The organism is Paenibacillus sp. B1-35, assembly GCF_050474385.1.
GTDB lineage: Bacteria > Bacillota > Bacilli > Paenibacillales > Paenibacillaceae > Paenibacillus_B > Paenibacillus_B alvei.
Window position 1 is genome coordinate 403,700 of the sequence record NZ_JBCHVJ010000005.1, and the last position, 115,053, is coordinate 518,752.

A 115,053-nucleotide genomic window follows, 5' to 3' on the forward strand; every position below is an offset into this window, starting at 1 on the left:
GTACCCTCTCCTCTTATCATGTCATGTATATCTTTTCTTCAATTGCGCACAATTATGAGAAGTTTCCCGAGCAACACCCCTTAAAAAACAAAAATGACCTTTACCGATCACGGTAAAGGCCATAAATAAAGACCTTTCACCCTGTCGGTAAAGGTCTCGCTAACAATCGAAGTTGCCAACAAAGCCGGAGGATTATCCTCGTAATGACGACTTTATTGTAACAGCTACTCCCCTTTATAGATCTTATGTTAATCGAAGAGGGTACACAGGGTCAAGATACAATTGTCCGATTTCCTGCCGCTCAATGCCCCTTTTTTCTACCACGGCTTACGTTGATGCATGCGTGTTTTCTTTCTTAATCTGCTTACTGCGAAGCTGGCCGCAGGCGGCATCGATGTCTGTGCCATGCTCCAAGCGTACGCTGCAGCTGATGTTATTTTTCTTCATCACGTCATAGAAGCCGCGGATCGACTCCTGCTCGCTGCGCTGATATTGGCTGTGTTCATCAACAGGGTTGTACGGGATCAGGTTCACATTGACCTCGTCCTGCATGTTCCACTCCTGTATCAGCTTCACCAATTCAAGCGCATGCTCCTGCTGATCGTTTACGTCCCTCAACAAGATATATTCCAGTGTCACCCGTTGGTTCGTTGTATTGATGAAGTACTGAATCGCCTCCATCACCTTCGCAATCGGAATCGCACGGTTGATCTTCATAATGCGCGTGCGAAGCTCATCATTCGGTGCATGCAAGGAAAGAGCCAGATTCACCCGCAGGTTAATATCCGCGAAATCTTTAATCTTATTCGCCAAGCCGCTTGTTGAAACCGTAATTCGTCTCGCACCGATAGCCAGACCTTTATGATCAGTCACGACCCGCAAGAAGTTAATAATATTCTCGAAGTTATCGAACGGCTCTCCGATGCCCATCACGACGATATGACTGACCAGATCACCTTGGCCCATTTCGTCCAAATGGTGCTGAACCTTCATAATCTGTTCTACAATCTCGCCGCTCGACAAGTCGCGGCTCTTTGCCAGCAGTCCGCTCGCACAAAAGCTGCAGCCAATATTGCAGCCAACCTGTGTCGTCACACAAACCGACAATCCGAATTTATGTTTCATCAATACTGTCTCGATCAGGTTGCCATCCTGCAGCTTGAACAAGAACTTAATCGTGCCATCAGCCGATTGCTGCTTCACATGCTCGCTAAGCGTATGGATGACGAAGTGCTCGGACAGCAGCGCTGCGCTATCCTCATTTACTTCTGCCATATCAGCGAAATCCTTAACCCGCTTACGATATAGATAATCCCAGACTTGGGATGCACGTGACTTCTTATGTCCCCGCTCCTCCAACCAAGCGGCTAGTTGATCCAATGTTAATCCATAGATGGATTGCTTATTCATCTAGTGCCCTCTTTTCAACACGTCAAAATTCTGTCTTACTTCCTAACAGTACTTTACCTACAGATGTGTTAATACGTATAAATAACTGCACCTCTATAATCTGATTATTATTGTCCCAGAACTTCTGAAATATAACAAGAGTCTTTCCCGCACATTGCTAAAACGGGAAAAGGGCGCCGGTTTCGGCGCCCTCCTATGATTATAAAATGATGATGGCATAACTCTGTTCCGTTCGTAATAACTCCTAAATCTTTATTTTCTCAATGGATCCAGACTGATGTTCACAAGGTTCCCAAACTCATTGATTCTAGCCACAATTGAGGGCTTTCCATTGCTGCTAAAAATGTAGTCTCTCCAAGCTTCATCAATCCTTAGTGTGCAAGAAGACACGTCTGCGCCCCACAATTTCTTTGCGACAGGCTTAATCAGTGCGACCCTCTACAACGTAAGTTTTATAGGGACTGCGTTCCCCCTTAACCTCAATTCTCCGACTCAATTCCCACACTTCTTTTTCTGAACCAATATTAATACTTTGACGCGCAAAGTTTGTAAATGGCTGTACCTTACTTGCCCCCATACTCTTTACCGCCTCTTCGGCAGCCGCAATTATCTTGCGATCCACATCCGCTGTTCTGTAATTGATGCGGTACTGGAGCAGCTTTTTCGTCTTTGTATCAAGTACAATGCTTTGCTCTTCTTTTGCTCTGAAGTGAATCGTCCCTTCGTGATTTAGCAACCTATAACTATGTTATTTTTTACATGTAATCTATTATTTCATTTACGCTCTATGCGAACCAGATTGCCAAAGTTATCGAACTTGGCTATGATAGACGCATTGCCTTTACTGCTAAACGTGTAGTCGCCCCAGTCCTTATTAACCTTCACCTCGTAGGAAGATAAGTCTACGCCCCACAATTTCTTCGCGACAGGCTTAGCAATCGCAATGCCTTGTTCCTTCGACAATGATTTGCGCTTCTGATCATTCGTATTTGGCTTAACATTTATAGAGGTAAGCTTGCCCGTCTTTGCTTCGATTGTGGCAACGGCCTCGACAACGAACGCACGGTTATTCTCGTCTATCCTCACAGCCCCATTTTTCCTGAGATCGCCTTTAACTTCTATTTTTCTTGTTAGCCTCCACTCTTCTCTTCCTTCATATTTTTCGTACACAAAGCTTGTAAATGGTTTAACCTTGTCAATCCCCATACTTTTTACTGCCTGTTCAGCCACGCCTATGATTTTACGATCCATATCCACTGCCTTGTATATAAAACGGTAGTTTAATGGCTTACTTGTCTTCGTATCGATTTGTATAAATTGATCGTCTTTCGCACCGAAAGTCATTACTTCTGATATATTTGCCGCGTTATTGTTTTGGAAAAAGTGAGCTTCCGTAAAGACAAGCTCCGCATTTTTATGTAACTGCTTCACTGCTGACTGTGCTACCTTCAGGTACGAAGCATATTCACCAGTTACCTCCTCCATCTTGAAGCTCAATGACACGGTAAGTACCTTGCCGGAAACTGCATCGACCGATACAACGGCGCTCCGATCCTTAGATTGGATGATCCAACTCTCTTTTTGCTCTTTATCTACAAAATAACTGTCCTTGAACGCTTCCTCTAATTGAAATGCTTTTCCGTTTCCATATTGCTCAATTGCTTTCTCTGCCGACTCTGCCAGCTTTCGATCTACATCGCTATACTGAACAATTCCCGTCCCTCCGTTAGCTACTCCGGCCCGTTCTGCCATAGCCGGAGTTGCAGCAAACAAGCTGCATGCGAATGTTAGCGCCAATAATGTATTCATTTTCATAAAAGATGCCCTCCTCATAGCAAGTCCGTCTAATCTTGTATTCCCTCTATCGGAATAAGCTCCAGCTTCCAGAACTCACCCTTTGCATTGACGGTTCCTTTCATCGTCATCGAACCCTTTTTCGTGAACGTATATTCATTGAGCTTGACGCTCGCTTCGTAGCCTTCCATATCGATGCCGAATACCTGCTTAACGGTCGAATTGACCTTACGAATAGCCTGCTCTGGCGAATAAAGCGAAGTTGCGTACTTCTTGCGTGCTGCCTGCTCATCGCCAGGATGATCATCTTTATAGCTCTGCTGAACCGACCAGACTCGGTTCGTTCGCACTCCCACTCTGGCAAAGAGACTCATCTCGCGTCCAATCTCCCATACATGTTCCGTTGGCGCCATTCTCTGCGTCATGGTTGTAAATCGCAATTCCTTGCCTTCCGCAAAAAGTGGATACGCCTTCTCCGCAGCAGCTTTGGCCTTTTCATTAAAGAATCCATGTTCATACCGCAGCTCTGCCGTTTCCATTTGGCCCGTTACCGCATCAATCGTTATTGCAGCTTGGTCATTATGGAACGACCAGCTATTAAGTTCCTTAGATCTCACGCGAACAGCTTCTGCGAATGCAATCGGTTGTTCAGGCTTCATCCGACGCAAGGTATCCTCCACCGTCTGTTGCAGCTTGCCATTCAATTCATGGTATGGAATGGCCCGTCGTACAATAATGGGCTCTTCCGCTTCTTTGAGCACAATGACAAAACTCTCGCTGTTATCCTTGGCATATAGGAACCACCGGTCGCTGTAATCTGCTACGCCATACAGTTCTGAAGGCTTATTTGGAGCGAGATCATGCATGGCCTGTTCCGCCTTGCTTACGATCTCGGGCTTTAATTCCACTACTGTCCTCTCATATATCGGTTCATCGTGACCTGGAGGTAGCGGTTCGGTCGACGGCACGAGCGGAATGCTCCAACTGATTGGCGTCTTCTTTGTCCAACTTTCCAAGGTTACACTCAGGCTGCTGGGAATCTTGGACTGGCCTTCGAAAAAGAACAGCGTACGATTGCGATACTTCCCTTGCGAATCCTGCTCCAGCTCTGTCGCCGACTCCGCTCTAATCTCCTTCCCCTGCTTGTCCATCATGTGCCATTCCAGATCAAACGTATCGAAACCAAGCTGCTGGTCAATCTCCAGTATCCACCCCTTGCCTTGAAAGGCTTTGTAGCCGTCCTTCAACTGCTCTGGGGCTTCTTCTGTCTTCATTCGTGCCTTGAAAGCAATACTCTTCCCCCTCACCTCCTTCCTTAACGGCTCCTTCGTCAATGCCGCTGGATCGAGTGCTATAGAATCCCCTTTAGAGAAACGTTCCTGCGTATAGATTGCAGTCATTTCCAAGGTCAGATCCTTTGTCTCCTCAAAAGGCACGAACGCATGGCGGTATCTCATATGCCCCAACGTTCCTTGACCATGCAAGGAATGTTGAAGAACATTCTTATTTCCGATGGCTAATTCTCTGCGCATCAGACCATCATATGCAGCCACTATATTTTCTTTCCCATCTTTAATTTCATACCGGAACATCGGATCTGTTTTCTGAGCGCTTCTCCATGCCTGCGTCTCATCGACTTGCAGCAATAGCTCTGATTTACTCGGCCCATGACGAAGCTGGTTAAAGTCTACGCTGAACCCCATCTGTGATTCATATCGCTTGTTAAGAGGCACGATAGTTGTAGAGGCCTTCGCCTTCATCAGATCGATAGGTACTTCCAAGTACCATTTTCCCCGCATCTTGCCGATCTGATTAATATCGAAGCGCACCGTAATCTGGTTTGGCAGATCTGACATATCTGAAATCTCTTGGCCGGGCACAAGATCGTCTAGCGACAGGATTAGAATTCGATCGTTCCCTGCATGGGTCTGCTGCAACCGAAGCGGAAGTACGTTCCCTTCACTGTCCACGATCTCGTATCGGTTCACGTACGGATCATCACTGTTTCCGTTCGGGATAAACGTATCGAACAACCGATCCGAATCCATGGATTTTCCATCCTGTTCTATACCGTACAGGATCGAAATGCGCAATACATCGTGAATCGCTTCTTTCACCTTCAACGTAATTCCCTGATCGGTTACCTGCTTGTTAATCGGCACCGCAAATCCTTCGTCAGCCGCCTTCTTCAAGCCTTCATCCGTCTTGTTTAACGAGAACCATGATTTCACGACTTCAGCGAATGTCGGAGAGGCTGCCGCCCCCAGCGCGACGGCGAGAACAAGTCCTGCAGCGGTTATGCCCGCCACCTTCGCGATCTTCATGATGCCGCCCGTTTGCCGAAGCTCCCGCTTCGCTTGCTGCACGCCCATGACGCTTCGCTCATGCAGTTCCTTTGGTATATCAATTTTCTCTATTTCATCTATAATTCGATTGCGCTGGCTCATGAGATTTCACCTCTCTTCAAACTCTTCCGCAGCTTGCTTAATCCCCGGTATAGTATTGTTTTTGCGGAACTCAAGGGCATCTCAAGAATGTCCGAAATCGCCTGAAACGTATACCCTTGATAAAACTTGAGCAGGATGACGCTTTTCTCTTGAGCATCCAATTCGTCTAGCAATTCCTGCAGCGTTACGGCTAAGGGAATATCCTCCTCACAAGAGCTTTCTACTTGCTGATCGGCATACTCGGGCGGAAACGGAATGATTTTATTGCGCTGTTTTAATGTATAAAGAGCACGATTAATCGTGATTCTGAGAATCCAAGTTTTAAAATATTGCGGTTCCCGCAGGCTGTCGATCGATTTAAAAGCCTGATACGCTGTATCCTGTACAATATCGAGCGCATCATCCTTATTCTTCACGTACATGTAGGCCATCCGGTAGATAGCTTCCTCGTGCTGCTGGAACAGTTCCAAGAACGCCCTATCGCTTCCCTTTTGCGCTTTCTTCACGAGCTTATGTATATCCATGTGGCATCGTTATCTCCCTTCCCTCTCATATCATTAGAGCACGGAAGGGGAATTTTGGCTTTGAAGTTACAAAAAATCATTCCAAGGATGAACGGAACGAAACCTAAAATGTACAATTATGATTAATTCGAGAAAACAAATAAAATAACCTAACAATGGAATATAACTGCTTTTAAAGAGGGATATGGCACCATAGTAGCTGAGTGGAATAGTGGCACAAGAGTAGTCTATTCTGTTACGGTGACAAAATAATACGTAACTGAAACGAAGAGGATCCGCGCTTGCGGATCCTCTTCGTTATTAATCAAACTGTAGAATTGATTCTTCGCTAATTAATGTACCATTATTTTCTCCTTCACATATGTCGCGCATCGTCCCCGGCCGGTCGAAGTTGAACACATGAATCGGCAGATGAAAGTCCCTCGCCAAAATAAATGCGGATTGATCCATCACCCTCAAATTATGCTGGATCACATCGTTGTAATGGAGAGAAGCGAATTTCCTCGCATCTTTGTTCGTTCTCGGATCCGCCTCAAGCACACCGTCAACGCCTTGCTTCGCCACGAGCAGCGCGTCGCAATTGACCTCGATCGCCCGCTGCACAGAGGGATAATCGGTAGTGACATACGGCTGGCCGTTGCCCCCGGCAAATATGACGATATATCCTTTTTCCAAGTGGTGAATCGCTCGCAAGCGAATATAAGGCTCCGCAACAGAAGTAACCGGCACGGCAGTCATGACGCGAACCTCCTTATCAGTCTTCGCCTTTAGAACGCCTCGCAGCATAAGGCTGTTGATGACAGTCGCCAGCGTCCCGATATTATCGGCCTCTGCGCGCTCAATCCCCCAACTCTCCGCCATATTTCCACGAAATATATTTCCTCCCCCAATGACGATCGACACCTCGACACCCAGCTTTACGACGGACATCACTTCACTAGCGATATGCTCTAGTCTGTCAGGAGCAAAGCCGAATTCACTGCTTCCCGCTACAGCACCGCCGCTAAGTTTAATCATGACCCGCTTATATCTCGTCATCCCCACACCTCCGTAGAAATTAGCAAAATAAAAAAACACTAAAGCAGCGAATGCCTTAGTGTTCTTATGGAATGGACATATGAAAATGAAATATCGAATGAACGGTTCGCCTTCGGCTTCCAGCTCATACCCCCACTCCTTCTTAACATGATTTCCACCTATTGTAAAGAAACCATATAGAAAAATCAACATGATCTAGATCACACTTGCTGCCTCACGACAACAAGGCCGTTATCCTGCCCAACTGCGCCGTTACTTACACGACTGAGTGTCAGTCTTCGCCCTTGATCCCCAGTCCCTGCTTGATCTGATTCATTCGCATTTTTCCCCACTCATACATCATTTCCACGAGAGGCAGGAGCGTCATGCCAAGCTCTGTCATAGAATACTCAACCTTGGGCGGCACCTCGGGATACACCTCCCGATGCACAATTCCATCCTCCATCAGCTCGCGCAGTTGGTTGGTCAGTATTTTATGAGATACCTTCGGGAACAAGCGCTGAAGATCACTGAAGCGATGAGGGCCTTCAACACCCAAGTGCCAGAGAATGACGACCTTCCACTTCCCACTGATAATGGACAGCGTTAATTCCTTCTCACAGTTAAAATCACCGTTCACAATTTTCTTTTTTATTTCTTCTCGCAATGTATCTGACATCGATTCCTTAACTCCTTATTTCTTCAATAAGTAACCTATAGGTAACCTCCGCACAAAAAAGTGCATTCTTCACAGGATGGGAGAGCGTCGGTACAATAAGACACATCTTACAGCGATGATCGCAACATCAAGTTCACTTTATCTTCAGAAGTGATTCAGCACGTGCTGCAGCACGAAGCCTGACACCAACTCAACTGTGTACCACAAATAGGAGGCCATATTTTATGAATAAAAAAGCTTTATTTATTATACCACCTGAACGATTCAATGAAGATGAGCTGTTCCAGCCAAAAGCTGCCTTAGAGCAGGCAGGAGTGAACGTCACGATTGCCAGCACCACAACCGGCGAGATCACAGGAGACTTCCAAGGCAAAGCCACGGCAGAAGTCATCTTCTCCGATGTGTCCGCAACTGATTATGACGTTGTTGCTGTAATCGGCGGCTCTGGCACGAACGATTATCTATGGGATAACCAAGAGCTGCAGCAATACTTGAAGCAAGCTCATCAAGATCGCGTGCTTGTATCCGGCATTTGCGCAGGCGCTGTTACAGTTGCCCGTACTGGACTGCTTGCAGGCAGAGAAGCGACATGCTACCCGCTTGATATCCAAATTGACCAATTGAAAGATAACAATGTCACGTATATCGCCCAGCATGTGGTGGCCCATGATGACATTGTTACCGCTGACGGCCCGGATGGCGCCGCACAATTCGGTGCAAGCTTGGTACAAGCGCTCGACTAATCAACTACCTGTATCCTGTATGCAAAAATAAGAAGCCTTCGGATCAGCTTGAGCTGCCGAAGGCTTCCCTAAAGAAAAGACGATCCTCAACTTATCATAACGGCAAGCGGTGGAGCGTCTTCCTATTTATTTATGAATTCATCATCTGCTTCACCAGTTCGCGGTTGCGTTCCTTAAACACATCGTTGTGGGAAGAGACCATTCCCCAGCTTTTAGCATCCGGCTGAATGAATTGCTTCGCCTTGTTCACCGCGTTGGCCGCATCCTGGAAGGCGCCTGCGATTAAGTGCAGCTTCCCATCATGATGCAAAATATCCCCTGCTGCATACAGACCCGGAATCGAAGATTCACTGCTGGCATTGCCCGCTACATAGAAGTCCTCTACCTGCTCAATCTTCAATGCACTGTTGCCAATCAGGCTCGAATCCCGCTCATAGCCATGGTTAATAATCACTTCATCAATCGGCAATATCGCAGTCTCGCCTGTTGCTTGATTCGTCAGTTCTACTCGTTCGATCGTCTCATGGTTGTCTGCTGCAATCAGCTTCGTAATAGAAGTATTAAAGAAGCACTCTATGGAGCTGTTCATCAACTGCGTAATCGTTGCCTCGTGACCGGACAAAGACTCCTTATCCTTCCGGTACGTCAAATACACCTTCTTCGCAACCGGCTCCAGCTCGTTCGCCCAGTCAATTGCCGAATTGCCGCCACCTGAAATGACCACAACCTTATCCTTAAACTTTCGGAGCGATTTCACCGTATAATTCAAATTCGTAACTTCGAAGCGCTCCGCACCCTCAATATCAAGCTTGGTTGGGTTCAAAATTCCGCCGCCAACTGCCACGATGACCGTCTTGGAGTAATGTTTTCGGCCAGAGGTTGCTTCCAGAACAAAAATGCCATCCTCATTGCGAGCAATCGATTCGATTTTCTCATTAAGCACAACCTCAGGGTCGAACGTCAACCCCTGCGCCACCATTTGCTTAATTAGCTGCGCTCCTGTGACCGGTGTTAGTCCGCCAACATCCCAGATCATTTTCTCTGGATATACATGCACCTTGCCGCCAAGCTGAGGCTGATACTCAATCAGCTTTGTTTTCATTTCACGAAGTCCACTATAAAAAGCAGAGTACAGCCCTGCTGGGCCCCCTCCAATTACCGTTACATCAAATAATTGTTCCTGATCCATTTCCCCTTCACTCCTCAGAAACCTATTGGTATTGATTATCATTATCAATGATATCCGATTCATCACCCTTTTACAACAAAAATTACTATTGACATCCGATATGCAGGAATTTATATTATGGAAAGATATGATCTTGATAATCATTATCAATTAATGTCGATAACGCTCGTTCGTTTCCATAAATGGAGGTTGAAGCATGGCTCGCCTATATACAGATGATTTAAGCATTGGTTATGGTGAACGCTTAATTGTCAAAAATCTCAGTGTCCCTATCCCCGATAAAAAGATCACAACGATCATTGGCTCCAATGGATGCGGTAAATCTACACTGCTGAAAGCAATTACTCGCATTATCCCTCACCAATCCGGGAATGTCATTCTCGACGGAGGGAATATTGCGAAAGAAAATACAAAGCTGCTGGCGAAGAAGATGGCTATTCTGCCCCAAACCCCGGAAAGTGCAAGCGGGTTAACGGTTGGCGAGCTCGTTTCTTATGGCCGATTCCCATATCAGCGCGGCTTCGGACGCTTAACGAAGAGGGATATCGAGGTCATCGACTGGGCATTGGAAATGACCGGGACGATTGATTTTAAATATCGCCCTGTAGACGCCCTCTCCGGCGGTCAGCGCCAGCGCGTCTGGATCGCAATGGCCCTCGCTCAAGAGACTGAGATCATCTTCCTCGATGAGCCGACAACGTATTTGGACATGGCTCATCAGCTTGAAGTATTAGAGCTGCTGCAGCGCCTGAATGAAGAGCAGGAACGCACCATTGTCATGGTTCTCCATGATCTGAACCAAGCGGCTCGATTCGCTGACTACATCATCGCAATGAAGAATGGCGAAATCGTTAAGGCAGGCGATTGTGAAGAGGTTATGACCTCAGACGTACTGAAAAAGGTGTTTCAAATCGACGCTGAAATCGGACGGGATCCCCGAACGAACAAGCCGATGTGTATCACATATAACTTAATTAAAGGAGCAACAGCATCATGAAAAAGTGGTTCATCCCCTTTATGCTCATATTTGTGCTCGCAATTAGCGCCTGCGCAAGCCCTGCTGCCGAGCCAAAGAAAGATGCGGCAGAGAACAAAGAAAGCAAATCTGACACGATTACGTATCAGTCAGAAAATGGACCAGTGAAAGTGCCTGCTGATCCGAAGCGCGTTATCGTATTATCTTCCTTTGCAGGGAATGTCATGGCACTGAACGTAAATCTAGTCGGCGTAGATACATGGGCGAAGCAGAACCCTCGCTTTGAGTCGAAATTGAAAGATGTAGCAGAAGTGTCTGATGAGAACCTGGAGAAAATTATTGAACTGAATCCGGATTTGATCATCGGATTGTCGGGCATTAAAAATATTGACAAGCTGAACCAAATCGCTCCTACCGTTACATACACTTACGGCAAGGTCGATTATTTAACACAGCATCTGGAGATCGGCAAGCTTTTGAACAAAGAAGCCGAAGCGAAAGCTTGGATCGACGACTTCAAGAAGCGTGCTGAACAAGCTGGCAAAGACATTAAAGCCAAAATCGGTGAAAATGCTACTGTTTCGGTTATCGAGAACTTCAATAAGCAATTGTATGTGTACGGCAACAACTGGGGCCGTGGAACGGAGATTCTGTACCAAGAGATGAAGCTGAACATGCCGGAGAAAGTCAAGGAAAAAGCGTTGGGACCTGGCTACTTCGCACTCTCTACTGAGGTTCTTCCGCAATTCGCAGGCGATTATGTCATTCTCAGTAAGAACAAAGCTGGCGACAATTCATTCCAAGAAACGGAATCGTATAAAAATATCCCTGCCGTGAAGAACAATCGCGTGTTCGAGGTTAATATGAATGAATTCTATTTCAATGACCCGCTCACATTGGACTTCCAATTGGAGACATTCAGTAAAGATTTCGCGGCAAGCAAGTAACGTCTGGTAAAGGAATTCTTATTTTTAAGAATTCCTTTTCCTGTATTCTAAGCGCCATTACTAGAAAGGGACATTGTGCATGGTCAACTCGAATCAACATACGATTCCATTTGTGGTCAAGTTAATCGTGGGAATCCTCATATGTGCAGGAACGTTTGTCGTGGCTATGGTATTTGGAGCCGCTGACACTTCGTTGCGCGATGTGTGGCTTGCCCTTACGTCAAATGAGACAAGCGACAACATTGCCGTTTTACGGGATATTCGCCTTCCCCGCGAGGTCGGTGCGATGGTCGTCGGTGCCGCCCTGGCTGTTGCTGGTGCGATTATGCAGGGCATGACGCGCAACCCGCTTGCTGATCCTGGCTTGCTGGGGCTTACAGCCGGTGCCAACGCAGCGCTGGCCATTACATTGGCATGGATTCCTTCCGCCAATTATTATGCAATTACGATTGCCTGCTTCATAGGTGCAGCGGTTGGCGCATTTATCGTATTCGGCATCGGTTCGATGAAGAAAGGCGGGTTCTCCCCGCTTCGAATCGTGCTGGCCGGTGCAGCCGTCACAGCATTTCTTGTTGCAATAGCGGAAGGAACAGGGCTTTATTTTAAGCTATCCCGGGAAATTTCCTTATGGACAGCAGGCGGCCTCATTGGCACCAATTGGAGTCAGCTTCAAATTATCGTTCCCGTCATCCTCATCGGCATATTGATCGCTATCGGTTTTTCCAGACAACTGACGATTTTAAGCTTGAATGAAGAGGTCGCTGTGGGATTAGGTCAAAAAACACTAATGGTAAAGATCATCCTATTTATCGTGATTGTTCTGCTTGCCGGAGCATCTGTAGCACTTGTCGGCAATATGGCCTTTATTGGACTTATGATTCCTCACATTGTACGTGCTATGGTCGGCACTGATTATCGATTTATTTTGCCAATGTCCGTCTTTACGGGCGCTGCCTTCATGCTGCTTGCCGATACGCTTGGACGGACGATCAATGCTCCATACGAAACACCTGTTGCAGCCATCGTTGCGATGCTTGGCCTGCCATTCTTCCTGTTCATTGTACATAAAGGAGGCAAAGCATTCTCATGATCTTACCCTCTCTGTTGAGAAAGCAGCGGCTTATACTCGCATTGCTATTCGGGCTCATACTCGTAACTGTCATTGTTGGAATGGGCCTCGGATATTCATCACTGTCCTATGATCGGCTGCTCCCTACTTTGCTTGGGCAGGGGACATTCAAGGAGGACTTCGTGCTGTTTTCCATTCGGCTACCGCGCATCCTGATTACGCTGCTGGCCGGCATGGCTTTAGCTTTATCAGGTGCCATCCTGCAGGGCGTGACTCGCAACGATCTAGCCGATCCGGGCATACTTGGAATTAATGCTGGCGCCGGTGTAGCAATCTCGGTGTTCTTCCTGTACATCCCCATAGATATGGGCTCATTCGCATATATGCTGCCTCTTATCGCCTTTGTCGGGGCTATGTTTACGGCAGCTATTATCTATCTATTTTCGTATCAACGAACTTCAGGGCTACAGCCTGTACGGCTAGTGCTGACTGGTGTCGGCTTCTCCATGGCGCTGTCAGGAACAATGATTGTGCTTATCTCCTCGTCGGAACGGGCCAAAGTGGATTTCATCTCCAGATGGCTTGCGGGGAATATATGGGGAGCGGACTGGCCATTCATCTGGGCAATACTGCCTTGGTTGGTTATTTTGATCCCCTATACGTTATATAAGGCCAACCGCCTGAACCTGCTGGCGCTTAATGAGCCTGTAGCTATTGGCGTAGGGGTATCCATCGAGAAGGAAAGACTGACCCTGCTGCTTGCTGCCGTTGCACTTGCTGGCGCGGCTGTCTCCGTGGCTGGAGGAATCGCCTTTATTGGATTAATGGCTCCGCATATTGCCAGAGCATTGGTTGGTCCAAGGCACCAGTTGTTCCTCCCCGTAGCGATTTTGCTCGGGGGCTGGATGCTGCTGCTCGCGGATACGATCGGGCGCAATATTCTTGAGCCTGACGGCATTCCGGTCGGAATCGTTGTCGCCTTAATCGGTGCGCCATACTTTGTCTATTTATTATTGAAAAAGTAGTTTAGCATGATGACCCTCCTACTCTTGCATAGAGTTGAAGGGTCTTTTTATATGCTCACGAACTGGCGCAACGAACTGGACGTCTAATCTGCTGTCGTGGCTTTTTCCTATTGATGATCTATTAGGTGAATATATCGAACAGAACGGTTTCATAGCTGCTCCATGTACTTTTTAGGCGTAAACGTACTGAATTCCTTGAACTCCTTAATGAAATGATTCTGATCATAATACCCCAGCTCTATCATCTCTTCCATAGCGCCTTCATAATTCGCATGCAGCAATGCGTCCAATACATGTTGGAAACGAACGATACGGCTGAATAACTTCGGCGACATGCCTACATATTCATGGAATACCTTTGCAATGTACCGCGACGAATAACCTGTATGCTGCGATAAGCCGGACATGCTTCGTGAACCGCTGCTGCTAATGATTTGCTTCGTCACATGCTTGAGCCAAGGCGGTGTTTTGTCCTCTCCTTGGGTAAGCTGACGATAAAACGCTTCGAATATCGCGATTCTTGCTGGCATATTGTTCGCTGCCGCAATCTGCTCCAAAAGGTTGGAGGAATTACTCATCACTTCGCCTAAGGGAATTTCGCGATCAGTGAACTCATAAGCCGGGTAGCGCAGCACATGTCTGCCATAGCCTGGGAAGAAGCGAATCGCGAACACATCACAGTTCCCTTGACGAAACCCTCCTGGCTTGCCCGAAGTAACCGATCCACAGACATTCGCGCTTGGATGATCCTGATCACAGCAAATCATAATATCAATACTGCCATCAGGCAATATCATCATCGGATGGTGGTTTGCTTCGTTTAGGGAGAACGTATAATACTGAACCCCCATTGGTTTAGGATAAGCGGATAGCCGATTGTCGAAATAGTTCATCTGCTCCCGCTCAAAGGATGGCTGGTGAGGGAAATATCCCAAATTATTGCGCAGTGCATTCATGACACCGATCCCCCTAATTTAATTTTTATATTTCCTATCGGATTAATTTAATTAAAATCAAATCTTCTGTGTGCTGTCAATCCTCAACTCCTCTTTCTCCCTGACAGCCGAAGGCTCTCCCCTCATAAACAATGTAAGGGCAGTTCCGATTTTTACTATAATTACGGGCCAATATCCTTTATGATGGCAAACAAATAACCGTATAGGATTACTCGGATATAAAGATCGAAGGAGGAACGCCGAATATGAACAAAAAGAAAAGAGTGCTTTGGGCACTAACATTAACAACATTGGCACTTGCCGTGATCGCAGCAGGATGCGGCAATGCGCCTGACCAAGCGTTATCAACTGGCGACGCAAAGGTGAAGACACTGCTGGTCGGTACAAGCGGCGGACCGAAGCCTTATGTATATGTGGATCAAAACAATAACCTTGATGGCTATGACATTGCCGTTCTGAAGGAAATTGATAAGCTGCTTCCTCAATATGACATTCAATTCGAAAAAACCGAATTCCCAAGCATATTTGCAGGCATCGACTCCGGACGCTATCAAATTGGCGCCAATAATATCACTAAGAAACCGGAACGCGAAGAGAAGTATCTGTTCGGCAACGAATATTACTATTTCAATCGCACCGTGGTTGTTGTAAAGAAAGGTCGTACAGACATTGCATCAATCGATGATCTTGCCGGCAAAACGATCCCAGTCAGTCCTGGCGGCGGGTTCGAGCAGCTGTTCGTTGAACAATTCAACAAGGAGCATCCGGGCAAAGAAATTAAGGCAGCATATACCGATCAAGATCAAATGAAGACCTATCAAGACATTGCTAACGGAACTGCCGATTTCACCTTTGCCGAAAAGGTTATGCTGAAGGACATTGAGAAGGAATATGGCATTGCTCTTGATACTGTAGAGCTTCCTAAGGAAGAAATCGAAAAGATCCAAAACCCGAAAGCCTACTTCATATTCAGCAAAACGGGCGACGGCCCTGCCATTCGCGATGCATTCGACGGCGCGCTGCGCACACTGCTGGACAATGGCAAGCTAAAGGAACTGTCCATTCAATATTTAGGGGCCGACTATACGAGGTAACAAAGAAGCACAGTTCCATTCCAAATATCCATAAAGAAGTGATGCGCGATGCCCAATTTATTTGATGTAAAGCTTGTATTCAGTCAGATCCCTGAACTTCTCAAGTATTTGCCGATCACGCTAGGGATTGCCTTTGCATCCATGATCCTTAGCCTGCTTATCGGTCTTGCAACGGCGCTGATTAAGATTAAGCAAATTCCCGTACTCCGATCTCTGTCAGCATTCTATGTCTCCTTCATGAGAGGGACGCCGATTATCGTTCAGCTCTACCTGGCCTTCTATGCTGTTCCGATAGCCATGCAGTATATCAATTATTACTACGGGACGAACTACAATACGAATCATATACCGCCGATGATCTTCGTGCTCATTACCTTCGCTTTAAATGAAGGGGCCTACAATTCAGAGAGCATTCGGGCAGCCATACAATCTGTCGATAAAGGCGGCATTGAAGCCGGATATTCCATGGGCATGACGACAACGCAGGTTCTGCGCCGAATCATTTTGCCGGAGGCGATCGTCGTTGCGCTGCCGACACTCGGCAACTCTCTAATCGGATTAATTAAGGGTACCTCGCTTGCCTTTGTATGCTCAGTCGTAGAAATGACTGCCGCAGGCAAGCTGATGGCTTCCCGCAATTTCCGCTTCTTCGAGGTGTATGTGTCGCTCGCAATCATTTACTGGGTCGTGACGATTGTACTGGAGCGCCTGATTGCCCGCTGGGAGAAGCGGCTGAAGGTCAATGAAAGGAGGGTGGCGGCAGATGATCCGGATTCAAGGCTTACACAAAACATTCGGTAAACACGTCGTGCTGCACAATGTGGATCTGACGGTTGAGGAAGGTCAGGTTGTCGCCATCATTGGCCCCTCAGGCTCAGGAAAATCTACGCTGCTTCGCTGCCTGAACTTCCTGGAGACGCCGCAGGCAGGCACAATTGCACTAGGTGACTATGAGCTGAATATGTCCAAGGCGACGAAGCGCGACATTCTTTATTTGCGCCGCAATACCGCGATGGTATTTCAACAGTTCCATTTGCTGAAGTACAAGACGGCTCTTGAGAATGTAATGGAGGGTCTCGTGACGGTACAAGGAATGAAGGCGCAACAAGCCCAAGACATCGCAAGCACCTACTTGGATCGAGTTGGTCTTCAGGATCGGAAAGATTACTACCCTCGCGAGCTGTCAGGCGGGCAACAGCAGCGTGTCGGCATTGCCCGGGCACTCGCCCTTCAACCGAAGGTTATGCTGCTCGATGAGCCTACATCCGCGCTTGATCCTGAGATGGTCGGGGAAGTGCTTGCCGTCATTCGAACAGCTGCGAAGGAAGGACGGACGATGATTATTGTCTCCCATGAGATGGGGTTCGTTCAGGAAATTGCAGATAAAGTGATCTTCTTCGATCAGGGTTCGATCGTAGAAGAAGGAACACCGAAAGAAATATTCAGATCAGCGAAGCACGAGCGGACGAAGCAGTTCCTATCTCGTGTCAGCCGGCCTGCTGACTATGTTATTTAATGCTAATCGAATTGTAAAAGGAAGGTGCGTGAATCATGTCAACCGCTACAACGACTTCGGCGCCAGTATTATTTCTTGCACATGGATCGCCGCTCATCGCTATTCAGGAGAATGAATATACCCGCTTTTTAGCCCAATTCGCCAAGGATTTGTCTGCCAAGCCAACTGCCTTCGTCGTATTCACTGCGCACTGGGAGGTTGAGTCCAGTACGCGGATTACGTATACGGATGATACCTACCACACCATTCATGACTTCGGTCCATGGTGGATGGATGAGATGTTCGCTGTGCAATATCCCGCAAAGGGAAATCGGGAGCTCGCCCTCCGCATTCACAATCTGCTGCAGCAGCACCAAATCGCGAGTGAGCTGGATGCGGAACGAGGACTTGATCATGGCACATGGTCGCTGCTCAAGCAGTTCGATCCAGACGCCTCCACCCCTGTTGTGCAGTTGTCGGTCAATCCGAACCTAAGCGCCAAGGAGCAGTTCCTGATTGGCCGTGCCATACGAGAGCTGCAGCATGAAGGGGTGCTTATCATCGGGAGCGGCGTGACCGTTCACAATTTGAGCTTGCACAGTGACGTGACGGAGGATTGGGCGCTGGAATTTGATGATTGGCTAATCAATAATATTGAACACAAAAATTATGAAGCACTGTTCAACTACGCGGAGCAAGCCCCCCATGTGGAGCTCGCTGTACCGACCCCGGAGCATTTCGTTCCGCTCCTTATCGCACTAGGCAGTGGAGAGCCAGAGCGTGAGGCTAAGGTCATTTATCGTGACTATGCGGGACTGCTCAGCTACCTGTGCTACCAATTCTAATTGCAGCTTGTCACTTGCAGGCGAAAATGAAACATGAGAGATAGAGATACCTTGTCCTATATTCAATGAAAAATGGAGGTGCTGGGAATGGCGGATTGGTCACGAGTTCTGCCGTTTACACCCGAATCGGCAGAACTCATCCCTGAAGAAATCGGCATATTTGTATTCCTTACTAAGCAGTTGGACAACCGGATGTACAAGGTTATTTACGTGGAGCAAGCCTCAAATTTGCGAGCGCGATATCTGGATTACGTGCACGGGGAAGAGCCTTATTTACTTGAACACGCCGTGAATTATCGGTACGTGGTTGAGCCTAACCAAGAAGCGCGCGATGCAGAAGAAAAGCTCGTTCTTACCGAGGGGGCTCCTACATTAAACTTGATTCGCAGTCGCAGTGGAGCAATATCTCTAAACTAGCCTGCACATAATTACAAAAATCCAAATATCCAGCGAGGCCTACCTTAAAGGTAGGCTTTTTGTGCGCAAGGGCTGTCTCTCCTACATTGCAATTCGTTCAAGCACATGATAATCCTTTCACAGTAAAACACATCCTTGTCGTTCAATCACTTGCAAATGCATGCAACAAAGGCTGTCCTCTACAAGCGGAGAACAGCCCAGTCTCTCGTGACTGATCCATTGTTCTTAAATCGTTTCGTTTATCCCTTTACACTTCCTGCTGTGACCCCTTCAATAATCTGCTTTTGCAAAATTCCGTAAATGACGACAACCGGAACAACACTAATCGTAATGGCCGCAGTAAGCGCCCCATAGTTCATATTGAACTTGTCGGCAAAGGAAACAACCGCAACCGGCAGCGTGCGCAGCTCCTGATCGGACAGGAACAGGTTCGCCATAATGTACTCGTTCCAGTGGCCGATGAAATTCAAAATAAATACGGTAACAAGGGTTGGCATCGTTAACGGGATAATAATACGGCCCAGCAATCCGTATGTGGATAAGCCGTCCATAACCCCTGCTTCTTCAAGCTCTGTCGGGATCGATTTTAGAAAGGCAGCAATAACGAATGTAGTTAACGGGATGCCGAAGGCCGCGTACGGAATCATCAAGGCGAACGGCGTGTTGTAAATACCGAAGTCCTTGATCATGATATACAACGGAACAAGCAGCGACGCAGGCGGTATTAGGATCGACAAGAGCAGGAGCCCCATGACCAGCTTGCTCAAGGACGGGAACCTCATTCGTATAACTGCATACGCAATAGCTGTAGAGAGGAGTATGGTTGCTGTTGTCGCGATCACACTAATATATAAGCTGTTCACGAAATACCGTCCGATGTGCGCACTTGACAAGGCATTATCATAATTGTCCCAGCTTAACCTTGCCGGAAATCCCCAGGGGTTATTAAATATCTCTGTATTGTCTTTAAAGGAAGAAAGCATAACGAACAATAAAGGGAATATAACGATAACCACATAGATAAGAAGCACGACATGGGACAGAATACGCTTGGATCGATAAGCCTTCATTAGTATTCCGCCTCCTTCGACGTCTTCTTGTTAATGATATGGTAAATAAGCGAGAGAATTGCAGTAAATACCGTAATGATGATCGCAATGGCATTCGCATAACCGAAATCGCCAAGCGCATAAGCCTGCTGATACATGTACGTCGCCATAACCTCAGAGCTGCCGAACGGCCCGCCGTTGGTCATAATGAGTACAATATCAAGCGCCTTCATGGCACCCGTGATGGAGAGCAGCATGGTTACCACAATGACCGGACGAATCAATGGGATCGTCAGCAGCCATGCCTTGCGCCAGCCGACTGCTCCGTCAATTTCCCCGGCCTCCAGCATTTCCTTCGGTATCGCGAAAATGCCTGCCAGCACAAGGACAATGTAAAATCCCGTCCACTGCCAAGCATTGGTCACGAGCACAGCCAGCATCACGGTATTATCATCGCCCAGCCACAACCTCGTCCACGATTCGAGACCGACTGCTTTCAAAATTTGATTCAGCAGCCCCGCATCCGGAGAATAAATAAATTGCCAAATAACCGCAATTGAGGCGGTTGAGAGAATACTCGGCATAAAAACCGTCAGCTTATAAAAATCAAGCATCCTTCTCACGCCGCTGACCAATATGGACACGAATACAATAATCGGTACTTGAATGCATACCGAGAACAGAACAAAATAAATATTGTTCTTGAACGCGATCCAGAACTTTTCATCTGATAATGCCTTGGCGAAGTTGTCGAATCCGTTATAGACAGGCTCTGTAATGCCGTCCCAACTCGTTACGGAATATTGAAGAGACTTGAATAAAGGCACTAAATAGAACGTAATGTAGAGTGCCAGCGCCGGCACAACAAATAGAAAGAAAGCGACACGATTCCGGAATATCTTGTTCATGATTCACATCTCCCATTGTCCGGTGAGCGTGGGGCCATAACCGGGACAAAATGTAAGGAAAAGCCTGCCCAACAAGCATGTACGCATCTACCCTATGAAAGGGGAACCACAGCGATGCTGCGGCTCCCAGCTATGCAATACGACGAGACTATTTCCCTTCCTGATTGCCCTTTTCTTGTGCTTGCTGCATACGCTCGGCTGCCTTCTCAGGCGCGAGCTTGCCGCCAAGCACCTCTTGTACGGTTTGCTCCAGCGTTACCTTTACACTCTTCTGCACAAGTGCATCGAATGCCGGGAATGCCCCTTTCGCAGATCCTTGCGCTTCGCCAAGCGCCTTCACCAGTTCAGAAGTGCCCTCTACGCCGCTCACCCCCTTCATTGCAGGAATGCGGCTGGATTCAACGAGGCTGCGTTTTTGTTCCTCGATCGTATATAAATTTTTAATGAATTCTTTAACGGCTTTCAGCTCATTGTCCTTCAGTGTAGCGGAGAAGCCATAGCCATTCGACCAGCCGCCATTGATCAAGCCGTCGCCAGGGCCGCCTACATCAGGCATACGGAAGAATCCAGCCACATCCTTTACTGTAGAGGTTTCCCCTGTAATTGCATTCGCTGCCCAACTGCCATCGAACAGCATCGCAGCCTTGCCCGTGTAGAAGTTTGCTTGACCTTGTGGATACTTGAGGCCAAGCACGTTCGGATCAATGTAGCCGTTATTTTTCAAATCTTGAATGCGCTTAAAAGTTTCGACAATCGCTGGATCCGTCCATTTTGTTTTCCCGGATATGAAGCCTTCTTGTAGCTCTGGCCCACCCAAGCCGACGAACAAAGAGTTTACAAGCATGTTGGCTGACCAACCATCGCCTGCTCCTGAACCCATAGCGATTGGTGTAATGCCTTTAGCTTTCAATGCTTCACATACCTTCAACAGATCGTCCCATGTCTTAGGAACTTCAACACCTGCATCCTTGAACAGCTTTTGATTATAGAAAAAGCCTTCGATAAATCCGGCTTCAGGAAGTCCATAAATTTTGCCGTCCACTGTAAATTCTCTTAAGTTGAAAAATGCATCCTTCAAACCAAGCTCATCCAAAATTCCATTAAGTTCGAGCAAACGGCCAGCTTTGGCGTATTTCACTGTATCATCACCGCCGAACAGATTGAAGATCGGAGGCTGTGTGCCTGCGGACATTTCCGCCTTCAGCTTCACGTCACGGTTTACTGTGTCCTCTACCCCATCCAACTTGAATTTCAAACCTGGCACTTCCTGTTCCGTCTTTGCTGCAACATCCTCCAACTGCTTCAACGTTGCTTTGGCAGTGTCACGAACGTTGATGTGGCGAATAACCATGGAGAATTCTTCGGCCTTCTCCTCTTTGGCAGGCTCCTGCGGTGTTGCTGTCTGTGTCTGATCCTTCGCCGGCTCAGCAGGCTTATCTGCTTCTTTGCTGATGCAGCCAGCCAAGGCCAGCATACCCATCAGGGCGATAATCAATAACAACATTAAGCTTTTTTTCATTTCATAACACTCCCGCATGTTCAAATTTGTCCAAACCTAAAAAAATGGCATAACCCCACCATTCGAGCTTCTGCGTGTCTTGGAGCCAGCGAAATGAGGCATTGGATTGTTGTCTGGTATAACTCTCTTTTGAATGATCACAAATACCTATTTCATAGCCGTTGGAGCAGCGCTCACCTCCTTGCCATAATCAAAAAATAAACGTGCAATGTTACGGAGTCACCGCTCTGAGAAATGTGAAAGGGATAGAATTTCTGTAATTAAAGCGCTTACGGAATGTTGAGAAGGAAATACGTCTCAGAATCATGGGGATATCATGTCAGATGTAGTTAGTAGGAATGAATATGCGAAAGCATCGGATATATTCGTGTGGTTAATGTTGTAGATTCGATACCACTATGGGATATTCCATTTTACGCTTAGAAAAAGGGTACAATACCCCTTATATATTTTTCTGAATGAAGAAGATGCTTGAGCCGCCAAGCTCAAAAAGCGTCTTCGATCTTACGGATAGTTCTATCTGTCTTTAAATCTAGTAAATTGAAATCCAAGACAAAAAGGATTACAAACCGACTTCCGTTAGGTAAGGGACTGTATGGCTACAAATACATAGTTTGGGATTCACATCCCCGGTTGGTTTTACTTCTAAATTTAGGTTTTATACTTCCAAATTCTACTTTTTTATGGTATTATTTAACACGGAAACTAGGGCTATGATCTAGAAAGGGAAGTGGAAAATGAAAAAAATAATGCGTACTACCTCGATGGTTCTTGCGTTTTTGCTATTTTTCATTACAACATCACAAACCTATGCTTTGAGTGCACACCCAGACCATTTCATGCAAGTGCAGCAAACTCAATCAACGTATCATCAATCACAATTTTTTGATGATGCTAGTAACGATGTGTTTCAAAGACAAAAAAGATTTGTACCGGCACTTCCTTGGATAGGATTAGGAATTGGAGAGCTTTTAAAATGGCTTGGTGCAGCAGCTGCTCTTGCCTACATAGGTAACGAGGCTTATACTCTTGTTACAGATATAGTAGATGCATTAAGCTCGAGCAAAAAGAAAGATAAACCGCTTTACTTTACTGCTGTAGCTCAATCGAAGCTTTATATTGGAAAACCGCTAACATTGGAAGAAGCTAAAAAATGGTTAAAGGCAAAGAAGTATCACAATGTTTGGACTCCAAGCAAAGAAGCTGCCAAAAAATTAGCTGAATCTTTTAGTGGAAGAGCTACTGCAGCCGAAGAACACAGTAAAAACGGATATAAAGGAACTTTCTACTATTGGCATTACCATGATTATGAAAGAACAGTCGGTCATATCTTCTATGGTACAGAATCTAAAGAAGGAAAACATATTGATGCTAGCGGTGGAATACGGACGTAAACTTGTAGTCAGCGCTTGTATTCATTTTTGAGCTTTCCCCCTTGAAAAGGGTTTTTACAAAATTTATGGACAGAACCAGTTTTTAAATAAAAAAGGCTCTAGTTTCCTAATTTAAAACAAGAGGGAGATTCTATATGCAACCCGATATGAATCAACTATATGAAAAATACCTAACCCTAAATATCCCCAATCCTTTTACACTGGAACAGATCAATGAAAGATTAATTAAACAATACACAGCAACACAAGTAGACGTAAATCGATTTGCTGACTTAAAAAACGACCCCTGTGCAGATTTTCATACTGCCGTTACAGCCTATCAATTCCGTAACAGTGACGGCGTAGAAAAGCTTCTTACCCTTGAGTCTCCAGATGAAAAAATAGAATTTTACAAAGATTGTACATACTCAGATGGATGTAATCTTATTCTTAATTCAGAAGATCAAATATATATGTCGGGTGGAACTGTACAAGTAGGAACAAAACTGTTATTAATTGAACTGGATATTTTTTGGGGAATAGATAAAGAAGATATGATTCCAGGCAAGGAAGAATTTAATGACTATTTAAAGGCATTATACTTAGCTGGATATATACATTTTGAAAATGATTCATTTATCGAAAAAGCCCGCCAACGATATAGAGAAGGTTATAGATTGCGGTGGTTTGGGTCTGGAACTTCTGGAGAAACAACATTTTAAAAACCCAAACATTGAAATATACGCTAAGGCCCTCACCTTTCTTGCTACCTTAGAGGTTGTAATGGACTGATTAACGGTATACTGATTACCGATAATGATGCCTGACTAAAATAAAACAAGCCCTCCTCAGAAGAGGGCGGGCTTGAAATGATGCCATCATTTGATTCTTAATCTCGGTTAGCGATTTTGGCAAGCAAACGGATAATCTCAATGTACAGCCATACAAGTGTGACGAGTAAGCCGAATGCGCCATACCACTCCATATATTTCGGAGCGCCATGCTCTGCGCCTTCTTCAATTAAGTTGAAGTCAAGAATGAAATTCAATGCTGCAATGATAATGATGACGACCGAAATTCCAATACCTATCGGCGTGCTGTCATGCAAATACGGCACGGTAATGCCGAAAAATCCTAAAACAAAGCTAAACAAGTAAACAAGGGCAACCCCTGCAGTCGCTGTAATGATGCCCCGGCGGAATCCCGATGTCGCCTTGATCAGACCCAGTCTGTACACCAGCAGCATGCCCATAAATATGCACATCGTCAGCAGAACTGCCTGAATAGTAATTCCTTCTGTCTTTGCCTCGAACATTGCCGAAATCGCGCCTAGGAAAAGCCCCTTCGCAATCGCGTAAATAGGTGTCAAGAATGGAGCCGTTGTCGGAACAAAGCTGATAATGAGCGCTAAAATCGCACCTCCAATTACTCCGCCTATCATATAAGGATTCATATTGTATCCATTCGTGAACATTGTCCATGATACGACTGCCGCTCCTACGAGCAGCGCCAGCGCCATGAACGATTTATTGACGGTACCGCCAATCGTCATTCTTTCTTGACCTTCATAATGACCCTGATTTGCAAATGTTTCTTCGTTAAGCGTTGGATTTCCACTGCGACCGATCAATGAATAGCCCCCTCCAATTATTGGTTTTGTACATTGTATCATATGCATGTCATTCAGCCTATATTGACAACTGGTTTATTTATGTAAACAGCTTAACGTCCTAACTACGAAAGGTGATTCTCCCCATTTTTCCATACGTATGGCTGTACAAAAAAAGGGCAGGGATGATCCCTGCACCTTGTATCTGAACCACACTACTTGCTTGCCACTGCTTCCATCGTATTCGTTTCCTGTGTTTTTGTAATTCGCTCAAGCAGTTCCATAATCGCATTGCCCAGCACTTTTGCCAGACGGACAGGCACTGCATTGCCAATCTGTGTATACTTCTGAGACAAGGTTCCTGCTACTTGGTATCCGCTCGGGAACTGCTGCAGGGCAATATATTCTTCAATGCTTATCGGACGATCCTCGTACGGGTGACCGAGATTCGTGCTCTTCTGAATAGGGGAGGTCAGCAGCGTTGGGGCTGGCCGATCGACCCATAGGCGCCGATAAAAGCCTACCTTTCCTCCGCCTGACTCATAGGCTCCCCCCATCGCCAGTTCGACGAATTGCTCAGGCAAGCTCCGCCAGTTCCCTCCACCCTGCGGAATCATGCGCATATAATACAATCTTTCCGGTGAATACCGAGGATAATGATGCTCCTCCACTTCCATGTCGCGCAACACATCTCCAAGCGTTACCCATCTTGGCAATCCATCTCGGCCTTCAGCATCATGTGTCTTGGCAGGAAACGCGAACGAAGCATTCAAGTCCTTGCGCACGCCAACGAAGAATACCCGCTCCCTAGACTGAGGAACGCCATAATCAGCCGCTTTCAGCAGCTCATAGGTCACATGATATTCATGAAAATATTGGAGCAAATGTGCAAGCGCGCTGCCTGGCATCTCTTCCGGCTCAAGCGGGGAATGCTCCTCTCCCCGCTGACGCAGCGGTCTATGCTTTAAGGAAGCAGACAGCAGTCCGCGCACATTTTCCAATAGGAATACCTTGGGACGGGCTTCCTCCACCAGTTGCGCGAACTTCAGCATTGCATGGCCGCGGGGATCCTCGAATGCCTGCCTTTTGCCTGCTGTGCTGAATGATTGACAAGGACTGCCGCCGAACATGAGATCAATGTCCTGCCCCTCATCCAAACCCGCCTCTCGATAGATGCGCTCCCGAGAATAGTCCGAGATATCGCCTTCAACCACATTCATATCCGGATAGTTCGCCCGAAGCGTCTCGCAAAATATAGGTTCTATTTCAAGTGATAATCGAATATCGAAGCCTGCCTGATGGATGCCTGTATCGAGTCCACCAGCACCTGCAAAGAAGGAAATTGCCGTTGCCATAATTGCCACCTCAACCTGTTGTTCTACATAGCATTATAGCATTTCCTTTCCTGACAGGCCCATGAAGGCCCCCTTTTGGGCATATCCATTATTTGAAAGTTTCCGTTTTTTCCGTGTTCTTGCTCTAATCAACACCGCATTCCCCTTCCAGCCCTTCACCTTGCCGAAAGGTCACCAATCTGGGAGTAGGCGAATATCCTGCCTGTAAGCTTACAAAGTCACAGGAGGATCTTGTCATGATTCCCATGATTCCTTATTACAGCTATGAAACGCAATGCCGCCAATTGCCACTTCCCTTCCCACCCCAGCATCAGAATGTGCAGCCAGGACTTGAATATTTGATGTGCCCGCAGCCGATATCCGATAATCCAGGCTATAAGGGCAGCGGCAAGTTGGCGGGCAAGATAGCGATTATTACTGGTGGTGACAGCGGCATCGGACGTGCCGTTGCCATCGGCTTCGCCAAGGAAGGGGCAAATGTTGCGATCGCCTATCTATACGAGCGTTCAGATGCGGAAGCAACCCGTCAAATGGTGGAAAGCTATGGAGCGCGATGCCTGCTGCTCGAAGTCGATCTCCGTCAACCAGCATACTGCAAGGAGGTCATTCGCAGAACAATTGAACACTACGGTCGGCTCGATGTGCTCGTGCTGAACCAGGGCGTTCAGTTCCCTCAGGAGAGTTTGCTCTGCATTTCGGACGAACAGCTAGAAAATACGTTCCGCACGAACATATTCCCGATGTTCTATTTAACCAGGGCCGCCCTGCCTTACCTACAGCCGGGAAGCTCCATCATCTCTACCGCTTCCGTAACCGCATATGCCGGCGCCCCGCTGCTTGTTGACTACTCCTCCACGAAAGGAGCCGTCGTATCCTTTACACGTTCATTGTCATTACAGCTTGTCGATAAAGGCATACGCGTCAACGCTGTCGCTCCAGGACCGATATGGACGCCGCTTACCGTATCCAGCTACTCAGCCGATTACGTCTCGACCTTTGGACGCGACACCCCGATGAAACGCGCAGGCCAGCCATTCGAACTGGCGCCGACTTATATTTATTTGGCTTCCGATGACTCCTCTTATGTCACAGGTCAGGTTCTCCATGTCAATGGCGGTGTCATGACGGAAAGCTAACACAGCCAGAACAACGGTTCCAGCATGAACATACCATTCGCTATGCAAGACTGGACTGGGCCTCTAACCCGAAGTTGCAATAAAACCCACCTTCGACACACGGTCTAGGTGGGTTTTAACTTGGGCTAGCTTATATTTTTTTGACGAATTCAGACTTCAGCTTCATCGCGCCAAAGCCATCAATTTTACAATCAATATCATGGTCGCCATCCACAAGGCGGATATTCTTCACTTTAGTTCCGATTTTAATAACGGACGAGCTGCCCTTTACCTTCAAATCCTTAATGACGGATACGGAATCGCCATCGTTCAATATGTTGCCGTTCGCATCCTTTACGACTTTCTGATCCTCGCTGCTGCCCGCTCCTTCATTTGCAGACCATTCATGCCCGCATTCCGGGCACACCAACATATTGCGATCCTCATACGTATATTCCGACTGGCAGGCAGGGCAATTAGGCAAATTAGACATTTTCCATATCTCCATTTCTTCTATTTTTTATGCAGGTAAGCTCTAAGTATATGGGATAACCTCCATAGATTCCACTATATATGGGATTTGTTCGTAATTTGTAAAATATGCGAATTGTTTGGGTTGAGGCATGAGCTTGCAGGGCTATCCTTTGTTCATCCCCTACCCAAAATGCCTGCCGCCCCCTTCCACCCGCACTCAAAAATCGAACAATAATCCCAATTTTATATACGAAAGTCAAATTAATTAAAGCGCATACATGCTACCATGAGGGTACTTGTTACCGAAGCACCATACTGAATTGGAATCTGGCTCTGTCCTATACAGACCCTAATCATTGGAGGGATTGAAATGAGTAAAACGATTGTCGCCGTTATCGGCTGCGGAACGATTGCAAATAGTGCCCACATCCCATCTTACATGGCGAATCCAGAAGTCGAAATTAAGTACTTCTGCGATATTCGTAAGGAGCGTGCAGAGCAGGCTGTTGAGAAATACGAATGCGGAGAAGCCATTGAGGACTATCATCTCATTTTGAATGATCCTGAAGTCGCAGCCGTGTCCATCTGTACCCCGAACGATTGCCACGCCTCCATCGCGATCGATTGCATGCGTGCAGGCAAGCACGTGCTCTGTGAGAAACCGGCTGCCAGAACGTACACAGAAGCACTGGAGATGCAGAAGGTTCAGCATGAGACAGGCGTGACGCTGAATATTGGGGTCGTCAACCGCTTCAACACAGGAGTAAATATTATAAAGAAAATGATCGCTGACGGCGATTTGGGCGATTTGTACCACGTCTATGTCAGCTTCCGTTCACAGCGCTCAATCCCGGGCTTGGGCGGGGACTTCACCAATAAGTCTGTCGCAGGCGGCGGTGCGCTTATTGACTGGGGCGTACATTTTCTTGATATCGTCATGTACTGCACAGGCGATCCGGAGCCGCAGACGGTAACTGGGCAAACGTATTGCAAGCTGGGCAAGGATATGGAGAACTACTCCTATCTCAATATGTGGGCAGGGCCTCCTAACTATAACGGAAAGTATGATGTCGATGACTTCGTAACCGCAATGATCAGAACCACTGGCCCATCCATTACCGTCAATGGCGCATGGGCGCAAAATATCGGCGTGGACGAGATGTACATCGACTTCCTCGGCGACAAGGCCGGCATCCGTTTGCAGTACGGTGCAGACTTCACGATTTACAGCGCAAAGCACGGCGCCTTACTGGAGAGCACACCGAAGTTCACTAAGACAGATATGTTCCAGAACGAAATTGACAGCTTTATTTCCTGTATCAAGTCTGGTGAGAAGCTGTCATCCCACATCGACACCGTCATCGTGACGGCAAAAATGCTGCAAGCAATTTATGATTCGTCCGAACAAGGCAAGGAAATCTCATTCGCCAAGGAAGGAACATTCGCATGAAGAAAATCGGATTTATCGATTTTTATTTAGATGAATGGCACGCCAACAACTATCCAGCGTGGATTCGCAATGCATCCGGCGGAAACATGGAAGTGGCGTATGCCTATGGCGTGAAGGATTCTGAGCATGGACTGAGCAACAGTGCATGGGCCGACAAGCATGGCGTGCAACTGCTCGATTCCATAGAAGAAGTCGTTGAGAAAAGCGACTGCTTGATTGTGCTCTCTCCTGACAACCCAGAGCAGCATGAAGCGCTGGCTCAGTTGCCGCTGGCTTCGGGCAAGCCGACTTACATTGACAAGACATTCACTCCTGACCAAGCAGCAGCGCAGCGTCTATTCAAATGGGCGGCTCAGCATGGAACACCGCTGTATTCCTCATCCGCACTGCGTTATGCAACGGAATATGCCGATGCCGAGCGTGAAGGCATTGAGGTTATTTCCAGCTTGGGGCCAGGCGCGTTCGAGAACTATTCCATTCACCAGATCGAACCGATCGTATCGCTTATGGGTGCGGATGCGAAGCGAGTAATGTCGATCGGAACTGAAACAGCTCCTGCCCTGCTTATCGAGTTTGGGAGCGGCAGACAAGCGACGATTCGCCACCTTGGCGACGAATGCCCATTTACGCTGGCAGTGAAGTACCGCTCCGGAAGCTGCCGCATTTTGAAACCGGAATCGGATTTTTTCCAGCTGTTTATTCGCGATTTAGTAGCTTTTTTCGAATCAGGCCATGCAACGGTACCGTCTGAGCACACTATCGCCATTATTTCTATTATTGAAAATGGTATGAAAGCGATGCAGCGGCCGTATGAATGGATTGAGCTGCCGTGCGCTGCCGTTCATTCGTAATCAGCAGATGGGAAGAGCGAACCATTTGCATTTCTAAGGCCGATTCGGTATAACAATTCCTAACTGAACCCATTCTTTATGGGAACTCGATCACAATGAAACAGAGGCAGCAAGAAGCGGCACATATAGGAGGTATTGCTATGTTTTCATTTCGTACATTTCGCTTATTCGGTTCGCCCGGATCTCGTGAGGTTCACATATCTCCTCCCTTCTTGCTGTCTTCCGCGGAATCTAGCACAACCAAGCATCATAAGCATTTGTGCAAAAACAACGCCAATAAACACCACGCTTCCGCGCTTGCGGGTCCCACCATACAGGTCGATCCGACATTCCGTTATTATCAGGATCGCTCAACGGCCAGCATCGCTGATGAAATGGTTCAGAATGGCTATGTGGGCGTCCATTATTTCGTCGTAAACGAAAATAACGTTAACCGCGAGCTGATTGAGGCTTTCCAGCAAAGGGGCTTGTACGTATGGGCACTCGTACTCGGCAATGGCTCCTACTCCGTAGAAGGCTTCCCTCCGGAATGGCCGAGCTGGCAAATGGAGCTGCTGAAGCCAGTGAACGATGGTTATTACCGCTTCTCGCCGCATAACAAGGATTATGTCCAGTGGAAAAAGCAAAAGCTTGCTCAATTGGTACGCGAATATCCATTTGACGGGATCGAGGTAGCAGAGCCGTATTTCCCTGAATGGGACGGAATCCGAAGAGGCGTGTACGGGGATGTCGGCCCGCTGGCGCAAGCGGCGTTCAAGGAACAGTACGGACACCCGCGTATTCCGAACTTCACCGACCCGCGCGATCCCGATTATTATTTGACCAATACAGCATTATATCGAGATTGGGTTGAATTTCGGGTCAATACGGTGAACAGCTTCTTGAATGAGTTGATGAACGGAAAAGGCGGGGTTCGAGAAGCCAGATGCGATATTCTCGTGGCAACCTGGTCCTTAGCGATAGACGCAGGCCCTGACTCTGTTGCCAAGCTGCGCGAGCTGCAAGGTCTCGATGCCGCCGCGATGATTACAGCCGTCCATCCTGATCTGCATTTCCTGCAGACGCATTGGCCGGATTGGATGAAGCCCCAGAGCAAGCTGCCGCCGCAGTATATTCGCAGCTATCAAAATTTTGTGGATCAGATTCGAGCCGTCCACCCGGACATCCCGCTAGGAGTTCAGGCCGATATTGGCTCCACGCTCTCAATGGTGAAGGATCGGAACTGGTATCTTGAATTTGGCGAAGTAGCCCAGGATATGGGGTTCTCTACTTGGACCGCCTACGAATATCACCTCGGCAAATATATGTACGATGAAGCCCCTGTTCCTACTGCGGTCAGCAGACCCGAGCGCGACAAGGCCGTCGTGTCCTTTCAAAAGCGGATTGATGAGGCTTCTGCGAAGCGTCCGGGCAGTGTGAGCATCGTGACGGGCAAGGGAGAGCTTCCTCTTCCCCCGGAAACCATTACCGTGGACGGAAATAGGCTGATTATTCACTCTGACAGTCTGCCACTGACAGAATTCTGTCTGCGGCTTCAGCATATCGCCGACACGCCTGCCTATTGGCTGTATAACAAGGATAACCCCGCCAATGTTATGAAGGGCGTTACAATTATAACAGTGCCTGAATAGAAAAAAAGCAATCAACCGGCTCCCGCGTTCTTATTGGGATAGTTGATTGCTTTTCGCATTTTTCTTGATACAATCTCTTGGGTTACAGACGAATCGCGATATTTTCTTATGTGAGAGAACGATCTGCGTGATCCCCTTCCTCTTCTACATACTCTAAAATATCGCCGGGCTGGCATTCTAAGATGCTGCATAAGGCATCCAATGTCGAGAAGCGAATCGCTTTCGCCTTGTTCGTTTTTAATATCGAAAGATTGGCCATCGTAATATCTAATCTTCTGGAGAGCTCGGTAGAGCTCATCTTTCGCTTGGCCATCATTACATCCAGATTAACTCGAATTGCCACAATGATAACCCCACTTTATATCGTTTGATCGTTTTCTTCTTTGATTCTTGTCGCCTCCTCAAATAGCTGAGCCAAGGTCAGGCTCAAAAAACCAATAGCGAGTGCAAGGAATGACACAACCACCATCGGAACGATGGTCAGTGCATCCAAAAACATGTCGTACGCATACAACAAAAATATAGAACACCCATTGAACAAAAGAATTTCCTCATTGTAGAGATTGGATTATCGTTTGTCAATAAATATTAGCTTTAAAACAATAACACAAGCACGTTCGTTAACATTAAGAAGGCCCGTAATTGAAAACTTGCATCGTGTCAGTGTCCGTTCAAATGAAGCGACCTCTTTAAAAAATGATATAACTTCGCGGCGGCCAAACTCATTCGATGCGGCTGCACTCTGCAAAGCATGCCGGTCAGCATATCGACCGAGGCTCCTTCCATTGTGCGCACCACTGTGCCTAATGGCGCAGAATCTACCATGATCTCCGGCACAAAGGCAATGCCTAGCCCGCTTTGCACATAATGCTTCAGTGCACCCATGCTCCCAATCTCCATCGTGTCTATGCCGATCTGCCCCATGTCCTGCAGGATAAAATCGAGCTTCTTCCGATAGGGACAAGCATCTGCGGTTATCAATAGGCGATTTCCCTCCAAGTCTGCTGGCTGAATGATGTCATGGGATGCTAGCGGATGATGTTCTGGCAGCAGCATGGAAAATGTTTCAAGAAAGAGTGGCTCAAAATGCAGATCGGTGCCTACCTCAGGCGACGAGCATATCGCAAAATCGAGATCGCTGTGAAGCAATTGCTCTACCAATGCAGGGGTGCTGGCGATCTCAACAGCGATACGAATTTGTGGATGGTCGCCCATGAATTCCGCTAATCTGTAGGGCAAGCGACTGCTTGCTGTAGGTTCTGTTACGCCGATTCGAACAGATCCGGCTTCTCCGTTACTCATATCCGCGATATTGCTTTGCAGTTGCTCCATACGGTGTACGATTTCCAGACTTTGCTCGTAGAACAGCCTGCCTGCTTCTGTCAGATGAATCGCCTTCCCGCGATCAAAAAGCTGTGCGCCGATTTCCTTCTCCAGCTTCTGTATTTGCATCGTGATCGTCGATTGTGCATAGTTCATTTCCTCTGCCGCTCGGATAAAGCTGCCTGATTTTACGATACATTGGAATGTTTTTAAGGTTTTGATGTCCACCAGGAATCCCTACTCATCAATTCATTTTAATTGAACTATATCTTCATTACATTCAATTATACAAATACATACGAGCTCAGTACAATGAATATGAACAGATAAAGAAAGGGAACGGGAGGGCGTAAGCATGGACTTGAAGCATAAGGTAGCATTGGTGACAGGCGGGGGTACTGGAATTGGCAGGGCGACCGCGATCGAATTATCAAAGCGGGGAGCATTCGTAGCGATCAACTATTCCCGATCCGCAGCCGATGCGGAAGAAACGGTACGGAGCATTCAAGCCAACGGCGGTCGCGCCATGGCTGTTCAAGCAGATATTTCACGGGATCACGAAGTTAAGATGATGGTGAACCAGATCGTGCATGCCTTCGGCACGATTGACGTGCTTGTAAACAATGCGGGCATTACGAAGCATATACCGATAGAGGATCTGGATGCCGCAACGGATGCGGTATGGGATGAGCTTTTTAACGTTAATGTAAAAGGGATGTTCTATTGTGCTCGGGCTGTTGCTCCTTACATGAAGCAGACGCAGAATGGCGCAATCGTCAACGTTGGCAGTATTGCCGGACAGACAGGGCTCGGTTCCTCGCTCCCCTACGCGGTATCCAAGTCGGCAGTCCATGGCCTGACCAAATCGCTGGCACGCGCACTAGCGCCTGCCATTCGAGTCAATTGCGTCGCGCCCGGTGCAGTAGCGACCAGATGGTGGCGCGGACAAGAGGAGCGAATGCAGCAGCTCGCCCCGAATCTATTGCTGCAGCACCTCTCAACATCGGAGGATATCGCACAATTCATTTGCTCCGTCCTAGAACAGGAAGCCATGACGGGACAAATCATCACGGTAGACAGTGGGCAAACCCTATAGCCCGAAAATCGGGGCCTAAGTTCTGACAATCAAGCGAATATACTACAGTAAGGCAACCAATCCTCCTGCACCTCTTCTGCGGGAGGATATTTGTCTATCATGTCTAACTTGTGGTTGTCCTCCGTCAATATCGTATAGTGTGAGTGAGTTAGGCTTTCTCATTTACAAGATGAACAGGAGTGATCAGCATTGGATATCCAGTGGAAAACAGCCGAAATTGGCAAATGGGCTCGTTCAGGCATCATTTATTTCACCTCCAAGATGGAGATGCTTGAGGATGTTCCCTGCAAAATGTACAAGCTGCTCAGACAGCACAGCTTAACCCACCATTGTCACGACTATTTTCAAATTTGGTATGTGGCAAAGGGGAATTTCCAACATACTGTCAGCAATCGACAATTCGATATTGGAAAGGGTGATATATTTGTGATTTCCCCATTCACCGTGCACCGGATTGAAATACCTCCCGATCAAGACATTGAAGTCTATGGCTGCGAGTTTATGCCTTCTTTTATTAACGAACGCTTTGAAGAAAAACCGGTGGCTCCTCTCTTTTTTGACGTTGCCTACCTGGAATATTTCCTTCGCCGGGATGACAGCATGCAATCGAAGATTACGCTCGGACACGTTGCGGAGATTCGCGTACTCAACGTACTCAAGGAAATGCTCGCTGAATATCAACGGCGTTCTCCTTTTTTTCAATTGGTGTTGAAATCCCATTTACTTCTTCTCCTCTCCATTCTCGTAAGAGAAATTAACAAAGACGTTGTGCAAGCAGGGTTTGAGAAGGAGGAGAAATACAGATCGATTATGACAGGGGTTATTGATTATATCCATTCCGCCTATCACGAGGATTTGCATTTGAATACTCTGTGTTCCTTGTCGAATTTGTCGCGGTCTACCTTTTGCAGTGTATTCAAGACGTGGACGGGCAAGACGTTCAATCGTTACCTGGCAGACCTTCGCATGTTCCATGCTCTTACCATGCTGAAGCAGACCGAATTGTCCGTTACGGATGTCTGCTATGCGATCGGATTCAACGAACTGTCCTACTTCTGCCGCATGTTCAAGAAATACACCGGCATTTCCCCTACCTCCTACCGCAAGCAAGCGATCCAGCAAGAGCCATGCACGCATACGATAATCCCACTTTTACACACAAATTTGAAATAAAATAAAGCGCATACATGCTACCATGGGGATACTTCACACGAATAAGGAGGGAATTGACGACTACTTTGAATACACGGTATTGCTTATCACAAGTAGACTGCCTTCGAATCTAAAACTGTATAATCGGTGTCGATAATACCCATTTCTGAGTGTTGAGGGGGAATAAGCATGAAAAGAAAGCCAATGAAGTGGTGCCTTGCACTGATTGTTGCGTTCTCCTTGCTTGCTGGCTGCTCCGGGGGAAGCACATCCGGTGAAGGAGGATCGACTGGCAATTCGGACTCCAAAGATAAGGTAGAGCTCAGCTTCTGGTATGGGTGGACCGGGCCGGAGGCCGCTGCACTGGAAAAGCTGATTGCCAAGTGGAATGCCTCCAACTCTGATATTCAGGTAAAAGGGCTGTCTCAAAGCGACTATCAGAAGCAGCTCACTGCAATTACAGGCGGAAATCCTCCCGATATCGCCTCTCAATTTGGGCAAAATGTCGTGCCTTGGGGGCTTCGTGGCGCGATGATGCCGCTTGACGATTATATTTCCAAGGACAGTGTCGATCTGAAAGACTTTGTTCCTGCCGCGCTCAGCATCTCGCAACATGAGGGCAAAACCTATGCCTTTCCCATTGCCATGCACGTCACGATGCTGTTCTATAACAAGGATATCTTAAAGGAAGCCGGCTTTAATGGCCCGCCAGAGACGATTAGTCAGCTCAAGGCGTATATTAAGGCACTCAGTATCGTGGAGAATGGAGGACGGCTGCAGCGGCTTGGACTATGGCCGGGAATGGACACGTACACCTTCGCCAATGCGTACAACGGTTCGTTCTATGATGAAGCTGCAAAGCAGGTTACACCCGACAACCCTGGTGTCAAATCAGCTCTCGAACTATCCAAGGGCATTTGGGATCAATACGGCTCAGCTAATCTGGATCGCTTCTCTTCCGGTCTCGGACAATATATGTCCGCCCAAAATCCATTCTTCTCCGGCAAGTACGCGATGACGATCGACGGCGAATGGCTGCCGACCTTCATTAAGCAGTTCGCTCCGAATTTGAACTACGGTATTGCTCCCATTCCATATGATGAAAAGCATTCTGAGCGGAAGAACCCCGGCAATGTCACGACGAGCGTGTTCTATATTCCGAAGGGTGTAAAGCACCCAGACGCTTCATGGAAGTTCCTGAAATGGATGACGGAGCCGCAGCAGATGGCCGAGTTCACCGCTGCGATTGGGAACCTGCCAACGAGACTGTCCGCGCTGAAGGATCCGGTCTATCATGACGTACCTGGATTCAAAGAGTTCCTAGACTACTCTACAAGCAAAAACCTGCATTCCTTCCCCGCTACTTCCTTCGCCAATGAGTACATTGCCGAGTTCGCAGTACAGGTTGACGCAATTTTAAGGGGAACTGTCAGTATGGAGGAAGGTTTGAAGAAGGTGAAAGACAAGATTCAGCCACTCGTCAAATAGAAGCCGTTGGGAGGGTACTTATGATGAACATCTCCCCAGTCGTTGTCCCGCAACAAAAGAAAACAGGCTGGACGAAGAAAGAGCGGCATGTCTTCTTTCTCGGTCTGGCATTTGCGTCGCCTTGGATTATTGGTTTTCTAGCCTTTACTGTCTATCCATTCTTCGGCTCCTTGTACTTCAGCCTGACCGAGTATGATCTGTTCCGTTCCCCGCAGTGGGTTGGCCTACGCAACTATGAGCACATTTTCGCAGACGAGAGCTTCTATCGTTCACTTGGCAATACACTGTTCATGACCTTTATATCCGTACCCATCACGCTCATTGTATCCCTAATGATCGCGCTGCTTCTGAACACGAAGGTGAAGGGAATTAATTATTACCGGACGATCTTTTACTTGCCGTCTGTCATTCCGATCGTTGCCAGCGCCCTCTTGTGGACGTGGATGCTGAACCCGGATTTCGGCTTAATGAACACGATTCTGCGCTCCCTAGGCCTTCCCGACCCCGCTTGGCTGCTGGATCCGCAATATACGAAGCCTTCTTTAATTTTAATGAGCTTATGGGGAACCGGGGCAGGGGCCCTCATCTTCCTCGCTGCCCTTCAGGGCGTTTCAAAGCAGTATTACGAAGCGGCTCAAGTCGATGGAGCCAACTGGTGGCATCGATTTTGGAACATTACGATTCCGGGACTCTCGCCGATCATCTTGTTCCAGCTCATTATGGGGTTGATAGGATCGTTTCAGATTTTTACAGAATCGTACATTCTGGCTGGGGGGAAGGTAGATGGGGGGAAATCGCTCGGCGGGCCAGATCAATCCTTGCTGTTCTATACGGTCAATTTGTATCAGGAAGCATTCGTTTACTTGAAAATGGGCTACGCCTCTGCCCTTGCCTGGATTCTATTCATCATCGTACTGCTCATTACATTCGTACTCTTGAAGACCTCGGCACGATGGGTCTATTACGGAGGTGACTAATATGGCCTCGAAGCTTCGGAAATCCATTTTGTCGCATGCCGTGCTGATTCTGTTCTCCATTTTGTTTCTGTTTCCGTTCTTATGGCTGGTCATGACCTCGTTGAAAACGCCAGACGAGATTTTCCAGCTTCCGCCCAGTCTCTTGCCCGACACCTTTCAATGGTCCAACTATGCTGCAGCGTTGGAGACAATCCCTTTCGCCCGCTATATGACGAATACACTCCTCATCTGCGCCATTAATATTGTCGGACAATTATTCGCCGCGCCGCTCGTCGCCTATTCGATATCCAGAATTCCATGGAAAGGGCGCGGTATCATCTTCTCCATCGTTGTCGCCACCATGATTTTGCCCGCTCAGGTGCAGCTTATCCCGCAATACATCATTTTCACGAAGCTTGGGTGGGTAAACACGATATTGCCGCTGACGATCGGCGCCTTCTTCGGGGCTCCCTTCTTTATCTTCCTGCTGCGCCAATTTCTCATGGGGGTACCCACAGAATTATCCGAGGCAGCCAAGATAGATGGTGCTTCTGAAATCCGGATTTATATCCGCATCATTTTGCCGATTTTGAAGCCTGCGCTCGTGACGGTAGCCTTATTCTCCTTCGTCTGGTCGTATGTAGATTTTATGGGGCCGCTTATTTATTTGAATGATTCAGCAAAATGGACCATTACGCTCGGCCTGCAGGGCTTCCAGCAAGACCACGGCGCACAGTGGGAGAAGCTTATGGCTGCCTCCACCATTATGACGCTGCCGATGATCGTTCTCTATTTCTTCGGACAGAAGTATTTCATGCAGTCTGGATCGGCCTTGACCGGGTTTAAATGAAAGAGGGGGAGATTGGAATGAATCGCAATCATTAACTAAATAGCAGATAGGCTGAGAGGCTGCCCTTCGAATCGTACATGAATCGTTGGGGCAGCCAATTCAGCTTGGTCTTTATTTGGTTTCATTCGCTAACAACTGATCCCTCACCTCAGTCAAGGCGAAGCCTAGCAGGTTGGTGCCCCGCCATTTCATCGGGTTCTCCACGTCAGGATGATCCTTCGCCATGCCAATCCCCCATATCCGATCAACGGGGCTCGCTTCTACCAAAATACGCCGCTTAGTGCCTTTTATAAATGCACACAGCCCCTCGTTTTGCGAAAACTTTGCAAGATTGCCCCGCTTCACGATATCATAGCATTCGCGATTCCATACGTCGTTATCAAAGCGTTTTACGGCCCGCCCGAAGGCTTTCATTTGTTTCGGGTGCTTCGCATTCATAATGGCTTCCAGCATCTCGTCATCGCCGAACAGCCGCGCTTTTTCTGCCATCATGTACTGCTCAGTACAGCGATATTTATGGCCGTCTATCGTAAAGCTAGAGTTCCACCACTGGCTGAAGCAGCTCTGATTGATGCTTCCATCTGCTGGAGGCGTATGTCCCCAGAAAAATAAGTATTTGATCTTCTTCCCCGCCTGATGCGCTTTCTGCAAATCTTCCAGATTATAAATCATACTATCACCTCCATTAGTTCCTCTCCCCATTGTACTATAACGGAGTGAATTCCCCTTCCTTTCTATCCTGGTTACAATGCACCCCAAGCTTGAACTCCTTTATTTTCATTTCTACAAAACGCTGGAAGTTGTATTGTTTCTTGAGTTTAAACAGCATAATGGCTTGCTCGAAATCCTCTAATGCCGCTTGATGCTGATGTAAAAAATAGTGATTCAACCCTTTTTCATAATACAGTTCACCAAAAAGATAGAGAGAATTATATTTCAAGCATTGTTCAATTCCTTGGCTGCAATAGTGTATACAGGCGTGATAATCATGATTTCTCGATAATGAGCGTGCAAGCGCGTAGATGTTTTTGATAGGAAGTGTCCTGTCTTCGATATAGTAATGCCGATGAATGTGGCGGTATGTCCATTTCAAAATGCGGAGTGCCTTGCGATTCTGACCGGATTCAGATAATAAAATGCTGATGCTATTCATAATCGTAAGTTCCTGTTCCGAACAAAACTTCAAACATTTGCACGTTTTTCTTAACGCCGTTTTGAGCAGCATGAAGCTGAAATGAAAGTCCTTATAAGAGTAGTAATGTGATATGGCTTTTGCCCAAAGGAGGAATTGTTGATCTTCGGGTGCTTTAAAAAGATGGCTTTCTTCGTCCAGTATCTTTATGACTTGATCGAAATCATTTTCTTGAATAAACGAGTGGACAATAAATTTAATATTATTTTTATAGGGTATATTGGAATCATTGTGACTATCAAACAAATATTTCACATTGACTCTTAGTTTTTTTGACAATAAATACAAAATAAAGCCAGACGGCATTTCTCTGCCATTTTCAATGTTGCTGATATGAGGCTGCGTACAAATTCCTTTCGCCAACGCCTGTTGACTCAATCCTCGCCTTAGGCGCAATTCTTTAATAATTTTCCCGATTTCGCTTGCATTCAACGTATACACCACATGATCTCCCCTTTGCCGACTTCACTTGGTATCTAAGATGTGGAGAAGATAAGTTTGACATCCCGCCGCAAGAATTGCATTGCCCCCAATTCTATTTTCGGAAGATAGAGTCACATTTTAATGGATTTTCGGTAATGATTTTTATACTTTTCGACTGATGCAGTACAGTTTCCGGTCGGATTCACATGATTGGAACACAATATAACTATCCTTATTTATCGCTCGGATTCGAACCGTGTTATCGTTGAGTTAGCAACAGTGAATAACAAAAAGGTAGGACGAAAGGAGGAGGAGAATGCGGAAGATAGCGAGCGCCTTTTTGGTTTTTGCATTGTTTTTCGGTTATCAGCAAGCAGCTTTGTCCGGCGCCGACTCATCGCCCACGGTCGCAAAAGGGGACTTGCGGGGCGACCATCATCTGATTGGAGGGCACTAGGCACTAGGCAGTAGGTACTGATCTTCTAAACAAAAAGGAGGACACATGAAATGCTTGAAAAAAACAAGAAAAAACTAATCGCTGGCGCGCTGGCCTTAAGTATGGTTCCAGCATGGGCTTTGCCGGCCATGGCCGCGGATCTCGCTCCGGTACAGAGCGTTGCCATTTCATCTTCCGAAATTGCGGTTCCGTTTGCAGAATCATATATCGATACGGTATATCTGAGAATCAAAGAGAGAGATAGACAGGCAAAGATGACGAACCAGCCTATTAATATGCAGGAACAAATATTGGATAGCTGGTTCCTGGCTAGATACTGGATTCTGAAAGATCAATCCTCCCACCAATCCAACCGGTTTATTTCCTGGTTCAAGGACAACCTGGCAAGTTCCAGAGGCTATGACAGCGTTGCCGAGCAAATGGGATTAAAAATCGAAGCGGTTAATGATATGAATGTATCCAATATTCAGTACACATCAAATACAGGGGATACGATATATCGCGGCACTTCGGAATTGACGAATTATACTTCCTCAACACAGAAAATGAAAACAGACAGCTTCCAAAAGGATTACACAAAATCCCAAGCCATTTCCGTCACGAACGGCTTGCAGCTAGGATTTAAAGTGGCTGCCAAAGGCGTAGTCGCTTTGGCAGGGGCCGATTTTGAAACGAGCGTAACCTATAACTTATCCACTACCAAGACGGAAACGTATACGGAATCGGATAAATATACCGTTCCTTCCCAAGAAGTCACGCTTCCGCCAGGTCATAAAGCGGTCGTCACGCATGATCTGAGAAAGATGGTATACTCCGGAACGCACGATCTGAAGGGTGATTTGAAAATCACCTTCGACGATAAAGAATTGGTTCAAAAATTCTATTACCCGAACTATAAAACAATCACGTTAGATGACGCACGCAATACAATCAATGCGATAAGCCAATGGAACGGCTGGCCGAAAATAGACTTATACCAAATGATGGGTCCTCGCAATTATTTAAAGAATGGAACGACGTTGTACATCGATACCCCGGTGCAGTTCACTTTTAATGGAGCTACTCCTTATTATCGAGCTGACTTCAAAGAATATGACAAGGACGGCAATTTGGTCCAATCCAAAATGATTGCGGAGTTTGAGTAATCCTTGGTGCCTCCCCCTCGTTTAAATATAACAGCACCTAGATGGCCTGACATCCACCTCTCTCGCAAAGTAAAGTGAGAGAGGATTTTCATGTTATAGAGTCGATTTCAGGCTGCTCCTTTCCCCAATGTAACTGCAACTTGTCAAGATTACCCACTCTATACTGAACCTTCATGCCCTTTCTTCGATCTGTCCGTGTTAAAATGACATCAATTACATGCATAACTTCGTATATCTTATACAATTGGCATATTCCAGTCAGCGTATAACGCTTTAAACAGCAAAGGAGAGAAAATCATGACAGACGCAGCAACTTGGAAAATCGGGGCTGACGGACATACATTCATCGCTTCCTTCAGCGGCGGGAAGGACAGCACGTTGGCACTGTATAAAGCCATGCAAACCGGCGAAGCGGCAGGATTGATCGTCATGCTAGAAGAAGAAGGCAAGCGCTCTCGTTCCCACGGTATGCCCCCTGAGTTGATTCGGGCTCAAGCAGAAGCCATTGGATTGCCCGTGTTAGCGGGTGCGGCGAGCTGGACAGACTATGAGTCTGTCTTTATGGGTCTGTTAGCGGAAGCGAAGAGTCGCGGAGCCGAAGTATTAGTAACCGGAGACCTGGATGTGCCCGAACACGGCTGCTGGCATGACCGAGTGACGAAAAATGCAGGGCTAGGCTTAGGAATGCCGCTATGGGGGATGGATCACCTGGAAGCTGTACAGGAGTTTATTAACCTTGGCTTCGTTACCATTCTGGTGACTGTAAATCTGTCAAAGGGCATGAAGGAAGAAGATTTAGGGCGAGTGCTGACTCATGAGTTCGTGGACGAGCTTCTCGCACGCGGCATCGATCCATGCGGCGAAGGCGGAGAGTTCCATACAACGGTAATTGATGGTCCAATTTTCAAGCAACCCATTCCGGTTCGAAAATGCGAGATCGTGAGGGATGGGGATTACGCCTTCTTGCCTTTAGAGCTACAAAACACTTAGGGGCAGCTATAACTGATGAAACGCTAAAAAGCACAGTTCTTAGCCATTCACTAGGTTCTGTGCTTTTTCTATCCTTGATCACCCCTTATTCTCGAAGACCGTCTCTACAACCTGCAGCGCTGAAGCAGCTCGCGGCCAGCCTGCATAATACGCCAGATGCGTTATCGTTTCCACGATTTCCTCCTGCTGCAGTCCATTCTCTACCGATAGGCGCAAATGATAAGGAAGCTGTTCTGTCAATCCGCCCGCAACTAACGCAGAAATCGTGACTAGACTCCGATCCCGCAGCGACAATTGCTCTCGTCGCCACAAGTCCCCGAACAACACATTCTCTGAGTAATCAATAAATGCCGGTGCTAATTTCCTTAACGACTCGCTTGCATGTGGTTTAATTGCTCGATGCGCCATGCCCAGCATCCCCCTTTTTCTGACGATCCAGCATTTGAGCAATGCCGTTGCCGAACGACCAATCATCGAATTCATTATCGACAAGCACGACAAATACATCCTCTTTCCTTATGCTCACCGTATTTGACAGCTCCTTCGCCAGCATCGCATAAAAGCCTATTTTCTGCTGTTCCGTCCTCCCTGATTTAAGTGTGATTTGTATATAGAGCAAGCCTTCGCTCCGTTCAACATTCAAGTAGTTCTTGCTAAAGAAAAATTCCCCCGCCCGATGCGCATGGAAAACTTGAAAATAATCATCTTCCGGCACTTTGAAGTGTTTAATCAAAGCGTACATGATTGTCTTACTGATTTGTTCAAGTTGACAGGTGTCGTATTGCCCCTCCATGTAACTGACCCGAATGAATGGCATGTTCGATCAACTCCTTCTCTGAGATGCCTCCATTGTACGCCTGGGAAAATCATTTGTATAATTGAATAAAATCATAATCTTGTTCGATTATTTCGATAGAGGTGTCAGCCAGTGGATCTCAAAGAACTAACCGCGTTCAAAACCATACTTGAAGAAGGGACATTTTCCCGAGCAGCCGAGAAATTAAATTACGCCCAATCAACAATTACAAGTCAAATTCAACGTTTGGAAAAAGAGCTGGGCATACCCTTGTTCAACAGAGGCTGGGATGCGGAATTGACCCATGCCGGCCACATGCTGGCAGCGGAAATCGACAGTCTCATACAGCATTGGAACTATGTTGCGGAACAAGCGAAGGCATTGCAGCATGACGAAATTGGATCCATGCGGATAGGAGGCATTGACTCCATGATGGAGACGATTTTTCCGAACGCCTTGCGGAGATTCCGGGAGCATAAGCCGAACATGCACTATCATGTCGTGACGGGAAATACCGATTTCCTTTCGCATTCCATCCTGCAAAAAGAGCTGGACTTTGCCATCTGCGGCGAGCCGTCGGACGCATCTCCCTTCTATTTTCAGCCGCTGTATCACGAGAAGATCACTTTCATAGCAGATAAAAGGCATCCATTGTGTACACAGCAAACCATTCCATTGGATGAGCTTCTTCATTACCCGATCATAGCTGGGGGGCCAACCTGCTTGTATTCTTTGCGTCTAGCAAAGCATTTTGCCAGATTCGAATCGTCGCCCAACCTAAACACCATAAGTCAAATATCCTCGATTCCTCACTTTGTGAAGAACACTTCTTCCGTGGGGGTTGTATTGGATACGACATCGCTGATAAAGGAAGTCGCAGCAATTGACGTCAACATGGCCGAGCCCCTCATTCAAATCGGTATCCTGCAAAAAAGAGGCGGCCAGGAGTATACGCAGAGATCCTCTGTTCATTTGCTCATGAAAATCATCAGAGAAGAAATTGAAGGAAGAAGTAAGAAAGGGTAGGTTATTTCATTGGAATAAAAAAAGCACCCGCTGTTGACCATGCAGATGCTCTCGTTTCACAATTATTGGTTATCCTTGAGCTAGCAGCTCTTTGAGCTGCTTGATTTGTTTGCGCTCTCCTGCAATCACAAGCGTCATATTGGGCGTAAGCCGTACCTCAGGATCAGGATTGATATACTGCTTTCCTTTTTCTATAGCAGCCAGGATCGTCGCTCCCGTGCGCTGACGGATTTGCAGCTCAGCAATGGATTTATTAATGCATGGAAAGGACTGTCCCACCTTGCACCATTCAATGACCAGTTCATCAAGCTCCACCTGGATGGTATCCAACGCCTTGGGCTTATAGCTCATGCCGCCGATAATAGAAGCAAGCTGCCTTGCTTCTTCGTCCTCCAGTGTCACTTGGGAAATGCTCATCTCTGGATCATTATCTTCAAAATGATAGACTTCCCTTCTGCCATCATCATGAATAACGACGACTACCTTATCTCCCGAAACGGTCTCCATCTGATACTTTTTTCCGATTCCCGGCAGTTCGGATTCCCTTATCGTTGCCATATGGCCATCTCCCTTCAATCCTATTTATTTTCGATGTTTGCTTTCTCTTTGGTGCTGCTCCATTTAAATATCCGGTTCAGTCCACCATACACGGATTTCGACTCTTTTGCCAGTAGCGGTCCAACAATCGCCAGCACGAGAACATACAGAGCGGAAAAGGGCTTCAACAAGGGCATCAATCCAGCTGAAATACCGAGGTTCGCGACAATAATCGTGAACTCTCCGCGAGCCATGATCGTAAGTCCAATATTCGTTGATGCTTTATAGGTTAGTCCTGCCTGACGCCCTGCCATCCAGCCTGCAACCATATTGGATACCACCGTGAGCAGCACAGCTCCTATCGCCATCCAAGCAGCATCGCCCAGCGTCAGCGGATCAATGCTAAGACCGAAGCTGAAGAAAAAAATGGCGCCAAAGAAGTCACGGAATGGCACAACCAGATGCTCAATTCGCTTGCTGTGCTCGGTCTCGGACAAAGCAAGTCCAAATAAGAGCGCGCCGATCGCTTCGGCTACATGCAGCGTCTCCGAGAACCCCGCAATGAAAAATAGCAAGGAAAACACAACTATAATAAATATTTCACTTGAGGTGATGTTCAACAGCTTATTTAATAAAGGCGGTCCTACTCTTGCGATAATGAAAAATACAAGCATATACCCCATTGAAATACCTACGGAAAGCAGCACTCCCCCAACAGAAGTTGCCCCTCCAAGCAGAAGGCCCGACATGACGGATAGAAACACGGCCAAGAAGAGATCGTCGAACAAAATCATGCCCAATATTAACTCTGTCTCGGAGTTGCCTGTGCGCCTGAGATCAACCAACACCTTGGCTACGATGGCAGTGGAGGATACAGACATCATTCCTGCAACGATTAACGTTTCATACAGCGGAAAATGAACCAAGAAGCCGTATACCATTGCCAGCAAAAAATTCAATACAACATATACGGTACCGCCAAATACAATATTGCGGCCTGACTTAATCAGCTTCGAGACCGAGAACTCCAGCCCAATGTAGAAGAGTAGGAACAGAACCCCCATGCGTCCGAGAAAGGATATAATGGACTGACTTTCCACAAAGGTTAAGTCGAACAAGCCGATCACGGGAGCGTGCGGGCCGACTAACATACCGAGAACGATGAGAAATGGAATGATCGAGAATTTGAGTTTACCCGCAAGCAGCGAAGCGGCGGTAACTAACAGCAAGGCGGTTCCAACCTGAAAAATCATATGATCCATATGGCGGCTATCTCCCTCTTTCAAGATCCTGTAGTCTTATCCTGCGCAACAATATTCCTTGCTATCCAAATCCAAACAATATGACACCTGTCATCTCGATTTCTTTACAGCTGTGAATGTTCCGCCGCCCCTCTTCCCCACTACAATAAAGCTGCATGATGATATGAGGGAAGGATGAGTACATGTGGAACAACGTCAGGAGAGAATCCGTCTGCTCGATATATTGCGGGGATTCGCGATTCTGGGCACATTGGGGACAAATATTTGGATATTTGCACATCTAGGAGATTTATCTTATCTCACTACGTATGCTTATACGGGCTGGTGGAAGCTTGATGATCTGCTCCGTATGATCGTATTATTTTTCGTAAATGGCAAGATGCTCGGCTTATTAACGATCATGTTCGGAGTAGGCATGGAAATGAAATACCGGCAAGCGAAGCGTACAGGCAAGGCCTGGCCGGGCGTGTATATGTGGGTTCTTCTTATTTTGCTATTGGAGGGCTTGCTTCATTTCGTGCTCGTCATGGAGTATGACATCTTAATGAGCTACGGCATAACAGGCATGATTGCCGCCTTCATTATTCGAGGTGGAGATCGCGCCATATCCATCACGATGAAAGTGATTGGCAGCGTACATGTCATCGTAATATTAGGCATGCTTCTGCTTGGGTTAATGGGCGCCAATATGTCACTGGGGAACTTTGACCAGGTGGTCGCCCTTTACCGAGACGGTTCATGGCTGGATCAAGTCCAATACCGACTGTCTCATTTTGTACAGCTTCGATTTGAACCCCTTTTTGTCATCCCATTGAATGTATTTCTATTTTTGCTTGGCGTTCGCCTTATGCGCTCCGGAGTGTTCGCTCCAGATGGGAATGGGCAGCGTCAACGTAACAAGCTTCTGAAGCTGAGCCTCTACGCCGGGGTGCCATTGAACCTGATTATCTTCATACCCGGCGGCATTTTCGATATGCCTGTCCGCTATTTATTTGCCCCATTTCTATCACTTGGGTATATAGCCATTATTGGTAAAATGATACAATATAATAAATGGGATCGGCTGTGGCGTCTGTTTGAGAACACAGGGAAGATGTCGTTAAGCTGCTATGTGATGCAAAATGTGATTGCATCTATGCTCTGTTATGGCTGGGGCCTAGCATTTGGCGGCAAGTTGAATTCTTTCATCATTATCGCAATTTGGATTGAGATTTCCGTATTCCAGCTATGGTTTGCTTCAAGGTGGCTGCGGGTCTTCAAGCTTGGCCCTATGGAGTCTGTCCGCAAGCGTGCGGTAGGCATTTTTCAATCCAGGTGAATCTGGAGGCTATCGATGAAGATCTACCCAAGAGATCAGATCAAACATTTTCTGCTCATAGATGTAATTGCGATCGTATATTTGTGCTACTTCGTCCTAAGCACGCGTTCCGATCTTGGTCTCTTGGGATCCCTTATGATCCTAAGCGTATTTTTGATTTCCTTCTATATTGCATTATGGCATCGGAATATATATCTGCTAGCAGCTGTTGTATCTGGTCTCGGTACGATTGCGGTACTCAGTATCTATATTGACCCCAATCTTCTCATGTTCGGATTTATATTTGCCGATCTGCTGGGCAGATCGAAGTCCAAATGGCAAATCGGCGTCGGAACTGCAGCCATAGCCCTTGCGCTAGTTGCAGGATGGGGAGGAATAGGTAATTTTATTGCCAATCATATCATGTATCTCCCCATTATGATTATCCAGATGCTCCTGCCCTCTATTTTATACATAAGAGCGAGAGCCGCCAGCCTACAAGGTCAACTGGACGCTGCCAATGAACAGCTTGAACACTATGTCCTGCAGGAGGAAAGACACCGCATCGCGCGCGATCTCCATGATACGCTGGGGCAAACCTTAACGATGATCAAATTGAAAAGCGAACTTGCTGCCAGATGGGTAGATAAAGACCCTGTGCAGGCCAAGGAAGAGCTGAAGGACATCATGGACACATCGCGAATTGCCTTGAAGCAAGTGCGGGAACTCGTTTCCGAAATGAAGTTCATATCACTATCGAGCGAACTGGCGCACTCGCGCAAGCTGCTGCATACGGCTGGCATTGAGCTTGAAATTGTAGAGCAGGGGACTCCCCCACTGCTGTCCAGTGTCGAGGAAACGATGATGGCTCTCTCTGTGCGGGAAGCAGTTACAAATATGATTAAGCATAGCCAGGCTCAGCACTGCACGATACGGCTTCAGGCAGCAGATAGCAGATATACCATATGCATAACGGATGACGGTATCGGGCTGAATCAAAAAGAAGGCGGGAATGGCATTCTGTCAATGAAGGAGCGAATGCAGGCGCTGAACGGCACTCTTACTGTAGAATGCTCGTCTACCGGAGGGACTGCGGTTACAATGATGCTCCCCCTTTATCAACTTAGAAAGGAGAGTGCTGCTACATGATCCGTGTTGTGATTGCTGAGGATCAGCAGATGCTGCGTGGTGCCTTTGCCTCATTGCTGAAGTTTGAAGACGATATTGAAGTATTGGCGGAAGTGGCGGACGGAAAGCAGGCATGGGAAGCCATTCAGCAGCATAAGCCAGACGTATGCGTGGTGGATATTGAAATGCCGCACATGAACGGCTTAGAGTTGGCAATACAGATCAGAAACGCCAACCTTCCCTGCAAAATCATGATCGTTACGACCTTTGCCCGGCCTGGTTATTTGCAAAAGGCAATGAATGCCCAAGTGAATGCCTATCTGCTTAAAGATGAACCGATCGACTATCTGATTGAGTCCATTCGCAGAGTGATGGCCGGAGAACGGGTAATCAGTACTGATCTGGCTGCGGTACTCTTTATGAACAATGAGAATCCATTAAGCGAGAGAGAAGCTGAGATGCTGCGGCTTACGAAGGAAGGCATGACGACTAGTGAAATCAGCAAATCCCTCTTCCTGACGATTGGAACGGTACGAAATTATCTGTCTTCTGCTATTCAAAAGCTGGATGCCGAGTCGAGGCAGCAGGCCGCGGCCATTGCCGAGGAGAAGGGATGGCTTTGAACCATCCCTACAGAAATTGTCCGACAGGGAGATCAAGATTGATCGTTGTGTGGCGCAGCATCTTCTTGTGGGCAATTGCCTTTGCTGAAAACAGGCGCATCAGCACGACGACCTGCAACGAGTCGCTTGTTAACGCCCCTTCATCACGAGAGCCAATGAGGCTCACGTCGGGCACAGCCGGCCAGGAGCCGGCACGATGGTAGAAATCTGTCAGCGATGGATTGCAGGTAAATATGCCGAGATCCACGCCGCTCTGCTCCATCCATCGGGTGGCGGCAGCGACCGTTTTGAGCCCATATCCCAGATCGCGATAATCAGGGTCAGTCGCTACGCAGCTAAGCCCTGATAGAACGAACCTCTCTCCCTTATGCTCGATCGCTTTGGTGATAACTCCTGTATAGCTGACTAATTTTCCATCTGCATAGGCATAGAAGGAACGCGCATTCAGCGCTTCATCATGGGCGGTCGGAATCGTATCCTCCGGCAATCCATCCTCCTCCGGCCATACGCGATTAAGTAAGACGGCAATCTCTCTCCGCAGGGTTGCAGGTGCCAGATTATAATTTATTGATAGTACGGTAATAGTCAATATCAGTTCTCTCTTTCACGTTTCGACGCAGGAAACGAAAATTAGGAGCAACTCGTTTCTGTCACTTCTACTGTTATTTATAGAATCATTTTTACTCAATCTATCAATATGATAGATATTATTTTAGTTTTTTGATTACTTTATAAACAATAAAAACAAATAATGCTGCCGCTAAATACGGCAGAACTAGAGTAATTATCCCCATTAGACAACCTCCTCCTCTGCCCATAACGATGTACTTACCAGTCTCTTTCGAGAATTTCACCCTAAAGATCACACCCATGCTGGGCGTACAATTAAAAAGGGCTATCCTCTTTTTATGAAAGCTATTCCCTTTTGTTTACTTTATATCTTGACTCCACTCTTGATAGTGAGTAGGCTCTTTATAGGTACCAGTATACGAACCATATGAGTCCCCAGAAGGCCAGTCAACCCCGGTTATTTTAAAACTACCATAATCTCTAAACCCTGTGAAATAATAGTTTCTAGTGATGTAAGCAGAACCTTCAGATGGGCCAGTCCAAGTTTCTTCTTTGGAATATGTTCTCGATTCTTCTTCGGTTACGCTAGCATCTAATTTGCTAGAAGCTCCTGATGGTATAGATACTCCTCCACTCCAAGATACACTTCTTGTTGTCTTTTTTGTAACTGAACTTGATAATTTTTTTGATGCTCCACGTGCTACAGAAATAATTAATTGCGCCTGATCGGGATTATTATGTGTTATTACTCTTAACAACTGATCAGTCAACGCTTGTGTCATACCAAGCGGAAGGTGTAAATCTTTCTGTTTGTGGAGAAGCATATACAACATTGTGAATCGTTACGTCTCCACCCCCGTTTGCTTGTGCTTGTCTGGCAATCGTTTTCAATTCTTCTTGAGAAACCTTACCGACCACATTATCAGACAACTTGATGCTTACTCCATTAACCTAAACACTGTAAGCAACATGATTTTTTGGTGTACTTTCTTGAGCGGATGAGACTGCAGCAAAACAAAGAAAATACTAGACATAAAGACAATGAGAGACCCAAAATCTTTTTCACATACCTACCTTCATAGGTGTTTTTTCTTAAATACGTAACATAACACATTAAAGGGGATTATTATTTTATTTTTTCATAGTTCATACTATTTTTAGGAAGGAGGTAAAATGATATGAAGTATTCAACGATAGGATTAGTTTTATTTTTGTGTAGTGCTACTTTATTTACTCTGGAACGAATTGCAGCAAAAATCGCTGCTTCAATTGCAGTAATAGGACAGGTAAACGGCTATGATACTACTCCAACTTATGCAGATATTACAGATAACAAGCTGGTTCTGAGTTCATTAATACTGTCTATTATCTTCTTTGCTTTATCCTTTAAAGAAAAAAAATGATGTTTGGGCTTGCTATTATGCAATTACACTGTCGCGGAAGAAATTGATGCAACTGCAGGTGTTTGACAAAGTTCCGCTAGCAAAATATCATTTGCTGTGTATACTTAAACACATTCGCTATAAGTTTATTCGTTAGGCGGTAGGAGATCCCATATCCTGCCGTTTTTTCATTAATGGAGAACTAATCGGCTCAAAATTTGATTCGTTTACCTCAAGCCTTGCTTTGCCTACAGTTTCCGTAAGATTCTACTTCACGATGAGCACCCTTACTCTTGGCTAATGGAGGTGCTTGTCAGTCCATTTGAGACTTTCACTCTAAAGAAAAACGCCCAAGATGGGTGTACAACAAATGGCCCACACAAAGAATGTGTGAGCCACCATCACATATACGATTTACAACTTCACTGCAAATACCTCATATGGCTTCATCGTAAACGCAGTAACGTCTATTTCAGCGCGGTCGTAGTTGCTCATAATGATCTCGGATACCTTACCATCTACAGCGATTCCATGCTCCTGCTTGGACATGTTCGCTGCCACGAGCCATTTCTCGCCTTCATAGATGCGGTAGTATGCAAATACCTCTTCCGGTGTATGCTCGATCAGTTCGAAGTCGCCCCATACGATAATCGGGTTCTCTTGGCGCAGCTTGATTAAGCGCTGATACGTATAGAAGATCGAATTCGGATTCTCCAGATTACGCTTCACGTTGATCGTCTTGTAGTTGTCATTCACGTGCAGCCAAGGCGTACCCGTTGTAAAGCCTCCGTTCGCACTGTCATCCCATTGGATTGGCGTACGGGCATTGTCTCTTCCTTTTGCATTGATCGAGGCGATAATGTCCTCTGCCGCGTATCCCTTGGACAAACGGTCATTGTACATATTGATGGATTCAATATCCTCTACCTCGTCGATGCTCGACACAGGGCGGTTCGTCATGCCAATCTCTTCCCCTTGATAAATGTATGGCGTACCCTTCATCATATGGAGAAGAACAGCGAACATTTTCGCGCTTTGCTCATGGTATTCCTTGTCATTGCCCCATCTGGACACGATGCGCGGCAAGTCATGATTGTTCCAGAACAAGCTGTTCCAGCCTTGATCGCCAAGCGAGGTCTGCCACTTCGCAAGAACCCGTTTTAAGTCTGCAATTTTCAACGGCTTCAGATCCCATTTATCCTTGCCTTCCTGCTGATCCAATCCCACGTGCTCGAATTGGAACACCATAGACAGCTCGTTCCGTGCCGGATCGGAATACAGCTTCGCGATTTCCGGCGTCGCCCCCCATGTTTCCCCTACCGTCAGAACGTCGTGGGAGCCGAACGTTTTCTGGTTCATTTCCTGCAAATACTCATGCAGCTTCGGTCCGTTGCCCGTAATTTCTTGATCCGGAATTTTGCCGATGAGGTCGATAACGTCCATGCGGAAGCCGCCGACGCCCTTATCCAGCCAGAAGTTCATCATGTCGTACACTTCCTGGCGAACCTTCGGATTCTCCCAGTTCAGGTCTGGCTGACGCTTGCTGAATAGATGCAAGAAATACTGTCCGCTTGCTTCATCAAACTCCCATGCCGGGCCGCTAAAGGTAGAGCCTAGTCCATTCGGCACGCCGCCGTTCACTGGATCGCGCCAAATATAGTAATCGCGGTACTCATTGTCTTTGCCTTTTTTCGCTTCAACGAACCATTTATGCTCGTCAGAGGTATGGTTCACGACAAGATCCATAATGATCTTGATGCCGGCCTCATTGGCCTTGGCAATTAACTCGTCCATATCATCCATTGTACCGAACTCATCCATAATATCTTGATAATCGCTAATGTCATAGCCATTGTCATCGTTCGGCGATTTATATACAGGAGACAGCCAGATTGCGGTAATGCCGAGCAGCTTCAAATAATCGATTCGATTAATGATCCCTCTCAAATCGCCAATTCCATCTCCATCACTGTCCTGAAAGCTGCGCGGATAAATTTGATAGATAACGGCCGTCTGCCACCATTTCACGTCTTTTTCTTGTTTCATTGTTTCACTCATCGGATACCTATCCTTTCGGGTTCTAATGTGAAGCTGTCAGATTCTAACGTAAACGTTTACGTAATGCGTAAAAATCATCTATATTACGTCCGTGTGCAAATACATATATTTTAAAATGCTTACTTTTGTTCCAACGACTTGACTGATTTGCGTACCACTAACTCATGCGGTATCACTTCGGACTCAATCTTAATCCTATGCTGAATCGCATCAATTAATTTCCGGCAGCCTTCTCTCCCCATGTCATACAAGGGCTGCGCGACTGTCGTAAGCGGAGGAATTGACATACGCGACACCTTAGAGTTATCGTATCCGACCACGGATACCTTCTCTGGAACCTCAATACCATGCTCAAAGCATGTCGATATAATTCCTAGTGCAGCCTCGTCGCTTGCGCAGAACACTGCGGAAATATCCGCTTCCTCTTCTAGGAACTCCTGCATGGCCTTTTTGCCGGATTCGAAGCTAAAGTTCCCGGGCTTAATCAGGTTCAAATCCACCTTGATCCCCTGATCTCGCAATGCTTGCGTATACCCATCGATTCTCGGCGCTCCGGATATCGGATCTCTAGGATTTGCCCCGGCCATCCCGATCTTCCGGTGTCCATGCTCAATCAGATACTGAACCGCGGTATATGCCGCTCGGAAATCATCCACTTTAAGATATGGCGCATCATCCCGATCCGTCTTGGTAGAAAGCAAAACAAAAGGAATTTCGAGTGATGTCATAGCGTCGATTGCAGCCTCTTGCAGCTCGATGGAAACGATAATGAGCCCGTCTACTCTGCGCTCTCCCATCAATTTCAAGCAATCCTGAATTCGGGAACCATTGCTGCCGGCATGGGTCAGGATTACGCTGTAACCATGCGCATACGAAATATCCTCAATCCCTCTGATAATATCGCCATAAAAAGAGGTTGCTACATCTGGCATAATGATACCTATCGTATTGGTCGACTTCTGCACCAAGCTTCTCGCATTTTCATTTTTCCGATATCCCAATTCCTTGGCAACGGCGATAACCTTCTTCTCCGTCTCTTCGTTATATCCGCCAAGATTATTGATGACTCTCGATACGGTCGCGGTAGAGACACCGGCAACTCGTGCAATATCTTTAATCGTAGCTGCCATCTAACCACCTCTCGTAAGTAAACGTTTTTGAATAATTTGCTTAAACAGGAGCAGTGCTGATCCTGTTTGTTAGTTAAACGTTTACGTAATCAATATTAGATCCTAGTTATTGCTATGTCAATGTATTTTTGAAGCGTTTTCAATTGTTGTCGACTAGATACTTCTATATGGCACAGTGGTCGTGTGTCGATCTTGATAATTAAGCGCACTTTCTCATACGGCAAACATCGTCCTTGCTACCGGAAAAGTTCGCAAAATGTTCACTTATGTGAAGATGTCTGCTTTTTCTATAATGATGAGGTCGAAAAGAAAGGATGATCACATTGCCGATAACAAAAAAAGAACAAGTCTACTTTGGGCTGATGATGTGCTCCGGGATGGTTGTATGCATGACCTTTTATAACCTATACCTGCACGGCTTGCTCAATACATTATCTTGGCGAAGCATACTAGCCCAACTTATTTTGGCCCTCTTCATTGCGTTCACATTGGAATCCTTTATTGTGGGACCTGTAGCGAAGAAAATTGCTTTTTCCTTCCCCTATGACAAGTCCAAGAAACTGAACGTAGTCGTATCCGTTGCCTTCTTTATGGTGAGTGGAATGGTTCTTTGCATGTCCTTGTACGGGTTGATAACAGCCTATCTTGCGAGCAGCCGCATGGAAGGATCCTTGCTTGAAAATTACTTCTCATTTGTCGTGAAAAATTTCATTTTCGCGTTTCCGCTTCAGCTCCTAATCATAGGGCCGATCGTTCGGTTCCTCTTTCAGCGTTTCGTCAAACATAAAGGACTGCCGGAAATGGTAAAAGGCTAATTAACAGGTTCAAGCGGTGAACTAAGGCGTTATTACAACCCTCTTCGTTCACCGCTGATGATCTTGCATCCGCTTGTTCATCTATACAAGGAATTCAGCCATGATCTGCTCGATATCGAATGGAGTGACTCCTTCGTCTACAGAGAAAATCGTATCTGCTTGATCTGCCGTTGCAACAAGTTCCCCTCTTGCTTGGGCATGGAGCATGAACAGATCGTACAGATTCGGCTTTTGCAACGTAGTCATCGCTTTGCCCATCAAGACCATTCCGCTTTGATTCCCTTCTACATTGTTATAGTAGCTCGGGTGTCTTGTCAGCGAGAGATCGGTCCAAATGACGGTGCGCTCTATCAAATCCAAGATGACAGGGATTGCAATCTGTGTATCGGCGGTGACGTCGATTTTATTGGAGACTGTCGCCGGCTCGAAAATCTCGCCGGAACCGGGCTTTTTGCGCATCATCCAGCCTACGAAGCACTCCGGCAAGTCGCAATACGGCTGCATCGTAAAGGAATGAAGTGAAGCGACAATATAACGACCGCCATAATCCACAATGGATGGAATATGCAGATCGATAAATTCACAGGCTCCCTGTGGAGCGGCTACGATGTCGCCGCTGTGCACAGCTCGGTACTTTGACGATCGCAAATTCGTGTATGAAATATGCTCAACATACTGCCAATTGCGATCGTACATGACAGCAGAGAGATCAATATCTACACGGCCTGTAGGATTTCCATTCACCGTACCTTCCTTCCACCAGTTGAAGAAGCGAACGGTATCCCCTGCTTCCATCGGCACACGGCTTCCCCGAATGATCGTACGCAGCGCCTTGCTTGCCGAACGCTGGGAGAACGGCACGTTATAGCGCTTCATGCGTTCATCAACATATGTTTTTCCGAGCACTGGAAGTGCCGAGAATCGCTCCATAAGCGTCTGATCGCACAGTCGCACAATGTCTTGGCATATCGCCTCGCCAATCTCCGGCAGCGTATTGGGAATCGCTACAGCCTTGGCAACATTCCCTTTCGGGAAAAAGGTACGGAGCTCCTTAAGCTCGTTACGATGAGTAAAATGGGACTTTACTTGCATAAGCACGGGCGTTGATACCTGATTGGCGATTTCACCGAATGCCAGCACTACGTACTCCGCCTGCTCCGCAATGCGAAGCATGTGATCCAGTCTTCTGGCAAACTCGCCTGGGCGCTTCATCAACAGATCGATCAGCGTCCACATATTCTGATATTGGAAAGCGAGCTCCACGCTCCCGTTAAAGGTGGTGAAGGGCTTGTTATTGCGCAAAATATCAAAGGCATCCTTGCATTTTGTAAACTGCTGCTTATATTCAGATGGATGTAAAATCTCGCCTAATCGAATCCAGCGCTGCTTATATTTCAGCATATCCTCGGTAATCGCTCCGCATTGTTTCAGCAGGCCAAGCAACAGCCGTCTCTCCGGCCGCTTGAACTTGCGGAAGCGCGTAGGCTCAGCAAGGCTAACGTCGCCAGCCGACCAAGCAACCGCGAGGCGCAGGACATCGGTAGCGGTCTTGAAGTACGGTCGGATCAGATTCATGTTTGCCTTATCATGCTTCATTAAGGAGGCGGCTACAAAGCCCACGTTTTCCTTACATGGAATCTCGGCAGGCAGAATGTCCTCCAGTTCATCGATATCCGCTTGTTCGACAACTGCATCGATATCTTCTTTATCCGTCTCGGAAATTGACCCCTTGGCCTGAATAAGCTGGCGTATCATCGTATGGAAGTCCGACTTGTTGCCTAAATCAATCACCTTAAGATTGACCTTATCCAGCATTGGCGGGCGATCTGCTGCCTTATTCTCCGGCACTTCCAAGGTCAGATAATGATAAATGGCATTCAGGTACAGCTCCACGTCATCTTCCTGCATCACCTGCTCTGGAAAATCCGGATACATTGGTTTGTATGTTACGTGGGCACCTACCATCACCTTAAGATCTGTGATCAGCCCCTGATAAAACGCATGGAACTGCTCCTTGGACAAGGTACGGACGGCGTTTATTAATGGCTTCGATAACGTATATCCAAGCTGCTCTATGTTCTTCAATGCCGTAGCCAAATGGGCTTTAGAGATTCGATTACCTCCCTGCCCATGGTTCACAATCAGCTTATTCGCTCTACGCAGATAGATGGTGTTCATCATCATAAAGACTCCAGGAAAGCCATACCCCTAGTTTCAATGGAAGATTCAATAGAAGGAAGGAATATGATAGCCTGGATGCCCCCTCTCCTGATTAGCGTCTTCAGGAAAGCTGCGACCCTAATTCGCCAATGAAGTAGAAGGAAGGATTGCAATAGCCTGAAGATCAAAAGCCTAAAGCCGAGCGGCTTCAAACCTTTGATGCATCCATCTTCACATACTTCACATCACGCGAACAGGGTGAAAGTATTACGACTGCTGAAGTTTCCATTAAAGGAATAGGGACGCCGACCTCAGTTCTCCCTTTCCATAACTGCTTCCCTATTGGCATGACAACTAACGATTGGGTTCATTGATCAGGGAAGTAAAATTTGGTAAAGTAACAGCGTATAGAAAGTCGTTGTTACTTTACCAAAGGAGAATGAAAACAATGAAAACAATGAAATCAAAAATCACGTTATTTATTGCTTTCATTTGTTCGCTTATCCTCTTTATTATTGGCTTTCGGTTTATCTCCCAAAGTACTGATATGGGTATGGATAAAGCCATGTTAGTTCTGGTAAATTACCAGAATGTACAATCAGATACTACTGATATTTTTGGCTCTTTTATTCACTCTGCGATATGGTCATACAAGATTGAAGGGATTTTGTTGTTTCTTTTAGGAGTTGTAATTTTGTTCTTAGTCAACCCTTTTCGGAATAAGTGAAAGCATTTCCCTTTTTCTAACCGAACCTTAACTAAATGCCACGTACTTACCTAAAAAAGTCGCCAGCTCTCTCCATGATGTGAAAGAGCTGGCGTTTTAGATTCTAGAAAAGAACTAGAATTATTTTTTACGACTTGCACGTATTTCTTCGTTTTGGATCTAACTCGAGCACTCCATCTTCCAACTCTGATAATTTGTCTATTAATGCATCCATCCCGTGCTCTAACTTATAATCCATTTCCTCTTTGTACAGAGGAATCAGGAAATAGGTATGAACCTTATTTCCGTCCTTGGTCGGAATGACGCTGATTTCTTCTTTTAACTGATAAAATACAACCCCATTCAAGCCTGTCCCATCGGCATAAGGCTCATAGTCCTGATAATTCGGGATCGTGTGTCCATATCCCAGCCAGGTATTATACTGGTGCGGAAAACGAGCCATCTGCTTCATTAACCGGATCGGCCAATAATTGTTGTCGTCCTTGAAAGCTTCTTCGGATAGCTCCCACGAAGCTGGAAGGAACATCATCACTTCAGCCCGATCAATATTTTCATCAAGCTCGGCTTGGATCTCATTTGGAATCGTCATTGGCAAGTCACTCATACCGGTCGTATATAACACCCAGAATGGCTCTTCTTCCGTAGGCTCCATAACATTGACATCAATATGTACGATATCAGATATAATCTCATGGAAAACGCTGCTGTTTCTCCCCGGAAATACATTTTCGAAATGGGCAACGATATCTTCCACGTATTCCATCGGTGCAGGCGGCTCATAACCATCATTAGCACTTTCATCATATGTGTATATTGTAGTTCCGTCCTTCGCTTTCTCCCCATCATTCTTGCCGCCGAATATTTTTTTCAGAAAACCCATCTTATCCCCTCGCCTCATTCGTAAATGGTAAATATTAATAACACTAGTCTACCATAGGACAGGCCCCGTCTTCATTCATCTACTCCCTGATCGCAGCTTCATTTTGGCACTTTGTAACAATCTCGACGCATATAAACGCATATAATCAAAGCCTGTTATGTTCGATAATCTCCACAAACTTCGTCGAAGCTGGAGATAAAGATACGCTTTTCAAAAAACATATACCAATGCTTCTCTTCGGGATTTCCTCCACCAATTGAACCTCATGCAGCAGACCTTTATCTAAATACTCTTGTGAAAATTCTCTCGTCACGCAAGCGATGCCTAAATTGATTTTAGCGAACTCCAGCAGCAAATGATGCGAACCCAATTCAAAATCGGGCGCGATCCGTACACCTTTCGATCCCATATAATCCTCGACATACTTTCTGGAATTGGATTTCGATTCAAGGAAAATCAATGGCAGCTTGGCGATTGTCTCAAGGCTGACAGGCCCAGATAACATTGTTTTGAATTTATCCCCGTATACGAAAATATCTTGAATGTCTGTGCACGGTCTCAACTCCAATGCAGGATCCTCCAGCGGAAAATTGCAAATGCCAATATCGACTCCGCCTGACTTAATCAACGCACATATTTCGAGGGTCGTTCCGTTTATGATTTTGAACTTAATATTGGGATATCGATTATGGAATTCCTCCAAATAGGGAAGTAAAAAATATCTGGAGATTGTATCGCCAACACCGATTTTCAACTCGCCAGTCGTTAAATTTTTTAGCTCCAGCATCTTTTCTTCACCAACATGAATCAAATTCATAGCTGATTCTGCATACTCATATAAAAGTCTGCCTTCATTCGTAAGAAATACCCCCTTCGATGTTCGAGTGAACAACCGAGTATCTAACTCCCGTTCTAGCTGCATGATTGCTTGGCTGACGGCTGGCTGTGTCATGTAAAGATCTTGTGCTGCTTTTGAAAAACTGTTGCGTTTCGCCACCGTACAAAACACTTTATATAGATCTAACTTACTCACAGCATAAGCACTCCTTATATCTAATATTCAATATATTAATTTCACTTATATCATTAGACAGGTGTATAGTACAAATAGGAACGCCAAATCATGCAATTCACTATACGCGTCCCAAGGAGCGATTATATTGGAAAGAATGGTTGGAACAGTCGTTAGAGGCCTCCGCTGCCCTATCATTAATCAAGGGGACAGCATCGAGGATATTGTTGTAGATAGCGTGTTGAAAGCTTCCGAAGCGGAAGGCTTCCACATTCAAGATAAAGATATCGTTACCGTTACGGAATCCATCGTTGCTCGTGCGCAAGGCAACTATGCGACAATCGATCATATTGCGCAGGATGTACGCGCCAAATTCGGAGATGCAACGGTTGGGGTCATTTTCCCGATCTTGAGCCGCAATCGCTTTGCGATCTGCCTTCGCGGTATTGCAAAGGGCGCTAAAAAAGTTGTGCTCATGCTCAGCTATCCATCGGATGAGGTAGGCAACCACTTGGTGGATCTCGACCTGCTCGACGAAAAAGGAATCAACCCTTGGACGGATGTGCTGACAGAGCAGCAATTCCGTGATCTGTTTGGTTATAACAAGCATACCTTTACCGGCGTTGATTATATCGACTACTATAAATCACTTATCGAAGAGTACGGCGTGGAATGCGAAGTCATTTTCTCGAATCATCCAAAGACGATTCTGGAGTACACGAAAAACGTGCTGACTTGCGATATCCATACCCGTTTCAGAACGAAGAAGATTTTGAAGGCAAACGGCGGAGAAAACGTATATGGCCTCGACGATATCATGACTGTATCGATTGACGGCAGCGGCTGCAACGAAGCATATGGCCTGTTAGGCTCCAACAAATCCACAGAGAACAGCGTGAAGCTGTTCCCGCGCAACTGCCAGCCGATCGTGGACAATATCCAGCGCAGGCTCCAAGAAAAAACGGGCAAGCAAGTTGAAGTCATGATTTATGGCGATGGAGCGTTCAAGGATCCTGTGGGCAAGATTTGGGAGCTTGCTGACCCGGTTGTATCGCCAGCCTACACAGCAGGCCTTAACGGTACACCCAATGAAGTGAAGCTGAAATACCTTGCCGACAATAACTTTGCTCATTTAAAAGGCGAAGAGTTGAAGCAAGCGATCTCTCAATACATCAGCAACAAAGACGCGGATCTCGTAGGCGCGATGGAGGCGCAAGGCACAACCCCTCGCAGATTGACCGATCTCATCGGCTCTTTGTCCGATTTGACCTCCGGCAGCGGAGATAAAGGTACACCGATTATCTTTATTCAAGGGTATTTCGATAACTATACGAATTAAGTGGATTTGGGAAACCGCATATTCAAACGAGCCCTCTCCGTCTCTTAGGCGGAAGGGGTTTTTATTTTTCTAAGAAATAGTCAGAAATATCATTTCAAGAAGACGAGAATATTTTCAAGCACCAACTATAAAAATGAATAAAGATATACAACTTAACTTTAAAAATAATAAAAAAAAATCATTTCTTTGCACTCCTATTTCGATTAAACTATAGCTATCTTCATAATTCATTGAATTGGAGTGTATAAGATGGATCAATACAAATTCAGTCCTGAACACAATCAAATGATTGTTGATGCCATTGTCGATGGTTACCGTGACTATATTGAACATCGTAAAAACCGCAAATCAAACATGAAGATTAGTTCAGCTTTTGCTTGGACCAAGGGTAATTTTATCGAAAGCAAACTTGCTGAAGAGTGTACCGCTCACGGCTTTACATACAAAAAGTCCAAAGCAGGGTTAACATGGGATTACTTACAATTCATCCATATCGATTCTAAAGTTATTTTTCTTATTAAAAATGCCGCTTACTTCAATGAAAATTGTTTCTCTCAAGCTAGGCTTCCCAACGGTGGAGGAACGAAAGGACCGCGACGCACGTATTTGCATGAACTCTCGAGAATCAATACAGGCCTCTCCTTTCCGGCCTCTCCTCCCTTATCGAAAAGAGGGAACCACGCAGAGCGAATTGAACAGCTTTCCTTGTTCATTGTAGACAGCTTCTTAAAAGACGAGCTTGAAAAATTCACATCAACTTACTGCCAATTTCATATTTTAACCTATAATATTGATGAGGCTTACCAAATATCCGAAATAAAGCACTACTTGCCTAATCCAAGTGATAATGTTGCATATCGTGTAGAGGATCTATCTGAACTCATATCTGGAGCTGAGTTAACAGATGAAGATCGCGATGTTATAGCGCCTGATGTCAATGATGATGCCTTGGATCCGGCAGCATTCGATATTGGAATAATTGAAGAAGAACAGCATAATTTATAAATAATTAGAATGGTTTTAAGAAATTAAGGAGGGACAGGCATGTTCTTTGGCGATAATCTAGCCAATTTACGGATCATGCACGGATATTCGCGCAAACAGCTCTCCGACATGTTAGGTGTAACCGAACAAGCAGTCTGGCAGTACGAGAACGCGTATACCACGCCGAAAATGCAGATCGTGAATGAATTGAAACGAATCTTTAACGTAAAAAGTAAATACTTTTATTCGAAAGACATGCTTGCAAAATATATGACGCCCTTGAATGTGGATGTAATGAATATTGCATACCGTTCCAAGGTGTTGAATGTCATCTCCAAGACACAGGCAGAAGCCAAGCATATCGAATATTTAGATTCTTTTGTGAACTATATAACAGCTTATGTAAGCCATCCGACGCTCAAAATCATCAAGCTTCGGAACGAAGTGATGGAGTATATAGAACATACGAACGACGATAGGTCTGCCCAAATCAACACTGTTGCTCATTTAGCGAGAAAAAGGCTCGATTTATCGACATCCAGCAATGATGATCTCCTGTTCCAAATTGAGAAAAGCGGCGTGTTCGTGTTCGAAAAGGCCATTGGCGAGGAGATTGATGCTTATAGTTTGTGGACCCGAAATGAACGCCCCTATATTATATTAGGGAATATAAAACGATCAGCCGCTAGGAGGAATTTTGATCTTGCCCATGAGCTCGGACATCTTCTGCTCCATTACCAGCTTGAGTTCGCAAACTTAGATCGAAAAGAACACAAGTATATTGAAAATGAGGCGAACATGTTTGCCGGAGCCTTATTACTGCCGGAAGAACAATTCACATTAGACATGAAGGATATAGCCCGTCCTACCAATCCAGATGGCTACGTAGATTTAAAGAAGAAATGGAAAACGTCCCTGCAAGTGTTAGGCTATAGAGCCGCAAACCTTGGAATCATTAAGGCCAAAGGACATCGGAATTTTTACGCGGCATTGCATCGCAAAGGTTATTTGAAAATGGAGCCGCTCGATGATATCATTCCGATCCAGAAACCAATGAAAATCAAAACAATCATTGATTTCGTTTCAAAAAAGGGAATAGTGGATATTGGCCACATGATCGAACAGGATTGGAAGGTTGAAGTATCCTTCTTTCATCATATGACGGGAATTGACCCAAGCTTTTTCGAGAAGTATATGACAAGAGACTTGGACTTTGGTCTCCAAAATGTTACTGAAATTACAGAGCGTATTTCTGCCAATAAAATCAAAGCATAGATATGAACCAGCATCCCCTTTACGCACACTTAACGTGAGGTCAGGCCACCCTGAGCAAACGAGTGAACGGAAAGGGGATTTTTTTATGGGCCAGATTGTACAATGTTTACCCTCTCCCACTGAGCGGTTGAGTCATTGCCCCTACTTCTTCTCTGTAGCAAAATAAAGTAAGGCAACGATCGGGAAAGACATTCCGATCCACAACGCAGCACTCCATCCGCCCGTGGCGTATATCCACCCTCCAATTGCGGATCCGATAGCACCTCCAAAGAAGAAAATAGCCATGAAAAGCCCATTCAGACGACTACGAAATTCTGGATTCAACGAAAAGATCGCTCGTTGTCCAAGCACCAGATTTGCGGATACACCGGCATCCAATAATATGGCTGAAATGACGAGAACGGCTACTCCGATAGCTGAACCGGTCCGAATCAGAAGCGGTAACAGAACCGAAATGACGACAGTGACAAGGGCAACCCCTGTCGCGGGTCTAGTCCAGCCGCGGTCAGCCAAACGCCCTGCCACAGGCGCAGCTACTGCACCCGCAACTCCAACAAGCGCGAACAATGCGATTTCTTTTTGAGAAAAACCAAAGATCGGGCTGGATAGAAGCATTGGAGCCGTTGTCCAAAATAAGCTAAAAGTCGCAAACACACATGCATGATAGGCAGCCCGACGACGTAAGATCGGGGTTGTTCGCAGCAAATGCCACATCGAACCGAGTAGAGCGGTATAGGGAGTGTCTGACGAAGGCTTTCTGGTAGGCAATACCTTCGACAGTACGATCGCCAAAATAAGAATAGCTGCAGCAGACAAAGCGAATACGGCATGCCAGCCAAAGAAGTCAGCTGCCAGACTCGATAAAGGGCGCGCGAGCATGATTCCCAGCAACAAACCGCTCATGACATTGCCGACAACACGACCGCGCGAAGATTCGGATGCAAGGTATGACGCAAAAGGTACGAGCACTTGCGCAGCGACTGACCCTAAACCGATTACAAACGAAGCAGCTAAAAACGGAAACGCTTGCTTCGACACTGCCGTAATGACAAGGGCAACCGCTGTAAGAAGTAAAGATATGACAATCAGCCTTTTATTCTCAACAATATCCCCCATAGGTACGACAAATAGCAACCCGACTACGTAACCAATCTGCGTTAGCGTCACGATAAAGCCAGAACTGTTTGCAGACAGCCCGATTGAAGAACTGATTACCCCCACCAAGGGCTGCGCATAGTACAGATTGGCAACAATGATACCGCATGCGGCAGCCAGAAGTACGGTTAGCCATGTCGGAATATTTTTTTGGATTGTTTGTATGTTTGAAGCAGTCATTTTAGATTCCTCCTTTTTTATAAATACTGAACGTATAGTTTATAAATTGGATAACCAAATAATATACTGAACGTATAGTTTTGTAAATAGGCGAACCCAACTTTATTTTTTATTCATAATTGATATACTGAACGTATCGTTTGTTTTTCTCGGACAAGATATATATGGATGAAAGGTGATGATTAGATGACCGGAAAAAGAGGCCGGCCGCGTAATGTAGAAGCGCAAAAGTCTATCCTTTCCGCATCTTACGATTTATTGTTGGAAAATGGCTTTGAAGCCGTAACAGTCGATAAAATTGCTGATCGCGCCCAAGTCAGCAAAGCCACGATTTATAAATGGTGGCCTAACAAGGCTGCCGTAGTTATGGATGGTTTTCTGTATGCCGCTACGGCCAGATTGCCCGTGCCTGATACGGGTTCGACGTTTCAAGATATTCAAATTCACGCCACGAATTTAGCCCGGTTCTTGACGAGTCGGGAGGGAACCATCATAACGGAGTTATTAGGCGAAGGTCAGTTTGATTCAGGATTGGCGGAGGCCTATCGAGCTCGGTTTTTCCGTCCCCGTCGACTTGAGGCAAGAGGTATTTTGGAGAAAGGGGTTCAGCGCGGGGAACTGAAAAAAAATCTCGACATTGATATATGCATCGATCTCCTTTATGGGCCGATTTTCTATCGTTTGCTTGTGACAGGCGATACGTTGAACGAATTCTATGTGCAGAGTTTGGTGGCTAACGCATTTGAAGGCATCCGTTCTACTTGAATCCGGCCAAAGCGCCCTACCTTCCGGCTCTGTACGCATTCCTTTAATACAAAATAGCATCTCGTGGGAACATCTTCTTATCTATGGAGACTGTTCCTTTTTTATTGAGCACTTACCTCCCCCCTATCCATCGTGATACGATAAGTACGCCATAATACGATGTTGCAGACGTCAAGCAAGCTGGATAACCTTCCAGGTTAAAACTAGGGATCCTTTGGCAAAACTAGTAACTCTATTGATACAGGAGAATTGTTTTCTTTTGAAGATGGAGGTTGATAGAAAATGAAGATCGTGCAAATCTCTGAGCATATCTGGGGCCTAAAAATGTGGGTATTGATCCCGTTCCATGTGTGGGTCGTTGTAGAAAAACAAGGGGTCACCTTAGTAGATGCAGGGATGCCGACGATGGCGGACGGAATTATGAAGTTCATTGAACAGTTACATGCCGATCCGCTGCAACGAGTCGTGCTAACGCATGGTCATCCTGATCATGTAGGATCCCTTAAGCACATTTTACGTACAAATCAGATCCCCATATTCGCTCACCGCAATGAGATCCCTTATATCGAAGGCGAACTCCCTTACCGTCCCGGGAAAAAGCCAGTCTCCACCATGGAGAAGGGAACGATGAAAATGCTGCCCGAAGATGAACACGGACAATTACAATCGATAGGAAGCTTAACGCCATACTATACACCCGGACATTCCCCCGGGCATGTCGTATATTATCATGAACAAGATCAAGTACTGCTCGCGGGAGATTTATTTTCTTCTAAAAACGGAAAGCTGCGCAAGCCTCTCTTCACCCCTAATATGGAGGAAGTTTTGCGAAGCAGTTCCATCGTCGGCAGGCTGCGCCCTGCTAGATTGGAAGTGTGTCATGGCAACTCCGTGTTCCATGCAGCGGATCAGTTAGAGGCATACATCGCTAAGGAATCCAAATCCATCGCTCGTGCGAAGGCGCGTCTCTAGCACGGTTCAGCTAAACACTGTCTTTCAGCAAAAAACGCGAGTGGAACTGGCGGTGACAGCCAGTTCACCGCGCTATCTAAGCGGCATGTTTTATAAACGTTTTTTTGCCAAGACACCTGGAACGAAAAGCAGCACGAGTGACTGCCACTGCGTGCTGCTCTCTTCATGAAATCCGCTCCGAATGGATTAACACCTTACATATTTTCGTTTGAAGCCGATCTGTCCTTTCTCTACCGCCTTTTGAATATTCACGGATGCATTCAAGTACTTGCTTTTTCCAGTTTCGCGATTGACCTCCACCTGGCCTACTTCCTTCGCAATCTCCACTGCCTTATCATGAAGCGGCTGGTAGGATACTCCCACAGTGTAGATAAAATTATTCATCGCGTACTTCGCACGTTCAGGGGCATCATGAATCGAATTTTTCACAAGATCCAACATATCTGCGATTTTCGCTTCAGAGAATTCACTGTCTGGGCGATTGCCGAGCATCCAGCAATAGCAGCTCCAACCTGCCGACATTTTAAGTTCCATATTGCTTGCAATCCATTTATCGGCGACTTCTTGTGCAATATCCGTTTCTGCTAAAGTTACTGCCACTACATAATCCGATAGCATATAAAAATATGCTTGATCGATCCACCGCTCAAAATCCGCCTCAGACATTGCCTCAGGATCCGCAATCACTCCGGCAAAGTACATTGCATCGTAATTTCCTGTAGCATAGAGCTCCTCAGCTAATGGCTGATTGCGTTTTATTTTTCTATATATGGGCTTCATCTGACCCGTAGCTACTCCAAAAAGCGGCTCGCGCGCGCCATTGGATAGGTATACTTTCTTCGTGCGTTCCTTGCCAAGAGCTTCAAGCTCTTGCATGACCGTTTCTAGATTCATGAATCATACTTCCTTTGCAATGGTATGTCTTACGGAGTAAGCTCGTCTTTATTTCAATATATCATAAAGCGGCGTGGATCCAATGAGATCAGAATTAAGGCCACCTATTTGCACGAAGTTCTTCAATCTAGTCAATGAATCGTTCAGAGACGATTATATATCGCCGGGATACATGATACGATTGAAGCCTGTAAGATTCTGAATGTCACCTCCATCATCTCTCAGACGGGCAACGCGCTTGAGGGCGTGGCTCGCGAGGATCAGCGATCCGCAATGGCGGAGATGCTCAAACGCTGCGCGCCGCTGCTCAAGGAAGCCGGAATCGTCTTGGAGGTGGAACCGCTCAACGGACTTGTGGATCATTACGGACATTTCCTTCAGCGCTCGAATGAATCGGTGGAAGTGATCGATCGGGTAGACAGCCCGAACGTCAAGCTCGTCTTCGACGTCTATCATCAGCAGGTTACGGAAGGCAATGTCATTCGCAACGCTACCAATTATATCGACCGAATCAATCATTTCCACATTGCAGACAATCCCGGCCGCAATCAGCCAGGCACAGGCGAGCTAAATTACGTGAATATTCTGCGCGCAATTAAAGAAACCGGCTTCTCCGGATTTGTCGGGCTGGAAGGCGGCTATACGATCGACACCGACGAAGCGGTGGAGCAATTTAAGCAGAACATTGTTACGCCCGTGTTCGGAAGCTTGCAGTCATAGACATATCGGAACAAGTTTTAGGGCCACCCTTAGCGGATGGCCCTTAACTCTGTTTATTTCTTATGACTCAAAACTTATCCTGCCGCCTTAGGTTCTATCAACATGATATGGCATTCCTTTTCGGCGAAAGGCTTATGTTCGGCTCCCCCCGGGACAATAAACATCTCGCCCTTAGAGATTTTTACCTGACCATCACGAAAAGCAATGAACATTTCCCCTTCGAGCACAATAAATACCTTATCGGCACCTTGATGCTCGTGCCATATAAAATCCCCATCAATTTTAACAAGCTTGATTTGATAGTCATTTAATTCACCAACAACTTTTGGAGACCAAAGATCGTTGAATGCAGATAGCTTCTCATTTAGATTAATAGCCTCGTAATGCATATGAATCCCTCCTTAATTTCAATGATATGCTCTCGACTTTTTAGAGTTTATGTAAGGCATTGGTTATATTTCGCAAAGCGTATTCGATAGCTAACGGGCCACCAGTAATCGCGGAACTATCCATTAAATAGACATTGCCCTTCTCTACGGCATTCAGTTTATTCCATACATTACTTTGTTTTAAGTCATTCATTAATGTTTCCTTTTTTGTAATGTCACCTATAAGGAAGATATGGTCTGCTTGAACCGTTGAAATTCCTTCAAATGTATTAAATTTATTAATAGAACCTTTAAATGAATCATCTGGTGTAAGTCCCAGTCCCTTTTCTTTATCGAATGCAAGTGTATAGACAGGATTCCCTTCACCTAGGACATTGAAAGTTTTTCCATCCCAAGACAATATAAATGCTACTGACTCTCCTTGAATCGACTTTAATGCTTCGCGCCCAGTTGTAATTTCTTTCATCATTTTATCAATAAACTTTTCCGCTTCCTCTTCTTTACCAATAATTTCGGCTACTGTGCGGAGTCCATATTGCCAATTTTCATAGATGTCCTTGTATTTAAGCGAAATAACTGGCGCAACTTTTTCTAGTGAATCATAAATTTGTTCATGTTGTTCGGTTGCTAAAATATAATCAGGCTCAAGAGCTAAAATTTTCTCAATACTAGGAGACACCTTATCCCCTAACTCCTCTGCTGCATCGAGCTTCCCTTGTAAATAAGATAAAGTCGATAGATACTCTTTCTCCGTAGTAGCAGCAGGCGGCTCACCTAATGCAACTAATATTTCAGGGTAAAAGTACCACAACGAGGCTATTTTTTCTGGTTTTTTCTCGATAACAATTTCTTTGCCTAAGGCATCTTTAAATGTTCTTGGCCAATCCTTTGTAGCTGACTCAACAGCTGTTGTAGATGCGCCTTCTGCAGTCGCTCCTTTATTTTCAGCAGGTGTTGCATTACAAGCCGCAAGTATGACTACTACTAATAGCATGGAGAGTAATAGTCCTATCCTTTTTTGCATACGTAAAGCCTCCAACATTATGTATTCTTTCGTTGCCATTAGTATAGTAAAGTCATTTGTAGATTAGAATGGATGCCTGATGAAATTAGCATAGATTATTGATGAACTTCGCTCGATATTCAGTAGGAGAAATACCAAATTGCTTCTTGAACACTCGACTAAAATAAAAGGGATCCGCAATCCCAACCGTTTGCGCGATTTGTTGAACAGGCGCATCACTTGTAAATAGCATTTCTTGCGCCATGTTTATACGGTATTTTAATAAATACTCTGCCGGCCCCATGCCTGCATGTCGTCTAAATACGTAAGAAAGTCGATTTCGATTAACGTTATTATGTTCTGCAAGCGATTCTATTGTCAGGCTTTGATCATAGTATTCATGAATATAATTCGATACCCGTTCAAATAAAGTAAGTGATTCACAGCTATTCTGCCTATTAATAACACATAATAAAGCTTCATTCAGTACATCGCGAAACAGCATTTCGGTCTGAAACATCGGAATGCCTCCGCGTTGATTATACACTTGCCACAGGCGCATAATTAATTCGATAAGACGAGGGGATTGTCCCGTTGATAATTCAAAATGCTGATGGGAAAAGCTTGACTCTTCTAGTTCTGAGTGACATATCCGGTATTGAACAAGGATATACTCCCAGTTGGTGTTGCCAAACAACTTTTGAGCTAGTTTCATGTTGGCACCCCCATGCACAACTTTTCCTGGCGACAGGATATAAGGCGTTCCATTAAATTGAAATTGTGTCTTCCCGGTAAGTGGAAACACGAATCCAGGAAAAGAATCTGTATAGTCAGCGTGAGGCACACCTGGACTTTTAGCATATCGATATACGCCTTCTACTTGAAAAGGAGTGTGAGCAAGATACTCTGCTAACTGATTAACGTCGATTTTCACATTGCATCCCTCATTTCAAATAGTAGTCTTTTCAGTAAATAGGGGGGTATCATTTCTATCTCCACATTATTGATAACGATTATCATTGTCAACCTGTTTGGATAATAAAAATGCCGCTACCCGGCAAACGTTCAAACAGCCGGGTAACGGCTTCCGATATGGATGTTCTTAAAAATAGGGGGACGTAAGGATCCAAAATCTCCTCTCTTACCTTCCCTCACTTCAATTTTCCGACGTCATTTATATACGGTTCCCAGCGTGGATTGTTTAAAGCGTTCAACCTACATCCTCAGGGCGCGGCCCTTCGACAACTGCTTGCCACCGAATACGTTCGAGATGCTGCTCGCAATAAACAACTGTGCGGCGAAGTACGTCAGCATAATCCAAAAGCCTGACGCCGGCACGGCGCTGACGAACTTATTCCAGGCCAGAATCGAGTCCGACACGGCGAACAAAATCGCCCCGACCGACGCATGCCAGTTCCGACTCATGATCGCGGTCCAGCACATGACCGAGATGACGCCGACGTAAACGGCGACCGGCAGCCATAAATCGCTTTGACCGCTGTCCGCCATGATCCCATTGTGCAGCCGCCAACCAATAAGCCACGAGTATACGCCGATCGGCGCTACGCACAACAATGCTAACAGAGAAAATTCCCACCGCCGTATCATAGCCGCTACGTAAAGCAGATGCCCCACCATAAAAGACGACAAACCGAACATAAACCACTGATTTCCGTTCTTCAGCAGGAATGCATCCCCAGCTATGCTAAAAATCAATCCGATCACGACCAAAATCTTATACATCCTAAACTTGTCCGCAGGCTGCGAGCTGACAGCGAGCACGATGATCAGCGCCATCGGCAGCAGCTTGAAGATCCAGTTTAGTATGGTACTGTCCAAGGACAGCGTCGCCAAATGAGTCACACCCGTTACAAGAATTGCAACAATCAGCCATTTTCGAAGCATACTCAAGTTCCTCCCCATCATTTTGAGTATTTGCTTGCTTGAACTTCCGATTCTGACTGATACGTATGCCCTTTTTCACGCTCACATTACTGAACTAGCCTTCTAATGCGAATGTGCGCTATTGGTTTACAATCGCATGAAAAAGCCCCTGCAAGATAAAACTCACATAGGGCTTTTAAAGCGTCTGGTTCGAATTGTATCCAGCCCATCCCATGTGTCCAGAGATCCGCTAGGTCATACATATACCAACCGAAACAAAAATTATCGAAATCATATACGATGATTTGCCGAACTGCTACTAGTGAGATTATACCATGATTCGGAAATTATTGTCGTCACTTGCATATATAAAAAGAAGCAGACCCTAAGGCCTGGTTCTCTGCTTTTATTTATTTTTGAAACGTAATGGTCTCACTTATACTGCCCAGCTTCACGCTGGTCTCGCTCGGTTTTGTCTCGGCAATGATCTTACCGTTACGGAAAGAATATCGTACCACAGCCTGCTTGCGAATGGCCTCATACTCATTCTCTGCATTCAATACGATAAAGTTGGCCGGCTTGCCTGCCTCAATCCCGTATTTATCCTCAATTTGCAGCGTCGTCGCGCTGTTCTTCGTAATCATATCGATGCTGTTCACGATCTGCTCATAGCCCATAAGTTGTGAAGCATGAATACCCATATGCAGAACTTGAAGCATATTGCCTGTCCCCAGCGGATACCATGGGTCAAAAATATCATCATGACCAAAGCACACATTAAGTCCTGCTTCTTGAAGCTCTTTTACCCTTGTTAGGCCTCTACGTTTCGGATACGTATCAAATCGTCCTTGCAAATGGATGTTCACCAGTGGATTGGATACGAAATTGATCTTCGACATTTTCAGCAGACGGAACAGCTTGTACGCATATGCATCATTATAGGAGCCCATCGCCGTTGTATGGCTGGCCGTTGTACGTGCGCCGATGCCGCGTTCGTAAGCTTCCTTGGCTACTACCTCAACGAATCTCGACTGCTCATCGTCAATCTCATCGCAGTGGATATCAACGAGACGATTATATTTTTCCGCCAGATCAAATACGATTCTCATCGAATCTACGCCATACTCGCGTGTAAACTCAAAATGCGGAATGCCGCCAACCACATCGGCCCCCATTTTCATAGCTTCTTCAAGCAGTTCTACTCCATTTGGATAGGAGAGAATCCCTTCCTGTGGAAAGGCAACGAGCTGAAGATCCACATAAGGAGACATCTCTCCCTTCACTTCCAGCAGCGCCTTAAGCGCTACTAGAGTAGGGTCTGTCACATCCACATGGGTTCTCACATGCTGAATGCCCTGAGCGATTTGCCACTTAAGCGCCGTCTTCGCTCTCGTTTTAACATCCTCTATTGAAAGAGTTTCCTTTCGCTGCGACCAGCGCTGGATGCCTTCGAATAGCGTACCGCTCTGATTCCACTCTGGCTCACCTGCTGTTAAGGTTGTGTCTAAATGAATATGCGGCTCAATAAAAGGAGGAAGCACCAAGCTCCCTTTTACATCAATAACCTCATGTCCTTCTGTGGAAAGCGGACTTTGGGTAATCGTCTTGAATGCTCCATCCACAATCTCGATATTCCATAAACCTTCGCGACCTCTAAGCTTCGCTTGTTGTATAATCACGGTTCATTCCCCTTTTCTCGTTTACGTTAAACTGTTTTTCCGGGAAACACTTCATACCTATAACATACAGCACAGCTGTACCGATCAAGCCATTAATAGGCGGGATGCCAGGGACGAACTGAGCAATCAGAATGCCGCCGAGCCAGGCCAATATCGCAATCCAATTCACGGATTTGAAGCTCATTTCTTCGAATTTCTTATAGGAGCCGCGATTCAAGATATAGAAATCCGCTAGCAGAATCGCGCCAATCGATGGCAAAATCGAGCCAAGTACCGTCAAGAAGCCTACGAAGTTGTTGTACAGCCACATCGCCATGATTGTACCTACTGCTCCGTTAAAGACAACAATGATATTCTTAGGCAGCTTCGTAATATTGGCAAAGCCCAGACTGGATGCATATAGCGCATTTTCATTCGTCGTCCAAATATTTAGCCCTAGCACAATAATAGCCGGTATAATCAAGCCTTGCAGAAACATGACATCTGAGATATCCGCTTTGCCATACACAATCGCGCCTACTGCTCCAAATAGAAACATCAACGAATTTCCAAGGAAAAAGGCAATGACCGTCGACACAACCGCTGAACGAGTTGTTTTTGCAAACCGTGCAAAGTCCGGTGTTAGCGTACCTCCACTAATGAAGGAACCGATACAGACGGTCAATGCTGTAGCAAGACCCATCATTTCCTTCGGCTGATAATTCATTAATCCTTGCAATCCGCCTGCTGTTGAAGTCGCTTCGAAGACCGAATAGCTTCCTAATATCGCAATTGACGGTACAGCTACGATGCCGAGTATCGCCAATGCTTTAATTCCATAAATCGCAGTCACCGTCATTAGGATTCCTGCAATCGCAATCAAGACATACACGTTCATTCCCGTTACTTTCTGAACCGGGACTGCGAACATCGCCACCCCTACACCAAACCAGCCTACCTGCGTAAATCCTAGCAATCCTGAAGATAAATAGGAACCTTTCGTGCCAAATGCATATTTCGTTAGCAAGTGAGTCGATAACCCCGTCTTTGCCGCAATATAAGCAAGCGCTCCTGTATAGATGCCCAAGATCAGATTCCCTGCCAGTACAATCCCGATAAAAGCACTGAACGTTAAGCCATTTCCTAACGCTCCGCCTGACCACATGCTTGCCGAGAAGAACGTAAATCCAAGCATTACGGCGAGTATTTTCCAAAATCCATTCCGATGTGCTTGTGGTACAGGTTGCAATGAGAATTCCAAATCCACTTTTTCCATTATCCATCCTCCAGATCGTCTAGATACCGAGTATGCTCAAGCAGATGGAACAGGCGGGAATGATCGATGGCTTTCAGGAGCAATAAAAAAGGCTTATTGCCCAGTTGCCCTGACAATAAGCCTTTTACGATCACAGGTAAATAATAGGTACACGCGCATATACACACGTATCCCTATAAAGATCATACATTCCGCTGTCCTTGTCAGCCTCACGGGACTGAATTAAAGGTATCTTATTAAATTGTCACTATTATAAATCGATATATCGGTATCAACAAGTGTAAATATTGGAAGTTGCTTGAGCTGCGACGGGCAAGACATCGATGATTGGGCAGTTCACCAGATGCACATTCGTGAATCTAAACCGTTCATTTCACGGTTTCATCAGAGGATTGTCCCGTCACTAAGTCATAGATTTTGCGAATTTTTTCGTCCAGCAGATCCAGATGCACGATTCTTGCTTCACGTATATATTCTCTCCCCTCCACATAAAGCAATAGAACAGGCGCGGTAAAAACAGAAAAACTCCCGGCAACCGCTGGAACTTCTTCTGCATTGATCGTCGCCAGATGGATATCCGGGTATTTCATCATTAATTTCTGTACCTGCGGCTGCAATGCATGACACACACTGCACCCTGTCATGGTGATATAGAGAAACGATAATCGATGGCTCCTTATAAATTCATTTGCCGATTCGACACTCGTTAATTGCTCAAATTCTCTCATGGGTACCTCCAAGTATAGGAATCCATCATATCGCAAGGAGTGGGATGTATTGAAATCCCCTTACTTGTAATACGGTTATCCGTGATATCTATAGTACAAAATATAAGGACACCCGTTTAGGTGCCCTTTATAGTTGACAGAGGTTCAGGATGGCAAAATGCGACAGTGTAAATTCGCAATTCACCATCTCAAGGCCTTAATCCAAACTTCAGCGTTTTTAGGGTTTTCCCTTTCAATCCAGCTGATCGTCCAGCATAGCCTCAATGACTTTCAATACCCTCTTTTGCTCATTTAAACTTCTGCTTCGGAGCCTATCCACAATTTCTGCAAGTGTAGAATCGTTCCCCTCTCCACTCACAGGCTGGATGTAACTAAAGAACTCCGCCATCGAGAGGTTGAGCGCACTCGTAATTCTAGCCAGTACTACGACGGAACATACCTTCTCAGAACGTTCCAACTTACCAATATAAGTCTCGTGTAGCTCAGCCTTGCTTGCAAGTTCCTCCTGGCTTAGTCCGCGTAGTTTCCGAAAGTGTCGAATGCCTTCCCCTACCATCTTCATAAAATCACTCACAGCGATCACCCTAAGCAAACCATAGACTAGCCATTTGCGCGCTCCAAGATACTATAGGGTTTATTTTTTAATTATATACCCTATAGGGATTTAATTTTGATATAATAAGATTGCCCTGTTTTTTAAAAAATAAACTAAAAGGCATAAAAAGAACGCTACTTGGAACTTTACAAACTTAATCATATCAACAAGTTCCCGTATCGAATCGGATATGTGATATAAAACAAGGAAGGAATGAGTCCTATTAGAATGCAATGCATATTTCCCGATAGCTCAACTGCGGATGTCTATGTTTCCGAAATTGGAGAATTTCTTCGTCTCACAAAATTAGTAAACGGGATAACAATGGAAGGAATCAATTATAATGTAGTTCATACAGAGCTAATTGTAGAAAAAGAAACTTTCTATATTTCAGTGCTATTGAAGCATAGGCATGTACAATAACAAGCTCAATCTGGGGCATGCAGAGGATAAAATTAACACTTATGATGCGCCTCAGCCTACCGGATCTATCGTCAAAACGAAAAAAGAGCTGGCGTCGCCAGCTTTATCCGACAAAAATAAATTCTGATTCTTTCCAGTCAGACATTACACTTATTAATCTTCTAGTTCATCCTCAAAATCTTCGTCATCCAGCACGTAAGGACATCGATTATTTTGAATAAAGCGCACAGCATTTAATCCTATCATTTGGGCAGGTATGGATGTATTCCCATCCGGTAAAATAGGAGCAACTGAGAGATCAGCGACCTTAAGATTAGTTGTACCGAATACATCAAGCTGTCCGTTGACAACTCCATCGCAAACGCTCTTCCCCATCTTGCACTGCCCGCCATAATGATAGAAATTTGAATACGATGCTCTTACGAAATCACTAAGCTGCCGTCTTTTTTCTGCCTCATCGGGTATTTGGAAAACTTCCTCCGGCGGGTACACCACAGCTTTTATTCCGCTATTATTTAATCTAGCCTCTTGAATAATGTTATACATGTTGATATATTGATCCACCAAGAAATCTAGATCATTTGTATTCTGTTGTAATGGGTTAAAGGCAAAGGACGGCAATGCTTCGGGATCGCTGTGCGAGGCCATAATCGTCCCTTTACTCTGGGGGTTAAGATCTATAAGACCAAAACTCATGACATTGACTTGCTTATTTACATCCAGCTCCCACCCATTGCTTGCTATGTCTGAAGCAGGAACAAAGAGTGCTACGGGAGCCCCTAGAATCTGAAGGCGGCGGCCCTCCACTACATTATTCTTATTCTCAGCTGTAAATGCGCCTAAAATAATTGGTTGATTAGGGTCAGCACCGAGTACCGGTAGTATTTGGGATGTTTCTACCTCGACTGCAAGTCCTGCATAGGCTTGCGTTTGCAGATTGTATCCTACATTCGGATTTTCAATTAATGGTTTAATTCCTGCGCTAAGCAAATCACTGGATTTGCCAATTCCTGATCGCTGTAAGATAAGGGAGGAGGAGAATCCTGCCGAGACGATCACGCCTTTTCGGGCAAACGCTGTTTGTGAAATACCATCTCTAACGTACTGAACCCCGCTGGCAATCATTTGACAATTCTTGTTCTTGAATAATATCTTGTTCGCTGTTGTTTTGCCGAAAATAGTCAGCTTTCTCTTTCCAATCCCAAACTCATCAGGATGAAACTCATTACCCTGCGTAACTATGCTCTCATTTAAATACCCTGTTGCAGTAGAGGAACGGGTAATTGTATTACCATCCTCCTTCTGAAGAAATTGAGATTTATAAAATGTACAGTCTCGAACTCCTGTGTTATAGTCCTCAACACGTTCTATTCCTAGTACTTTAGTTGTTGCATCTGCTAGCGATTGGATAAGCCCATTAGGAGGTATATGCTGCTGTCTGACAAATATAGGCCCCCGTCTTCCTCTCTCATTCGGACTTTGTGTCTGCCCCGTATAGGTTTCATTTTGAATAAACAGGGACCGGACTTGGTCGTAGCTCCATCGAGGTTCACCAGTAAGGGCAGCCCATTCGTCATACAATTCTTTACTTCCCCGGACAGCATACATTTCGTTCACTTCCGAGCTCCCGCCAATAACCCTTCCATTGACCGTAACAAGCTGTCGGCCCACAGAAGATTCTAATTTAGATAGTAAATTGAAGGAAAACTTATTATCGCTAGCCTGAATAATGGCATTTAACACGCTTGGATCACTTAACTGATCCGTGCTATTTATTCCAGGCTCAAGCACAAGTACGGAAGTTTTTTTGTCATCCGTTAATTCCTTAGCGATTACCCCACCTGCTGTTCCAGCACCAATAACAATATAATCAAAAACGTCCTTTTTGCCTTTTTTCTTTTTATGTTTTTTATGCCCCATTCATTTATCCCCCCTCTTCTTGAAGTAGTATCCTTCTAGTTATTAAGATATGTGGATAAACTCTGATTGATATAGATAGAGCTCTTAATGAATGCGAACATTTTGTCTTTCGTCTTTAACTTTTTAGAAGCTTTATGCCGAAAATTACTTTGGGGGTCGAATTCTGACAGAGAACTGTCGAATAAAGAGGATTTTTAAGTCGTATCATGGCAGAAGAACTTCAAGAGAAAATAAAGCAGTTTAAGTTGTAACAGGAGCAGAATGCTTAATTAGCGGTCTGACTGACCAGATAAAATGAGGCTGTCCCAAAAGTAGATCAATCTACTTGAGGGACGGCCTCTTTGATTAGCATAATCTGCCGAATTGAACAAATTACCATTCATAAAAATTCTCTTCGATCATTTCCTCGAATGAATTGGCTAATAACTTGATCTCCCCGGTATCGTGATACCCGATGAAAACCTCTCCTGTCTGATTCATGAAAATCGGATCGCCGGATCCATCTATGGAAATGACATAACTGGTTCGTAAAACCTTTGCAAAGGGATGTCCCTTGAATTGCTCTCGGAACCCCAACGTCAAATCGACAACCGTTTCATTGCCGAGACTAGAGCCATTAGAGAATGCATGTATCGTAAGACCCGCATATGCTCCTCCAAACGTCTTGATAAAGTGTACGTAGTCCTCATGAAAGTTTACATTCAGCCGTTGCTCCGCACTAACAATTTCCTCTTGGCTTGCCGGAATGCCTACTAGTGTTTCATTATCTTCCTGATGAAGAAAAATCTTTAATCTCTCCATTAACGCATCCTTCATAGGTAATCCCCTTCTCAATAATTCCCCAGTTTAGTTCAGCAGTTGTTCCCCGTTTACAATCTCCTTTCAATCAGTAATCGCGAGCTGCATCGAACCAGCGCCCAGCCATCTCCTCCGTTATAGGCTGGCCGATCAGGTGATCGGACTGGCTAAGTTGCCATACTGCTTCGCCAAGGTCTTCTCTTTCGGTGGTTTCGATACCTTTGAGGGTATTGAAGCGCACGGTGAAAGCAGTAATGGCTGCCTCGGCATCGGCGAGGCTGCGGGCCTGCGCCAAGGATGCCTGTGCAGCATTGTAAGCTTCGTTAGCCAGTTTGGCCAGACGTTTAGGCCAAGACGAGAACGGGCGGCCATATTCGCTCTCCCACCACTCAGGCTTTCGCAATTGGCTCACTGAAGCATAGCCGGCCCATGGGCGTGTCTTGGCGCGTGTTTTCACTTGCTGCCTTAAGCGCTTGCCCGCGGCCTCTTCCACATTGTAGGCGATAAATCCTTCAAGCAACGGCCACGTGTCCAAGGAGGGCATGTCCTCTAAATCAGGCATGAAGCGCAGCTCCAAATTCGTTAACCGGGCATGACGAGCCAACAAGCCCATGTCGCAGAAGTTCCCCCACAAACTCAGTGAGTCAAGGTTGGGGAACCGGTCTAGACAGTCCAGCGAGATGGGCTGTCCCAGCGGCGTGTTTTGCAGCGTCAGGCTCGTCACCCGGTGCAATTCACCGATGTCGGGCAGGGTGAAAGGAGGATCATTCTTGCGGCGACCGGTGCGCGGCGCTAGTGTCAGAGAATACGGCATATTTCCAGTGGCCGATAAGCGTAATAGATCGCCAGACACGTTCAGGCGGAAAGATCCCTTCGGAAGCTTCAAGCTCAAGCACCCTCCGGACTGGCTCAACTCGATATGCAAGCTATGCAAAATGGACTGGCTGGCGTCCACCACCGTATCTGCAGACAGGATCGGAGCCCACGTCATCTCTTCAATGGGACGTGTCTGTGCCCAGTCCAAGAAGCCCGTGTCACTGCCTGAATAGTACAGAAATCGCGGCCAAGGCGAGCCTGCCGGCGTGGAGAAGGCATCGAATACGGTCCAATCAATTCTCGCATCTGACGCGACGTGAAGGTCTACCCTTTGCCCTAATTCCGGCGGTCCGATAGATAGGCTCCCCACACCGGGCCGAATGACAAGGTTGTGGCTGCGAGGGCCCGTCAAGTCAATGGGATAACAACCGTCTTCTCTAACAGAATCAGAAGGGTGAGCTTGGTTATGAATTGGCACTTCCGTCATCCTCTCTTCTACCCTTGATTACAAGACAACTTTGGTCTCTTGAGTTCATTTTTACCTTGTATCTTAATTTCATTATAATGATCGCTTGTCCTGAATCTACCTACTTTTTACCTGGATTCTGGAAATACAAACGATTCAATTTGCATTTCTGCCTACCGATCCGGGTTCTCTCGATCCTGAACAATAAGGTGCAAAGCGGAGTACGGTATCTTCTGCAGATGGACAAAACGGTACATAAATCAATCTGCTCTTTTTTTTTGTACCGATCTTTCTCTTTGCGTCCTTCCAAGTTACCTGAGCATTGGACAAGAACTTATATCCATAAATCAAAAAGTCCGCTAGTTAGGCGGACTTCAATGCTCCAAATCTATTTATTCTTCAATTCAATTTTAAATACATCACCCGCTTTTCCGCCAAAAACGATCATCCCACCTTCAGGCAGTACTACCGAATGATTGTTAGTAACCTTTGAGAAGTTCACAGCCATTCCATTCTTGTCGTAAACGGCAAATCCCCCACTTGCCGGAGTCTTAACGTTCATGACTCGATTGGCTGATTTTTCATCGATTTTATACCATTTCGCCTGACCACTCGATGGTATGATGATGCTTAATGAATCCTTGCCATCATAAAGGATTGGAACAGCATCTTCATTGATATAAGAGAATCCATCAATCTTTAAATACTCCGTCTGTCCTTCTTTATAAAAGTTGAGATCAAATACATCTCTTCCGGCCATAATCGGAATTTGGATAGCATTTACTGCTTGATTCTCATTAACAATTTTAGTCCCATTTGCGTATCCATGATCCATATCAACGGATATTGTCTTTGCTATCATTGGCGTGGCCAGATAAAATGCAGAAGTTATCTTTTCATCCACCCTATAATAACTTTTTCCGTTTCTATTTTCCCATACCTTTTTAGTTGTTTGTTGGAGTGGATTGGAATCCAGCTTTTGATAGGCATAGAACACCATCATGGACTGACCTAATCCTTGGTTATTCGTATAAGCGTTAAGCTTCACATATGTTCTTCCATTTGTTTGTTTGTCAAAGCTTAATGTTACACTGCCATCTTTGCTTTTGAATTGTCCATCGCCCGTATACACATATGTTTGTGCGGGTATCAACCCTCCGTTTTGTGCAGGTAAATCAATCACTCCGTTCTTAATCTCCATATTTATGGTTGAATCCCTTGTACCATACAATCCAGCATAAGAAAGCATTTCAGACGGCATGTTCACCTTCAAGGAAGGTTTAAATGTTTTCTCGGGTAGAATTTCCTTAATATGCCCCTTGTCTTTTAAGTATTCTAATAAAACTTTAGTTTCAAATGCAAGATTGAATACGGAAGACCCTCCTGAAGAAAGCACAGCCATAGAAATATTATGTTCTGGTATTGTAATCAAGGAACCGTGATAAGTAGCGACGTCTCCACCTTTGGATAATGCCGTTATTCCGTAATCATCAAACGCTGGCAAGCGAACAGTGTCCCAACCAAGACCATAGTTAAAGGCGTTCGCTTTTTCAGAAACCCATATTCCTCTTTTATATTCAGGACCTTGCATGGCTTTGGCTGATTGTTTAGATAGAACATCCGTTCGATTACCTATTAACATATCTGCAAACTTAGTTAAGTCTTCTGCAGTTGAGTAGAGCCCGCCTGACCCAAGGGTGTTAGCATTCTCGATGGGTAAAGCCTGATCCATCGTAGGAAAGTAAGCTTTGGCTACCCTTTCTCTATCAAATTGATCAAGTGGTGTTTTCGTTGAGCTTAAATTCAGAGGCGTGCTCACATATTTCGCAAGGAATTCGGTATAGCTCATACCGCTCACTCGTTCAATCATGATTTCAAGCAGATCAAACCCATCGTTTACATAAACGGAGAATTCACCTGGATTTGAATTTAAATGTTCCGATTGTAACTTGTTCAATAATTCATCGTGGACTATTGTATCATTGTCATCAAATAAAGAACTATTCGGAAGATGAGTACCGTAAAGCCCTGACGAATGATTCATTAACATACGAGGGGTAATCTTTTTATATCTTTCATCTGCCATTTTGAAGTCTTTGATATACGTTGTAAGTGGCTTATCAATATCAATTTTATTAGCATCAGCTAGCATCATCGCTGCAGCAGACACATGCATTTTACTTATCGAGCCTATACCAAACATAGTGTCTTTGGTGATCGGAGCTTTGGAAGCTTTATCGTTTACACCGGCGTTATCTGATAAAACAATGGATCCCTTATCCATAATGGCATACTGCACACCACTTGCACCAGAGACGGAAAGGAGCTTCGAAGCTTGCACCTTTGCCCTTTCTTTTACAGTAGCCGGATTCGTTTCAGCAAAAGCTGGGCTGACCGGAATGGCAATAAGCAAAGCGGCCATCCCTACAGAAACCATTCTCTTCATTATTCATTCCTCCTTGTAATTCGTTCTAGATTATACTTTCTGAATTCATCATACATGGAGGAAGGCTGCTGTATTCAAATACGCCCTGAAACGAAAAAAACAATCCCTAAACAACATGTTGTCTAAGGATTGTTCGTTTAAAATGGCAGGAGGACCATATTATTAAATACTTTATGTTTCGTTTCAATGGTCATATGACCACCGTACTTGTCGCAGATTCTAGCGATATTGGTTAATCCAATACCATGAAATTCAGGAGATGGTTTTTGGCTATGTAAGTGGGCAACTTCATTCTCCATATAATTCAAGATGTGAATGAGTAGAGTAGACTCGGTAGAATGTATTTTTATAAGAATGTACCTATCTTCTGCGATCGTTAACTTTTTAGAAGCTTCTATTGCGTTATCTAGCATATTTCCAATGACAACACATAAGTCATAACGGTCTATATGGATTTCTTGCGACCATAAATTAAGCTTTATATCTATTCTAATGCCATTGGCATGTCCAATATTAAGCGTATTTGTAATAAGAGCATCTATAACCAGATTCCCCGTATTAACCCGCTGATACGCTCCTTCGACTTTATTTAATGTTGTCTTAATATGTTCCATTGCAGCTGCTAACTCATTTCGCTTTATACATTCTTCAATATATAAAAACTGTTGATTCGTATCATGAATAATTCTTTTAATGGATTTGAAGCTGTGAACGACCTTTTCGTAATTCGCATCTTGATAATCCATCTGATGTTGCAGCTGAGTATGTTCTTGCATGAATTTATATTTATCAATAATCGAATCAAAAATATAGATAATCATAACGTTTAAGAAAAGAAAGCCAATAGCGGAAATAAAATAATAGACGGTCTTATAATTTAGAATATATAGGTGATATATACTCATAAGTGGAATAGCCGAAATTAATACGTAGTAACGATAATGCAAAGAGTAACTACTATGTCTTGCAAGTGGTCGTATGATCTGAATGATGGCAAACATGATGATGAAAGAGAGTAAAATAGCTTTCATGTAGACAATTTTATTAGTTTCATTTACAGGGTCAAAGCTAAACTCAACTGAATCTAGGGTATAAAAAATATAAAGAGATATACAAGTAACGAGAGACATTAAAACGCTGTAAAGCATAGAGAAAATGATCTTCGTTTTCATCTCTACTTGATAAGATTGTACGATACTAAATATCATAAGCAAGGCTAGAATCGAAGATAAAATTGGTGAGACGGGAATAACAAGATATAGGAAATCGAGCAGCCCAAAGATAATAAAGTAAATGAATCGGTTATGTTTTTTAGCTGATTTACCAAAAACCGAGTTGAAGAAAAAATTAAGTTGAACGCCCATCACAAGTACAATTGTAAAAACAACAAGTAAATTATTTTGAATCATATTATTCGATCTTCCTAATCATATATTTGGTATAAACATCTTTAACCTCTTTGATTTTAGAACGGCCTATGGGTAATTCCAATCCATTGGACATGAGAACAACTCCGCTAGCAAACTTTCTCACATGAAGTAGATTAATGATAATGGAACGGTGGATTTGCAGGAAGTTACTGTCTTTTAAAGCTAAAGCATAATCTGCAATAATTCCTTTGCTTTTATAGGTTTGATCAGTAGTAATAAAATGTAGTTTGCTCTTTATCGTTAAGCTTTTGGCAGCTTCAATACTAATAAGGTCGTCATATTTAATCATGATTGATTCATAGGCTGACTTGATGACCATAAACTTTTTATCAAGTGTTTGAAAGTACTGGCATAGTTTGATGATTTTCTCCTCCAAGATCGAGGGGGCAACAGGTTTTATCAAATACTGGAATGTCATGACATCAAAACTTTCTACCATATATTCAGGGTAGCTTGTCAGAAAAATAATTTGTTCATCCAAGTTATGTAACGCTCTTATTCTACGAGCTGTCTGAATCCCGTTCAGACCACCTATTTCGATATCCAAAATTAGAATATGGAACGGGGGTTCATTGGTCTCATAATGAGATACCAATTGCTCTCCCGAGCCGAATAATTCGATTTCAAATTCTATATTTGTCTTTATCGACAAAGTAATCAGGATGCCCTTAACAATCTCTCTTTGTTTTTCCTCATCATCGCAAATAGCCACTCTATACATAAATGATGCACTCCTCGACTATTTGAATTTTATAGTAATAGATTTTAGACGAAATGCAGATTTGAATCCCTTGAATCACTTCTAACCCGGCAACAACTTTATTCCACTAGACCAAAAAAAGCCGCGATTTACGCGGCTCTTAATGAGATAAAGTTCAGACAACCGATATGACTGTGACAAGTCAGGATAAGAGATTCTGAGCTCTTTTCGTTCATACAATTAAAACGTATTATATATATCTTCACATTCTGCCGCGGTCGGTTCATAAAAACAGTGCTTCTTCCATCTTCCTGCGAGCGGCTGATTATACCAGGTTTCCGGACATGGTCCGGGATTTTCGAACGTTCCTGGACGGAAATACCACAGGGCGAATTTGGCTGGCCAACTTCGCTCCCCGTTCACAGCACGTCGCGCCAGACGGCGTTCCCTCTCTCTTGCGTTTTGATAGTACATACCATGTTGTAACGCTTCGAACGCATGCGGCTGGTTGATCATTTGGGGAATTGTCCGGATGTCTTTAAAGTCGGAGCAATTCACTCTTATTCGGTTAATGCCAACACTTCCAACATGGAGCATGCCCGTTTCGCCTTCGGTCTCAGCTTCAGCTCGAAGCAACCTTGCCAACATATCAATATCCTGTTGCCTGGCTTTTACGACTGCCATTTGCTCACCTCTTTAGATATCTCTAGACTCATCATATTGTAGGCGAAGCGGATATGTTACTATGGCAAAAATAAAGAGCGATAACATCAAACATCATTGTACAATACAATCCGCAGGTAACTGCACGGTCAGCGCCATCTCGGTAACCATCCCACTGTTCGAAAGCCGCTTGTGCCCAGAATTGCAGCAAGGTGTAGACCGTAAACTTACGCACGGTCTCATGGTAGCCTACCAGTTCGGCCAAATGTATTTTTGTATTTTATTGGATAATCGATAGGCGTGCATTTAGAAAATTTTTCGAAATAAAATTGGATAATGAAGTAGTATCATACCTGTAAATGAACAAACTAAATAAAAAACAGCCTCGTATTTTACGACTAAAGAGGAAATATCAGGTTTTATTTCACCTCTTTTATATATCATTTTAAATAAAGCTCTATATATTAAATACCCAATAATCGCGCCTAGGGTGTTCATAAGTAAATCATCAATATCTGTAATCCTATGATTTAGCAATTGACTTAGCTCAATAGCCAATGAGAAAAATAATCCAGTATATGCAACATTTTTGATTGTTCTAAACTGCGGCCAAATAGTTGGCAATAAAAATCCTAACGGCATAAATAAAATAATGTTCAAAATATATGTAGTAATACCTTCAGAAGCAAAGGGGAGTAAGTTGATTTCACTTATACGAATTAATGTTTCATATTTTCCTATCACCCATATATTTCCTACCCCCGTCACCATATACACTAGCGCAAGGTAGAAAAGAAAAACATACACCCATAGAAAATGCTTAATAGATAATTTTTTTTGCGCCTTTAATAAAAATCCAGTTTGAAACACAATACAAAAAATAATAGTACAAAAATAAGTATACAAAACTGTAGCTGCAAGCATATTAGAATACGTCTCCTAACTTTACATTTAAACCAATGACTTTATCATTTTAGAACCTAATTCAAGAAAATGAGGTCACAATCACTCCATCTATATTATTACCGGATATTTCATGATGTTCATTCGCTGGTACTTCAACTTCAATTGTCTCATTTTGAGAAATGGGGTAATATGAAATTGTATATTTTGTCCCATCAACACTAACAGAAATGCTCTTTTCTTCTTTTAAATAATCCAAATATTCTTCCAAAGCTAAATTCATTTCCTGCATAATCACACTGTGAGGCAAGCCGACATAACGAATATGCCAAGGTTCATAATGAATTCCTGTAACAACCGTTTTATCCAAGGGATAGCGTAATATAAATCCGTATTCCCAAGAATTTTTTTCTATCCACCTTCCTTCAGGTGCTTTATCCATCTTCATTTGAGTAGATCCCACATCAAGCGATAACCCCAAATTGTGTTCGCTATGACCTGCTGGCAAAGCAAAATCAGAACCCATTTCTTCGTAAAGTCTGCTTTGCTCATCTAAGTCTCGAAAACCACTGCTAATTAAAAAGTGCCAAACCCCATCTTTTTTGGCATCAGCTATCATCTTGGAAAATTTTTTAGCTATTTCTTCTGACAATTTAATTTCGTTATCAAGTAACCCATACCCCTTTGTCAATTCTTCGTGCGTAAATAAATTTATGACATCTGATTTTATACTCTTTTGGCGAACAGGATGTTCATTGTTGACCAAGAGTAGATTCCCATGATAGATTTGTTCTTCCGTAAGCTCAATCTTTTGGATATTTTCAGTAGCTGTATTATCATTTTGTTCATATTTTTGAATATCTACTTTATCTTTGGATATCGGTAATATATTAAAAATAAAAACTAGAAATAATGCAAAAACCAATAAAAAACCCCACTTTTTCATTTTTAGTCTCCTCCTTGATGTAACTTGTTTATAGGATAGGAAAAACTTTTAAAATAAAAAGTGGGGTAAATTTTAAATTTTCCTTAAATTTTTCATTTGGATTTTACACTTAATCTCTTTGGGAATCCTCCATTGGTAATCGGACTTCAAATATAGTGCGTATTAAATCACTTTCGGCAGTTATTGTCCCATTGTGTTGCTCTACTATATTCTTCGCAATGAATAAACCGAGACCTGTGCTATTTTCTTGATGAGTTCGTGCTTTGTCACCAGTAAAAAGCATATCGAAAATATGAGGCAGTTCATCTGGAGGAATGGCGTCCCCATAATTGATAACTTGAATAACTACTTCCTTTGAATCAATAGAGCCGTTGATATCTACATACTGCCCATCATATCCATAACGGTTTGCATTAATTAGAAGATTTTCAAACACACGCGCCAACAACTCTCCATCACCCATAATAGATAAAGGGGAAGTAATATTCGTTCTTGCTATCAAATCGTTTTTCTCTAAGACAGGATACAACTCTTCTTTTAATTGAATAAGTAGCTCGCTTAAATCGATTTGTTTCTTTTCAATTGGTAACATGCCATAATTCATCCTAGTTATTTCGAATAATTCATCAATCAACCGTTCTAGGCGTTGAGATTTAGTAAAGGCAATCGTTAAAAAATGCCTGATCTGATTTTCAGTCAAGCTATCATCCTTAAGGATTAAATCTAAATAACCTAAAACAGAGGTAAGAGGTGTGCGCAAATCATGAGCCAAATTCACTACTAACTGCTCTTTACTATTTTCCGAAAAGTCACCCCTTTCTATAGCCTTTTCCAATTTTTCACTTGCCTGATTAATGCCTTGTGCAATATCACTAAATTCATCATTTGACAATATTTGAACTCGATGCTTAAAGTCACCCTGAGCGAGATAATGAATTCCTTTTGAAATCTCATTGAAATAGGCAGAATAGGGTTTTGTAAGTAAAAAGAAAAACAATATCGAAAGCAGGATAAATAACAGTAAAAAGACGTTAAGGTCTCCAATATTTTGTATGATTTTGCGAAAATAAGCTAGTGTATCTCCATAACTAACATTTGTATAATAATACAATTGGAGTACTTTAAAGAGTAGGTATGTTATGGCGCTAGACAACAACATGCTTAAACATAACAATAATATCATTTTTGAACGAAAGCCTCGTAGTATTTTAACCATTGAGTTTATAATCTACCTCCATACCTTCTAAAAAATGTCTTCTGCACTATAAACTTTATTTGGATAACTGGTTAATAACTATAAAATTTCAAACTCTTTCGGTGTTGACTCAATATTCTTACCATATATAGTAACTGTACGTTGTTCAGGAGAAATCGTTAATCCTCCAAATTCCAAGTTTGAGTTCTGTTTGAATGGTTTCGTCATATAATCGTTTGCTCCAATCACGAGTCCCTGCACTTTATCAAAATCAGACATTTTCGCGCTCAAAAAATAATGGGCATATTATGTTTTTCGCGAATGCAATGTGCAACCTTATATCCATCCATTTTCGGCATCGCAATATTCAAAATAAGTAAATCAATGTGTTAAGTCTGGATAACATTAATATTTTCTTGCCCATCCGATACCTTAATGACACGATACCCTTCTAAATGTATAGCAACCAAATCAGCAATTTCAACATAATCGTCACCTATTAATATTGCTATATTTTCCATTCATTCTACTCATATACAAAATTATCATTAATTGAACTTAATTTTGAGCAGCAGAACTGCATGTAACTGAACAATAAATATTGTCACGCCTGTTGATTATCCAATAAAATACAAAAATATCACATCAAAAAGGACGCCTTTTCAGTAAAATCTATTGCACCACACAACACGATTTGAAAGAGGCGACCTCCTGATAAGGATAAACTTTCGCCCATATTTTAGCCTCGATAAGATTGAAGTAAATGGACTTAATAATTGGTCTAACATACTTTCCCCCCGTGATATATCCTCTTAGATGTCCAGTATATTTTACCGATGAAATTTACCAACACTTGTGGTAAATTTCATAGCCAACAGCCTTTCTAGCGGATAAATAGAATGAAGCCATTTCTCTTGAAACGCTGGAGGACGCCCACCCAGACATTTTTTATGGATTTTGATTTCATTCCTGAATCTTGTAGTTAGTTTATTGCATAACTGCTTTGCCAATTTAGCTCTGCTTTCCATCTCTTAATACTCGGCAGAGTCAGCTTTAACCCTCACCCCTGTTCAATGCCCGACATCAGAAAGGGAATAGCGGGGTGAATAAATGCTTCCGGCGATAATTCCTTCCCCTTTCTCCTCCACTCCACAGAAGCACCATATAACCCCCAACTTAAAAGGAGCGCTGTGATTTTTAGCGATTCATCCGCCGCCATCGTCAGTTGTTTTCGCAGCATTTTATAGAAGATAATCTCGAGCTGCTCTCGAATAATACGAGCAATGGTCTCATCGTATCCTCGATGACACCGATTGGATAGCGCGCTCTGGAAATCTGTTATAGCTACGAAAATATCAATAATCGTTGCTTCATTCAGCACGCTATTCCCAAAGTCTATCGCATTCAAATTAATCAAAAGCACTTCGGATAAAACCTTGTCGAGCAAATCATATATGTCTTCAAAGTGATAGTAGAACGTTGCCCGATTAATCATCGCCTCTGTCGTAATATCCTTCACGGTAATATCCTTGAATTCTTTTTTACCTGAAAGTTCAATAAAAGACTCCATGATTAACTTACGCGTTCGTAAAATTCGGGGGTCTGTCTTGGATTTCGTCATTCCTGTCCCTCCAACATTTTAAACAGATGTGCCCATGTGTTGTATAAACGACAAATCACATGATCTATTGGTGTTCCGGTACATTTATTATGGCTAAAATGGGATTGTAAAAGCAAAGTGATCTTTCGGAAACTTCAAGGAGGCAACCATCATGGCAAATGACGATAAACGAATAGTCAGCGATAATCATATGATTTGTGATCTTGAGACCGGTGTCTGCGGCGTAGCTGGGGAAGAAGAAGTGGAAATGATTGATTTCAATCCACCCCACAAATCCATTACAGTTTATTATGTGACGGATCCAATCTGCTCACACTGCTGGGCGCTTGACCCTGTCCTAAGACGATTTAAAACGCAGTATGGACATGTTTTTAACTTCCAAACGGTAATGGGCGGGCTGCTCGAAAAATGGGGGGATGAGCCGGTCGATCCCCGTAACGGTATATCTGGACCTGCTCATGTCTTCGACCATTGGCGAGAGGTTGGGGAATACTCGCGGATGCCAATTGACGGTTCGCTGATGCTAAGCGATCCCGTTCAATCCTCTTACCCACCCTCTCGTGTATTTAAAGTGATTCAGCAACATCATGGCAATGCAGTAGCCTATGATTACTTAAGACGATCACGAGAAGCTTTATTCGCATTTAATCGAAATATCGCGGAGGAATCCGTCATGATTGACATCGTAAATCAGCTTGGACTGGATGGAGAAGCGATCGTTCAAGATGCTGAACATCGATCCGGCCAATCCTTATTGAATGAGGATTTTAGACTCGCTAGAAGCCTTGGCGTTCGAGGTTTCCCAACGATCGTCATGATCAATGAAGAGAATAAAGGAGTCAAAATCGTAGGTAGTCGTCCGTTGGAGTCTTACGTTGAGGGCCTTCAGCAAGTGTTGAATACGGGAGAAATTAAGCCAAGGCAACAACCATCGCTTTCGAACTTGCTTTCGCAAGAAAAGCTATTATTTTCTAAAGAAATTGAAGTGATGTATGAGATCGACAAGTCGGGGATCAATGCTTTTGTTGAAAAAGAACTTGCACCAGGAAGTTATGAAATAGGGAATCTCTTAGGGGAGTTCTACTATACAACAAAGAGTTCTTGATGGGGAACGTTGAAAATGAACGAAAATAAAGTTAAGGACAAAGAGCTGGCTAATGGGCTGCTCTTTGTCTTTTTACATAGAAATGGATAAATTTCTTGGGCGGATATCGCCTATGAGTTGGGGTACAGTCAGTCAGCAGCATTTCATTACGGCTTTCGGACGCGTGCTTGAAATAGAGATAATGCCCGCAAACATATTCGTACCTTCTCCACAACATTATTTTTCACCGTCACTTATGGTACGGTTCACCTCGATTTATCTTCACTGCACGGTAGATCTGCTCCACGAGTACCAAGCGCATCAACTGGTGCGGCAGTGTCATGCGGCCGAAGGACAGCTTCGAATTCGCTCGGCGAAGAACCGCATCAGATAGCCCGTTAGAACCGCCTATGACAAAGGCAACATTGCTTGTCCCGTACGTCGCCAACCGATCGAGCTGCGAGGCCAAGTCCTCACTAGACCAAAGCTGCCCATCTATCGCGAGAGCCACGACATGGGCATCCTGCTTAATGTGGCCAAGAATACGCTCTCCCTCACGATCCTTAACCTGCTCCAGCTCAGCATCGCTCATTTTCTCGGGTGCCTGCTCATCCGGTACCTCTGACACCTGGAATTTCACATATGGAGCCAGCCGCTTGCTGTACTCCGCAATGCCCTGCACCAAGTATTTCTCCTTCAGTTTCCCTACGCATACCAATTGAATGTTCATTGTTGCTGTTAACCCCGTTTCCTGATCTTAATCACCATATAAAAAGAGAGAACAATCCATGCCCTCCCTATGATCCAGCATATATATAGTTAGTGTACCCGACATTTATCTCCTTCGTCCATGTTGGCAATCAGCCGCCTGATATCACAAATTTTCAAAATAAAACAAAAAACTTTTGTACCCAAACGCGTAAAAGCGTGATAGAATACATCTATGCAAATATTTACATCGGCTTTTTAACCAACAACTACAACCTTGGAGGTGTAAAGAATGGCGACGATCATTCTGTACATGGCTTACTTGCTAATTCCGGTACTCAGCTTTCTATTTCTGTTCAACCTGCTCGACAACAACAAGAAGAGAACACAATATTCCGTCTACTACTCGTCCATAATGTCGGCATTCTGCCTCATCGTGTTCTTGTCAGGGCAGCTCTAAACTAATAGCGATTATGATTGTTAAAAACTTGACATGCAAAAGGGGCTGGATAACCGGCCCCTTTATTTGTGCCTTCATATGGAGTTCGTTGTTACTCATGAACTCGCTTCAGAATCCGCTCCAGGAAGACAGCAGCTTCTGCTCTCGTTGCATGTCCCTGTGGAGTCAGCTTCTTCCCGCTTCCTTGGATGAGGCCCTCACGAAGCGGACTCGCCAAGCTATCCATAGAACCTGAATATCATTGTAATCCGTGAACACTCGAAGTGCTTCCGTACCGCTTGCCACGTTCAATTTGCTGAGCTTCGCAAGCGCTCGTGCCGTAAATGTGAACATTTCCTGCCGCGTAATTGTATCGTTCGGGCCAAATGTCCGCGCGTCTCTTCCCAAGATAAGTCCCTGCTCCTTCGCAGCCGTAACGGCACCTGCATAATAGGCATTTGCAGGAACATCCTCGAAGCCGCTCATCGTCTGTGCAGATTGCAGCTTTAACGTTCTTGTCAGCAGGACAACGAAGTCGGCACGTGTTATCTGTGTATTTGACGCAAAGCTACTCTGTTTTACTGCCAGCATCCCGCTTCGCATGGACAACAATCCTTCCGTTATCCAGCTTCGCTGCTCCCGGATCAAGCTTCGGCGGCTCTGGACGCTTGTTCTCTTCCTTGTGACCGTTCGAACTGGTATTGTCCGTTGGCGGATTTGGAATATTCGCCTTGTCTTGTGACTCCACCTTGAGCTGGAAGTCTGCATACTTCGCTGCATCTGCCGCACTCATAGCCCGAATCAAGGCTGTACCCAGCTTCAGCGCCTTCACAAGCCCATTCAGCGTTACACTTGCAACTCCTTCTGAAGAAGAACCATACACCGACCATACAACCGTTTTATTGCTTGCATTGTCCGGCACTACTGTTGCATTCAGTTGCAGCGTATCGCCAACCTTTAATGTTCCTTCGTTGCGATCAAGTTGGACCTCGTCAATCGTCGTATCCAGCAGGCCATTGACTGTAATGAAACTTTCCCCGTACACGGACTCCACTACACTCGTAGCACGTACAACCGCTGTCCCCTGCTTGTGTCCTGTCACGATACCATCAGACGTTACCGTCACAGCTCCGTCTACTGAAGCATCACGAACTGACCATTTTACGGTCTGATCAGCACCGATAAGAAGCATCTTCGCATTCAACTTTACACTTTCTTTTACAGCCAAACTTACGTCCGTCTGATCAAGCTCGACCGATACAGGCTGCTGCTGTGGCTTGCGAATCGAGAACTCATCAATGACAACATCATTAATGTTCTTCACGAGGAACTTCATCTCGCTGCCAATAATCTCAACGGCTACATAGATTTGCGCCTTCGTTCCGTCTATTTTGTACTGCCAGTCTTGTGCAACAACCTCATAGAACTTCGGCCCTGAGGAGCCCGCTACAATATAAGTTGTCCCTTCTCCCTCGCCAACTGGCTTGCCGCCGCGCAATGGGTACGTTCTTAAGTACACATGGTCATGGCCATTTAATGCCGCATCCACATTAAGTTCATCAAATGTGGATGTCCAAGCATTGCGAATATGCTTCTCATTATTCTTGCTTCCATATGGACCACGATGGAACGTAACGATCTTCCACGTTTTATCCGTTGCGGCCAAATCTCGTCGCAACCATTCCTTTTGCTCTTCGAGGTCGTACTCACTATTCAGCACGGCAATATGAGCATTATGATAATTAAATGAATAATTGCTGCCCTTCAAGCTGTCTATCCCGTTCTGTGGATTGTTGAAATGAGCAAGGAAATCATCATTTTTCCGTGTTCCCGTCACCTCATGGTTACCGACTACCGACACAACTGTTGTCTTCAAGAATGTATCCTGTACTGCCTTGAACCACATATTCCATTCATTTTCCTTAAACCCATCCTCGACCATATCCCCGGCCTGTAGAATGAAGTCATAATCCGGCTGATCAGCCACTGCCTTCCGTACAATATTGCCCCACAGCTCGAATCCCGCTTCATCCGCGGATTGCGAGTCGCCAAAGAAGAGGAATTTCGTACGTGTACCGTCCAGCTCAGCCGTCTTGAACGTGCCCTGCTCACTCACCTTGTCGCTGCCGTTGCCAACACGATACACATATTCCGTTCCAGGCTCAAGCCCTTGAACAACTGCCTTATGCACACGAACCGTACCGATATCCCACGTATGGAGCATATTGCTCGAACCATTCACCCGAATGACATTTGAATAGTTAAAATCGACGAAGTCTTTCTTTTTCGCGATCTCTACCACTGAAACATCCACGTTAATATTGGAATGCCACGTAAAGCCGCGAGAAGTTGCCGGATCAGCTCCCATTGTCACACTTACGTTGTAAGGCAATTCGCTGCCCGCCACCGGGGATACCTTGAACTTCACTACTGGACTGAATCGTGTTCCCTCGTTCGCTTGCAGCTCGTATTCCCGCACTGTCCCCGTCAGCTTATTCGTGGTAAGCTTGCCGTCTGCGCCCGTTACACCCAACTCTGTTCCCTCACGTGTCACGATACGCGCGCCTTGCACAGGAGCGCCAGTCTCATCAACAACCCCAAGCACAGTATCCTGCCCCTCGGTTATGCCGTCCGTGTTCCAATTCAAGCGCAGATGATACTGAATGGCCGCGTGAAGAGGAAGGCCGAAGAAGCTAAAGTCTGCGTTTCCTTTATCTGCCAATCCAATGCTTCCTGATGTAAAATCGACCTTGAACGCACCCGACACATCCGACTTTAGGTGATATTCAATTCTCGCGAGCACTTCGTCATCCCTCAAGTTCAACTGATGCACATCAGAAAACTTTAGATTCACTTTCCCATCCGAGGTAATACTTTCCTCGATATTAGCGGGGCCAAGTTTACCGCCTGCAACTACTTCTATCTTCTCTATCAAATTGGGATCAACGATAAATCCAATGTCAGCACGTTTAATATTGGAAGGCTTGAATCCTTTAACCTCCACCTTGTAAACATTGCCTGCATAAGCATTGTTTGCTCCCGTATATACGAGCTTCGATGACACGGTATCAACGGTAAACATCCATTCTTTTTCTGCCCGATTCCCGTTCATATCACGAATTTTGACCTTCACGACATGAACCCCGTCTGCCAAAGGCACACTCGGTGTATAGTGAATTTCACCCTTCGGTGGATAAAATCCATGCTGAACCAGTTGTCCATCCACATACATGCGCACCTTATCGGGATCAATCAGCGTCGTTGCTGGATGCTTGATTGGATCATATCCGAAAGCTTCCCCGTACACATGGATTTTCGGAGTCGAAGTATGAATTGTACTGCCATCAACCGGAGAGAAATCCTTCAGCACTGGCGGCTCCATGTCATCCGTATTCGGGCCATATAGCGCTCGGATTTGATCGATATAAAGAGTCCCATCGTTCTTGTTTGTATTTTTCGTTTCCATATATCGAATCGGCATGGAAATTTGAAGCGGAAGAGGTCTTCCCTTAGGAACCGCTGCCTCGATATACTTCCAGCCTGTGAACTCAAGGCCCGTCTTCTCATCCGTATAATCAATATCTACTGCAGCCCCATTGCCGTCTCGTAGCTGACCGCGCAGCCAGTGCTTTTTACCGTCGCCATACACCCACGCGCTTATTTTTTCCGGATAGCCAGGAATATCAATATACTTATCCTTGCCTTTCGTATTGATGTATGCGCCTGATATCCCTACTGTATCGGTAAAGTCATATTCCAGCTTTGCAGCCTTACTGCCGAATCGTACAAATTCTTCATCCGCCGTCTCGCTGAGCTTTACACTCTTGTACCTTGCACCACTTTCCTCATAGTAACGATCCAGACCACCCTCGAAATCTTCCAATACAACAGGTTTCAGCCCTATATTTACATCCATTGATGCCTCAATATTACCGTACTTGACGATAATTTTACCGTTCTTATCCGATTCCGACGTTGCGGTAAATACACCGTTAGCATCAATAGAACCGATTGGGCCCTCGACCCTCCACTCAAACTGGCGATTATCGGCAACAACGACTCGCCCATCTCGAATAGCCGTTACCTGCATATTCACTTGTTCGCCGGTAGAAAAAGCCTTTACCTTGTCAGGCAATATGAGGTCTGTCAAATCCTTTACCACCTCGACTTGGCCTTGCCCCTGCACGCCACCTGCAGTCACTGCAACATTTGCGCTCCCTGCAGCAGATCCAGCCGTGAACTTGCCATCCCCTGCTATCGTTCCAAGCGAAGGATCAACAGCCCATTGCAATACATCTGTATATGGAGCTGGATGTCCATTTACATCTACTCCGGCTGCTGCGAATTTGAATGTAGAGCCAACGAGCACTCGCTCCATATTCGGCTGTACGACCAGCTTCGAGGCAGCTCCTTGCTCCGGTGCCTTATTTACGAGCAGCAATCCGTTTGCCGTCTTGCGTTCACTGCCGTCAGATGGACGGTTCAGGACCTTGCGAGTCAGCTCCCCCGGCAGCTTCGCTACGAACGTGGACGAGCCGCCACCATCAAGACACAGCGCATTGACGACACCCATGTCCTTCATTACCTTACCGAAATCATCGTAGGATACCCCTTCACTAAATCCTGGCGCTCGGCCGTCGATCACCATCATGATAATGGAGCCGTCAGCTTTTGTTCCGATTGCCACTCGTGGGTAGAGTGCCTTATCAGGATTCTCTTGCGGCACGCCATCCTTGACCAGCATAAACACGCCGCCGACTGCCATTTTAACGTCCTTCCACTCATCCTCCAGCTCAAAGCTTGCGGAGATTTCATCTCCTACCTTCAGCTGTTCGAGGATTTTACGGTTCTCTGTTCCCGAAGCAGACAGCACGACCTTGCCCGAGGCAAGCGGTGCGTCCCCTTTGTCCTTGCGTATCTCCGCAACCTTGAGCTTTAAGGTGCTGCCGCTCTTTACTTCTCCCGACAGCACATCAAGAATAACTTCGTCGCCGAGATCATTAGTTTTGGTTGAAGTATGAAATACGGATGTGAATAAGGACAGCTTGTCGGCATTTTCACGCATCCGATTAATTTCCGATATTTCATAATCCTTGCCGCTAATGTGAAGCGTTCGCTTCAACTCTGGACTCAGTCCGTATATCGAGGTTCCATCCTTTTTCAATCCATATGCATACCAATCCCACTTAGGCGGCGGACTCACCAATATCTCACTATCACCCATAAATAAGCCAAGAGGCACGCCTGTCGTCATATCATAGAAGTCGCCGTTGATGGCTGCAATAACCCGATTTCCCGCCTTGTCTGCATGATCGGCCATCTTCGTAACACCTGTCATGCCGTACACTTTCCCGTCCGTCATGCCAGGCTGCAAATCCAAGGAAGGATTCTTCGGATCGAACTCTACATAATGAACCTTCTCTTGCCCTTGTGGCAGCTCCATACTGTTCCAGGTATAATTTACCCCAGGTGCAAGCTCCATCTTTCGCTCATCCACAACTTTTCCGAAGCTTCCCTGCCCTGCACTAGACGCCATTGCCATACTGGTACCTGTGAATGCAATCATGGACCAGATCATACACAGAGATAGAACGACCGCCAATCGTTGTCGAATTTGTTTCATCCGTAATGTGTTCCTCCTACCGTGAAATGTACGAGAGGCCTTGCCCTCTCTATAACATGTCTCTATAACATCATCTTTTATAGTCGGCTGTCCCTGCAAAGTAATGAAACGCATTTCTCATTTCTTCGCCGATTCTACTCCTTACGAAATATTCAAAAATTGCTAGATGCCAAAATGCTTCCGATACTCAAGAAGCGTCATCTTCACGATCTGCTTAAATACGCGATTAAAATATTGAAGAGTTGTATATCCCGCGGCATGTGCATCCTCCCTCTTCCACATCTGCATGGCTAGCTTGCGTTCAACAACATCTTGATCCGCGAGCATGACCCGCAACATCAATGTCCCTCCTTTGCTGCTTTACTTGGTAATCAACGTTAACATAAACCGTTGGCGTCTGGTCATGATCTAACCAATCTTATCCAAATCTTAATAGTCAGTCGTACACCCGACCTCCTTTCCCTCTCTTCATAAAATGTACTGCTTAATGAGCAGAGCTGCCCGTACGCATCAGACTTTTTTCATCCGTTACAATACCTCCCTCTCTAAATTAGCTGACATGAGTCGGATGATTCGTCCCTACTATTTATGCAAGCGCTTTCCTAAAAATTGTTCACATTCCCCTTGCTTGCTTTGGCATTGACCCATCACCACACAATCCGTACACTGTATCCTCCAGCTTTAAGGCATCACCTCCTTTATCGCATGTTTCTCGCCTAAAATAGGCACAATGATAGCAATGTTGTCAATTCTTGAAATGAACGGGAGAGCAACTGCTATGAAATCCATCTTCAACCTATACCTGACTGACCTGAAACGCATTACAAGCAATTGGGCGGCCGCTATTGTGATTACGGGCCTTATTGCCCTTCCTTCCCTATATGCATGGTTCAACATTCTGGCATCATGGGATCCCTACAGCAACACCAAGGGGGTAGCCATTGCTGTCGCCAACAATGATAAGGGCGATACCCTGATGGACAAGCCAATCAATATCGGCAAGCAAATCATCGAATCGCTCAAGACCAATGAAGCGATCGGCTGGACATTCATGGACGAGAAAGAAGCACTGCGCCGCGCCGAACGCGGACAGGTATACGCAGCCATTATTATCCCCGCCGATTTTTCCGCACGGATCGGTACCGTATTGTCCAATGATCCGCAGAAGGCGGAAATCGTCTATTACGTGAATGAGAAGATCAATGCAATTTCACCGAAAATTACAGCCAAAGGCGCGTCCGGCATCATCGAGCAGGTCAGCTCCAACTTCGTTCGTGAAGCCAATCGCACCATCTTTAAAATATTTAACGATGTAGGGGTGGAACTGAAAAATGAGCTCCCGACCATCGAAAAGGTAAAAAACCTCGTCTTTAAGCTGGAAAAAGGGTTCCCAGAGCTCACACATATCGTCGATGTGGCACTGCGCGATACGGCGAAGGCCAATGACATTGTAGCCTCAGCACAGCGTAATCTCCCGCTCGTTTCTCAGGTGGCCGAGGAAGGAGCCCGCTTCTCTCGCAGCGTTGGTGATCTGCTCAATTATAGCGAGCAAGGGATTGATACGATATCTCCCTTTATTAAGCAGGATCTTAACTCCATTCAACAGACGGCATTGGCCATTCAAGATTTGACCTCCCTACTGCAAGATGCAAGCAGCGATCCCTCTCTTGTGAAGGAGGCTTTGAATCGTGCCGAGGGTCGGCTGAATACTGCTCTTACACTTGTAGATGGTCTTAGCAGCTGGTTCAGTCGACTTAATGGGGTTGTCCCTGGAGATCGCTTTGGCAGCACTATAGGACGCTTGAAATCCATACGAGATAAGCTGGAGCGACAATTATCCACTGTGCGTCAAATCTCCGGCGCAGTAGATCGTGGTGAGAAAGTGTCGGCAGACCTGATTAATCAATTGAATCGGATTGCGAAAGAGACTGCTGATATTACGGGCAGCATATTAAATCGGTACGATGATGAGATTAAGCCGAATATTGTCCAAGGCATTCAGACAGCAAAGCGTACCGTCAACAATGTTCAGACTGTATTGCAGGATGCACTGAATCATATGCCTGACGTAAAGAAAATTCTGAACGATGCCGCTAAGCTGATTTCGGTCGGTAGTGAGGAAATTGCAAAGATACAGCACAGCCTGCCGGAAGCGCAATCCAAGCTGACGGATATCGCGAATCGAATTCGCTCATTAGAGGCACGTGGCGATATCAATGAAATTATTGATTTGCTGAGAAACAATTTTGAGAAAGAGAGCGAGTTTTTCGCTGAGCCCGTCGTGTTGAAAGAACATAAGCTGTTTCCGATCCCGAACTACGGATCGGCCATGTCACCATTCTTCTCTACGTTATCATTATGGGTCGGTGCCCTGCTCCTGGTGTCGCTTCTGACGGTGGAGGTGCATGAGGAAGGCGTAAAATATAAGGATCATCAAGTGTATTTCGGTCGCTATCTCACCTTCGTTACAATCGCGCTGCTGCAGTCCTTGCTTGTAACACTAGGCGATTGCTATCTGTTGAAGGCATACGTGCTCAATCCATTCTGGTTCGTTCTCTTCGGCATGATGCTAAGCGTCGTATTCATGCTAATAGTATATACGCTCGTATCTGTCTTCGGCAACGTAGGCAAAGCGTTGGCCATCGTGCTGCTTGTTCTCCAGCTGGCAGGCTCAGGAGGTACCTTCCCAATCCAAGTAACACCGCCTTTTTTCCAGGCAATTCATCCTTATTTGCCATTCACCTATGGCATCAGCATGATGCGTGAGGCGGTCGGCGGTATCCTATGGGATGTAGTGTGGCGCGACTTGATGATGATGTGTATCTATGTTGCGATTACACTCGTCATGGGCCTTCTGCTAAAGACACCGCTCAACCGGTCAAGCGCCAAGTTCGTGCGAAAGGCGAAGGAGAGCAAACTGATTCACTAGCCTTACATTCAGACACGCATGTTCCATACAGTACGTATAATCTAGGGCGATCATGAATTCTATCCTATCCATTAGCGCTCGATAGTACATCTGCTGGCTTAGAACTTAAAGCTTAGAGCATCGAGCTCTGGAACCCAAATCGAACAATTCGACCCCTTCCTTGTTCGCGGAACCATTGATACAATGGAAGATGCTAACATGGACAATCGGAGGAACGAACATGCGCTTAATTCAACAAGTATGGACAGACGTGAAGCAATGGGATCGGAATATTAAGCTGTTTTTTATCGCCAACTTGTGCTTTCAAGTGGGCAGCGGTATGTTCATGGTACTCTACAACTTGTATATTCAATCACTCGGATATAATGATGACATGAACGGGACGCTCATCAGCCTGCAATCTCTTGCTACGGCTTTGATGTTTGTCCCGATTGGCTTTCTGGGGGATCGCACGAGCCGGAAGAAGATTCTCATCCTTGGCGCGCTGCTAACAGGGATCGGATTCATTGGACGCTCCTATGTTGAGTCATCTACGAACCTGCACGTATTGGCGGTTTTTTCAGGGCTAGTTGCGTCGGCCTTTCAAGTTATTGCTGTTCCGTTCCTTGCGGAAAATGCCCGTAAGGAGCAGCGTTTGCAGCTCTTCAGTTATCACTTTGCTTTAGGCTTGGCTGCGCAGGTATTTGGCAGCATGGGAGGAAGCGCCTTGGCGGATGTACTGCAATCTACAGGCTGGACACGGGTTGCGAGCCTACAAACCGTATTGATGCTGGGCGGAATCGCCACATTAATCTCCTTCCTGCCGCTGCTTGCCGTGAAGGAAGCGCGCAAGCGAGGTGCTTTACAGGCAGAGACGGAACCAGCAGCTCCATCACGGACAGCAGCTTCAAAACGCAAGGAAGAAGATCTTCAACATCCTAATCCGGCAGCAGAATGGCGCGACATTCGCCGCCTTACCTTCTGTCAGCTGCTTGTAGGCTTAGGCTCTGGGCTAGTCGTTCCCTACTTGAACCTATATTTTACGAATCGATTCGACACTTCCATCACTATGGTCGGTTTGTTAATCTCGTTAGGGCAGGTCATGACGATTATTTCTATGCTTATTGGCCCAACGCTGGTGAAGCGAATCGGACAGGTGCCAGCGATCGTCGTGTTCCAAATGCTATCCCTGCCATTCCTGCTGTTGACCGGATTCACCAACGCGCTTTCCATTGCCATCGTCAGCTTCCTGTTCCGGCAAGCGCTTATGAATGCAGCCAACCCAATTCAATCCGCCGTTATGGTTGACCGAATTTCAGACTCCCGCCGCGGAATTGCAAATTCATTAACACAGACTGCCTTTATGCTTGGATGGGCAAGTATGGGCACAGTGCAATCCTATTTGGTAACGACTCACGGCTATTATTGGGGCTATGCGATGACCTTTAGTATTACAGGAGTTCTCTATGTAACCTCATCCATTTGCTACTTCACTATGTTCCGCGAGAAGCGTATTCAGAAGGATCTGCAAACCGAGGGAATTGCTACATAAGTCTAGATCGTCCAGCACAAACTCAAGAACCATACGAAATCCAAAAAAACTGCCTGATTGCTCAGGCAGCTTTTTTGCTTATATGGCTATATATAATTGCATGACTCTGTTACCCTATCTTACACAATCTCAGCCTAACTGCTTACAGAAGCTTACTTTGCTTCGCCTTCTTCAAGAACTTATCACTAGACTTATTAATCGTCTTCTTCAAGCCTACACCAAGTACAAAGGCAATTCCGATATAAATCAACAGGATGAGTACATGCTTCGTTACGACATCCCACAGAATTCCCCCCACGGCTTCTCGCATAATGCCGATTGCATGTGTGAATGGCAGGAACGGATTCAGCTTCTGGAAGAACTTCGGCGTCATTTGAATCGGGAATGTACCGCCCGAGGCTGCCAATTGGAACACGAGCAATACAATGGATAGCGCCTTCCCTACATTTCCGAATACCGATACCAACGTATAGACGATGCTGACGAATATGATACTGATGAAAATCCCGAATGCAAAGAACCAGAACTTATGCACGACATACGTTTTGAGCAGGAACATGTCGCCCAATGTCACGATCATGCTCTGACATATCCCGATCGTTACAAAGGTCATCCAACGTCCGAAGTACACTTGGTAGCTCTTATAATCTTGCTTGTTCTCGATATCCACAATCAGCATGGAGATAAGCAGCAAGCCGCCAACCCATAATGCCAATGTCGTAAAGAACGGTGACATCGCTGATCCATAGTTCGGAACTGGGAACAATTCATGTTGATTGAGCAGTACCGGCTCTGCAAAGAACTGGCTTTCCTTTGCAGCATCTTTGCGAAGCAAATCAATGATTTGATCCAGGTCGCCTTTTGCTTCGAATTCACGGATTTTAGCAGCGATATCCTTTACTTTCTTTTTGAGTTCCGGGTATTTGTCACTGAATTCATTCAGGCCATCTTCCCCAGTATTAATTTTGCCCTTCACATCGGCTAATTGGGCTTCGATTTCTGGAATCATCGAATATACTTCTTTTTTCACGTTCTTGATGAAATCCAGACCTTTGCGGGAATCCTTGACGCCTTTATCGAAGGCAGGGACAACATCCGAATCGATCTTCTTCACGATTTTATCAATAGATGCGCTTGTGTCCTTCGTAGAATCATAAATTTTTTGCAGCGCATCCTTCGTCGGCTGATTCGCCTTGCCTGCTGCTTCACTTGCACGCATCAGCATATCCGACAAGTCTGCGATTTTCCCTTTCAGCTTATACATGTTATCGACGATATCTGTAATTGCACCGTCGTCTACCGTCTGCTTCATTTTCTCGGTAGCAGAAATGAGCTGATCCGCCACTTTTTGTCCGCTATCAATATGCTTCTTCGCGTTATTGATTTGATCAATTACTTTGTCCGCTGTATTGCGGTTCATAACTTTATCGGCCAAATTAATGACATTGCGCGTGCTGACCTGCATTTTATCAATCATGTTCAGAACATCACGATTCAATGCCTGCATGTCTCCGCGAATCGTATGGAATCGTGGTTTAATGCTGTTATCGTAATCATTAATGAGCTGACCGACGACCTCACTTGCTCTTGCTATAGCTTCAGCGCCAATCTGCTTGCCATTGCCTAGTCGATCCTGCAGCAGAGTCAGCTTCGTCTCCATACCCTTCAATTGGGCAATCAGCAGGCCAGTGTCTACGCCAGTCACTTGGGCAAGCTTATCCAGTTGATTCTTATACTTCTCCAAGGAGCTTAGCGTAAGCTTCAGCTGATTAGTCAGATCCCCTATAGCTGTATTCAGCTTATCGGATAATGAAGCATCTGTTGCACTGCCTTGAATAAGCTTATTGACCCGATCAATCTTCTCTTGCAGCTGGCCAAGATGCTCTCGATACATTTTGCCCAGCCGCTCTGCCTCATCAAAGGCTTTAGTTACGGTTGGAGCAACCTGCGAGTTCAGGCTCGCTCTTGCCTTATCCAAAATGTTATTTACATCAATAGCCTTATTTCGAATATCCTTCAGCTTATCGTCGGCAATCGATTTTACAGACTCAACTGTTCTTTGTGCTTCATCCAGACGATTCTTCAAATCCTCTGCGCCCCGCTTCGCATCAGTCAGGGAGGTTAGCACATTATCGAACATTCCGTTATTTCTTAAATTGCGGTCTATATCTTCCACAGTCGTGATTACACGCTGCAAGGAATTCATCCCGGACTCCACTTCAGCACTCTTCTTGGCCAGCTCTGTTTCCACTTTGCCAAGGTCGAAGTCCGAGTTCATAATATTTTCTGCAACCTTCGATGTATCATTGACGACACCCTGCAGCTTGCGCAAATTATCTTTGACAACCGGCACTTCCTTATGGAAAGTATCATTGCCCTCATCGATCAGATTCTCTGCATCTGCAATTACCGAATCCGGTCGATTTTCAAAGCGTTTGATGACACGAATTGCGGACTCTGCCTTACTTACAAAGTCCTTTGCCTTTATAATATCCACTTGGCCCGACTTCATCAGCTTCTCGATTTCCGGAAGCTTCTCTTCCAGCTTGAAGATGTTGTCTCTCAGCTTCTTAATATCGGGTTCATTCGTCTCCAGCTTAAGGCCCACATCATTGAAAATATCGAAGATTGCTTTATTTGCCGTCTCGACAAAGTTGCTGCTGATATTCGATACAAGCGTTGAAGCTCCTGCACCCGCAACCTTTGGCGATATCGCGTTAATCTTTTCATTAATGTAGTAATCGAGCTGCGCCTTTTCTGGGTGATCCGAAATAACGGAAGAAATCTTCTCTGAGAAATCCTCAGGAATAACAATGGCCGCGTAGTAGTCGCCATGGTTGACCCCTTTGACAGCTTCTTCCTTCGTGACAAATTTCCACCCTAACTTGTTATTTTCCTTTAACTGATCCATGACCTTTTTCCCGACATCAAGATCCTTGCCTTCCACCTTAGCACCTTTATCCAAGTTCGCAACCGCAACCGCTACGTCCTTCGTATTGGCATACGGATCCCAAGATGGGAGAATATTGAACCATGCATACAGGGAGGGCAGAATCACTACTGCTAAAATGACAATAATTGCAGCAGGATTGGTTATAATGTTGCGAAGATCCGTTTTATAAATGCGTAAGATGTTCTTCATCCCACTGCCACCACCATTCTTCTAAATAATATGTATTGCGTTATCCGATTCTCGCAATTCTGTTTGTGCTGCCCCATTCATTAAATAAAATTCCAGCAACTGTGGTATCTGGCCTTGATGAAAAGCCTGAGCCCGCTTCGGCCAATCTACCGCTAAAGCCACATAGGTTCTTATAAATAGGAAAGCCGTTAGTTCAGCATCGCAGCTTTTTAACTCTCCAGAATGAATAGCTAGCTCCACTTGCTCCTTCACAAAGTGCTGGAGCGCATCTTCAACCTTGCCTATTTTCGACATTACAATCTCGGTACCCATTTCCCTCATCTCGTGTGAGAGAACGACCATCAAATCATGCTTGGATCGAAACTCCAATACGTTGTGAAGCGTACGGTGCAGATTCTCTAAGAAGGTTGCACCTTGCTGGATAGACGACTTTGCAATTTCCAAAATGTCTTGAATGAACCCTTTCATAATCGCTTCTAACAGCTCTTCCTTATTCGGAAAAAAGCGATAAATCGTACCTTTTCCGACATGTGCAAGTCTCGCAATCTGATCCATGGTGCTGCCTTTATAACCATAAAGTGAAAATGACTGTGTTGCTGCCTCTATTATTCTCGTTCTTCGATCAACAATCATCATAATTCCTCCTTTCCGCAAAGAGGCGATTTTGAACAGGCTTCAGAACTACAGAACTGATCGTGAATTTTGGTCATTCATTCTTGCTATTATACTTCCAGTAAAATGAATTTGCAAGAAACAACACATTTTAGACACAAAAAAGCGCCCTATCTCATTGACAGAACGCTTGTAACCGTTTTCCTATTCCAAGATTTTGCTGCTCATGGGTACAACTCCCCACTTCCGCTCTGCATCCTGAATCGCTTGATCCATGACAGAAACTGGGTTCACAATCATTCCCCCATGACCAACAGCAAGCAGGGTAGGCTGCAATGCTATTAGCTTGCATGCACTCGCCAATGCGGCTTCCTTATTCCAAGTCGCCATTGCAGGGAATGGGAATAGTGGCTTGAACATCCCCGACACTGCAACCCCTCCCCGAATCTGAAAAGCATCGCCCGCAAGCAGAGCTCCATCCCTTGTATCATAGAAAGCCATCATACCTGGTGTGTGGCCTGGTGCAAGCACAGCGCGTAAAGATCCTATCCTTTGTCCATCTTGCAAGAAAACATCCGGCTTCGTCCGAATCGCCCCTTCTTTCGGTACACCACCGCGAATTGGTGTTACAGGCTCACCAGCCTCTAATGTTCGATTCCCTGCCAACAGTTTGGCATCACGAGCAGAGATCAATACCTGAGCATCAGGAAGCTCTTGCTTCAAGGCATCCAGAGCACCAATGTGATCATCATGTGCATGAGTAAGCAAGATACGTGTAATCGGCTTTCCAATTTGCTTAGCTGCCTTCAATATACTAACTGCACTATAAGGAAGAGCAGCATCCACCAATGTCAGTCCGTGCTCCTCTTCAACCAAATAACAATTCACCGGAAACAAACGTGGAAGGAAAGACAGTTGAAAGATGTGACCTTGCTTACGCATACGCATGAATGACCATTCCCTTCTAACTAATTGTAATTATATATTAACTAATGTCATTAGTTTTTGCAAGAAGAAATTTCCCTATTGCTTTGCATAGCATGTCCTCTCTCTAAATAGGCTTACTAAACGAAATCGTTGTACATTTTCGGCCAGATAAAGCGTTCAATGCCCCATAGCTCTTTGTTTTTGGCTATCCACATGTGGATAACTATTCTCCATAGTCCCACTATTTCTTATCCACATATTCATCCACGTTATCACCAGCCGCTGACTATTTCTACAGATGGCTGTCATCCCTCTTTTCACTCCTCTATATTCTCCGAGACACATGACATAACTGTAAGGATGCTGTTGGGTAAATCGATTTGTCCTTCCTCTTGTACTTGTTATGATAAGACTCAGGAATATGGATAACCCGGAGGTAACCACATATGAAGAGAATAATCACTTTATTCGCAGTCATCACCTTATTTGCAAGTATTCTTGTCGGCTGTGACTATAATCGAGACGGCAAGCAGCAATATTATGTCCAAACTGTTGGCGATCCAAATGAGCAAGGTGAGTATACACTCCCTGCATTTGATGAAAACGGCAATGAGAAAAAGCTTACTTTTATGAAAACAGGGGAAAATCGCAAGTTTAAAGAACATGCCTTTTTACGTGTCTATGTCAAAGATGAGGAACGAGTAACTGCCTACGAAGAGATAAGCAAGGATGAGTTGCCGGATAAGGTTAAGGACAAGCTGAATGTAAAATAACTTACTGCCATTCACTCCTAATCAACTAACGCAAAAAAACAAGGGCGTATCCCCACCTCGGGGGCAGCGCCCTTGTTGTGTACACTCTATTGAACCGTATGAACGAATTAGCCCATGTCTTGCTGCACAGACCAATACGCCCAACGACAAGACTACACGACCAGAAACTTTGCTTCTTGCTCGCAATCCATACAGCACTTGATTGGCCGTTCCCAATCACTGAATTCTACGCCATCCAAATCGACTACATCAGGCGCATCTTCGAACTCATCTACAAAATTGTCAATTGCCAATTCTACATGCTCTTTACAGACTACGTACATGTCGTTCCCTCTTTCTCGCTAATCTTGCTGTATTATTACGTCCATCATAACATAAATAGGACAAGTACGGGGAAAAGACCTTTGTTTTCCCCATCAATGGACATTGATTAGTTTATCCGCCCTGCTGCGGCTTATCCTCAAGCTGTACAGTCGTCATCATCAGCTTGCCTTCACGATAGAAGTGAACCTCCATCGTTTCCCCGATCTTCTTCTTCTCATATAGGTATTTGCGCAGGTCGCGGGTTTGACCAATGGCCTCATTATCGAAGCGGATAATCACGTCATTCAGCTTCAATCCCGCCTTCTTCGCTGGCCCTGTGGCTTCCAGTACAATGACCCCGTTCTTCACTTCATGTGGCAGCTTCAGATCATTGCGCTGCTCCTCTGTAATTGGGGCATAAGGATTCGTCAGATCGATCGTATAGACGCCCAAGTAAGGCCGAACCACCTTGCCATTCTTCATAATCTCATTCACAATCGACATCACTTCATTCGTCGGGATCGCGAATCCAAGACCCTCAACGCCGGTCGTAGCAATCTTCATTGTATTGATGCCGATGACCTGTCCCTGCAAGTTTACGAGCGCACCGCCGCTATTGCCTTCATTAATGGCTGCATCCGTCTGGATGACCATCTGCTCCCAGTCATATACGCCATCCTGGTTTAGGGAGACCGGGATAAGCCGTTTCGTATAACTAACGATACCAGCAGTCAGAGATCCGCCGAGACCGAGCGGGTTGCCGATTGCCACCACGGTTTCCCCAAGGCGCAGCTGCCGTGAATCCCCAATCTCCGCAACCGTTGTTACACCTGCATCATCAATGCGAAGAACCGCAACGTCCATCACGCGATCCTTGCCTACGAGCTCTGCATTTTTGCGCTGTCCGTTCGAAAGCACGACCTCCAGCTTGTCTGCTCCCTGCACAACATGCTCATTTGTCAGGATGAACGCTTTGCCATCATCGCGCTTGATAATTACACCCGATCCCAGATTCGTATCCTTCTCATCCTCGGTCTCAGGTGCCGCTAATCGCTTCTGCTCATTGACAATGCTGACGACTGCGGGGCCAACCTTATCCGCTACAGATACAATCCGATCATAGGGATCAACTGTTCCCGCAGTATTGACTGCTACAGGCTGTGGGGACGTGCCGCTCCCTACGATCCAGCTATATACAATAACCGCTGACAAGGCACTGACTACCGAGCTTACGATAGCTACTTGCACGGTAGACCATTTGCGGCCAGACCAATGGGATCTGCCCAGAATCCATCCCGTTCTTGCTTCACGTTCCTGCCATCTTCGCTTTACCCTGCCAGACACCTTTGTCGAGAAAAAATCATCATCAAACAAGCTCATCCGAACAACTCCCCTCAACCCTCCAACCGGGATCGATCCACGCGTTGAATCGATGCCTAAGCAGCATCATCACCATGGAATGATATGGCTGAAAATCGTCAACACTATATATTAATGCATACTATGAGCTTGTCATGTAAAAAGAAATGTACTAGATTTGCAAGCTTGTACATATTCTATCATACAAACAGGAAGTTGAGAGAACAATATCCCTTCCCTAATCGAAAGGAGCTATCGATTTATGACGACAACTAACCCAATTTGGTCAGACATCGACCTCGTCGGTCAACTCGCTGATATGAAGGAAGACCAATACCGTCTCACCTTGGCACTATCTACCCTTATGGAGCTGCTCGTGGAGAAGGGTCTGATTACACAAGAGGATATCTCCCAAAAGGCCAATGACCTTGATAGATGGCTTACAGACGCACCACAGACTTCGCGTGAACCGTATCCCATTCCGTAGGCTTGTTATAATACGTGTCTTTTATTTGCAATTCGCTCTCTTTGAAAAAATGGCCGTTGTCCTCCATGACTCCCTTCACCGTCAAGCGGGCGAGATCCATCATATTGTGATCCAAGCTCAAGTGCGCCAAATACACACGGCGAGTATTGCCTGTCGCAATCTCGCACAGCGCCTCGCCTGCCGCATCATTGGACAAATGGCCCATATCCCCGAGTATCCGCCGCTTAATGTTCCATGGATATCGGCCCATACGAAGCATTTCCGTATCGTGGTTCGATTCCAGCACAAGTACATCGGAATCGATAATCTCATCGCGAACCTTATCGCTCATATAGCCAAGATCCGTCGTAACACTCAGCTTCGTTTCGCCTTCATAGAACTTATAGCCGACCGGCTCGGCAGCATCATGGGAGATACCGTACGATTCTACACGCAAATCCCCAAAGTCGCGCGCCTCGCCGGTTTGCATAACAATCCGATTTTCCTCTGCGATTTCACCCACATGCTTCTCAAGTGCTTCCCAAGTATTTTCGTTGGCATAGATCGGCACATTATGCTTGCGAGAGAATGCACCTAGACCTTTAATATGATCAGAATGCTCATGCGTAACGAATATGGCGTTAATCTGCTTGCCGGAAAGTCCTTGCTCCTTCAGGAGCTGCTCTGTCCGTTTACAGCTCAGGCCCACATCGATCATCACCGTTGCATCCTCGTTCTGAATGACCGTTGCATTGCCTGTTGATCCACTCGACAATACCGAAAATCGCAAACTCATCTATCGTTCTCCTTCTTTCCTTCTTGCGGCGTATCAATCGCCCCACTTATCGCATTCACATAATAGACTTCATCATTTTCCAACAGGATGCGCCATGATGGCGCCGCCACCTGCGTATTGGCCGCATCGAATATTTGACCGTGATAGCCAAGCTGTACATCCTTAACGACAGCTCCAGACATTAAAGCACTCAAAATGACATGCTCCAAAGCTTGAGAAGCCGGCAATATTTTTTGCTCCTTGCTTTCCTTCGCCTCAATCAGCTCCACATATTGCTGCCGGAAGCCTTGGATCTTCTGCTGACTATGCACGAGATCCAGTGTCACCTCGAATATGGGCAGCCCGTTCGGCAGCCGCTGATGTAAGACGAAGGTGCCATTCCGACCGGTCAACGGGTCATATCGGTACATTTCGATATGAGGAATGTCCCCTTGAAGCGACTTGATCAAATCGTTCTCTGCGAATACAATCTTCGTATCCTGCGGTTGTTTAAGCGGCTCAATCTGCTCTCCGCGCTTCAGGAATCGATACGTAATTTCACGTAAGGCCGGAGTTTCCGAAGGAATCTTAGCCGTCACTTGTATCTTCTTCACTTCCATCATCTTCTTTGCCGCGTCAGACAGGGAGGTCCAATCCAGCTCGGAATGCATTTGGTCGCGTACTTCTTGCCAGAGCTGATAGCCCAGCACAATATTGAGCAGCAGAAAAGCATAGATCAATATATTCTTCGCCCGACTCCAATCCATGTGACTCCTCCCTTCTGATGAGCAATATCCCCTTTACTTTCCTGCAGCCTCATCGAGCAATGCAGTCGTTCCATCCTTGTACTTCACCTGCCATGCAGGCAGCAGTCGAACCGTGTCTTTCCCTAATATCGGAACATATACGGGATCAATGGCTGATATCGGCTTCTCCTTGCTAAGCTCTTTCAACTTTTTGATTAATGCATCGCCGATCGCCAACTTGCGCATCTCTTTTTTCGCTGCACGCTGATGAAGCTGCACAAGAGATCGTTCATAGCTCGTAACCGTGCCTTCCTGCATCGTGACCTGCATATAGCCAAACCGGAATCGGCTTGTATTTACAATCGGGTAAGAGCCCCAATACTGCTGGAACCGGATTGCTGTTCCTAATTCACTGGCTGCTCCATTTAACGAATCCCGCTTCATATTGTCAGGCATCGTAACACGATATCTGCCATTCCAGCCGCCATGCTGGTTAATGAACCGAACTGCTGCGGTTACATCTGATGTGATATCCTGTTGTCCTTCTGTCTGTACAACTGGATCGGAATAAATGAGCCACTGTAATCCACGGTTTACTTCAAGCCCCCGTTTAACATCGGTATAAATCTCAGAATTTCCAGTCTCAATATTTTTCGTTACGGTTGGGTCATTGAACAAACTGCGCTGCATCTGCTCCGCCGTAATTCGGTCAAACGGCAGTGTAACCTCCTGCATCTCAATAGGCTGCTCAGGAACATAATACGCTCCATCGACAAGCTTATAAGGCGTCCAGGCCCGTCCGAATTCGACTTGCTGCTTCACATCCTGCTCCGTCAAGTTCGCACTGGTCGACTCATAGACAGCGTCCCCCTCCGCATTGAAGAAGAAGACGCGGACTTCCTTCGTATCCTTCGTGGTATACAACCAGATTCGACGGATGCTTTCATTCATAAGTACACTATCATCGCCGATCGGGAACACCCTCTGCAGCAGCTTTACCGGAATAGGCGCGTGGAACAGCAGCTCTACCCCTTCGTTCTCCTCACGAATGCGAGCCCAATCTACCGCAGAGACTGAACGATACTGGAATCCATCGTACGAACGTCCTTGCAGCCGTTTGACGATAATGTTATAGAAGGTCATGCCTGGATATAGAACCGTATGCTTGTTCCCTCCTAGGTGAAGCACGAGCTGCTCCGGGAACACCAGATTCTCAACCTTCTCCTCTGGACCAAGCGGATCCGTCATAATATAGTCGCTAGTGGACTTTTTGCGTACGTCGAAGTTCGGCATGCTGTATGCGAGAAAGAAGCTTTGCAGCAAGCTTAACAGCACTAGAAATGTCAGCAACAGCGTCTTAATGCGCTCAATCATTCGCCTGCCTCACTCCCTTCCGCATTCATCAAGGTCAACGGAAGTGAGAAGGTAATTTCAGTACCTGAGCCCCATTCCGACTCAATCCATATATCCCCGCCATGCGTTCGCACAATTTCCCGGGCAATGGACAAGCCAAGTCCCGTACCGCCCATATTTCGTGAGCGTGCCTTATCTACTCGATAGAATCGTTCGAATATTCGTTCCAAATCCTTCTGTGGAATACCTAGACCATTATCCTGTACCGATACATGCAGCATACTGCGAGAATCATCCAACCCAGCAACCAGCTTCACCTCGCCACCGTCTGGCGTATACTTCACTGCATTGGACACGAGATTGTCCAGCAATTGATCAATCTGATCCCGATCAATCATCACTGATCCGTCCTTCCCGATGTCTGGGGCGATTTCCACTGCTGCAGTGATTCCCTTTTTGCGGAACTGGAAGGAGAATCGATCAATAACGTCCTCCAGCATCTCCGTCATATCTGTCACCTGCTTGCGCAGCTTTGCCTGCTTCGAATCAAGACGCGACAAGTGCAGCAAGTCGGTCACAAGACGGATCATACGCTCCGTCTCATTCTGAATGACACCGACGAAGCGACCTGCAAGCTTCGGCTCCTCCAGCGCACCGTCACCCAACGCCTCGACATAGCTTTTAATCGTCGTTAGCGGCGTTCGAAGCTCATGTGACACATTCGCAACGAACTCACGACGTGACTGCTCTAGCTTCTCTTGCTCTGTCACATCCTGCAGGACAACAATCGAGCCCGTCATTCCTTCTCCACGGCGATGAACTGGCGTAAAGGAGATGCGCAAGATTGTCTCACTGTCCCCATCCTCCTCATGCGCTTCTGTCCGAGGTAGCAGCATCCAATTAAGCTTGCCATTCACCATCTCATTAATCTGCTCCTGTGGCACGCGAAGCACCTCGGCAATATGGCTGCTCTCGACTTCGCCTTGCTTTACATTAAGCAGCTTGCATGCACGTCTGTTGACGAGGATAACCTGTCCCTGCTCGTCCGTCGCCACTACACCGTCACTCATATTCGTCAGGATGGAAGTAAGCTTCTCCCTCTCTTCCTCATTGGCGTTCAACGCCTCCTGCAAGCGCCGGGTCATGTAATTGAAGGCTTCACTCAACTGACCAATTTCATCAGTGCCCATTACAGGAACCTGACCTGCAAAGTTCCCTTCCGCCACCTTTGTCGCCTGCTTCGTAATTTCCTTGATCGGCTGTGTTATTGTATGGGCTAGAATGACCCCGAGAACAGCCGTCAATCCAAGCGCAATTGCCATCCCGGAGAGGAAGATCCGATTGATTCCCTCAATCGTCGCATACAGTTCTTTCATCGAAGCGACAATATACAGGGCGCCAACAAGCTTCCCACTGGAGTAAACGGGCTTTGCCAACACCTGCTTGCGCACGTTATCCTCATCAATAATGACCTCTTGGTTATCCCGCATTCCCTGTAGCGCTCGATTTACTACCGTTTCTGTATTTTTACGCCCCACATATTCCATATGGGTTGGCACAGATGTCGTCAGTACCTTTCCGGTTACGTCTAGTACCTGAATCTCCACGCCGTTCATATTGATGAAGCTACGCACGAACTTATTCAGCGCCTCCAATGTCTGCTCATCATCCAGTGTTTCATCGCCTTTCAGCGTCTGACCGGC

Annotated in this window: 111 protein-coding genes and 1 pseudogene (1 of these 112 running past the window's edge); 45 read left to right on the plus strand and 67 right to left on the minus strand. The window is 45.5% G+C overall.

All coding sequences use genetic code 11. The annotated features are described in order from the left end of the window. Positions 1-327: 327 nt before the first annotated feature. From rlmN to ACQ5BJ_RS18505, 7 genes are all read right to left on the minus strand, one after another. Complete coding sequence (gene rlmN / locus ACQ5BJ_RS18475; RefSeq protein WP_005545210.1) at positions 328-1,410, minus strand: 23S rRNA (adenine(2503)-C(2))-methyltransferase RlmN; 1,083 nt, start codon at positions 1,408-1,410, stop codon at positions 328-330. Between the two features lie 421 nt (positions 1,411-1,831). After that, a complete protein-coding gene (locus tag ACQ5BJ_RS18480; protein ID WP_005545211.1) occupies positions 1,832-2,146 on the minus strand; it encodes a hypothetical protein in 315 nt (104 codons plus the stop codon). Positions 2,147-2,184: 38 nt separating this feature from the next. Continuing rightward, positions 2,185-3,225, minus strand: coding sequence for a hypothetical protein (locus ACQ5BJ_RS18485; protein WP_430111870.1), 1,041 nt, complete (start codon positions 3,223-3,225; stop codon positions 2,185-2,187). A gap of 29 nt (positions 3,226-3,254) precedes the next feature. Then, positions 3,255-5,651, minus strand: coding sequence for a DUF4179 domain-containing protein (locus ACQ5BJ_RS18490; RefSeq protein ID WP_430111872.1), 2,397 nt, complete (start codon positions 5,649-5,651; stop codon positions 3,255-3,257). After that, complete coding sequence (locus ACQ5BJ_RS18495; RefSeq protein WP_430111874.1) at positions 5,648-6,175, minus strand: sigma-70 family RNA polymerase sigma factor; 528 nt, start codon at positions 6,173-6,175, stop codon at positions 5,648-5,650. The genes ACQ5BJ_RS18490 and ACQ5BJ_RS18495 overlap by 4 nt, the downstream gene beginning before the upstream one ends. A 300-nt stretch (positions 6,176-6,475) precedes the next feature. Continuing rightward, on the minus strand, positions 6,476-7,213 hold the full coding sequence (gene pyrH, locus ACQ5BJ_RS18500; protein WP_005545219.1) for a UMP kinase: 738 nt from the start codon (positions 7,211-7,213) through the stop codon (positions 6,476-6,478). Positions 7,214-7,484: 271 nt separating this feature from the next. Further along, positions 7,485-7,871, minus strand: coding sequence for a winged helix-turn-helix transcriptional regulator (locus tag ACQ5BJ_RS18505; RefSeq protein WP_268623067.1), 387 nt, complete (start codon positions 7,869-7,871; stop codon positions 7,485-7,487). Positions 7,872-8,095: 224 nt separating this feature from the next. Between ACQ5BJ_RS18505 and ACQ5BJ_RS18510 the strand changes: the two genes are divergently transcribed. Continuing rightward, entirely contained in the window at positions 8,096-8,614 is a 519-nt protein-coding gene (locus ACQ5BJ_RS18510) for a DJ-1/PfpI family protein (protein WP_268599216.1), read from the plus strand. Positions 8,615-8,744: 130 nt separating this feature from the next. Here ACQ5BJ_RS18510 and ACQ5BJ_RS18515 read toward each other — a convergent pair whose 3' ends face one another. Then, complete coding sequence (locus ACQ5BJ_RS18515) at positions 8,745-9,803, minus strand: NAD(P)/FAD-dependent oxidoreductase (protein WP_430111877.1); 1,059 nt, start codon at positions 9,801-9,803, stop codon at positions 8,745-8,747. A gap of 196 nt (positions 9,804-9,999) precedes the next feature. Between ACQ5BJ_RS18515 and ACQ5BJ_RS18520 the strand changes: the two genes are divergently transcribed. The 4 genes from ACQ5BJ_RS18520 (at position 10,000) to ACQ5BJ_RS18535 (ending at position 13,820) form a co-directional block, all read left to right on the plus strand. Beyond that, positions 10,000-10,800: an ABC transporter ATP-binding protein gene (locus ACQ5BJ_RS18520; RefSeq protein ID WP_005545227.1), complete on the plus strand. Its 801-nt coding sequence runs from the start codon at positions 10,000-10,002 to the stop codon at positions 10,798-10,800. Then, entirely contained in the window at positions 10,797-11,726 is a 930-nt protein-coding gene (locus ACQ5BJ_RS18525; protein WP_268599214.1) for an iron-hydroxamate ABC transporter substrate-binding protein, read from the plus strand. The genes ACQ5BJ_RS18520 and ACQ5BJ_RS18525 overlap by 4 nt, the downstream gene beginning before the upstream one ends. Positions 11,727-11,805: 79 nt before the next feature. Then, positions 11,806-12,816 carry a FecCD family ABC transporter permease gene (locus ACQ5BJ_RS18530; protein WP_430111880.1) on the plus strand — a complete coding sequence of 337 codons (1,011 nt, stop codon included), beginning with the start codon at positions 11,806-11,808 and terminating at the stop codon, positions 12,814-12,816. Further along, entirely contained in the window at positions 12,813-13,820 is a 1,008-nt protein-coding gene (locus ACQ5BJ_RS18535; RefSeq protein ID WP_268599212.1) for a FecCD family ABC transporter permease, read from the plus strand. Before ACQ5BJ_RS18530 ends, ACQ5BJ_RS18535 begins: the two co-directional genes overlap by 4 nt. Before the next feature lie 149 nt (positions 13,821-13,969). On the opposite strand, the gene ACQ5BJ_RS18540 is transcribed toward ACQ5BJ_RS18535, so the two are convergent. After that, complete coding sequence (locus ACQ5BJ_RS18540; RefSeq protein ID WP_005545235.1) at positions 13,970-14,776, minus strand: helix-turn-helix domain-containing protein; 807 nt, start codon at positions 14,774-14,776, stop codon at positions 13,970-13,972. 245 nt (positions 14,777-15,021) lie between these two features. Here ACQ5BJ_RS18540 and ACQ5BJ_RS18545 point away from each other — a divergent pair, with 245 nt between their 5' ends. The 5 genes from ACQ5BJ_RS18545 (at position 15,022) to ACQ5BJ_RS18565 (ending at position 18,627) form a co-directional block, all read left to right on the plus strand. Then, a complete protein-coding gene (locus tag ACQ5BJ_RS18545; RefSeq protein ID WP_268623071.1) occupies positions 15,022-15,870 on the plus strand; it encodes a transporter substrate-binding domain-containing protein in 849 nt (282 codons plus the stop codon). 48 nt (positions 15,871-15,918) lie between these two features. Further along, a complete protein-coding gene (locus ACQ5BJ_RS18550) occupies positions 15,919-16,671 on the plus strand; it encodes an amino acid ABC transporter permease (protein WP_005545238.1) in 753 nt (250 codons plus the stop codon). Beyond that, positions 16,634-17,386 (plus strand): amino acid ABC transporter ATP-binding protein, encoded by a 753-nt coding sequence (locus tag ACQ5BJ_RS18555; RefSeq protein ID WP_005545240.1) that lies wholly within the window; start codon positions 16,634-16,636, stop codon positions 17,384-17,386. Before ACQ5BJ_RS18550 ends, ACQ5BJ_RS18555 begins: the two co-directional genes overlap by 38 nt. Before the next feature lie 35 nt (positions 17,387-17,421). Then, entirely contained in the window at positions 17,422-18,210 is a 789-nt protein-coding gene (locus ACQ5BJ_RS18560) for a DODA-type extradiol aromatic ring-opening family dioxygenase (RefSeq protein ID WP_430111883.1), read from the plus strand. Between the two features lie 87 nt (positions 18,211-18,297). After that, complete coding sequence (locus ACQ5BJ_RS18565) at positions 18,298-18,627, plus strand: hypothetical protein (RefSeq protein WP_197266929.1); 330 nt, start codon at positions 18,298-18,300, stop codon at positions 18,625-18,627. 239 nt (positions 18,628-18,866) lie between these two features. On the opposite strand, the gene ACQ5BJ_RS18570 is transcribed toward ACQ5BJ_RS18565, so the two are convergent. From ACQ5BJ_RS18570 to ACQ5BJ_RS18580, 3 genes are all read right to left on the minus strand, one after another. Further along, positions 18,867-19,697, minus strand: coding sequence for a carbohydrate ABC transporter permease (locus ACQ5BJ_RS18570; RefSeq protein WP_005545246.1), 831 nt, complete (start codon positions 19,695-19,697; stop codon positions 18,867-18,869). Continuing rightward, entirely contained in the window at positions 19,697-20,584 is an 888-nt protein-coding gene (locus tag ACQ5BJ_RS18575) for a carbohydrate ABC transporter permease (protein WP_430111886.1), read from the minus strand. The genes ACQ5BJ_RS18570 and ACQ5BJ_RS18575 overlap by 1 nt, the downstream gene beginning before the upstream one ends. Positions 20,585-20,732: 148 nt before the next feature. Beyond that, complete coding sequence (locus ACQ5BJ_RS18580; protein ID WP_430111888.1) at positions 20,733-22,103, minus strand: extracellular solute-binding protein; 1,371 nt, start codon at positions 22,101-22,103, stop codon at positions 20,733-20,735. 737 nt (positions 22,104-22,840) lie between these two features. Between ACQ5BJ_RS18580 and ACQ5BJ_RS18585 the strand changes: the two genes are divergently transcribed. Together ACQ5BJ_RS18585 and ACQ5BJ_RS18590 are read left to right on the plus strand one after the other, a co-directional pair. Continuing rightward, positions 22,841-23,497 (plus strand): hypothetical protein, encoded by a 657-nt coding sequence (locus ACQ5BJ_RS18585; protein ID WP_430111890.1) that lies wholly within the window; start codon positions 22,841-22,843, stop codon positions 23,495-23,497. A 134-nt stretch (positions 23,498-23,631) separates the two neighbouring features. Beyond that, positions 23,632-24,198, plus strand: a complete 567-nt coding sequence (locus ACQ5BJ_RS18590) for a hypothetical protein (RefSeq protein ID WP_005545254.1) — start codon at positions 23,632-23,634, stop codon at positions 24,196-24,198. A 167-nt stretch (positions 24,199-24,365) separates the two neighbouring features. On the opposite strand, the gene ACQ5BJ_RS18595 is transcribed toward ACQ5BJ_RS18590, so the two are convergent. Both ACQ5BJ_RS18595 and ACQ5BJ_RS18600 read right to left on the minus strand, forming a co-directional pair. Then, the gene (locus tag ACQ5BJ_RS18595; protein ID WP_005545256.1) at positions 24,366-25,106 is read right to left on the minus strand and encodes a Bax inhibitor-1/YccA family protein; all 741 of its coding nucleotides are present in this window, start codon (positions 25,104-25,106) and stop codon (positions 24,366-24,368) included. Between the two features lie 194 nt (positions 25,107-25,300). Next, positions 25,301-26,440, minus strand: a complete 1,140-nt coding sequence (locus tag ACQ5BJ_RS18600) for a DNA cytosine methyltransferase (protein WP_430111893.1) — start codon at positions 26,438-26,440, stop codon at positions 25,301-25,303. 236 nt (positions 26,441-26,676) lie between these two features. On the opposite strand from ACQ5BJ_RS18600, the gene ACQ5BJ_RS18605 reads away from it, so the two are divergent. Then, positions 26,677-27,576, plus strand: a complete 900-nt coding sequence (locus ACQ5BJ_RS18605; RefSeq protein ID WP_005545258.1) for an SDR family oxidoreductase — start codon at positions 26,677-26,679, stop codon at positions 27,574-27,576. 130 nt (positions 27,577-27,706) lie between these two features. On the opposite strand, the gene ACQ5BJ_RS18610 is transcribed toward ACQ5BJ_RS18605, so the two are convergent. After that, positions 27,707-28,048, minus strand: a complete 342-nt coding sequence (locus ACQ5BJ_RS18610; RefSeq protein WP_005545259.1) for a zinc ribbon domain-containing protein YjdM — start codon at positions 28,046-28,048, stop codon at positions 27,707-27,709. Between the two features lie 351 nt (positions 28,049-28,399). Here ACQ5BJ_RS18610 and ACQ5BJ_RS18615 point away from each other — a divergent pair, with 351 nt between their 5' ends. From ACQ5BJ_RS18615 to ACQ5BJ_RS18625, 3 genes are all read left to right on the plus strand, one after another. Next, on the plus strand, positions 28,400-29,479 hold the full coding sequence (locus tag ACQ5BJ_RS18615) for a Gfo/Idh/MocA family protein (RefSeq protein WP_289356719.1): 1,080 nt from the start codon (positions 28,400-28,402) through the stop codon (positions 29,477-29,479). Then, complete coding sequence (locus ACQ5BJ_RS18620) at positions 29,476-30,330, plus strand: hypothetical protein (protein WP_430111896.1); 855 nt, start codon at positions 29,476-29,478, stop codon at positions 30,328-30,330. Before ACQ5BJ_RS18615 ends, ACQ5BJ_RS18620 begins: the two co-directional genes overlap by 4 nt. A gap of 140 nt (positions 30,331-30,470) precedes the next feature. Further along, on the plus strand, positions 30,471-31,961 hold the full coding sequence (locus ACQ5BJ_RS18625; RefSeq protein ID WP_430111898.1) for an N-acyl-D-glucosamine 2-epimerase: 1,491 nt from the start codon (positions 30,471-30,473) through the stop codon (positions 31,959-31,961). A gap of 106 nt (positions 31,962-32,067) precedes the next feature. On the opposite strand, the gene ACQ5BJ_RS18630 is transcribed toward ACQ5BJ_RS18625, so the two are convergent. The 3 genes from ACQ5BJ_RS18630 to ACQ5BJ_RS18640 form a co-directional block, all read right to left on the minus strand. Then, positions 32,068-32,277, minus strand: a complete 210-nt coding sequence (locus ACQ5BJ_RS18630) for a helix-turn-helix domain-containing protein (RefSeq protein ID WP_206703677.1) — start codon at positions 32,275-32,277, stop codon at positions 32,068-32,070. Positions 32,278-32,319: 42 nt separating this feature from the next. Next, positions 32,320-32,502 (minus strand): DUF2975 domain-containing protein, encoded by a 183-nt coding sequence (locus tag ACQ5BJ_RS18635; RefSeq protein ID WP_268599205.1) that lies wholly within the window; start codon positions 32,500-32,502, stop codon positions 32,320-32,322. 119 nt (positions 32,503-32,621) lie between these two features. After that, positions 32,622-33,512: a LysR family transcriptional regulator gene (locus ACQ5BJ_RS18640; RefSeq protein WP_268599204.1), complete on the minus strand. Its 891-nt coding sequence runs from the start codon at positions 33,510-33,512 to the stop codon at positions 32,622-32,624. 127 nt (positions 33,513-33,639) lie between these two features. On the opposite strand from ACQ5BJ_RS18640, the gene ACQ5BJ_RS18645 reads away from it, so the two are divergent. The 5 genes from ACQ5BJ_RS18645 to ACQ5BJ_RS18665 all read left to right on the plus strand — a co-directional run bounded on the left by ACQ5BJ_RS18645 (position 33,640) and on the right by ACQ5BJ_RS18665 (position 38,826). Continuing rightward, positions 33,640-34,380 (plus strand): SDR family NAD(P)-dependent oxidoreductase, encoded by a 741-nt coding sequence (locus ACQ5BJ_RS18645; RefSeq protein ID WP_289356722.1) that lies wholly within the window; start codon positions 33,640-33,642, stop codon positions 34,378-34,380. A gap of 189 nt (positions 34,381-34,569) precedes the next feature. Beyond that, positions 34,570-35,553, plus strand: coding sequence for an AraC family transcriptional regulator (locus ACQ5BJ_RS18650; RefSeq protein WP_430111901.1), 984 nt, complete (start codon positions 34,570-34,572; stop codon positions 35,551-35,553). A 168-nt stretch (positions 35,554-35,721) separates the two neighbouring features. Further along, a complete protein-coding gene (locus ACQ5BJ_RS18655; protein WP_289356724.1) occupies positions 35,722-37,020 on the plus strand; it encodes an ABC transporter substrate-binding protein in 1,299 nt (432 codons plus the stop codon). A gap of 20 nt (positions 37,021-37,040) precedes the next feature. After that, a complete protein-coding gene (locus tag ACQ5BJ_RS18660) occupies positions 37,041-37,997 on the plus strand; it encodes a carbohydrate ABC transporter permease (RefSeq protein ID WP_005545276.1) in 957 nt (318 codons plus the stop codon). A gap of 1 nt (position 37,998) precedes the next feature. Continuing rightward, the gene (locus ACQ5BJ_RS18665; protein ID WP_430111904.1) at positions 37,999-38,826 is read left to right on the plus strand and encodes a carbohydrate ABC transporter permease; all 828 of its coding nucleotides are present in this window, start codon (positions 37,999-38,001) and stop codon (positions 38,824-38,826) included. A 111-nt stretch (positions 38,827-38,937) separates the two neighbouring features. On the opposite strand, the gene ACQ5BJ_RS18670 is transcribed toward ACQ5BJ_RS18665, so the two are convergent. Both ACQ5BJ_RS18670 and ACQ5BJ_RS18675 read right to left on the minus strand, forming a co-directional pair. Then, on the minus strand, positions 38,938-39,498 hold the full coding sequence (locus ACQ5BJ_RS18670) for an NADAR family protein (RefSeq protein WP_430111906.1): 561 nt from the start codon (positions 39,496-39,498) through the stop codon (positions 38,938-38,940). A 34-nt stretch (positions 39,499-39,532) separates the two neighbouring features. Beyond that, on the minus strand, positions 39,533-40,459 hold the full coding sequence (locus tag ACQ5BJ_RS18675) for a helix-turn-helix domain-containing protein (RefSeq protein WP_268623082.1): 927 nt from the start codon (positions 40,457-40,459) through the stop codon (positions 39,533-39,535). A 298-nt stretch (positions 40,460-40,757) separates the two neighbouring features. On the opposite strand from ACQ5BJ_RS18675, the gene ACQ5BJ_RS18680 reads away from it, so the two are divergent. The 3 genes from ACQ5BJ_RS18680 (at position 40,758) to ACQ5BJ_RS18690 (ending at position 43,033) form a co-directional block, all read left to right on the plus strand. Continuing rightward, a complete protein-coding gene (locus ACQ5BJ_RS18680) occupies positions 40,758-40,898 on the plus strand; it encodes a hypothetical protein (protein WP_163979549.1) in 141 nt (46 codons plus the stop codon). 50 nt (positions 40,899-40,948) lie between these two features. Continuing rightward, entirely contained in the window at positions 40,949-42,043 is a 1,095-nt protein-coding gene (locus ACQ5BJ_RS18685) for an ETX/MTX2 family pore-forming toxin (protein ID WP_005545285.1), read from the plus strand. A gap of 297 nt (positions 42,044-42,340) precedes the next feature. Then, positions 42,341-43,033: a diphthine--ammonia ligase gene (locus ACQ5BJ_RS18690; protein WP_430111909.1), complete on the plus strand. Its 693-nt coding sequence runs from the start codon at positions 42,341-42,343 to the stop codon at positions 43,031-43,033. 78 nt (positions 43,034-43,111) lie between these two features. Here the strand turns inward: ACQ5BJ_RS18690 and ACQ5BJ_RS18695 are convergent, their stop codons facing one another. Both ACQ5BJ_RS18695 and ACQ5BJ_RS18700 read right to left on the minus strand, forming a co-directional pair. Beyond that, a complete protein-coding gene (locus tag ACQ5BJ_RS18695) occupies positions 43,112-43,441 on the minus strand; it encodes a carboxymuconolactone decarboxylase family protein (protein ID WP_005545288.1) in 330 nt (109 codons plus the stop codon). Next, positions 43,422-43,850, minus strand: a complete 429-nt coding sequence (locus ACQ5BJ_RS18700) for a tautomerase family protein (protein ID WP_005545290.1) — start codon at positions 43,848-43,850, stop codon at positions 43,422-43,424. Before ACQ5BJ_RS18700 ends, ACQ5BJ_RS18695 begins: the two co-directional genes overlap by 20 nt. A 111-nt stretch (positions 43,851-43,961) precedes the next feature. Between ACQ5BJ_RS18700 and ACQ5BJ_RS18705 the strand changes: the two genes are divergently transcribed. After that, positions 43,962-44,855, plus strand: a complete 894-nt coding sequence (locus tag ACQ5BJ_RS18705) for a LysR family transcriptional regulator (protein ID WP_268599198.1) — start codon at positions 43,962-43,964, stop codon at positions 44,853-44,855. A gap of 69 nt (positions 44,856-44,924) precedes the next feature. On the opposite strand, the gene ACQ5BJ_RS18710 is transcribed toward ACQ5BJ_RS18705, so the two are convergent. Both ACQ5BJ_RS18710 and ACQ5BJ_RS18715 read right to left on the minus strand, forming a co-directional pair. Next, on the minus strand, positions 44,925-45,413 hold the full coding sequence (locus tag ACQ5BJ_RS18710; RefSeq protein WP_005545294.1) for a cation:proton antiporter regulatory subunit: 489 nt from the start codon (positions 45,411-45,413) through the stop codon (positions 44,925-44,927). Positions 45,414-45,433: 20 nt separating this feature from the next. Continuing rightward, positions 45,434-46,654, minus strand: a complete 1,221-nt coding sequence (locus ACQ5BJ_RS18715; RefSeq protein WP_197267168.1) for a cation:proton antiporter — start codon at positions 46,652-46,654, stop codon at positions 45,434-45,436. Positions 46,655-46,838: 184 nt separating this feature from the next. Between ACQ5BJ_RS18715 and ACQ5BJ_RS18720 the strand changes: the two genes are divergently transcribed. Genes ACQ5BJ_RS18720 through ACQ5BJ_RS18730 form a run of 3 tightly spaced genes read left to right on the plus strand, consistent with a single transcriptional unit; the run spans position 46,839 to position 49,702 of the window. Continuing rightward, the gene (locus ACQ5BJ_RS18720) at positions 46,839-47,972 is read left to right on the plus strand and encodes a DUF418 domain-containing protein (RefSeq protein ID WP_430111912.1); all 1,134 of its coding nucleotides are present in this window, start codon (positions 46,839-46,841) and stop codon (positions 47,970-47,972) included. Between the two features lie 15 nt (positions 47,973-47,987). Further along, positions 47,988-49,100, plus strand: coding sequence for a sensor histidine kinase (locus ACQ5BJ_RS18725; protein ID WP_005545301.1), 1,113 nt, complete (start codon positions 47,988-47,990; stop codon positions 49,098-49,100). Continuing rightward, positions 49,097-49,702, plus strand: a complete 606-nt coding sequence (locus ACQ5BJ_RS18730) for a response regulator transcription factor (RefSeq protein WP_005545303.1) — start codon at positions 49,097-49,099, stop codon at positions 49,700-49,702. Before ACQ5BJ_RS18725 ends, ACQ5BJ_RS18730 begins: the two co-directional genes overlap by 4 nt. A gap of 7 nt (positions 49,703-49,709) precedes the next feature. Here ACQ5BJ_RS18730 and ACQ5BJ_RS18735 read toward each other — a convergent pair whose 3' ends face one another. Both ACQ5BJ_RS18735 and ACQ5BJ_RS18740 read right to left on the minus strand, forming a co-directional pair. Further along, positions 49,710-50,294 carry a GNAT family N-acetyltransferase gene (locus tag ACQ5BJ_RS18735; RefSeq protein ID WP_040735633.1) on the minus strand — a complete coding sequence of 195 codons (585 nt, stop codon included), beginning with the start codon at positions 50,292-50,294 and terminating at the stop codon, positions 49,710-49,712. A 337-nt stretch (positions 50,295-50,631) separates the two neighbouring features. After that, positions 50,632-51,105: a hypothetical protein gene (locus ACQ5BJ_RS18740; protein ID WP_430111915.1), complete on the minus strand. Its 474-nt coding sequence runs from the start codon at positions 51,103-51,105 to the stop codon at positions 50,632-50,634. A gap of 345 nt (positions 51,106-51,450) precedes the next feature. On the opposite strand from ACQ5BJ_RS18740, the gene ACQ5BJ_RS18745 reads away from it, so the two are divergent. Beyond that, complete coding sequence (locus ACQ5BJ_RS18745; RefSeq protein WP_005545306.1) at positions 51,451-51,675, plus strand: hypothetical protein; 225 nt, start codon at positions 51,451-51,453, stop codon at positions 51,673-51,675. Between the two features lie 393 nt (positions 51,676-52,068). Here ACQ5BJ_RS18745 and ACQ5BJ_RS18750 read toward each other — a convergent pair whose 3' ends face one another. After that, on the minus strand, positions 52,069-53,712 hold the full coding sequence (locus ACQ5BJ_RS18750) for a glycoside hydrolase family 13 protein (RefSeq protein ID WP_005545307.1): 1,644 nt from the start codon (positions 53,710-53,712) through the stop codon (positions 52,069-52,071). Positions 53,713-53,831: 119 nt separating this feature from the next. Continuing rightward, positions 53,832-54,842, minus strand: a complete 1,011-nt coding sequence (locus ACQ5BJ_RS18755) for a LacI family DNA-binding transcriptional regulator (RefSeq protein ID WP_430111918.1) — start codon at positions 54,840-54,842, stop codon at positions 53,832-53,834. A 323-nt stretch (positions 54,843-55,165) separates the two neighbouring features. On the opposite strand from ACQ5BJ_RS18755, the gene ACQ5BJ_RS18760 reads away from it, so the two are divergent. Continuing rightward, positions 55,166-55,657, plus strand: a complete 492-nt coding sequence (locus ACQ5BJ_RS18760) for a hypothetical protein (RefSeq protein WP_262866511.1) — start codon at positions 55,166-55,168, stop codon at positions 55,655-55,657. An 81-nt stretch (positions 55,658-55,738) separates the two neighbouring features. Here the strand turns inward: ACQ5BJ_RS18760 and ACQ5BJ_RS18765 are convergent, their stop codons facing one another. Continuing rightward, positions 55,739-57,841 (minus strand): TerD family protein, encoded by a 2,103-nt coding sequence (locus tag ACQ5BJ_RS18765; protein WP_430111920.1) that lies wholly within the window; start codon positions 57,839-57,841, stop codon positions 55,739-55,741. A gap of 424 nt (positions 57,842-58,265) precedes the next feature. Here ACQ5BJ_RS18765 and ACQ5BJ_RS18770 point away from each other — a divergent pair, with 424 nt between their 5' ends. Beyond that, the gene (locus tag ACQ5BJ_RS18770) at positions 58,266-58,544 is read left to right on the plus strand and encodes a hypothetical protein (RefSeq protein WP_289356730.1); all 279 of its coding nucleotides are present in this window, start codon (positions 58,266-58,268) and stop codon (positions 58,542-58,544) included. A 127-nt stretch (positions 58,545-58,671) separates the two neighbouring features. On the opposite strand, the gene ACQ5BJ_RS18775 is transcribed toward ACQ5BJ_RS18770, so the two are convergent. Together ACQ5BJ_RS18775 and ACQ5BJ_RS18780 are read right to left on the minus strand one after the other, a co-directional pair. After that, positions 58,672-59,424: a suppressor of fused domain protein gene (locus ACQ5BJ_RS18775; RefSeq protein WP_268623090.1), complete on the minus strand. Its 753-nt coding sequence runs from the start codon at positions 59,422-59,424 to the stop codon at positions 58,672-58,674. A gap of 145 nt (positions 59,425-59,569) precedes the next feature. Further along, on the minus strand, positions 59,570-60,457 hold the full coding sequence (locus ACQ5BJ_RS18780; RefSeq protein ID WP_268599192.1) for a LysR family transcriptional regulator: 888 nt from the start codon (positions 60,455-60,457) through the stop codon (positions 59,570-59,572). A 127-nt stretch (positions 60,458-60,584) separates the two neighbouring features. Here ACQ5BJ_RS18780 and ACQ5BJ_RS18785 point away from each other — a divergent pair, with 127 nt between their 5' ends. The 3 genes from ACQ5BJ_RS18785 (at position 60,585) to ACQ5BJ_RS18795 (ending at position 64,034) form a co-directional block, all read left to right on the plus strand. Continuing rightward, on the plus strand, positions 60,585-61,775 hold the full coding sequence (locus tag ACQ5BJ_RS18785) for a coenzyme F420-0:L-glutamate ligase (protein ID WP_005545317.1): 1,191 nt from the start codon (positions 60,585-60,587) through the stop codon (positions 61,773-61,775). Between the two features lie 249 nt (positions 61,776-62,024). Beyond that, complete coding sequence (locus ACQ5BJ_RS18790) at positions 62,025-62,780, plus strand: hypothetical protein (RefSeq protein ID WP_430111923.1); 756 nt, start codon at positions 62,025-62,027, stop codon at positions 62,778-62,780. 39 nt (positions 62,781-62,819) lie between these two features. Beyond that, positions 62,820-64,034: a helix-turn-helix domain-containing protein gene (locus ACQ5BJ_RS18795; protein WP_430111925.1), complete on the plus strand. Its 1,215-nt coding sequence runs from the start codon at positions 62,820-62,822 to the stop codon at positions 64,032-64,034. Between the two features lie 141 nt (positions 64,035-64,175). Here ACQ5BJ_RS18795 and ACQ5BJ_RS18800 read toward each other — a convergent pair whose 3' ends face one another. Continuing rightward, positions 64,176-65,369, minus strand: a complete 1,194-nt coding sequence (locus tag ACQ5BJ_RS18800) for an MFS transporter (RefSeq protein WP_268599190.1) — start codon at positions 65,367-65,369, stop codon at positions 64,176-64,178. 186 nt (positions 65,370-65,555) lie between these two features. Between ACQ5BJ_RS18800 and ACQ5BJ_RS18805 the strand changes: the two genes are divergently transcribed. Together ACQ5BJ_RS18805 and ACQ5BJ_RS18810 are read left to right on the plus strand one after the other, a co-directional pair. Next, on the plus strand, positions 65,556-66,134 hold the full coding sequence (locus ACQ5BJ_RS18805) for a TetR/AcrR family transcriptional regulator (RefSeq protein ID WP_430111927.1): 579 nt from the start codon (positions 65,556-65,558) through the stop codon (positions 66,132-66,134). 282 nt (positions 66,135-66,416) lie between these two features. Continuing rightward, complete coding sequence (locus tag ACQ5BJ_RS18810) at positions 66,417-67,106, plus strand: MBL fold metallo-hydrolase (RefSeq protein WP_430111929.1); 690 nt, start codon at positions 66,417-66,419, stop codon at positions 67,104-67,106. A gap of 186 nt (positions 67,107-67,292) precedes the next feature. Here the strand turns inward: ACQ5BJ_RS18810 and ACQ5BJ_RS18815 are convergent, their stop codons facing one another. Then, entirely contained in the window at positions 67,293-68,000 is a 708-nt protein-coding gene (locus ACQ5BJ_RS18815) for a DNA alkylation repair protein (protein WP_005545331.1), read from the minus strand. Positions 68,001-68,198: 198 nt separating this feature from the next. On the opposite strand from ACQ5BJ_RS18815, the gene ACQ5BJ_RS18820 reads away from it, so the two are divergent. Continuing rightward, entirely contained in the window at positions 68,199-68,720 is a 522-nt protein-coding gene (locus tag ACQ5BJ_RS18820) for a TIM barrel protein (protein ID WP_238555801.1), read from the plus strand. A gap of 74 nt (positions 68,721-68,794) precedes the next feature. Here the strand turns inward: ACQ5BJ_RS18820 and ACQ5BJ_RS18825 are convergent, their stop codons facing one another. From ACQ5BJ_RS18825 to ACQ5BJ_RS18860, 8 genes are all read right to left on the minus strand, one after another. Then, entirely contained in the window at positions 68,795-69,109 is a 315-nt protein-coding gene (locus ACQ5BJ_RS18825) for a cupin domain-containing protein (protein ID WP_268599187.1), read from the minus strand. Positions 69,110-69,149: 40 nt separating this feature from the next. Further along, complete coding sequence (locus ACQ5BJ_RS18830; protein ID WP_430111931.1) at positions 69,150-70,133, minus strand: ABC transporter substrate-binding protein; 984 nt, start codon at positions 70,131-70,133, stop codon at positions 69,150-69,152. An 85-nt stretch (positions 70,134-70,218) separates the two neighbouring features. Next, a complete protein-coding gene (locus ACQ5BJ_RS18835; RefSeq protein ID WP_430111933.1) occupies positions 70,219-71,046 on the minus strand; it encodes a helix-turn-helix transcriptional regulator in 828 nt (275 codons plus the stop codon). A 281-nt stretch (positions 71,047-71,327) separates the two neighbouring features. After that, positions 71,328-72,017, minus strand: a complete 690-nt coding sequence (locus ACQ5BJ_RS18840) for a lysoplasmalogenase (protein WP_430111935.1) — start codon at positions 72,015-72,017, stop codon at positions 71,328-71,330. Between the two features lie 389 nt (positions 72,018-72,406). After that, positions 72,407-73,675: a cytosine deaminase gene (locus ACQ5BJ_RS18845; RefSeq protein WP_430111937.1), complete on the minus strand. Its 1,269-nt coding sequence runs from the start codon at positions 73,673-73,675 to the stop codon at positions 72,407-72,409. Continuing rightward, on the minus strand, positions 73,650-74,930 hold the full coding sequence (gene codB, locus ACQ5BJ_RS18850; protein ID WP_289356743.1) for a cytosine permease: 1,281 nt from the start codon (positions 74,928-74,930) through the stop codon (positions 73,650-73,652). The genes ACQ5BJ_RS18845 and codB overlap by 26 nt, the downstream gene beginning before the upstream one ends. A gap of 368 nt (positions 74,931-75,298) precedes the next feature. Continuing rightward, on the minus strand, positions 75,299-75,658 hold the full coding sequence (locus ACQ5BJ_RS18855; RefSeq protein ID WP_268620352.1) for a thioredoxin family protein: 360 nt from the start codon (positions 75,656-75,658) through the stop codon (positions 75,299-75,301). 232 nt (positions 75,659-75,890) lie between these two features. Continuing rightward, positions 75,891-76,232 carry a helix-turn-helix domain-containing protein gene (locus ACQ5BJ_RS18860; RefSeq protein WP_040735635.1) on the minus strand — a complete coding sequence of 114 codons (342 nt, stop codon included), beginning with the start codon at positions 76,230-76,232 and terminating at the stop codon, positions 75,891-75,893. A gap of 433 nt (positions 76,233-76,665) precedes the next feature. On the opposite strand from ACQ5BJ_RS18860, the gene ACQ5BJ_RS18865 reads away from it, so the two are divergent. Then, entirely contained in the window at positions 76,666-76,803 is a 138-nt protein-coding gene (locus ACQ5BJ_RS18865; protein WP_430113414.1) for a hypothetical protein, read from the plus strand. Positions 76,804-76,829: 26 nt separating this feature from the next. On the opposite strand, the gene ACQ5BJ_RS18870 is transcribed toward ACQ5BJ_RS18865, so the two are convergent. From ACQ5BJ_RS18870 to ACQ5BJ_RS18900, 7 genes are all read right to left on the minus strand, one after another. After that, positions 76,830-78,596 carry a GMC family oxidoreductase gene (locus ACQ5BJ_RS18870; protein WP_430111939.1) on the minus strand — a complete coding sequence of 589 codons (1,767 nt, stop codon included), beginning with the start codon at positions 78,594-78,596 and terminating at the stop codon, positions 76,830-76,832. Positions 78,597-78,968: 372 nt separating this feature from the next. Then, positions 78,969-79,412 carry an SMI1/KNR4 family protein gene (locus tag ACQ5BJ_RS18875; RefSeq protein WP_430111941.1) on the minus strand — a complete coding sequence of 148 codons (444 nt, stop codon included), beginning with the start codon at positions 79,410-79,412 and terminating at the stop codon, positions 78,969-78,971. Positions 79,413-79,482: 70 nt separating this feature from the next. Then, on the minus strand, positions 79,483-80,688 hold the full coding sequence (locus tag ACQ5BJ_RS18880) for a hypothetical protein (RefSeq protein ID WP_005545358.1): 1,206 nt from the start codon (positions 80,686-80,688) through the stop codon (positions 79,483-79,485). 376 nt (positions 80,689-81,064) lie between these two features. Further along, positions 81,065-83,122 (minus strand): serine hydrolase domain-containing protein, encoded by a 2,058-nt coding sequence (locus ACQ5BJ_RS18885; RefSeq protein ID WP_005545360.1) that lies wholly within the window; start codon positions 83,120-83,122, stop codon positions 81,065-81,067. A gap of 137 nt (positions 83,123-83,259) precedes the next feature. Then, positions 83,260-84,531 (minus strand): ATP-binding protein, encoded by a 1,272-nt coding sequence (locus tag ACQ5BJ_RS18890; protein ID WP_268599178.1) that lies wholly within the window; start codon positions 84,529-84,531, stop codon positions 83,260-83,262. Between the two features lies 1 nt (position 84,532). After that, the gene (locus tag ACQ5BJ_RS18895; protein WP_005545364.1) at positions 84,533-85,273 is read right to left on the minus strand and encodes a LytR/AlgR family response regulator transcription factor; all 741 of its coding nucleotides are present in this window, start codon (positions 85,271-85,273) and stop codon (positions 84,533-84,535) included. A gap of 219 nt (positions 85,274-85,492) precedes the next feature. Then, a complete protein-coding gene (locus tag ACQ5BJ_RS18900; protein ID WP_005545366.1) occupies positions 85,493-85,936 on the minus strand; it encodes a cell wall hydrolase in 444 nt (147 codons plus the stop codon). Positions 85,937-85,997: 61 nt separating this feature from the next. Here ACQ5BJ_RS18900 and ACQ5BJ_RS18905 point away from each other — a divergent pair, with 61 nt between their 5' ends. After that, positions 85,998-86,213 (plus strand): hypothetical protein, encoded by a 216-nt coding sequence (locus ACQ5BJ_RS18905; protein WP_268599177.1) that lies wholly within the window; start codon positions 85,998-86,000, stop codon positions 86,211-86,213. A gap of 8 nt (positions 86,214-86,221) precedes the next feature. Here ACQ5BJ_RS18905 and ACQ5BJ_RS18910 read toward each other — a convergent pair whose 3' ends face one another. From ACQ5BJ_RS18910 to ACQ5BJ_RS18930, 5 genes and pseudogenes are all read right to left on the minus strand, one after another. Then, complete coding sequence (locus ACQ5BJ_RS18910; protein ID WP_005545368.1) at positions 86,222-86,839, minus strand: VanZ family protein; 618 nt, start codon at positions 86,837-86,839, stop codon at positions 86,222-86,224. 61 nt (positions 86,840-86,900) lie between these two features. Further along, entirely contained in the window at positions 86,901-87,764 is an 864-nt protein-coding gene (vanY, locus tag ACQ5BJ_RS18915; RefSeq protein ID WP_005545369.1) for a VanY-A/VanY-F/VanY-M family D-Ala-D-Ala carboxypeptidase, read from the minus strand. A gap of 109 nt (positions 87,765-87,873) precedes the next feature. Further along, entirely contained in the window at positions 87,874-88,980 is a 1,107-nt protein-coding gene (locus tag ACQ5BJ_RS18920; RefSeq protein WP_268599176.1) for a HAMP domain-containing sensor histidine kinase, read from the minus strand. Between the two features lie 81 nt (positions 88,981-89,061). Then, positions 89,062-89,480 (minus strand): annotated as a pseudogene (locus ACQ5BJ_RS18925) (response regulator transcription factor); the annotation flags it as partial. 539 nt (positions 89,481-90,019) lie between these two features. Further along, complete coding sequence (locus ACQ5BJ_RS18930) at positions 90,020-90,580, minus strand: TetR/AcrR family transcriptional regulator (RefSeq protein ID WP_430111944.1); 561 nt, start codon at positions 90,578-90,580, stop codon at positions 90,020-90,022. Positions 90,581-90,731: 151 nt separating this feature from the next. Here ACQ5BJ_RS18930 and ACQ5BJ_RS18935 point away from each other — a divergent pair, with 151 nt between their 5' ends. Further along, positions 90,732-91,685 carry a DsbA family protein gene (locus tag ACQ5BJ_RS18935; RefSeq protein WP_268622901.1) on the plus strand — a complete coding sequence of 318 codons (954 nt, stop codon included), beginning with the start codon at positions 90,732-90,734 and terminating at the stop codon, positions 91,683-91,685. Positions 91,686-91,914: 229 nt separating this feature from the next. Here the strand turns inward: ACQ5BJ_RS18935 and rlmH are convergent, their stop codons facing one another. Next, positions 91,915-92,394, minus strand: a complete 480-nt coding sequence (rlmH, locus tag ACQ5BJ_RS18940) for a 23S rRNA (pseudouridine(1915)-N(3))-methyltransferase RlmH (RefSeq protein WP_040735637.1) — start codon at positions 92,392-92,394, stop codon at positions 91,915-91,917. A gap of 270 nt (positions 92,395-92,664) precedes the next feature. Here rlmH and ACQ5BJ_RS18945 point away from each other — a divergent pair, with 270 nt between their 5' ends. Then, positions 92,665-92,832, plus strand: a complete 168-nt coding sequence (locus tag ACQ5BJ_RS18945) for a hypothetical protein (RefSeq protein ID WP_005545381.1) — start codon at positions 92,665-92,667, stop codon at positions 92,830-92,832. Positions 92,833-92,923: 91 nt separating this feature from the next. On the opposite strand, the gene ACQ5BJ_RS18950 is transcribed toward ACQ5BJ_RS18945, so the two are convergent. The 4 genes from ACQ5BJ_RS18950 to ACQ5BJ_RS18965 all read right to left on the minus strand — a co-directional run bounded on the left by ACQ5BJ_RS18950 (position 92,924) and on the right by ACQ5BJ_RS18965 (position 98,773). Beyond that, positions 92,924-93,058 carry an S-layer homology domain-containing protein gene (locus tag ACQ5BJ_RS18950; RefSeq protein ID WP_430111947.1) on the minus strand — a complete coding sequence of 45 codons (135 nt, stop codon included), beginning with the start codon at positions 93,056-93,058 and terminating at the stop codon, positions 92,924-92,926. Continuing rightward, a complete protein-coding gene (locus ACQ5BJ_RS18955; RefSeq protein ID WP_430111949.1) occupies positions 92,998-93,414 on the minus strand; it encodes an S-layer homology domain-containing protein in 417 nt (138 codons plus the stop codon). Before ACQ5BJ_RS18955 ends, ACQ5BJ_RS18950 begins: the two co-directional genes overlap by 61 nt. Further along, positions 93,380-98,434: a phosphodiester glycosidase family protein gene (locus ACQ5BJ_RS18960; protein WP_430111951.1), complete on the minus strand. Its 5,055-nt coding sequence runs from the start codon at positions 98,432-98,434 to the stop codon at positions 93,380-93,382. Before ACQ5BJ_RS18960 ends, ACQ5BJ_RS18955 begins: the two co-directional genes overlap by 35 nt. A gap of 162 nt (positions 98,435-98,596) precedes the next feature. Beyond that, positions 98,597-98,773: an AraC family transcriptional regulator gene (locus tag ACQ5BJ_RS18965; RefSeq protein ID WP_005545385.1), complete on the minus strand. Its 177-nt coding sequence runs from the start codon at positions 98,771-98,773 to the stop codon at positions 98,597-98,599. A 439-nt stretch (positions 98,774-99,212) separates the two neighbouring features. On the opposite strand from ACQ5BJ_RS18965, the gene ACQ5BJ_RS18970 reads away from it, so the two are divergent. Further along, on the plus strand, positions 99,213-101,363 hold the full coding sequence (locus tag ACQ5BJ_RS18970) for a YhgE/Pip family protein (protein WP_430111953.1): 2,151 nt from the start codon (positions 99,213-99,215) through the stop codon (positions 101,361-101,363). A 220-nt stretch (positions 101,364-101,583) separates the two neighbouring features. Continuing rightward, the gene (locus ACQ5BJ_RS18975; protein ID WP_005545387.1) at positions 101,584-102,894 is read left to right on the plus strand and encodes an MFS transporter; all 1,311 of its coding nucleotides are present in this window, start codon (positions 101,584-101,586) and stop codon (positions 102,892-102,894) included. A gap of 142 nt (positions 102,895-103,036) precedes the next feature. On the opposite strand, the gene ACQ5BJ_RS18980 is transcribed toward ACQ5BJ_RS18975, so the two are convergent. From ACQ5BJ_RS18980 to ACQ5BJ_RS18990, 3 genes are all read right to left on the minus strand, one after another. Continuing rightward, positions 103,037-106,036, minus strand: a complete 3,000-nt coding sequence (locus tag ACQ5BJ_RS18980; RefSeq protein ID WP_005545389.1) for a YhgE/Pip domain-containing protein — start codon at positions 106,034-106,036, stop codon at positions 103,037-103,039. Positions 106,037-106,057: 21 nt separating this feature from the next. Further along, positions 106,058-106,672, minus strand: coding sequence for a TetR/AcrR family transcriptional regulator (locus tag ACQ5BJ_RS18985; protein ID WP_238555787.1), 615 nt, complete (start codon positions 106,670-106,672; stop codon positions 106,058-106,060). Between the two features lie 180 nt (positions 106,673-106,852). Further along, positions 106,853-107,596 carry an MBL fold metallo-hydrolase gene (locus tag ACQ5BJ_RS18990; protein ID WP_268622905.1) on the minus strand — a complete coding sequence of 248 codons (744 nt, stop codon included), beginning with the start codon at positions 107,594-107,596 and terminating at the stop codon, positions 106,853-106,855. 425 nt (positions 107,597-108,021) lie between these two features. Here ACQ5BJ_RS18990 and ACQ5BJ_RS18995 point away from each other — a divergent pair, with 425 nt between their 5' ends. After that, positions 108,022-108,348 carry a YxeA family protein gene (locus ACQ5BJ_RS18995; RefSeq protein WP_163979195.1) on the plus strand — a complete coding sequence of 109 codons (327 nt, stop codon included), beginning with the start codon at positions 108,022-108,024 and terminating at the stop codon, positions 108,346-108,348. Positions 108,349-108,500: 152 nt separating this feature from the next. Here the strand turns inward: ACQ5BJ_RS18995 and ACQ5BJ_RS19000 are convergent, their stop codons facing one another. Together ACQ5BJ_RS19000 and ACQ5BJ_RS19005 are read right to left on the minus strand one after the other, a co-directional pair. Next, on the minus strand, positions 108,501-108,671 hold the full coding sequence (locus ACQ5BJ_RS19000) for a CxxH/CxxC protein (RefSeq protein ID WP_005545397.1): 171 nt from the start codon (positions 108,669-108,671) through the stop codon (positions 108,501-108,503). A gap of 112 nt (positions 108,672-108,783) precedes the next feature. Continuing rightward, the gene (locus tag ACQ5BJ_RS19005; protein ID WP_171417399.1) at positions 108,784-110,031 is read right to left on the minus strand and encodes a S1C family serine protease; all 1,248 of its coding nucleotides are present in this window, start codon (positions 110,029-110,031) and stop codon (positions 108,784-108,786) included. Positions 110,032-110,272: 241 nt separating this feature from the next. On the opposite strand from ACQ5BJ_RS19005, the gene ACQ5BJ_RS19010 reads away from it, so the two are divergent. Beyond that, positions 110,273-110,497, plus strand: coding sequence for a hypothetical protein (locus ACQ5BJ_RS19010; protein WP_005545400.1), 225 nt, complete (start codon positions 110,273-110,275; stop codon positions 110,495-110,497). On the opposite strand, the gene ACQ5BJ_RS19015 is transcribed toward ACQ5BJ_RS19010, so the two are convergent. The 4 genes in view from ACQ5BJ_RS19015 to walK are tightly spaced (at most 33 nt apart) and all read right to left on the minus strand, a layout consistent with a single transcriptional unit that may run on beyond the window. After that, on the minus strand, positions 110,451-111,272 hold the full coding sequence (locus tag ACQ5BJ_RS19015) for an MBL fold metallo-hydrolase (RefSeq protein WP_430111956.1): 822 nt from the start codon (positions 111,270-111,272) through the stop codon (positions 110,451-110,453). The two genes, ACQ5BJ_RS19010 and ACQ5BJ_RS19015, sit on opposite strands and share 47 nt — an antisense overlap. Beyond that, on the minus strand, positions 111,269-112,018 hold the full coding sequence (gene yycI, locus ACQ5BJ_RS19020; protein WP_005545404.1) for a two-component system regulatory protein YycI: 750 nt from the start codon (positions 112,016-112,018) through the stop codon (positions 111,269-111,271). The genes ACQ5BJ_RS19015 and yycI overlap by 4 nt, the downstream gene beginning before the upstream one ends. 33 nt (positions 112,019-112,051) lie before the next feature. Then, entirely contained in the window at positions 112,052-113,371 is a 1,320-nt protein-coding gene (yycH, locus tag ACQ5BJ_RS19025) for a two-component system activity regulator YycH (protein WP_430111958.1), read from the minus strand. Then, positions 113,368-115,053, minus strand: partial view of a cell wall metabolism sensor histidine kinase WalK gene (walK, locus tag ACQ5BJ_RS19030; protein ID WP_372515385.1) — the 3' portion only. The gene runs 102 nt beyond the window's last position; only the last 1,686 of its 1,788 coding nucleotides appear in the window; its start codon lies off the right edge, out of view; the stop codon is at positions 113,368-113,370. The genes yycH and walK overlap by 4 nt, the downstream gene beginning before the upstream one ends.

Bases quoted from the DNA above. Each gene is read 5' to 3' on its own strand.
- rlmN (WP_005545210.1), bottom strand. From the start codon at position 1,410: ATGAATAAGCAATCCATCTATGGATTAACATTGGATCAACTAGCCGCT.
- ACQ5BJ_RS18485 (WP_430111870.1), bottom strand. From the start codon at position 3,225: ATGAAAATGAATACATTATTGGCGCTAACATTCGCATGCAGCTTGTTT.
- ACQ5BJ_RS18490 (WP_430111872.1), bottom strand. From the start codon at position 5,651: ATGAGCCAGCGCAATCGAATTATAGATGAAATAGAGAAAATTGATATA.
- ACQ5BJ_RS18495 (WP_430111874.1), bottom strand. From the start codon at position 6,175: ATGGATATACATAAGCTCGTGAAGAAAGCGCAAAAGGGAAGCGATAGG.
- pyrH (WP_005545219.1), bottom strand. From the start codon at position 7,213: ATGACGAGATATAAGCGGGTCATGATTAAACTTAGCGGCGGTGCTGTA.
- ACQ5BJ_RS18505 (WP_268623067.1), bottom strand. From the start codon at position 7,871: ATGTCAGATACATTGCGAGAAGAAATAAAAAAGAAAATTGTGAACGGT.
- ACQ5BJ_RS18510 (WP_268599216.1), top strand. From the start codon at position 8,096: ATGAATAAAAAAGCTTTATTTATTATACCACCTGAACGATTCAATGAA.
- ACQ5BJ_RS18515 (WP_430111877.1), bottom strand. From the start codon at position 9,803: ATGGATCAGGAACAATTATTTGATGTAACGGTAATTGGAGGGGGCCCA.
- ACQ5BJ_RS18520 (WP_005545227.1), top strand. From the start codon at position 10,000: ATGGCTCGCCTATATACAGATGATTTAAGCATTGGTTATGGTGAACGC.
- ACQ5BJ_RS18525 (WP_268599214.1), top strand. From the start codon at position 10,797: ATGAAAAAGTGGTTCATCCCCTTTATGCTCATATTTGTGCTCGCAATT.
- ACQ5BJ_RS18530 (WP_430111880.1), top strand. From the start codon at position 11,806: ATGGTCAACTCGAATCAACATACGATTCCATTTGTGGTCAAGTTAATC.
- ACQ5BJ_RS18535 (WP_268599212.1), top strand. From the start codon at position 12,813: ATGATCTTACCCTCTCTGTTGAGAAAGCAGCGGCTTATACTCGCATTG.
- ACQ5BJ_RS18540 (WP_005545235.1), bottom strand. From the start codon at position 14,776: ATGAATGCACTGCGCAATAATTTGGGATATTTCCCTCACCAGCCATCC.
- ACQ5BJ_RS18545 (WP_268623071.1), top strand. From the start codon at position 15,022: ATGAACAAAAAGAAAAGAGTGCTTTGGGCACTAACATTAACAACATTG.
- ACQ5BJ_RS18550 (WP_005545238.1), top strand. From the start codon at position 15,919: ATGCCCAATTTATTTGATGTAAAGCTTGTATTCAGTCAGATCCCTGAA.
- ACQ5BJ_RS18555 (WP_005545240.1), top strand. From the start codon at position 16,634: ATGATCCGGATTCAAGGCTTACACAAAACATTCGGTAAACACGTCGTG.
- ACQ5BJ_RS18560 (WP_430111883.1), top strand. From the start codon at position 17,422: ATGTCAACCGCTACAACGACTTCGGCGCCAGTATTATTTCTTGCACAT.
- ACQ5BJ_RS18565 (WP_197266929.1), top strand. From the start codon at position 18,298: ATGGCGGATTGGTCACGAGTTCTGCCGTTTACACCCGAATCGGCAGAA.
- ACQ5BJ_RS18570 (WP_005545246.1), bottom strand. From the start codon at position 19,697: ATGAAGGCTTATCGATCCAAGCGTATTCTGTCCCATGTCGTGCTTCTT.
- ACQ5BJ_RS18575 (WP_430111886.1), bottom strand. From the start codon at position 20,584: ATGAACAAGATATTCCGGAATCGTGTCGCTTTCTTTCTATTTGTTGTG.
- ACQ5BJ_RS18580 (WP_430111888.1), bottom strand. From the start codon at position 22,103: ATGAAAAAAAGCTTAATGTTGTTATTGATTATCGCCCTGATGGGTATG.
- ACQ5BJ_RS18585 (WP_430111890.1), top strand. From the start codon at position 22,841: ATGAAAAAAATAATGCGTACTACCTCGATGGTTCTTGCGTTTTTGCTA.
- ACQ5BJ_RS18590 (WP_005545254.1), top strand. From the start codon at position 23,632: ATGCAACCCGATATGAATCAACTATATGAAAAATACCTAACCCTAAAT.
- ACQ5BJ_RS18600 (WP_430111893.1), bottom strand. From the start codon at position 26,440: ATGGCAACGGCAATTTCCTTCTTTGCAGGTGCTGGTGGACTCGATACA.
- ACQ5BJ_RS18605 (WP_005545258.1), top strand. From the start codon at position 26,677: ATGATTCCCATGATTCCTTATTACAGCTATGAAACGCAATGCCGCCAA.
- ACQ5BJ_RS18610 (WP_005545259.1), bottom strand. From the start codon at position 28,048: ATGTCTAATTTGCCTAATTGCCCTGCCTGCCAGTCGGAATATACGTAT.
- ACQ5BJ_RS18615 (WP_289356719.1), top strand. From the start codon at position 28,400: ATGAGTAAAACGATTGTCGCCGTTATCGGCTGCGGAACGATTGCAAAT.
- ACQ5BJ_RS18620 (WP_430111896.1), top strand. From the start codon at position 29,476: ATGAAGAAAATCGGATTTATCGATTTTTATTTAGATGAATGGCACGCC.
- ACQ5BJ_RS18625 (WP_430111898.1), top strand. From the start codon at position 30,471: ATGTTTTCATTTCGTACATTTCGCTTATTCGGTTCGCCCGGATCTCGT.
- ACQ5BJ_RS18630 (WP_206703677.1), bottom strand. From the start codon at position 32,277: ATGATGGCCAAGCGAAAGATGAGCTCTACCGAGCTCTCCAGAAGATTA.
- ACQ5BJ_RS18645 (WP_289356722.1), top strand. From the start codon at position 33,640: ATGGACTTGAAGCATAAGGTAGCATTGGTGACAGGCGGGGGTACTGGA.
- ACQ5BJ_RS18655 (WP_289356724.1), top strand. From the start codon at position 35,722: ATGAAAAGAAAGCCAATGAAGTGGTGCCTTGCACTGATTGTTGCGTTC.
- ACQ5BJ_RS18660 (WP_005545276.1), top strand. From the start codon at position 37,041: ATGATGAACATCTCCCCAGTCGTTGTCCCGCAACAAAAGAAAACAGGC.
- ACQ5BJ_RS18665 (WP_430111904.1), top strand. From the start codon at position 37,999: ATGGCCTCGAAGCTTCGGAAATCCATTTTGTCGCATGCCGTGCTGATT.
- ACQ5BJ_RS18670 (WP_430111906.1), bottom strand. From the start codon at position 39,498: ATGATTTATAATCTGGAAGATTTGCAGAAAGCGCATCAGGCGGGGAAG.
- ACQ5BJ_RS18680 (WP_163979549.1), top strand. From the start codon at position 40,758: ATGCGGAAGATAGCGAGCGCCTTTTTGGTTTTTGCATTGTTTTTCGGT.
- ACQ5BJ_RS18685 (WP_005545285.1), top strand. From the start codon at position 40,949: ATGCTTGAAAAAAACAAGAAAAAACTAATCGCTGGCGCGCTGGCCTTA.
- ACQ5BJ_RS18690 (WP_430111909.1), top strand. From the start codon at position 42,341: ATGACAGACGCAGCAACTTGGAAAATCGGGGCTGACGGACATACATTC.
- ACQ5BJ_RS18695 (WP_005545288.1), bottom strand. From the start codon at position 43,441: ATGGCGCATCGAGCAATTAAACCACATGCAAGCGAGTCGTTAAGGAAA.
- ACQ5BJ_RS18700 (WP_005545290.1), bottom strand. From the start codon at position 43,850: ATGCCATTCATTCGGGTCAGTTACATGGAGGGGCAATACGACACCTGT.
- ACQ5BJ_RS18710 (WP_005545294.1), bottom strand. From the start codon at position 45,413: ATGGCAACGATAAGGGAATCCGAACTGCCGGGAATCGGAAAAAAGTAT.
- ACQ5BJ_RS18715 (WP_197267168.1), bottom strand. From the start codon at position 46,654: ATGGATCATATGATTTTTCAGGTTGGAACCGCCTTGCTGTTAGTTACC.
- ACQ5BJ_RS18725 (WP_005545301.1), top strand. From the start codon at position 47,988: ATGAAGATCTACCCAAGAGATCAGATCAAACATTTTCTGCTCATAGAT.
- ACQ5BJ_RS18730 (WP_005545303.1), top strand. From the start codon at position 49,097: ATGATCCGTGTTGTGATTGCTGAGGATCAGCAGATGCTGCGTGGTGCC.
- ACQ5BJ_RS18740 (WP_430111915.1), bottom strand. From the start codon at position 51,105: ATGTTGTATATGCTTCTCCACAAACAGAAAGATTTACACCTTCCGCTT.
- ACQ5BJ_RS18745 (WP_005545306.1), top strand. From the start codon at position 51,451: ATGAAGTATTCAACGATAGGATTAGTTTTATTTTTGTGTAGTGCTACT.
- ACQ5BJ_RS18750 (WP_005545307.1), bottom strand. From the start codon at position 53,712: ATGAGTGAAACAATGAAACAAGAAAAAGACGTGAAATGGTGGCAGACG.
- ACQ5BJ_RS18755 (WP_430111918.1), bottom strand. From the start codon at position 54,842: ATGGCAGCTACGATTAAAGATATTGCACGAGTTGCCGGTGTCTCTACC.
- ACQ5BJ_RS18765 (WP_430111920.1), bottom strand. From the start codon at position 57,841: ATGATGATGAACACCATCTATCTGCGTAGAGCGAATAAGCTGATTGTG.
- ACQ5BJ_RS18770 (WP_289356730.1), top strand. From the start codon at position 58,266: ATGAAAACAATGAAATCAAAAATCACGTTATTTATTGCTTTCATTTGT.
- ACQ5BJ_RS18775 (WP_268623090.1), bottom strand. From the start codon at position 59,424: ATGGGTTTTCTGAAAAAAATATTCGGCGGCAAGAATGATGGGGAGAAA.
- ACQ5BJ_RS18790 (WP_430111923.1), top strand. From the start codon at position 62,025: ATGGATCAATACAAATTCAGTCCTGAACACAATCAAATGATTGTTGAT.
- ACQ5BJ_RS18795 (WP_430111925.1), top strand. From the start codon at position 62,820: ATGTTCTTTGGCGATAATCTAGCCAATTTACGGATCATGCACGGATAT.
- ACQ5BJ_RS18800 (WP_268599190.1), bottom strand. From the start codon at position 65,369: ATGACTGCTTCAAACATACAAACAATCCAAAAAAATATTCCGACATGG.
- ACQ5BJ_RS18805 (WP_430111927.1), top strand. From the start codon at position 65,556: ATGACCGGAAAAAGAGGCCGGCCGCGTAATGTAGAAGCGCAAAAGTCT.
- ACQ5BJ_RS18810 (WP_430111929.1), top strand. From the start codon at position 66,417: ATGAAGATCGTGCAAATCTCTGAGCATATCTGGGGCCTAAAAATGTGG.
- ACQ5BJ_RS18815 (WP_005545331.1), bottom strand. From the start codon at position 68,000: ATGAATCTAGAAACGGTCATGCAAGAGCTTGAAGCTCTTGGCAAGGAA.
- ACQ5BJ_RS18825 (WP_268599187.1), bottom strand. From the start codon at position 69,109: ATGCATTACGAGGCTATTAATCTAAATGAGAAGCTATCTGCATTCAAC.
- ACQ5BJ_RS18830 (WP_430111931.1), bottom strand. From the start codon at position 70,133: ATGCAAAAAAGGATAGGACTATTACTCTCCATGCTATTAGTAGTAGTC.
- ACQ5BJ_RS18840 (WP_430111935.1), bottom strand. From the start codon at position 72,017: ATGCTTCGAAAATGGCTGATTGTTGCAATTCTTGTAACGGGTGTGACT.
- codB (WP_289356743.1), bottom strand. From the start codon at position 74,930: ATGGAAAAAGTGGATTTGGAATTCTCATTGCAACCTGTACCACAAGCA.
- ACQ5BJ_RS18855 (WP_268620352.1), bottom strand. From the start codon at position 75,658: ATGAGAGAATTTGAGCAATTAACGAGTGTCGAATCGGCAAATGAATTT.
- ACQ5BJ_RS18865 (WP_430113414.1), top strand. From the start codon at position 76,666: ATGTACAATAACAAGCTCAATCTGGGGCATGCAGAGGATAAAATTAAC.
- ACQ5BJ_RS18870 (WP_430111939.1), bottom strand. From the start codon at position 78,596: ATGGGGCATAAAAAACATAAAAAGAAAAAAGGCAAAAAGGACGTTTTT.
- ACQ5BJ_RS18875 (WP_430111941.1), bottom strand. From the start codon at position 79,412: ATGAAGGATGCGTTAATGGAGAGATTAAAGATTTTTCTTCATCAGGAA.
- ACQ5BJ_RS18885 (WP_005545360.1), bottom strand. From the start codon at position 83,122: ATGAAGAGAATGGTTTCTGTAGGGATGGCCGCTTTGCTTATTGCCATT.
- ACQ5BJ_RS18890 (WP_268599178.1), bottom strand. From the start codon at position 84,531: ATGATTCAAAATAATTTACTTGTTGTTTTTACAATTGTACTTGTGATG.
- ACQ5BJ_RS18895 (WP_005545364.1), bottom strand. From the start codon at position 85,273: ATGTATAGAGTGGCTATTTGCGATGATGAGGAAAAACAAAGAGAGATT.
- ACQ5BJ_RS18900 (WP_005545366.1), bottom strand. From the start codon at position 85,936: ATGGCAGTCGTAAAAGCCAGGCAACAGGATATTGATATGTTGGCAAGG.
- ACQ5BJ_RS18905 (WP_268599177.1), top strand. From the start codon at position 85,998: ATGGCAAAAATAAAGAGCGATAACATCAAACATCATTGTACAATACAA.
- ACQ5BJ_RS18910 (WP_005545368.1), bottom strand. From the start codon at position 86,839: ATGCTTGCAGCTACAGTTTTGTATACTTATTTTTGTACTATTATTTTT.
- vanY (WP_005545369.1), bottom strand. From the start codon at position 87,764: ATGAAAAAGTGGGGTTTTTTATTGGTTTTTGCATTATTTCTAGTTTTT.
- ACQ5BJ_RS18920 (WP_268599176.1), bottom strand. From the start codon at position 88,980: ATGGTTAAAATACTACGAGGCTTTCGTTCAAAAATGATATTATTGTTA.
- ACQ5BJ_RS18930 (WP_430111944.1), bottom strand. From the start codon at position 90,580: ATGACGAAATCCAAGACAGACCCCCGAATTTTACGAACGCGTAAGTTA.
- ACQ5BJ_RS18935 (WP_268622901.1), top strand. From the start codon at position 90,732: ATGGCAAATGACGATAAACGAATAGTCAGCGATAATCATATGATTTGT.
- rlmH (WP_040735637.1), bottom strand. From the start codon at position 92,394: ATGAACATTCAATTGGTATGCGTAGGGAAACTGAAGGAGAAATACTTG.
- ACQ5BJ_RS18945 (WP_005545381.1), top strand. From the start codon at position 92,665: ATGGCGACGATCATTCTGTACATGGCTTACTTGCTAATTCCGGTACTC.
- ACQ5BJ_RS18950 (WP_430111947.1), bottom strand. From the start codon at position 93,058: ATGGATAGCTTGGCGAGTCCGCTTCGTGAGGGCCTCATCCAAGGAAGC.
- ACQ5BJ_RS18955 (WP_430111949.1), bottom strand. From the start codon at position 93,414: ATGCGAAGCGGGATGCTGGCAGTAAAACAGAGTAGCTTTGCGTCAAAT.
- ACQ5BJ_RS18960 (WP_430111951.1), bottom strand. From the start codon at position 98,434: ATGAAACAAATTCGACAACGATTGGCGGTCGTTCTATCTCTGTGTATG.
- ACQ5BJ_RS18965 (WP_005545385.1), bottom strand. From the start codon at position 98,773: ATGTTGCGGGTCATGCTCGCGGATCAAGATGTTGTTGAACGCAAGCTA.
- ACQ5BJ_RS18970 (WP_430111953.1), top strand. From the start codon at position 99,213: ATGAAATCCATCTTCAACCTATACCTGACTGACCTGAAACGCATTACA.
- ACQ5BJ_RS18975 (WP_005545387.1), top strand. From the start codon at position 101,584: ATGCGCTTAATTCAACAAGTATGGACAGACGTGAAGCAATGGGATCGG.
- ACQ5BJ_RS18980 (WP_005545389.1), bottom strand. From the start codon at position 106,036: ATGAAGAACATCTTACGCATTTATAAAACGGATCTTCGCAACATTATA.
- ACQ5BJ_RS18985 (WP_238555787.1), bottom strand. From the start codon at position 106,672: ATGATGATTGTTGATCGAAGAACGAGAATAATAGAGGCAGCAACACAG.
- ACQ5BJ_RS18990 (WP_268622905.1), bottom strand. From the start codon at position 107,596: ATGCGTATGCGTAAGCAAGGTCACATCTTTCAACTGTCTTTCCTTCCA.
- ACQ5BJ_RS18995 (WP_163979195.1), top strand. From the start codon at position 108,022: ATGAAGAGAATAATCACTTTATTCGCAGTCATCACCTTATTTGCAAGT.
- ACQ5BJ_RS19000 (WP_005545397.1), bottom strand. From the start codon at position 108,671: ATGTACGTAGTCTGTAAAGAGCATGTAGAATTGGCAATTGACAATTTT.
- ACQ5BJ_RS19005 (WP_171417399.1), bottom strand. From the start codon at position 110,031: ATGAGCTTGTTTGATGATGATTTTTTCTCGACAAAGGTGTCTGGCAGG.
- ACQ5BJ_RS19010 (WP_005545400.1), top strand. From the start codon at position 110,273: ATGACGACAACTAACCCAATTTGGTCAGACATCGACCTCGTCGGTCAA.
- ACQ5BJ_RS19015 (WP_430111956.1), bottom strand. From the start codon at position 111,272: ATGAGTTTGCGATTTTCGGTATTGTCGAGTGGATCAACAGGCAATGCA.
- yycI (WP_005545404.1), bottom strand. From the start codon at position 112,018: ATGGATTGGAGTCGGGCGAAGAATATATTGATCTATGCTTTTCTGCTG.
- yycH (WP_430111958.1), bottom strand. From the start codon at position 113,371: ATGATTGAGCGCATTAAGACGCTGTTGCTGACATTTCTAGTGCTGTTA.